Consider the following 115,343-nt stretch of genomic DNA (forward strand, 5'->3'; position numbering starts at 1 on the left):
TATAAAAACTGTATTGCTGCTGGAAATATTTATGATGGTTTTGATCATAATAGTAATAGGGGAGATATAGAATTGTATAACTGTTCGGCTTACAACAATGGACGTAATATCAATTTTAGTAGTACCAACATTGCTAACTTCTTATTAATAAAAAATTCATTGTCATTTGAAGGGATTAATTCTGATTCATATTCTGCTACACAAACGGATATTTCCAATAATGGATGGCAATCTGGATTGACTACAGATGCTTCGGATTTTGTGAGTTTGGATATAGATCTTTTGGCATCTCCAAGAAATTCAGATGGCAGTTTGCCAGATATTGATTTCTTAAAACTATCATCAGGTAGTGACTTAATTGATCAAGGCGTTGATGTTGGCTTACCATTTTTAGGAGCAGCTCCAGATATAGGTGCTTTTGAATATCAAGACTAGGAGTGTCCTCCTTAGTGTTTGTCAATAAGACTATTGGTGTATACCTCTATATTGGAATATTTAGAGTCTAAAGAGCTTAAATGCGAGTCTTTTAAGCTGTAGTTTAAGCCATTTTGAAGTTCCCAATCATCTGGAATACCATCACCATCGCTGTCTTTTGGACCTTTTTGGTAAGGGAAACTAGGCCAAGCGCCCACGTTGTTTTGTGAATCAATAATTCCATTGTCGTAGGAGGCATTTCCGTTAATTACATTCTCAATAATCCTAAGGTCTACAGCATCTTTATGCAAACTCGCTCCGGCTTGCTTTAAGACTAATTCCATAGCTTTTTGTGCTGTATTAGTGGTTACATTGTTTACTATGCTAACAGGTTCTTCTAATTTTGCTTGAATAGGGTTTTCGCATTGCACTCCACCGTTCCAGTTGTTTTGTGAGATTGTGTCATAGCCGTACACATAATTTCCATGGACATAGAATTGACCATAGGGTAAGGAAGGGCTAACGATTCGGTCTAGTTTTGAGGAGGTCGTAGCTGGGCCAGATTTAAAATAATTGTTAACGATATTGTACTGTCCTTTTTCGCCACCATAGATACTGTTTTCGCCCCAATTGTAAATGACATTATTTCTAAAATCCACAAATTCATTCTCCGAGTTTTTAGTGGTTTTAGAGCCGCTAAACCTAGGGTTTCTACTATTGTTATGAGCTAATAGGTTATGATGAAAAGACGCCTTGACACCGCCCCAAATGCCGCCATATCCATGAGCGCCTTTGTGGTGTACAGAGCGATTAAGAGCTTCTGAAACAATACTCCATTGAAAGGTGAAATTAGTATTGTTATAAAAGGATGCGTTTTCGTCGGTTCCCCAGCTAATCGAACAGTGGTCTATGATTACGTTATCAGTATCTCTGCAGCCTAGGGCATCCCCTTCAATTTCATGAATATCACCCATTCTAAACCTAAGATACCTTACAATGACGTTATCAGCCTTAATGGTAACAGGGTATCCTTTAATAGTGATCCCATCGCCTGGAGCGGTTTGGCCCAAAATGCTTAAGCTCCCTTTGTTTATATCTAACTTTCTTTTTAATTCAATAGTTCCAGACACTGCAAAAACAATGATACGTGGCCCATCTTTTAAGATGCCTTTCCTAAGACTTCCCTCTCCGTCATCATTGAGGTTGGTTACTACGTAAACCAATCCCCCTCTACCTCCTGAGGCATATTTACCAAAACCTTCGGCTGTAGGAAATGCCAAATTTTGTGATACAGAAATACCGTAAAAGCTTAAAAATATTATGTAAACGAAAGAATGTTTTAAAAGACTCATGGGTTATGAAATTAAAAAAAAAGAGGAGTGATTGTATATTCACCCCTCTCTTTATTACTAATTTAAGATAATTTACTGTTTTATTGATGCCAGCGAGGGTCCCCAATATTATAATCAATAATAGATTGGGTACTCACAGAGAAATCTCCGTTAACAGGATCTGCAAATCCTGGATCTACAGTGGTATACGTAGTAGAGTCATCATATCTCGCAACAGACGAATCATATAATGTTGGTGCATTGAAATAGTTGTTGTCTGCAAAGGTAATACTCTCATCTGTAGCACTATTATCTGAATATCCTTCTACCTCGGTGTCTGTTATTAGATTATTGGTAGAAGTAATATCGTTGTCAGCAAATCTTACATAAAAGATTCTTCTGCTAGAAGAATTGGAGCAAGCATATAAGGTACAATTAGATAAGTTGATGTTACAGGTTAATCCTGTGCCATTAGAATCTCCAGCGGCATCCACTCTAAAGAAATCTCTACCTGGAGCACAATTGTTGAAGGTGCTGGTGTTAACATTGATGTTTAACACATCAGAGTTTCTAAAATCTATGAAGTCACCTCCACTAGTCATAACATTAGTTACAATACAGTTTTCAACTGTAAGTGAATTCAAAATAGCACCTGTTTCGTTTCCAGCAACAAAGGATCTGTCATAGTCATGAATATTACAACCGCTAATGGTTAAGTTGTCAAAACTACCAGCTCCGGTGTATCTTACCACATCTATTTGTTCATTGGCAGCGTCACCTGTAAGGTCTAAGTCGATTAGATTAACATCGGTAGCACCACCAACTATAGAAAAGCTCAACATTAATAAAGGTTTGTCGAAGCTATAAAGTCCTGTAATGGTAATAGATTTGTCTAAAGTAACAGAACCTGACTGAGCTGTATAGTCTCCAGCATCCAATACTAAGGTTGCTCCAGGCTCGGCATCTGCGATCATTTGCAGTAAATCATCATCTGTCGTTACCAATTGGCCATCGCCGATATCGATCCCTGTGGTGAAAGTGGTGTTACCGCGCACAGTAGTATTATTAAATATCTGTGCAGTATACTCCGTTTCACCTGTAAGACCTGTGACTACGGCAATTCCAGTTGCCATTTCTTCAGGCGTGATGTCATGAACGATATCACCTGGCTGAAGTGCTATATGGGTTACCTCGCTATTCGCGAACCAGCGTAATGTGGCTTCGGTTGCTAAAATATCTCCCGGTTCCTCAGGAAGGAATAGCTGTTCGGTTTCTGTTAGAGCAGTAATGGTAGCATAGTTAGAGTCGGCTAATCCTCTATTACTGATTGCTTTTACACGAATGTAATAAAGTGTTTCTGCTTCTAGTGGAATCAAAACAGGGAGTTCCTCAGAATTCACGGTTACTGTTTCTACAATTGGGCTAAAGTTTTCATTTTTACTAACTTCAACTTGATATGTGTCAACATTTTCATCGGTATCCCAATTAAGTTCAATATTTACTTGGTTTCTGATGAAAGCCTCCAATTCGGTAGGCATGAATTCTCTGTCAATTTGTAATTCTTCAATCAATGGTTCTTGCTTGGTACAACTAGCTACCGAAGCCAGTATTACCATGAGCACGAAGAATGATTTTAATATATGTGTTGTTTTCATAGTGTATTGTTTCTTGTTAGTTGCTTTTTAGTATCCATAATCGTTTACTAATTGACCATTGCTACCATCGATAAAAATTTGCCAAATAGGCCAAAACTGTCTAGTATCAGGGTCTACGCCTGGTTTATAAATAAATTCGATGAAATTATCTTCAATCAAGGTCCAGTCTTTAGAAGAATATTCAGGACCTGGATTGTCCGTTTCATTTCTATTAAGACCATAAACCTCTAAAGTTTCTCCATCCTCTTCATATTTATAATATAAGGTTGTAGGAACATCGGCATACTCTCCCGTACGATTTACTAAGTTGGTCATTTTTGCTTTAGCCTCTTCCAATTGTTCCCCTAGAAGGTTCCAACGAATTAAGGCTTGTTTGCGTTCCATTTCACCAGTAAATTCATATTGATGTTCTTTCACAATCGCATTAAACATCGCTTCTTGGCTTCCTAAATTATCAACGTAACTGTCCACTTTTTCAGCGTGAAGCTCAGATGGAAATGCACGCATTCTAATTTCTTTTAAATACGGTGCAGCAGCGCCAGGACCATTAAGCTCATTGGCAGCTTCGGCGGCAATTAATAAAACTTCTGCAAAGCGCATGTATATTTTATTAAGACCATCATCATTTGTGGAAGTCACATATCTGTCCATCCATTCATAACGATACTTTCCAAAATACCAGGAATCCATACTTGTTAACTCTTGTTGCGAAAACGCTTGCTCATTAGGTGAGGCATATTCGTAAGGAACACAGGTTACATCTCGGCGTGTATCATCTTCGTCGTAATCATAAAAAACGGTTGCCAATGGGCCGGCAGCGCCTCCTCTAGCTTGACCCGTATGCTGATCAACTCCTCTATGACGTACTCCAAAAGAAAAAAGCACACGACCTCTACCAGCACTAAAAGGAATTTCCCATAAAGATTCACCTCCCGCTGCTATATTTTCTTGATTATAACTTCTCCAAAACCCTTCAAAAGAAGGCGCTAATTGTGTTGTACCACTTTGAATGACATCGGTAGCTTCTTGAAGCGCCAAGGTGTACATGTTTTGAACTGATAAATCAGGATCATTACTTCTTCTAACACCATCAGGGTATTGTTGGTACCCACTAGCGATCATAGCCAAACGTGCTCTGAAAGATTTTACGAATGCTTTGTTAACGCGTTCTACAGAAGTTGTGTTGGCTGTTTCGTTAGGCCATGCCACTAATGTGCTGGCCTCGGCTAGATCTTCCAAAAGTTTTTTGTAAATCACATCACGACTTGTTTTAGGCAAATATTGTGTTTCTGAAGTAATTGGTTCAAAGCGATAAGGGACATCTCCCCAAGCTTTCATTAGGTCGGCATAATAGATAGCTCTTAATGTTATTGCTTCGCCTAACAATTGGCCCATGTCACTACCGGGAACAGGATCACCAAATTCTCTTAAACCGTTAATACAAATATTGGCACGTTCAATTCCTCTATACATCATCACCCAGGCATTGTTGTCTGTATTCATTTGGGTATTTGTCGAAGACGCATCATAGATCATCAAGGGAGCCTGTGAGCTTCCGCTTTGATTGGAACTGTAATGATACTCGGTGTCTGTATTAAATCCATAAAAGGGAATAAATCTACCTCTGTAGGAGTTGGTTTGCCCCATAGGCTCCAAAATACCGTCCACGGCTCCTCTTGCTAATCCGTAAGTTGAAAAAATTATAGATTCTTCCAAAGTGGACTGAGCTGGAGCTTCTAGGAAGTCTTCATCAAATTCATCGCAACCAAAACATAAGCCCATGAGCAAAATTCCGGTTAATATATATATCTGTTTCATCTTAATAATCATTTTAATTAAAAGTTTAGGTTAAAACCAAATACTAGTTGTCTACTTCTTGGGTATGGAGAATAATCCACTCCAGGTGTTAGAGGTGTTCTTCTTCTAGTTGAAACCTCTGGATCAAGTCCTGAGTAATTGGTAAGAAGAAATACATTGTTAGCTGTAGCATAAAACCTTAATTTGGTGATTCCGGTCGCTTCCAATAAATCATTTGGTATGGTATAGCCTAAAGTTAAGGTATTTAATCGTAAAAAAGAACCGTCTTCTACTGCCCAATCCGTAAACATATATCTTGGCATGTATGGGGACCACAAGGTTGTGTTGGCATTAAGTGCCGCTAATGCATCTGGATCGGTTACCAATTGTCCTGAAGCAGGGTCTAGATTGGTCCATCTTGTACCATCAGCCATTTCGGAGCTTAAATTTCTATACTGCCCATTTTCATTGGAAGTTGTAAACTCAATTTTGTTAGCGTTATAAACGTCGTTCCCTATGCTATAGTTGAATGCCGCCGTTAAGTCGAAACCATAGGCATAGGCATTTAGTACAAAACCTCCCGTTAAGTCTGGATTGACATCTCCTATAATGCCTATATCATCTTGATTAACTATGCCATCACCATTGGTGTCTTTTAATTTCATAGATCCTGGTTGAACTTCTCCTCCTAATGCCTCTGCACTATTAACAACCCCATCCAATAAGGTGTATTCTCCCGTAGTTTCATCATAACTAAAATCGGATACTTCATATCTTCCATCGTTTTGATAGCCAATCATGGTTCCAATAGATTCACCTACATAAACGGCATAGTCGTTACCTATTTGAGATGAAGCCCAGTTGGTGTTGGTGCCAAAGTTATCCGTGATTCCCAATGAGTTGATTTTGTTTTTGTTCATGGACATGTTTAAGGAAAGGTTCAATCCATAGTTTTCCTTTTGAATAGCAGCAATATTTAGGGAGGCTTCGAAACCAGTATTTTGTACCTCTCCCATATTTCTATATTGGGCATCATAACCAGTACCTGGCGTTGGGAACCTTATTAATAGATCTTCCGTAATGTTTTTGTATAATTCAAAAGACCCGCTTAAAGCGCCTTTGAAAAACCCGAAATCAAGACCAAAGTTTTGAGATATTGTGGTTTCCCATTTTAAACCCGGGTTAGGCATAATGTTAGAAGCTGCCCAATACGAATTTATATCATTTAAATACGATGTGTTGGAAGATAAGAAGACTCTAGAAGTTTGTGCTGTAGGAATACTGTTGTTTCCAACTTGACCATAACTTAATCTTAATTTTAATAAGTCTACCCAAGAAGAATCGCTTAAAAAGGCTTCTTCAGAAATTTTCCAACCCAATGCCGCAGAAGGGAAGTAGCCCCAACGGTTGTCTCCTAGGAATTTACTGGATCCATCCATACGATAGGTAGCTGTTAATAAATAACGATTTTTGAAGTCGTAGTTCACACGTCCAAAGAAGGAGAGTAATTTATCTTCTGGGCTGTAAAAATTATCTACCGAAAAAGGATCTCCTTGCGTTGTTAAATTAAGAGAGGTTTGAAAATCAAAATCTTTTGGGAAACCGTGAATTTCTGTTTCTACCAAGTGGTTTTTGTAAACAATCATTTCTTCCCCTAGCATTAACTTTAGGTTGTGATTTTCGTTATCGGCAAAAATAAAGTCGTAGTTAAGGGTGTTGGCATTTCTAAAGGTTTCTCTTTTGCGGTCGCGCATCCTTAAGGCCGGCATTTCTTGATTTTCAACTTCGGGTCTGTTTCTAGAGTAATAGGTAGATCTTCCGTAGAAACGGTAATCTAAATCATATCTTTTGTTAAAACCTACTTCTGTTCTGTAATTAAGTTGCTCTAGTATATCCCAGCTAAAGCTACCTACCATATTAAGGTTTTCGTTTAGTTTTCTTTGTTGGTTATCGTCTACAGCAACAAAAGGATTCACCAAATAATTAGACAAGGCTTCATCTGTATTGGTGGTTGTAATTCCAGGTAATGGAATTGGAGAATACCCAACACTATGTCTTAGACGGGCATCTGCCGAAGAGACTTCATTTTGCTCATTGGCACCACCACCATTTACTTCAGTGTCGGCATAACGAACGGTAAAGGATAAATCAACTTTGTCGTTTGGCTTGCTTTTTAAAGCAAGGGATACGTTATTTCTTTTAAAATCAGAACCAACCATAATGGCTTTTTCATCAAACAAGGCGTAGTTGAAGTTATAGTTGATTTTGTCACTTCCTCCTCTAATGGCTAGATCACGACTTTGTACCTCACCTTTTCGTCCATAAATTTGTCTTTGCCAATCATTGCCTTCCATACCTATATATTGGTCGTAATCATCATAGGAACCAAAATATTCTTCATACGTTTCAGGTTGCTCATCCAAAAGGGCATACTCGTATTGCCATTTCACATAATCTTCAGGGCTTAATACGTCAATCGTTTTGGCTATTTCCTTAAAGCCATAAAACATATTGTAATTTACGGAAATTTTACCTGGTTGTCCACTTTTTGTGGTGATGATTACTACTCCATTAGCACCTCTAGAACCGTATATGGCGGTTGAGGAAGCATCTTTTAAAACAGTAATGCTTTCAATGTTAGAAGGAGAAATGTCGTTCAAGCTTGGAGCAGGGAAGCCGTCTACGATAAGTAGCGGGGAGCTGTCTCCTGTAATAGAACCGGCACCACGTACCCTAATGTTTATTTCAGAGTCGGGTGAACCTTCAGTGGAAACTACCTGAACCCCGGCAAGTCTACCAGTTAGGGTTTCTGCTACACTAGCTATTGGTTGCGCAGCTAAGTCATCTCCATCAATGGCCACTACGGACCCAGTTAAATCAGATTTTTTAGATGTACCGTATCCAATAATAACAACTTCATCAAGTGATTCCAAGTTTGGTTCGAGGGTAACATTAATAGTGGTTTGTCCTGCCACTGGTATTTCTTGGGTGGTAAACCCGGTATAAGAAAACACCAAAACAGCATTACTGTCTTCAATTTGTAGCGTGTAATTTCCGTCAAAATCGGTTGTTGTTCCGTTCGCTTTGCCTTTAACCAGAATATTGGCGCCAACTAAGGGACCTCCCAGTTCACCATCTGTCACAGTTCCTTTAACGGTTATACTTTGAGCGTTCAAAGCTGCCGCACTAAAAACAAAGGTGAACAATAGGATTATCGAGTGAAACTTTAATGGATAAAGTCCCTTTGTTTTTCTCCTAAGAGAGTGTAAAAACAAAGCATCAATTAAATTGTTGTGCATAAAATGAGTTAGTTTAGAATATTAATATCATATGTAATCGATTACCCAAAGTTATCATATATTTTGAAAAATACAATTTTTTGTTAATTTTTTTTAAAGATTATGAATTAAAGAGCCTCGAAATATCGATGTGGTAATCTATATATGAAGTGTGTTTTAAGAAGTGGTTTTTGGGGTTAAATATGAATTAGAACTATTTTATCTGTATAAGTGATATTTTATAAGTACCTAATCGGTTTTTGGTTGGGATTGGTTAGGGTAATTTTGACAGGGATTGGAGGAGTAATCGATTGTAAATTCAACAGAGAGCAATGTCTGTTATTAATAACAACGGTTTGTTGAAAATAGGAGGAAAGTGGAAATTATATTTTTTATTTGGGCTCTTAGCTAGTAATTGAAACCTGAAAGGGGGGTATGATTGAGGAGTGTGAAACTTTTTTTCATGGAAACTAAAATGTATAGTTGACATTTTTTTATCACTCAGCAAATTTAATTAGAAGTAAAGGTGGTTGTGACACAAGAAATAAGTAGTTCCTTTTTTCTGTTTGTGTTTTCAGAATTCAGTGGAGGTTATAATTAGTCTAGCCTTTTTTTAATGAGGATTTCCTAATCATTAATTCTGGGCTTAGTACGACCTTCTTTTCAACTTTTACATTATTGGTGTTGTTCACTTGCTCCAAAAATACTTGGGCAGTTATTTTTCCCATTTCCAATGGCGATTGGTCAACAGAAGTAATAGGAAGTTCCATGAATTTTGTAAAAGGTTCATTACTAAAGCCTATTACGGCACAATCTTCAGGGATTTTTATCCCTTGTGATGTCATTTCTTGGATTGCTCCCAAAATAACGGGGTCACTTGATGAGAAAATGCCATCTGGCTGAGGATTGAGCTTCATTAACTTTTTGGCAGCCTTTTTACCTTCCTCAACTTTACTTCGTACCAATTCCACATAGTTTTCATCATATTCAAAACCATTATCGAGCAATGCCTGCTTGTATCCTGAAAAACGTTCGTCATATATCTCAATGCTCAGGTCACCGCCTATGTGAGCAATATGTTGACAGCCTTGGTCTATAAGGTGCTTGGTCGCATTGTAAGCCGCTTCGTAGTCATTGATGGTTACCGAGCTTACTCCCGGAATGTTCTTCTTGCGGTCAAAGAAAATCAACGGCACATTCTTTTGAATGATTTTATGAATGATATGATTTTCGTCAAGGGCAACATTGGATGCAGAAATCATAATACCATCCACTTGAGCGTTTAATAGGGCTTCCAAATTTTTGGCTTCCAGGTCTTGATCATTGTGGGTTTGACAAATGATGACATGGTAGCCATGTGGGTGTAATTCCTCCTCAATACCACGAATAACGGTGGAGAAGAAATTGCGGTCAATTCTAGGAACAATTACCCCTACGTTATTGCTTTTACCGCTTTTAAGGGCTACGGCCAATTTATTGGGCTCGTAGTTCATTTTTTGCGCAGTTTTTAGTACCAGCTCCCGTGTGGCTTTGCTAATCTTTGGGTTGTTGTTAAGGGCTCTGGATACCGTAGCAGCTGTAATGTCCAGCTTTTTGGCAATGTCGTAGATAGTTGTTTTTTTGTTCATTAAAAGTAACGTTACATAATGATTGTGCAAACATAAGCAAAAGCATTGGACTTGTGCGTATTGTAATGTTATCGATTACCTAAGGGTTTTGAAATTGGATAATTTGATGTGAATTTTTACAATTTATAAAAAAATTAGCCTAAAAATAGATAATTAAAAAAAAATGGATCTATTATTTGCTACTAATATAATATTTTTTTGAAAAAAATTTGGTTGCTCATGACATTTTAATTAGGTTTGGGTAATCGATTGCATTTGTGAATAGAAATTTAAGAAATCTGAAATGAACAATATATTAAAAGCACATCTATCTAAGCTTAGTTTTAGTAATCTCGTAATGTTTGTGTTTGTGATGATAGTGTGCTTTTTTTCATGTGGTGAAAAAAAGCAACAAACTGTAAGTAGCACCCCGGAAGGTAGTCCATGGACTGCAATGCAAAAGATTGTTGCCGAGGTAAAAGCGCCTAGTTTTCCGGAGGCTACATTTAATATTTTGGAGTATGGGGCTGTGGCAGATGGAACTGCAGATAATACGGAGGCTTTTAGGAAAGCTATTATGGAATGTTCTCAAAAGGGCGGAGGGAAAGTTGTAGTGCCTTCAGGACAATATTTGACGGGGCCTATTCATTTGGAGGATAATGTCAATCTGCACTTGGAAGCTGGTGCCGAAATTTTGTTCAGCACGAATCCTAAAGATTATCCGTTGGTGCATACTTCTTACGAAGGGATTGAATTGATGAATTATTCCCCTTTAATTTATGCTTATCAAAAAAAGAATATTGCCATTACAGGTGAAGGAACTCTAAATGGACAGGCTTCCAACGACAATTGGTGGCCATGGTGTAAAAAGGAGGAGTATGGTTGGAAAGAAGGGATGGCTTCCCAGCGTGATAGTTTGAATTTACCTAGATTGATGGAAATGGGAGAAACGGGAGTTCCTGTTGCCGAACGTGTTTTTGGTGAAGGGCACTATTTGCGTCCAACGTTTTTAGAGCCTTTTGAGTGTAGCAATGTGCTTATTCAGGGAGTGAAAATTGTCAATGCGCCTTTTTGGGTGATTCACCCGATAAAGTCTAATGACGTCATTGTAGATGGAGTAACGGTGGAAAGTCACGGGCCTAACAATGATGGTTGCGATCCTGAATATTCTAAAAATGTCATCATCAAAAACTGTGTATTCAATACCGGGGATGACTGCATTGCTATTAAGGCAGGAAGAGATGCTGAAGGACGTAGGGTTGCCATTAAAAGTGAAAATATTGTGGTGCAAAACTGTAAAATGATTGACGGACATGGAGGTGTCGTAATTGGTAGCGAAATGTCGGCAGGAGTTTCCAATGTATATGTGGAAAACTGTAGCATGGATAGTCCACATTTGGATCGTGCTATTCGCATTAAAACCAATTCCAGAAGAGGTGGTGTGGTAGATGGTGTCTATGTTAGAAATGTAGAAGTTGGTCAAGTTAAAGAAGCCGTTTTAAGAGTGAATCTGTTTTATGCAACCTATGCCAATCAAACAGGGGAATTTATACCAACGGTAAAAAATATTTACTTAGAAAATATGACGGTTAAGAATGGCGGGAAATTTGGCATTTTGGCCAAAGGGTTTCCAGAGTCTCCAGTGCAAAATGTTACATTGAAAGATGTCGTTATAGAGCAAGTGGATTCGGTTTATTCTTTAGAAAATGTGGAAAATATAAAGTTTATCAATACGCACATCAATGGGGAGCTTATCAAGAACTAAATGCCTTAAGATGAGCGAAAAGAAGTAGTGTTAAAAAAATACGGAAGGAGTTTCTATGGGATATTTAAATCATTTAGAAATAAAAGATTTCAATGGTCATTTAGTATCGGTTGTCCCTAAAATCCAGCCTGTCAATAGTATTGTAATTGCATTGTTTGTTAGAGGTTAAATTAGATGCAATTAGAGTGTTTGCATATTTGAATTAGTTGGATAGGAGCTTGATATAGAATTATCAAGCTCCTGTTGTTTGCAAGAAGTAACCTGAAAGTAGTCATGAAAATAGTGTTTAAAATTGTATTTGTGTTGTTTTCAATGGGGAATGCCATGGCGCAGTATACGGTACCTTTAGATACTAGTTACACCTCTCAAAGTGCCTTTTTAAAGGCTCAAAAAAAATATCCAGCTGTTGAATTAGTGACCTTGAAAGAGAGATCTAAAGTTAACGAGCAAAGAGATATTGTTTATAAGATTATTGAAGGGCGGGCGCTACATTTGGATGCGTTTTCAAAGTCACAAAAAACAATTAAGCCGGCAATTATTTTAGTCCATGGTGGTGGATGGAAATCTGGTAATAGAACTATGTTGCAACCATTGGCGCAACAATTGGCAGAAAAAGGGTGGGTTTCCTTTACCGTTGAATATCGATTGTCGCTAGAAGCGCAATTCCCGGAAGGCATCAAAGATGTCAAGTCGGCTGTGAAATATGTAAGGAAAAATGCAGAGGACTTTGGAGTGGATGCGTCCAAAATGGCTGTTTTGGGTTGCTCTTCAGGAGCTCAAATGGCCTCGCTAATTGCAGCTACTAATGGAAATTCTGAATTTGATGATGTAGATTATCTGCCGGAAATCTCTTCCAATGTTGAAGCGCTGATTAATATTGATGGAATTTTGGCGTTTCATCATCCTATATCTGAGGAAGGTACTTTAGCTTCGGAATGGTTGGGAGGCACTTACCAAGAGCGTCCCGAAATTTGGCATCAGGCTTCGGCACTTTCACACGTAAGTAGAAACACAACGCCTTCACTATTTATCAAAAGTGACTTTGACAGATTTCAAGCAGGAAGAGAAGAGTTTGTTGCTGTTTTAAAGCAAAATAATATATATTATGAAGTGAAATCCATACACAATGCACCGCATACCTTTTGGTTGTTTCAGCCTTGGTTTGATGAGGTTTTGGAATGTGTGGATCAATTTTTAAAAACCGTATTTTCCAACAATTAAAACTAAATTATTATGAGAAGAATTAGCGCCATACTCCTTTTGATGATGTTCTTTGGGGTGTCCTGTAAAGATAAATCAGCTCCAAAAGAAGCAGAAGCAACTCAAGAAACCGAAGTGGTAAAAGAGGTAGTTGAAACTCCTAAAACCTATGCAGAGATTTCCATTGCAGAAGGAGGGGAGTGGATAGATGGTCCTAGAGATCATAAGGAATATAGTGGCGGAACGTCATTTAAAAATGTAACATCCTTAAAAGTTCCTGAACAACATACGGATCATTCTTGGTATATCCGTTATGAAGGTCCAGGTTGGGAAAGTAGTAAAGTGGGTTACAGACTGTATCTGGATTGGAGAAATGCCATTGACATTTTTGGAAAGGTAACCGATGAGATGGTCTTGTCTCAAGTGGGGCAGGATGGCTTTGATTCGTACCATGAATTGCAGTCTTGGGGAATGGACATCTTAAAGGCCGGGAAATCTATGGGAATAGGTTCTTTGGGGAGATATGATGGTACGGAAGTGCTGCACTTCAATGAGGTGGATTCTACGTTTGCCAATGTTGAGAATATGGCAAACATGTCTGTGGTGAATGTAGATTATTTTGGATGGAAAACCATGGATGATAAAATCGATTTAAAATCGCAATTGAGCATTCAGCCTGATAGTAGAATGACTAAACATACTATGACGCCTTCAAAAGCGATTTCAGGAATTTGTACCGGTATTGTAAAATTTGATGGCATTGATTTGATCCAGAAGGAAAGCGATACTTCAGATTGGGCCTACATTGCTACTTATGGAGAGCAAAGCTTAGTGCCAGATAATTTGGGGATGGCTGTATTTTATAAAAAGTCAACAGTGGAACAAGTTGTAGAAGGACCTCATGATCATTTGGTAGTGTTTAAACCAACAACAGAAGCAGTATCCTTTTACTTCTTAGGTGCTTGGGAAAAAGAAAAAGATGGCATTACTACAAAAGAAGGTTTCTTGACTTATTTAGATGGGCTTTTGTCGGAATTAAATAACAATACCTTGTAATGAAAAGAGGTGCCCAAATGTTTCTTTTTGGATGGCTTTTTGTAGGAGTCCAAATGCTTTGTGCACAAGAAGCATCATTCACTATTGAGGATTGTGTTAATACCTTTTCAAAAGACCAAACAGTGTCTACCAAGGTGGGTTATCAATATTGGTTTGTAGATAAGGATTTCCTAGACGGAAGGACCATTAAAATGAGTGTGGTGGCACCAGGAAAATCAACCCATGCGCCTCATAAACATGTCGAAGATGAATTCTTTTATGTTCTGGAAGGGACAGCCAGATTTCATTTAGATGGAAAGGAAGTAGTGGTAGGTGCCAATACCAGTTTGTATTGTCCGTCAAACAGCATGCACGGTATTAGTAATGCCGGAGAAACCGAATTGAAATATTTGGTGATTAAAAAATATGAGAAATAACAAATGAAAAAGTATGTAAAATCAGTTCTTGTTCTCGCCGTTTTAATGGGGGCAATGAGCTGTAAAGAAAATAAAAAGGAGGTTGTAACTGCAGAAGAACCTCAAAAAGAAATGACAATTCCAAAGAATTTAAAATGGTCTGAGCGTATGGCCTTGTCCGAAATTGTGCGTTTTCCAGATCCTACTACGCTTGATTTTCGTGATAAGCCAAGATGGAGCTATACCAACGGATTGGTGTTGCAGGCCATGTCTAGGGTTTATGAGCAAAATCATGATGAACGCTTGTTTGATTACATCTACGATTATGCCAACCGGATGATTGCTGAAGATGGAACGATTGATACCTATAAGCTTAGTAATTATAATTTGGATATGATTAAATCTGGAGATGCCGTGTATTATTTGTACAATAAAAAGCAGGAACCCAGATTTAAAATGGCCATGGACACCCTTCATAAGCAATTGGAGGGGCAGCCTACGACTTCAGAGGGAGGCTATTGGCATAAAAAGATCTATCCGTACCAAATGTGGTTGGACGGAGTTTTTATGGCAGAGCCTTTTCATGCCAAGTATACCACAACATTTATGGATGGTGCCGAGGCAGCAAAAACTTTTGACAAAATCGTGCTTCAATTTGATTTAATTGAAAAGTACAATAGAGATCCTAAAACAGGACTATACTATCATGGTTGGGATGAAAGCAAAGAGCAAAAGTGGGCCGACAAGGAAACTGGTCTGTCCCAAAACTTTTGGTCCCGCGGTATGGGCTGGTATGGCATGGCTTTAGTGGATGTATTGGATTATTTGCCAGAAACCCACCCGGGAAGAGAGCGAATTATCAACTACCTAAACCAATACGCCGAGGCTATTGTGAAATATCAAGACAAGAGCGGTACTTGGTATCAAGTATTGGACATGCCTGAAAGAGAAGGAAATTATTTGGAGGCTACAGGTAGTTGCATGTTCACCTATGCCTTGGCTAAAGGTGTTAACAAGGGCTATTTGCCAAAATCATATGTAACCTATGCTCAAAAAGGGTTTCAGGGTGTTTTGGACACCTTTGTGAGTGTGGAAACCGATGGCATGGTAAATCTTAATAAGTGTTGTGCCGTAGCAGGTTTGGGAGGAAATCCTTATCGTGACGGTACTTTTGAATACTACATCGGAGAAAAAATTAGAGCTAATGATCCTAAGGGAACCGGACCTTTTATCATGGCTGCTTTGGAGTTGAATCAATAATCAAAAAGCTTTCCTCAAATTTATGAAACTAGCAATTAGTTTATTTTTATCCTGCTTATACTTGGGTCTTTCTGCACAAAATTCCACACCATTATCTCAGGTTTGGGTAGCGGACAATGGTGATGGAACCTATAAAAACCCAATCCTTCATGCCGATTATTCCGACCCTGATGTTGTAAGGGTGGGTGACGATTATTATATGACCTCCTCATCGTTTAATTGTTTGCCTGGCTTACCCATTTTACATTCCAAGGATTTAGTGAATTGGGAATTGATCAATTATGCATTGCCAAAACAGCCACCTTATGAGGTGTTTGATAAGCCACAACATGGAAATGGGGTTTGGGCGCCCTGCATTCGATATCATGATGGTGAATTTTACATTTACTATCCCGATCCGGATTATGGTATTTACATGGTGAAGACTAAAGATCCTAAAGCTAACTGGTCTGAGCCTATTTTGGTAAAAGGCGGAAAAGGTTTGATTGATCCAACACCTCTTTGGGACGATGATGGCCAAGTCTATTTAGCCTATGCATTTGCAGGAAGTAGAGCAGGGATTAAAAGTCTACTGGTAATTTGTACCATGAACGTCGAAGGCACAATCGCCAATGATGATGAGGTCATGATTATAGACGGACATGAGGAAGAACCAACAATAGAAGGACCTAAATTTTACAAACACAATGGCTATTACTATATTTTTGCACCTGCAGGTGGAGTGGCAACTGGGTGGCAAACTGTGCTGAGGTCTAAGCAAATTTATGGGCCTTATGAAAAGCGCAAGGTAATGGATCAAGGAAAGACTTCCATTAATGGGCCTCATCAAGGAGCTTGGGTGCAAACGCAAACAGGAGAAGATTGGTTCATACATTTTCAGGATAAAGGCACTTATGGTAGAATTGTTCATTTGCAGCCTATGAAATGGGTTGATGGATGGCCTGTTATTGGCGAAGATAAGGATGGTGATGGTATTGGAGTTCCTGTGGCTTCTTATAAAAAACCAAATGTAGGAGCGACTTATTCCAAAGTAACACCTCCAGATTCTGATGAGTTTAATGATCCATCTTTAGGATTGCAATGGCAGTGGCATGCCAACCCAAAAGTGTATTGGGGGTTTCCAACAAGTATGGGACATTACACCATGTATTGCATGCCCAAAGGAGAAGCTCAGAACTTAATGGATGTTCCCAATTTATTGCTGCAAAAGTTTCCTTCGGAAGAATTTACGGCAACCACCAAAATGACTTTCAATGCTCGTTTTGATGGTGAGCAAGTTGGGTTTTTGATCATGGGATTGGATTATAGTTATCTTAAGGTGGAGCAACAATCAGGTAAATTAAGGTTGTCTCAGGTAACTTGTATGGATGCCGATAAAAAAGGAGTTGAAAAGGAAAACGCTTCAGTACCATTAAAAAATAATACCTTCTATCTTCAGGTGAAGGTTGGAAAAAATGGTATTTGTGAATTCTTCTATAGTGAAAATGGGAAGAAATTTAAATCGATAGGAACTTCTTTTAAATCTAGAGAAGGGAAATGGATAGGAAGCAAAATAGGCTTTTTGGCATTGCGCGATGGTGTTATAAACGATGCAGGTAGTGTGGATATTGATTGGATTAGATTTACCGAATAATGAATAAATCAACGGCAATATTGATGTTATCGTTGTTCTTAGGGTGTAGTTGCTTGTTGTTTCAAGGCTGCAAGTTAGAGTCATCTACCGAACTTCCTTTTTCCGTGAAATCGGATTTATTTGATTCTTTGCAAGTGGCTGATTTGGGTTTGAAGACACCTAATGGAATTGAAACTTTTTCAGTATTTAAACCGTCCGATAGTACCGACCATTTTAGTAACGGTGCTGTTATGACAGCTTTTAATGGCTACTTGTATTGTCAATGGCAAAGCTCCAAGCAAGATGAAGATTCAGAAGATACATGGGTGGCTTACAGTAGAAGTAAGGATGGTCGTTCTTGGTCTAAGCCAATGGTATTAGCGGAGACACAACCCAAGGGCTATAGCACCTCTGGGGGATGGTGGAGAAATGGGGATACTTTGGTAGCCTATTTCAATGTTTGGCCATCAAAATTAGTACCCGAAGGAGGCTTTGCCTATTATAAAACGAGTGTGGACGGCATGCATTGGTCTGATAAAAAGCCAGTATTAATGAAAGATGGTTCTCCTATGCAAGGGGTATTCGAACAAGACCCACGAAGTTTGGAGAATGGACGGATTGTTAATGCGGCTCATTTTCAACCTGGATTACATGTTGCTCCCATTTTTACGGATGATCCTTCGGGGATAAGAGGTTGGACTAGGGCCGATTTTTCAAATAGCTCCTCCAAAAATGAAGTATCTCGTGAAATCGAACCAAGTTGTTTTAGTCAAAACGATCAGACGTTGGTGATGGTTTTTAGAGATCAGTTCAGTTCGTTTTTTTCCATGGCATCTGTAAGTCATGACCTTGGTGAAACATGGACGAGTCCAATGTTAACCGAAATGCCAGATTCGCGCTCCAAACAAAGTGCCGGTAATTTGCCAGATGGTACAGTGTATTTGGTAAATAATCCTGTACATTCAAAAACGCGGATGCCTTTGGCAATTACTTTAAGCGAAGATGGAAAGTTTTTTGATAGGTCATTTGTGCTTAGAACAGGAGGGGAAGGTATTCAACCCTTGCGTTACCAAGGAAAATATAAACGATTGGGATATCATTATCCCAAGTCGATGGTGCATGATGGATATTTGTATGTTTCCTATACCACGAATAAGGAAGATGTAGAATTTACTAGGATTCCATTAGACAGTTTGAAAGATTAATTAAAAGGAAGACTAGTCTTCAGTTTTGAATCAAAATGAAATTAACCAAGATACATTATACTTTATTTCTAGTCATAAGTTTGACGGTGAACTTAGGCGTATTGGCCCAAGTACATGACCAATCCTGGAGAGCCATAATTTATCAGGAAGAAGGAGAATGGTTTGCTTCGGAAGAGGCCAAGGCAATAGCCGAAAATGTTCTGTTATACCAACGGGATATCGGTGGTTGGCCCAAAAACATCCAAATGCATTTGCCTTTGAATTCAAATGAAAAAAAGGAGTTGCAGGAGTTGAAAACTCAAGGTGAAGGCTGTACGACAGATAATGGCGCTACGGTTCAGGAAATGCGTTTTCTTTCTAAAATGTATCGCCAAGTTCCCGATGAAAGATATAAAGAGGCTTTTCTAAAAGGTGTGGATTATTTGTTGGCAGCCCAATATGATAACGGAGGCTGGCCTCAATTTTATCCGCTTAAAAAGGGGTATTATTCACATATCACATACAACGATGATTCCATGGCCAATATCATGAAGCTGCTTTTGGAATTAAAAAATAAGTCAGGATATTATTCCATAGAACCAGATGAAACAACTCTAATAAAAATAAATATCGCTTTTGAAAAAGGCGTTGACTGTATTTTAAAAACACAATATGTTCAAAATGGGGTTTTAACAGGATGGTGTGCCCAACATGATGAGACAACTTATTCGCCTGCTAAGGCAAGGGCTTATGAATTGCCTTCGTTAAGTGGGAAGGAATCGGCTAATATTGTGTTGCTGTTAATGGCTTTAGAACAGCCTTCCCCTGAAGTTGTGAAGGCTGTAGATGCGGCTGTGGTTTGGTTTAAAAAGGTGAAGATTGAAGGTTTGCGAGAAAAGCGGTTTTATGACGATTCTGGAGAATTAACTGAAAAAATAATGGTGCAAGATCCTAATGCCGAAGCTATTTGGGCGCGCTTTATGGAATTGGATGATAACAGGCCTTTTTTCTGTGATCGTGATGGAGTCAAAAAGTATTCAATGGCTGAAATCGGAGCCGAGCGAAGAAATGGTTATGCATGGTATACCAATGAGCCTAAAGAGGTGTTGAAACGTTATCCAAAATGGAAGGAGAAGTATGGGAAAGAAGCAGAAATCATTTATAAAAAACCAATGAATGAACGTTATATGGTGGTCGCTAAGGATGGTTCTGGGGAATATACCAGTATTCAAGAGGCTATTAATAATACAAAGTCCTTTCCGTATGATCGCATAACCATTTTTGTAAAAAATGGGGTGTATTATGAAAAGGTAAAGGTACATGAGTGGAATACTAACTTGTCATTGGTTGGAGAAAGTAAGGAGCATACAATTATTACCTACGATGATTATTTTGATAAAATTAATCTTGGAAGAAATTCTACCTTTTTTACCTATACCATGTTAGTGGAGGCTAACGATTTTGAAGCTCGGAATTTGACCATTCAAAATACGTCGGGTGATGTTGGGCAGGCTGTTGCTTTATCGGTGTTTTCAGATCGTGTTATGATACAAAACTGTAATATTTTAGGAAATCAGGATACTTTGTATGCCTCAGGGATTGGGAAGCAATATTATAAGGACTGTTATATTGATGGTACTACCGACTTTATTTTTGGAGGGGCTACGGCACTGTTCGAGAATTGTGTTATTCATAGTAAAAAGGATTCTTACATCACGGCGGCATCTACTCCTAAAGGCGCGAGTTTTGGTTATGTGTTTTTAAACTGTAAGTTGACTGCAGAAAAGGGTGTGACAGAGGTGTTTTTGGGACGGCCGTGGCGTATTTATGCGCAAACCGTGTTTTTGAATTGCGACATGGAAGGGCATATTTTTCCGGAAGGTTGGCATAATTGGTCAAAGCCAGAAGCAGAAAAAAATGCCATTTATGCTGAATATGAATGTGAGGGAGCGGGATTTCGTCCAGTACAAAGAGTGCCGTGGTCGCATCAGTTAAATAAGAAGGAGGCAAAAAGATATACGAAAAAGAACATCTTAGGTGAATATCCAAAAAGTAATGAACCAGAGTGGTATGAACTATTTTAAAATATTATTACTACTAATTGTGTTGGCAGGTTGTCAAAAACAAATAGAACAGGTTGAAGAACCTCAAGCAGCGATTACAATTTATGCTGTGGGTGACTCTACAATGGCGAATAAGAAAGATCCAGAGGAGAATCCAGAGCATGGATGGGTACAAGTGTTGCAGCCATTTTTTAACGATAAGGTTACCGTGGAAAATCATGCCGTAAACGGACGTAGTACCAGAAGTTTTATTGCGGAAGGACGTTGGGATTCCGTGGTTGCTAAATTAAAGCCAAAAGATGTGGTTATTATTCAGTTTGGACACAACGATCAAAAGGAAAACGATCCAAAAAGATATACCAATCCGCATACGGCATATCGTCATAATCTTATCAAAATGGTTCAGGAAACGCAGGAGAAAGGAGCAAGGCCAATTTTGTGTTCTTCTATTGTAAGAAGAAACTTTAACGAATATGGCACCTTGGTGGATACGCATGGTGTGTATCCTTTGGAGGTAAGATTGGTTTCCAAAGAATTGGAAATTCCTTTTGTCGATATGCAGTATTTAACAGAGCAAATGGAAGAGTTTTATGGAGTGGAAAATTCCAAGAAATTGCACCTTCATTTCACTTCTGGGGAACACCCTTTTTATCCAGAAGGAAAAACGGATGATACGCATTTATCGGCTTTAGGTGCGATTGAAGTGGCGAAACGCTTTGTACAAGCTTTGAGGAATTCTGAGAGTTTTCTTGTTCCCTATTTAAAATAGATGTTATGAAGGGGTTATTGTTCATTATCATGTTACTTGGGGTGAATTTAAATGCTCAGGTAGACATGGATTCGACTATTGCTGCTATAGAACGTAGGATAGCTTTGCCGCAGTTTTCAAATTACCGGGTAGATGTACAGGATTATGGGGCTAAAGGGAATGGAGTTGCTGATGACAAGAAGGCTTTTGATAAGGCAATGAAGGCATGTAAAAGGAAGGGAGGAGGGACTATTGTTGTTTCCAAGGGAGTATATGTATTAAATGGGCCTATTCATTTTGTGAGTCATGTTAATTTGCATCTGGAAGAAGGGGCTTTTTTGCGTTTTGGATCGAACCCTGAGGATTACCCTTTGGTTCTGACAAGCTGGGAAGGTACTATGGTTTATAATTATAGTCCAATGATTTATGGGGTTGGTTTGGAAAATATTGCAATAACTGGTAAAGGAACTATTGATGGTGAAGGAGGATCGGCTTGGGCGGATTGGAAGGTGAAGGAGGGAGAAGGGAAACAATTGACTCGGGATATGAACCACAATAAGACCCCTGTTGAAGAGCGTGTTTTTGGAGATGGCCATTTTTTACGCCCTCAGCTAATTCAGTTTGTGGATTCTAAGCAGATTTTGATTGAAGATGTTGTGATTGAAGATACTCCTTTTTGGTGCGTGCATTTACTTAAGTGCCAAAATGCTACTTTAAGAGGGCTTAGATATAACTCGCATAACAAGAATAATGATGGGATTGATTTGGAATATTCTCAAGATATTTTGATTGAAAATATTACTTTCGATAATGGAGACGATAACATTGCTATAAAAGCTGGAAGGGACCATGAAGGGAGAGCTAATAGTGCTATACCATCAAAGAATATTATTGTTCGTAATTGTAAATTTAAAGGACTTCATGCCGTTGTGATAGGAAGCGAAATGTCGGCTGGCGTGGAAAATGTAATTGTTTACGAATGCACGGCGGTTGGGTATTTGAAGCGTGGCATTTATTTTAAAACAAACTCAGATCGGGGAGGGTATATAAGGGATATTTATATTTCTAATTTAAAGTTTTTAGAAGTTGAAGATTGTATTTACATGACTTCAAATTATCATGGAGAAGGAGAAGGGGACTTTCCTGCTAAGATTTCAAATGTTCTTATTTCAAATATTGGCTGTGGGTCGGCTTCAAATGCTGGTATTGTGATTGAAGGGGATCCTTACAAAAAAGTGGAAAATGTTTCTTTAAGGGATATTTCCATTGGGTACGCAAAGAATGGTTTGACAATACTCAATGCACAAAATTCCATTTTGGAAAATGTTGTAATTGGTGAGCAGCAAGGAGTGCCTAGTTCTGTTAAATAGTAAAATTTTAAAAATGACTTTAAAAAAAAGAATGATTTTTGGCTTGGTAGTACTATCTGCTTTAAAAGGCTTATATGCTCAAGAAATAATACAATTGTATTCTGGATATATTCCTAATGCCATAGAAGATGAAAATTATCAAGAAGAAGCTGAGGTTAATGAAGGAAAATTGATAAGGTCTTTTAAGGTTTCAGAGCCAACGTTAACAGTTTTTAGGCCCCAAAAAAGCAATGGGACGGCAGTAATTATTTGTCCGGGTGGAGGGTATAGACATCTTGCTATGGATAAAGAAGGATTCAAACCAGCTAAATGGCTCAATGAACTTGGGATTACTGCTTTTGTTTTAAAATATAGGTTGCCAAATGATCGTATTATGAAAGATAAATCCTTGGGACCATTACAGGATGTACAGGAAGCTTTCCGATATGTGAGAAGTCATTTGGATGATTATAATATTGAGGGCGATAAAATTGGAGTCATGGGATTTTCTGCAGGGGGACATTTGGCAGCAACAGCATCAAACATACATGAGATTGTTCTTAATGATGAAGACAAAGTAAATTTAAAACCTGATTTTTCTATTTTGGTTTACCCCGTAATTTCGATGGAAGAAGGAGTTACACATCAAGGATCAAAAACTAGTTTGCTTGGAGAAAACCCTTCAAGAGAACATGTGGAAAAATTTTCAATTGAAAATCAAATTGATGCTCAAACTCCAAGGTTTTTTTTAGTTCATGCTTCAGATGATGGAGCTGTACCTGTTGAAAATAGTCTACGTTATTACGAAAAGGCTTTAGGTTATGGAGTAAATGCTGAGTTTCATGTTTATAATGAAGGTGGGCATGGTTTTGGTTTAAAAGGAAGGGGGAGTAGTGCAGGTTGGACTGAAGTTTTGAAAAATTGGCTTAATTACCAAGGGTTAATTCAGTAGTTAGACGATATTTTTAGAACGTAAAAATTCTTACCTTTTTTTGTCAAATAACCTTGAAAATAACGCTTAAAGGAATAAGTAAGAAAATTCTTTTATTAAATTATAAATGGGAATATCTTGGGGTTTATGAATCTATTGGAAGGTTAGTCTCTTTTTTTTAATGAAAGCCTTATTGATTATGACGAACATATATAAATTATAGTGTTTTAAAGAATTGGGATGTATTATGAAATTATGATTATCCATAAGTTTTTGTTAAAATCATTAATTTCTGCACTTATTTTTTGAAATGCACTTCATCGGATTTTTTTGCGTTTTATGGAATGTTTTTTTTGTTTTTGTTTTGTAAGGTCACTTTTTTTTATAATTTTACCAAAGAAATTGGTTTAGGTTGTACAATTGCAATGGTATAATTAGGCTAGTTTTTGTTGATCATTTGTTTTAAAAATTGATAATAGTTTTGGTAAAATGATTGTTAAATTAGCGAGTTAAAACCTCACTTTTGCATTACGTACTTTAATGAAAATACAAAACAAAAAAATAGTGGCCTTAATTTTATTTGTATTGGTGAGTTTTATGTGTTCTGCACAGGGAGATGCTACTCCTGTTCCTCCTCAGCCTGCGCCACAAGGAACTATTCCTCCAGGGCTACCGATTGATGGTTTAATTTCAGTTTGTTTTATTGTTGCAAGTGTTTATGGGGTTAGAGTAAAACGCAAACAGAAAAAATAGAATTGTTCTATTAAAACAACTTGTGTAATTGGCTAATATATTTTCCCACAACGTCAAATTCTAGATTTACAATACTTCCTCTATCAAACTGATTGAAGTTAGTATGTTCAAAGGTATAAGGAATAATAGCAACGCTAAATTCCCCCTTTTTAGAATTTACCACCGTCAAGCTTACTCCATTCACGGTAATTGATCCTTTTTCAATTGTTATATTATGTAGAGATGGGTCATAGTTAAAGGTGAATACCCAACTTCCATTTTCATTGATGATTGATGTACAAGTAGCCGTTTGGTCTACGTGTCCTTGAACAATATGACCATCCAAACGGTCTCCCAATTTCATGGCTCGTTCCAAATTTACTTGGTCACCTAATTTTAAATTGCCTAAATTTGTTTTGTTGAGGGTTTCTTTAATGGCCGTAACGGTATATTCTTCGTTTGAAATATTTACTACAGTTAAGCAAACTCCGTTGTGTGCAACGCTTTGGTCTATTTTGAGTTCGGGGGTAATCTTACTTTTTATGGTAATATGAAGGTTGTCTTGTTCTGTATGCAGATTTGTAATTTCTCCTAAGTCTTCAATAATTCCAGTAAACATAATGTCGAATAAATGGTTAAATTTGCAGGTATAAAAGTACGTACAATTATGGTATTTGCTTAAATGAACTGTCATTTTTTGGATTTTGGCTTTCGTTTGGAAGTCATGGGCACGTGACAGTATGAAAATTGAATCATATTTAATGAAAAAAGATAATACGATAAAAGTTGGAATTTCAGTAGGGGACTTAAATGGGATTGGACCAGAAATTATTTTAAAAACCTTCGAAGACCCTAGAATGCTTGAGTTCTGTACTCCGGTAATATTCGCATCCATAAAGGCGATGTCTTTCTATAAAAAGCATATTGGTAGTAGTGCAAATTTGCATGGCATCCATGATATAGGTCAAATAGTAGATGGAAAGATTAATGTATTGAATGTATGGAAAGAAAATGTTACCATAGATTTTGGGAAGGAAGATGTTAAGATAGGTGAATATGCTATAAAATCTTTGGAAGCTGCTACTCACGCTCTTAAAAAAGGAGCAGTGGATGTATTGGTCACCGCTCCGATTAATAAGTATAATATTCAATCTGAAAGTTTTAAGTTTCCCGGGCATACGGATTATTTGGCAAAGGAATTGGGGGGGAAGAGTTTAATGTTTATGGTAACCGAAGATCTTAAGGTAGGATTGCTTACAGATCACGTCCCTGTTAAGGATGTTCCAAAAAGGATTACGCCACAGTTAATACAAGACAAAATAAATACGGTTTACATGTCTCTGGTGAAGGATTTTAATATTAATAGACCTCGTATTGCCGTGTTGGGCATTAATCCACATGCAGGTGATAATGGTGTAATTGGTGAGGAAGATGATAAGGTATTAGGGCCAACGTTGAAGAAAATAAGAGAGTCTGGTAAGTTGGTGTATGGTCCTTATTCGGCAGATAGTTTCTTTGGTTCGAATAATTACAAAAATTTTGATGCTGTAATGGCCTCATATCATGATCAGGGGTTAATTCCTTTTAAAACTATCTCATTTGGACAAGGGGTGAATTTTACTGCCGGCTTGGATAAAATTAGAACATCACCAGACCATGGAACAGCTTATGAAATTGCGGGAAAGAATCAAGCAGACGAGAGTTCTTTTAAAGAAGCTGTATTTATGGCTCTTAAGATTTATAAAAATAGAAGTGAGTATGAGATACTTTCAAAAAATCCATTAAAAAAGGCGCCAAAAAAGATATAAACATTTTTTGTTTATAACAAGTAGTAATAAATAAAAAATTTATATATTTGCAGGCTCAAAATGACAGTGACTATGAAGCCCTTAAAAGAATATACCATACAATTTGTAGGTTTAAAGGTTGGAAAGCATCATTTTGATTATCAAATTGATAATAAGTTCTTTGAGCATTTTGAGTACGAAGAGTTCAACGATGTGAATATTGATACCCATTTGGATTTTGAAAAGAAATCCACTTTAATGGAGTTGCATTTTTCTGTTGAAGGTACTGTGAATGTGAATTGCGATGTAACTAATGAACCGTTTGACCAAGACATTAAAGGTCATTTTGATTTGGTTGTGAAGTTTGGAGAGGACTACAATGATGAATATGAAGACATATTGATTTTGCCTCACGGAGAGTATGAATTGAATGTTGCGCAATACATTTACGAATTAATAATATTGTCGGTGCCTGCCAAGCGTGTGCACCCAGGTGTTATGGACGGTTCATTGCAATCAGACGTACTTAAAAAGTTGGAAGAGTTGAGCCCAAAAGGCGAAAAAGAAACTAAAACATCGGAGGAGATAGACCCTCGTTGGAATACATTAAAAAAACTATTAACGGATAAATAACATATAAAATGGCACATCCTAAAAGAAAGATTTCTAAAACAAGAAGAGATAAGAGAAGAACACATTATAAAGCATCTGTACCTCAGATAGCTACGTGTCCTACTACAGGAGAAGCTCACTTATACCACAGAGCTCATTGGCACGAAGGAAAGTTATACTATAGAGGTCAAGTGCTTATTGACAACTCTGAGAAAGAAGAGAATTTAGCATAAGTATTATGCATGCATATAATAAAACGCTCAGCAATGAGCGTTTTTTTTATGATTAATTTTTTAAAGTCTCAAAAACAAGTTAATTTGCGCCGTAGTTGACTAAAAAAGTAGTAATTTCGTCAAAATTTACTTGTTTTTGGCCTATTTTGCCAAAATTTTGGATAACTAATAAATAAGTAATGAGTAAAATCACAGCGGCAATTACAGCTGTAGGCGCCTATCTTCCCGATTTTGTATTATCAAATAAAGTTCTAGAAACTATGGTTGATACAAATGATGAATGGATTACTACTAGAACGGGAATCAAAGAAAGGCGAATACTTAAAAAAGAAGGGGCAGGAACATCTTACCTTGCCATCAAAGCAGCAGAAAATTTAATGGAGCGCAAGCAGGTGGATCCCAAAGAAATTGATTTGGTGATCGTAGCCACGGCTACACCAGATTTAATGGTGGCATCTACGGCAGTTTATGTGGCTTCAGAAATTGGTGCAACCAATGCATTTGCTTACGACTTGCAAGCGGCATGTTCAAGTTTCCTTTATGGTATGTCTACTGCAGCAGCCTATATCGAGTCTGGTCGTTATAAAAAAGTATTGTTGATTGGAGCCGACAAAATGTCTTCCATTATTGATTATACGGACCGGACGACCTGTATCATCTTTGGAGACGGTGCCGGTGCAGCGCTATTTGAACCAAATACCGAAGGGCTTGGGCTTCAAGATGAATATTTGAGAAGTGATGGGGCTGGAAGAGAGTTTCTTAAAATTGAAGCGGGGGGGTCTATCTTACCTGCCAATGAAGATACTGTAAAAAATGGCCAGCATTTTGTTCATCAAGACGGGCGTACGGTATTTAAGTTTGCTGTATCCAATATGGCTGATGTTGCCGAAAAAATCATGAAGCGTAATAACCTTAACCATGAGGATGTGTCTTGGTTGGTGCCACACCAAGCAAACTTGCGTATTATTGATGCAACTGCCAATAGAATGAGCCTTCCTGAGGAAAAGGTTCTTAAAAATATCCATCGTTATGGAAATACAACTTCGGCCACTTTGCCGTTGTTATTAAGTGATTTCGAGTCACAATTCAAAAAAGGAGATAATTTAATTTTTGCTGCCTTTGGAGGCGGATTTACTTGGGGATCGGTCTATTTAAAATGGGCCTACAATTCCTAATTCTTAAACTAAACTAATAATATAATTAAACTATTATGGATATAAAGGAAATTCAAAACTTAATCAAATTTGTAGCCAAATCTGGTGCAAGTGAGGTTAAATTGGAAATGGACGATATCAAGATCACCATTAAGACAGGAAGTGAAGATAAGGGTGAATCTACTACCATCTTACAACAAATCCCAGTTAACAATCCTATAGCACAAGCGCCTCCAGTAGCAGAGGTGCAAGCTACTGTACCTGCAGCGGCTCCCGCAGCAGCTCCAGCGGATGACAATTCAAAATATGTAACTATAAAGTCTCCTATCATCGGTACGTTCTACCGCAAACCTGCTCCAGACAAACCTGTATTTGTTGAGGTAGGTAGCACGATTAAAGAAGGAGATGTGCTTTGTGTAATCGAAGCCATGAAATTATTCAACGAGATAGAATCTGAAATTTCAGGTAAAATCGTAAAAATATTGGTGGACGATGCCTCTCCAGTAGAGTTTGATCAACCATTATTTTTAGTGGACCCATCTTAATGTAAAATCCCAATTTTCAATTCCAAAACCTGGAGAGGTGCTTCGGGATTTGTTTTTTGAATATTGAAAATTTGAAGAATTTATGTTTAAAAAAATATTAGTTGCCAATCGAGGAGAAATTGCACTACGTGTAATTAGAACTTGTAAGGAAATGGGCATTAAAACGGTAGCCGTATATTCTACGGCAGATGCCGATAGTTTGCACGTTAAATTTGCCGATGAAGCGGTTTGTATTGGTCCTGCCCCTAGTTCAGAATCTTACTTAAAAATGTCAAATATTATTGCAGCTGCAGAAATTACCAATGCAGATGCAATTCACCCAGGTTATGGATTCTTGTCTGAAAATGCCAAGTTTTCAAAGATCTGTGAAGAACACGATATCAAGTTTATTGGTGCGTCTCCTGAAATGATTTCGAAAATGGGAGACAAGGCCACTGCAAAAGCAACCATGAAGGAAGCTGGCGTGCCGTGTGTACCTGGTAGTGATGGAATTATTGCCAGTTACGAGGAGTGCGAAAAGTTGGCCGAGGAAGTTGGTTATCCTGTAATGCTGAAGGCTACTGCCGGAGGTGGTGGTAAAGGAATGCGTGCTGTTTGGAAGGCCGAAGACCTTAAAAACGCATGGGATTCCGCCAGACAGGAATCTAAAGCAGCCTTTGGAAACGATGATATGTACATGGAAAAACTTATTGAAGAGCCAAGACATATCGAGATCCAAATTGTTGGAGATTCTAGAGGGAAAGCATGTCACTTGTCAGAGCGTGACTGTTCTATCCAACGTCGTCACCAAAAATTGACAGAGGAAGTGCCATCACCATTCATGACCGATGAGTTGCGTACCAAAATGGGGGACGCAGCGGTAAAGGCGGCAGAGTACATTAAATACGAAGGTGCGGGAACCATTGAATTCTTGGTGGATAAGCACCGTAACTTCTACTTCATGGAAATGAATACGCGTATCCAAGTAGAGCACCCAATTACAGAGCAGGTAATTGATTTCGACTTGATCCGTGAGCAAATTTTGGTGGCTGCTGGTGTGCCAATTTCTGGTAAAAACTACGAGCCAAACTTACATTCCATTGAATGTAGAATCAATGCTGAAGACCCGTTTAATGATTTCAGACCGTCACCAGGTAGAATTACTACATTGCATGCCCCAGGAGGCCATGGTGTACGTTTGGATACCCACGTTTATGCAGGGTATACCATTCCTCCAAACTATGACTCTATGATTGCAAAGTTGATAACAACAGCTCAAACAAGAGAAGAAGCTATCAATAAAATGAAGCGTGCTTTGGATGAGTTCGTGATTGAAGGAATTAAAACAACCATTCCTTTCCACAGACAGTTGATGGACCACCCAGATTATCTTGCCGGAAACTATACCACCAAGTTTATGGAAGGTTTCAAAATGCAAGATCTTAAGGAAGAAGAATAACATATTCCTATAAAATAATAAAGACTCCGAATTGTAAAGTTCGGAGTTTTTTTATGGTGTTCTTTTGCCCAAAAGTATTTGGCCAAAAGTCAGGCTGTCCGTTGTATCTTTTTGTGAAAAACAAAAAGGATGTCACTTCCATCCTTAACACGAAAACAGTAACTTCGTAATATGAATTGGTCTTTTTGGGAAATACAATCTTGGTTCTCCAATGTCGATTTTACCATTGTTGGCAGTGGTATTGTTGGGTTGAACTGCGCTTTGTATTTAAAGCAAAAATATCCAAAGGCCAAAATCCTTGTTTTGGAAAAGGGCATCTTGCCTCAGGGAGCCAGTACCAAAAATGCCGGTTTTGCCTGTTTTGGGAGTCTTAGTGAGATTTTGGAGGATTTACAGTCCCATGATGAGGAAACTGTATTTCAATTGGTGCAAAAGCGTGTGAAGGGCTTAAAACTATTACGTCAAAATTTAAGTGATAGTGTTATTGATTTTAAACAACACGGAGGTTACGAACTGTTTACTCATGCACAGAGTGCTTTATTTGATGCTTGTTTGGAGCAAATGGAATCTGTTAACAAGTTGCTACGCCCTTTGTTTGAGGAAGACGTATTTGTCCTGAAGGAAAATACATTTGGCTTTCAAAATGTGCAAAACAAATTTCTATACACGCCTTATGAAGGTCAGATTGATACTGGAAAAATGATGGAGGCTTTACTTTGTAAAGTTCAGTCATTGGGGGTGAAAATCTTAAATAACGTCGTTGTTGAAGGCTATTCGGAAACCAATACAGGTGTAGTTATAAAAACGAAGGATTTTGAAGTTTCAACTTCCAAATTATTTGTGGCCACCAACGGATTTGCGTCCCATCTTTTAAACGAAACCGTCTTGCCGGCAAGAGCTCAAGTGCTGGTAACCAACCCTATCAAAAACTTACCGTTTAAAGGCACCTTTCATTTGGATAGAGGGTATTATTATTTCAGAAATGTTGGGGGTAGAATACTCTTTGGAGGTGGTCGAAACTTAGATTTTAAAACAGAGGAAACCACACAATTTGGACTTACGGAATTGGTTCAAAATCAATTGGAAGATTTGCTTAAAAATACAATATTACCAAAGATACCATTTAAAATTGAAAACCGATGGAGTGGTATTATGGGGGTTGGCTCCCAAAAGAATTCAATAGTAAAGCAAGTGTCCAACAATGTGTTTTGTGGTGTAAGATTGGGGGGAATGGGTGTAGCCATTGGGAGTTTAGTCGGGATGGAATTAGCTGAATTGTTAGAATGATATCATGAAAAGACTTTTACGATTTCTTATAAAACTTATTTTTCTGTGGATTATTCTTTCTGCAGGTTTTGTCATTATCTATCGTTGGGTGCCAGTTCCAATCACACCGCTGATGGTAATTCGGTATTATGAACAACCAAAGGAGAAAGAGAGACAAATGTGGAAACACGATTGGGAACCTTTGGAAGCGATTTCCAAAAATCTACAATTGGCAGTAATTTGTAGTGAGGACCAGACCTTTGTAAAGCACCATGGTTTTGACGTAAAAGCCATTGAAAAGGCCTATGAAAATAACAAAAAAGGTAAGCGGATTATAGGAGGAAGTACCATCAGCCAACAAACGGCTAAAAATGTGTTTTTATGGCCAGGACGTAGTTGGTTGCGCAAAGGATTGGAAGCGTATTTCACATTTTTAATTGAATTGGTTTGGCCAAAGGAACGTATCATTGAGGTGTACCTTAACAGCATTGAAATGGGAGATGGTATTTATGGAGCAGAAGCCGCTTCTAGCTATTGGTTTAAAAAGCCTGCCAGTAAATTAACCCAATATGAGGCAGCCGCTATTGCGGCAATTTTACCCAATCCAAGACATTACAAAGCTCAACCTGCCACAACATACATTCAGGGGAGAAAGGAGTGGATTGTTAAACAAATGGGCTTTTATGGACCTTTAGATTATTCTGTTCCCAATGAAGAATAAAGAATTAATAAAACCTAAGTTGCTGCATCAATGTATGGAATTGATAGACGCTCGGTTGAAGGTCAGCCAACAAAGTATTCTGGATATTCAAGAATCACTAAATTCCGAAACCAAAAGCAGTGCGGGAGATAAGCATGAAACAGGCCGTGCTATGTTGCAATTGGAACGGGAAAAGGCAGGTCAACAATTAGCAGAACTGGAACGTACTAAAGCTGTTCTATCCAAAATAAATCCTAACAGTAGCCCTAAAATAATTGGTTTGGGGAGTGTGGTATTTACCGATAAAGGTAATTATTTTATAGCTGTAAGTTTGGGAGAACTGAATATTGAAAACACGTCTATTTATGCTATTTCTGCAGCCACTCCAATTGGGCAATTGCTAATGGGGAAACAGGTTGGGAAGGAGATTGCTTTTAGAGGAAACAAAATGATAATTCTAGAAACTATTTAGAGTATTCCAAAAAAGTTGGGGTTCCCGGTTTTATATTTTCAAAATGGTTAAAAAAAACAGTATCGCCATTTAAATCTGCTTCAATCAAATAATAATTCCCTTTAAAATAGGCTTGTTTGACGGTTGCTTTTAGGTTGGAATTTGGAACTACTTTTATCTGGTGTGCGTAAACAATATCGCCATTAAGAATATTGAATTCTCCAAAAAAGGACGCTATTAATGGTGTTTGTGGGTTGTTGAACAAATTTTCCGGGGAATCATTGCCCACAATTTGATGCTTGTCCAAAACAATCATTCTATCTGAAAATCCTAAAACATCTTCACTATCATGGGTGGCAACAATACAGGTAATTTTATGTCGCTTTAAATATTGAAATACATTTCGGCGTAGGGATTGTTTTTTAAAATTGTCGATGTGGCTAAAGGGCTCATCCAATAACATGATTTCGGGCTGTTTCGCCAAAGCTCTAGCTAAGGCCACACGCTGTTTTTGGCCGCCGCTTAAGGTCTTTACTTTGGTTTTGGCAAAGTTGGTCAATTCTACGACCTCCAAGAGTTCTGCGATTCTTTCTTGTTTCTCTTCAGGATAAAAGTTGGATAAGAATTTTCCAATGTTTTCCTCTACCGATGTGAAAGGCATCAAATCAAATTCTTGGGCGACATATTTCATGAAATCGTAGCCAATGACCAAATTGAATTTTGGTCCCAATATTTGGGTGTTTTTCCAAAAAATTTCTCCTTGGTCCAAGTCGTGCTCACCATAGAGTAGCTTTAGAAGGGTGCTTTTTCCAGAGCCACTCTCGCCAATTATGGAAAGGTGTTCACCGATGCCTACTTGAAAGTTGACATCTTTTAATACCGAATTGTCCTTATATCGAAATGATAAATCTTTTACATGAAGCATGCTGCAAAAATAACATAAAAAAACGCTCATATTAGTGAGCGTTCTTTCAATGTTATGAATTCTAATGTTTGATAAACTTTTGAGTTTTTATGGATCTATTATTTACAAGTCGAAGGATATAGTTCCCATTAGCTAAATTGGATACATCAATAGTATTGGAGGTTAGCTTCGCATTTAAGACTCGTTTTCCTTGAAGGTCAAAGACCGTGTATACGGTATTATCTAATTGTGACATAGAACTAAGATGTAATAGGTCTTTTGTTGGATTTGGATAAATGATTAAATTATCAACGATAGAATCTTCTAGACTAAGGGTTTGACTTTCTTGAATTACTAGGGAACCGTTTATTGAAGGGTTAAGGATTTCATCAATAGCACCAGAGGGCCAGTAAACTCTAACATAATTTATGGTAGTATCAGTACCAAGACCAAAATGCGTATTCAGGGTGTGCATATATTTAAAACCTTCTCCACTTCTTACATCTCTTATTTGAATACCGGAGGGTGTGCTTATTTCTACTCTAGCTCCAATGCCGTTTCGATTACTTCCCTCTTCGCTTTCATGGATATTTCCTATGGTTACGATTTTAATCCAATTATTGTTATTAGTATTATTAAAATAAACTTTATTAAGATAAAAGAAGTCTAAAAATCCATCGTTATTTAGGTCTCCGATTGCCCCTGCCCCAGGAACATTTAAGTCATGAACAAGTCTAAAGGTCATGTCTCCATTTCCAAATAATATATCACCATTGGTATAAATATCCAGATTTCCATCATTGTCAAAATCTCCTGGGATATTCTCACGTCCAAAATTGGCATGAGTATCTGCAATATTCACAGACACATCTGTAAAGGTGCCGTCTCCATTATTCATCATAAGTTTATGGTTGTTAACGGATAATAGGTCGTTATTATTTTCATAAGACCCTACATAAACATCCATATCGCCATCATTATCAAAGTCTCCCCAGGCTGATGACCATGTTTGGACAACATCGGCTAGTCCTGAAGCCTCACCAACTTCTGTATAGGTGCCATCTCCATTGTTTTGGTATAATTGATTGGTACGTCGGGCATCAGATCCACCGCATTTGGCCATAAACATGTCCATATCGTAATCATTATCATAATCTATCCAAACAGACCCGTAGTTACCACCAGTAGCATAATCCCCAAGACCATTGGTGTTTTCATAAATTAAATTATTATTTCCATCATTAATATAGGAAACGCTTGGTGCCAAATCATGACACATAAAGGCATCTAAGTGTCCATCGTTATTAATATCTACAAAATTACCTCTTTGAGAAAAAACATATTCAGTTCCTGAAACTTGGTTAAATGATGTCCCATCATCATTGGCCTGCATAAAGGTTACTCCATTAGATGAACCATACATAAGATCATTAAATCCATTTGCATCAAAATCACCAGCAGTCAAACTCCATGAAGGGGGATAGTTAGGTTCTTCCGTTGAAATGGAGACATTATTAAAACCTCCCTCAGGGAGTTGATAATTTATATTTATTAAATAATTGTCAGGTTGGTTGTTTATGGAAACAGTGTCATCTAGAAAATCACCATTCATATCTACCACAGCATAATCTGTTCCCGTAGCAGTTTCGAATTGGTCACTAAAATTTATGGTACATTCTGTTAAGGTAAATTCAAATGGACTGTCATCCCATTTGTTGTCCCAGACAATGTAATATGTGCTGCCACTTTGCGCATCAAAGGTTACTACGGATAAATCACTTTCATTAATTGACATTCCATGATCATCGTTTCCTGACACACAGGTTAAAGAGTTACAGTCCCCTGAGAAAATATGAAGTCTTGTGTTTAGATCAATATTAGAATTTAATTTGGAGCTTATGGATACGGTATAATTTTCTTCCGGAACGTATTTGATCCATTCAGCAGCAGTCGCATCCTCCGCTCCAGAAATACAATAATTTAAAGGAACTTCCCCATTTATGGTTCCAACGGTATAGGTGCCTTCAACTGCGGAAGGTTGTATAGAGGCGTCTTCACAAGAATCGTAACTCTGTGCATGTAATACAAACGAGGTTATTAATGCAGAACATATAAGTAGTTTATTTTTCATAATTAAATGGATTAACTATTATTCACAGTTTATATTTAGAGAATTGATCCAAGTTTCCATTAGTTCAATTCCTTCATCGTGTTTTAAGGTTCTCCCCAGCATGGGCATTCTCAGGGATTCTTCAGTAGTGTTCAGTCTAGTTACTATTGCAGAGTTTTCAGCGTGACCTGGATTGATAATGTTCAAAGGCATTGCGTCGAAAGAATCTTGGGCTACCATACAAAGCCCTAAATTGCCTAGATCCTCTGTTTTATGGAACGCAAAGCGAAGTTCTCGGTAATTGCAATGTCCAAATTCGGAATGGCAATGGGCACAGTTAATATCTAAATAGGAACGGACTCTTGATTCCAAATCTTGGGTGTCATTATCCCAAGGAACCATATGATTTATGGAATTTGGTATATCGGGATTTAAATAGCCAAACTCAACCCATTTTTCCAATTGATTCATAGTGCTACCATCTTGGTAGGTAAAGTTGCGGTCCAGGTTTTGTGGTTTAACTCCAATTGGATAAGGAGTATCATTTTCCGATTTATGACAGGTAAGGCATTCGGGATAGGCTGGTATACGATAATTGATAGTTTTTTGGACACCGTTTTCTCCAAATTGGAAAGACTTAAAGCTGCCTGTAAGATCAAAACTAGCTTCTGTTTGTGAATCGTTCCAAATATAATTAGCAAAGACCCAGCCTTCTTCCTTTTTTATTTGAAGTCTGGTTTCTATAAGTTTTTTAGAGCCTTCTGGAAGAACTTGGTCATAATAGAAGTTTTTGATAAGAATAGTACCCAATGGGAAGTCAATAATGGAATAGTCATCGACGTAATGAGCCTCAGAGCCTTTGGGCATCCAAACAAAACGCTTTTTATGGGCGTAGTCTGAGAATAGAGGAGAAATGACATCGTAGGGCAAAACGCCGTACACGGGAGCTAAATCGGAAAGAGTGCCCTCAAAAAAATTATACTCGGAAAGGGTAGAGTAAGGAACATTCTCAATATCGAAAACTACGGGAGAAATCTCTTCGGGTTCCTCTATTGGGATATAATGATCGTCGTCTTTGGCGCAGGAAAAAAATACCAAGACCACCCAAAAAAAGCTAATTACCCTTACATAGTTTTTGCACATTCGCAGTAAAATTTGGACAACTAATATAATTCTTTGTGAAGATTGAAAGTAATTAATTAGTTGAATTACATGTTTTTACTGTTTATTTGAGCAATGTTTTGAGGTTTAACTTAGTAATTGTTTGAGTGGTCTTGGTTATAATGTATTTAAATTAAATCAAGCTGTTCTCCAACAAATATTCTGCTATTTGAATGGTGTTGGTTGCCGCTCCTTTGCGTAAGTTGTCTGCAACAATCCACATGTTTAAAGTGTTTGCCTGAGATTCGTCTCTTCTAATCCTTCCCACAAATACTTCATCCTTATCATGAGCATAAATAGGCATTGGATAAGTGTTTGTAGTGGTGTCGTCCTGAACAATTACTCCAGGTGTTGCACTTAAAATAGTTCTGATATCCGCTAAGTCAAAATCATTTTCAAATTCCACGTTTACAGACTCACTATGTCCTCCTGCTGTTGGAATTCTCACTGCAGTGGCTGATACGGCGAAGGAGTTATCCCCTAAGATTTTCTGAGGTTCTTTAGCTAATTTCATTTCCTCCTTTGTGTACCCATTGTCTTGGAACACGTCACAATGTGGCAATGCATTACGTCCAATTGGGTAAGGATAAGCCATTTCGCCTTCTACACCTGCAATTTCGTTTTCCAGCTGTCTAACCGCTTTTACACCTGTTCCAGAAACAGATTGATATGTAGAAACTACAACACGTTTCATTTTATATTTTTCGTGAAGTGGGGCCAATGCCATTACTAACTGAATTGTTGAGCAATTTGGGTTGGCAATAATCTTATCTTCTTTTGTTAATTCGTTAGCGTTAATCTCAGGAACTACTAATTTTTTTGTTGGATCCATTCTCCATGCAGAAGAATTATCAACTACAGTAGTGCCCACTTCGGCAAATTTAGGAGCCCATTCCAAAGAAGTGTCTCCACCAGCAGAAAACAAGGCAACATCCGGCTTCATATTTACGGCATCGGCCAAACCTACTACGGTATATTCCTTATCCTTAAATGTAATTGACTTTCCAACAGAACGCTCTGAGGCTACTGGGATTAATTCTGTTAATGGGAAATTGCGTTCTGCAAGAACTTTCAGCATAACTTCTCCAACCATTCCGGTTGCTCCTACTACTGCTACTTTCATGTTACATTTATTGTTTAAAAGGTTTTTGAATTATTTTGAGCAAAGCTAAGTATTAATTGAGTATTTAGGGTATAAAAAAAGCCTCAGTGTCTTAAAAACCAAGGCTTTTTTACAACAAATAACAAAAAGTTATATATTTAACAATTTTATTTTTTTAGCAAATCTCGAATTTCTGCCAATAATTCTTCTTGGGTTGGTCCGGCTGGTGCAGCAGGGGCCGGTTCTTCTTTTTTCTTAAGTGAATTAATGCCTTTTATAAGCATAAACATTACAAACGCCACAATGATAAAGTCGATAACATTGGTTAAAAACTGTCCGTAAAGCACGGCAACTTCCCCTGTTATTTCCCCTGCGTCGTTGGCAGTACCTTCTGTAATGACATACTTGAGGTCTTTGAAGTCTGATTTGAAAATCAAACCGATTAGTGGAGAAACAATGCCTCCGGTAAAAGAGGTTACCACTTTGCTGAAGGCAGCACCCATTACGAAGGCCACGGCAATGTCTACCAAGTTGCCCTTCATTGCAAATTCCTTGAATTCTTTTAGCATAAGATGTGTGTTAATTAGGTTATTAGAATACTAAAATACCAAAAAAACAATCAGCTCAAAATCAATTAAAAAGATTATTCTATAATGACTCTTTTCACTCTTTGTGAGATTGCTGTGAGGATCTCATAAGAGATGGTATTGGCAGTTTGGGCAAACTCTGAAGCAGTAGGCTGTTGACCAAAAATAATCACTTCATCACCTTCTTTGCAGTCTATATCGGTAATGTTTACCATAATCATATCCATGCAGACATTTCCAACAATTGGAGCTTGTTTTCCGTGTATGGTAACAAAGCCCTTTCCATTGCCATATTGTCGTCCAATACCATCGGCATGACCAATAGGGATGGTGGCCGTTTTTTGAAATTTATCAGCTTTAAAGGCGCGGTTGTAGCCCACGGTTTCCCCTTTCTTGATATGGTGAATTTGTGAAATAACAGATTTAAGGGTTCCGATAGGTTGGAAGTTGTGGTTCTCTTCTTCTGAATTACCAAAGCCATACAACCCAATGCCACTGCGTACCATATCAAAATGGGCTTCGGGATAATTTAAAATGCCCGAGGTGTTGCACATATGCAGCATAGGTTTAAAGCCAAGGGTTTCGGTAAAGTCTTTGGCAATGGCTTTAAAGGTTTTAATTTGGTTTAGCGTGAATTCCTTTTCATTCAGGTCTTCACTGGCGGCCATATGAGAAAATATAGACTTCACGCCAACAGCGTTTGTGTGGCTTAAAATAGACGCGATCCCTTTTACATCATATTCTGAAAACCCCAATCTGTTCAGGCCAGTATTGAATTTTAAGTGGATGGGATAAGTGTTTTGCCCTTCTGATTCTGCAATGGCAATAAATTCATGCAGTACTTTGGAATTGTACAAGCTAGGTTCTAAACAACGTGCCATAAGTTCCTTAAAACTTGTGGGCTGTGGGTGCAGAACCATAATGGGTTTGGTAATGCCTGCATCCCGAAGTGCAATACCTTCACTTGTGTAGGCTACGGCAAAATAGTCTACTTTAAGATCCTGGAGGTAATTGGCAATAATTTTGGCATCGTGACCGTATGAGTAGGCTTTAACCACGGCCATAAAATGAGTGTTTTTTTGAAGTTTGGACTTAAGATAATTATAATTGTGCTTTAATGCTTTTAAGTCAATTTCAAGGGTAGTTTCCTGGGCTGTGGGCATTACTGTTCTTCTTTGTTTTTTGGAGAGATATCTTCGGCATCGTTCACGTCCATGTTTCTCACTTTGTCGCGCAGCATACTTTTGTAAAATGCCGCTCTGCTCAAAGGTTCGTATTCATCAACTTCCCCCAATAAAACCAAAGCATCGCTCTTGGTTTTTCGGTGGCTGTACTGGGCTAAATTTCCGGTTTTGGTGCATATGGCATGTACCTTTGTAACATACTCGGCGGTAGCCATCAAGTTGGGCATTGGGCCAAAGGGATTGCCTTTGTAATCCATGTCTAATCCAGCAACAATTACTCTAACTCCTTTGTTGGCTAGGTCATTGCAGATTCTTACAATTTCGTCGTCAAAAAATTGGGCTTCATCAATACCAACCACATCACAACCATCGGCCAGAATAGGAATATTAGCAGCTGCAGGCACTGGGGTTGAACGAATTTCATTGGCGTCGTGAGAGACTACCTTTTCGTCATCGTACCGCATATCGATGGCAGGTTTGAAGATTTCTACTTTTTGTTTTGCAAATTGGGCGCGTTTAAGACGGCGGATCAACTCCTCGGTCTTGCCCGAAAACATCGAGCCACATATCACTTCAATCCAGCCAAATTGTTCTTTGGGGTTTACTGTATTTTCAAGAAACATTTTGTAATTTTAACGCTAAAACTAGGCTAACTTTCGTTTTCTATAAAGGTGGCGTAAATTTATCAAAAAACAAAAGCATAAATTAGATTAAATTTTAAAAGTTATGAAGAAGAAGTTGGAATCCGAATTGATGAGCATTGCCCACAGAATCCTAAAATTAAAAGGAAGGGATGACGTGGAAAAAATGCACGCCGAGGTTGGAGCGCTTTATGAGAAACTTTCAGTTTTAAAATTTTTACAGAACAATTTTGAAGGGGATATTCCAAGCATAGGAAGTGACTCCTCGTTTTTTGGAATGTTGGATAAAGCATTCAATAATACAGTTAGCGACAGTATAGAAGTAGAGGACAGAATTTATACCGATATTGACGATACCCAACATGAGGAAATCATGGAGCCGGCTATTGAAAAGATAAAAGATATTGTGGCTCAAATGCCAGAGGAAACGCAACAAGTAGATGAACTTTTTGAATCGGCAGTGCCTAAAAATGAATTCAGAAATGATGTGTTTGAAGATATTACCGCCGGTTTTGAAGAGACGCCTGTGTTTGAACCTTTAACTGAAGCCAATGCTCGTTTTGAAGCTAAAAAATCACTAAATGATAAACTTAAACGTGGTGGTATTGCCATAGGGTTGAATGATAAAATTGCTTTTATCAAGCATTTGTTTGATGGAAGAAATGAAGATTACGACCGAGTCCTGTCTCAAATCAATACCTCTGAATCGTTTGAGGAGGCTAGTAACCTTATCCAAAATATTGTGAAGCCAGATTACAACCAATGGCAAGGAAAAGAAGCTTATGAAGAGCGTTTTATGGAAATCATAGAGAGTAAGTTTGGTTAATAGTTCAAATATATCCATCCAATAATCGGTTTTTGATTATTCGGTAATTCAAGAAGATAATAATAGGTTCCTACGGGGAGAACTTTATTGGTTTCAGGAAATCCCATATTGGGTCTGCCATCCCAATTATTTTGGTAATTGGAACTTTCATAAATTTGAACGCCAAGCCTGTTATATATTTTTAAGATATTTCCAATATAATCTTCAATGCAAGGTATTACCAAAAAGTCATTGAATCCATCAGCATTGGGAGATAAACCTTCAGGAATCACCAAACAATTATCAACAGTAACAAATGCATTCGCGTTATTGTTTAAGGGGTTTCTATCCAATTCATTTACATCTTCAAGGAAGGCTACATTCAAAAGGTCTTCGGAAGAGCGTACTCTTGCCGTCATGGTGAGTGTTTCAGATTGACCGGGTTGCAAAATGGGAATATTCCAAATAAAGGTTGCCATGTCAAAATTGCCTAATGACACCGTTGCCGATAGGTATTCGTAACCAAGGGGCAGATTGTCTGCAATCACAATATTGTTGGCAATGGTAGTGCCCAAATTAGTTGCCGTCACCACAAAGGTTACTTCGCCACCAATAGAAACGTCTTCTGGTGTCACCGATTTCAAGACTTCAATATCTACATCGCTGGTGTCCTCAATAACAGTAAGCTGTGCAAAGGTCTGTGATACGTCTATATTGCTTAAATCGGTGAAATTATTGCTGTCATTAATATAGGTGCCAGTTATGCTACTAGTAACTGTTACGGCAAACTTACAGCTCTCCACACCATCTGGGAATGTAAGATTATTTATGCCAATTGCCGTATCTCCCTGATTTCCTGTAAAAGTTGCGGTACAGCCATTATCTTCCGTCCAATAAGGTGTTCCAGAAAGCACTAGTCCGTTAGGAAGGTTATCTGTAAAGGCAATCTCACTTTGTGCTGGGTTGGAATTGATGTTATAGATGGTAAATTCCAAAACACTTTCCTGATTTTCCATTATGGTATCAGGGGTGAAAGCTTTTACCAAAGTAGGGGCAATCACTTGAATATTACTAATGGAAATATTAGTTTCTGGCGTTAACTCATGATTTGTGGTGCCATTTGGGATGGCTTTAGCTGTGTTGTTAAATGCCCCACCGTAATTTGGAGCCGTTACAGGGATGGTAACTCTAATTATAGCTCCCGCTTCCATATTAGGAATCGTACCTGTAATAGTATTCTCTGTTACGGTAAAAGTATTTATGCAAGTGGCTGTTCCTGTAATAATCTCACAGGTAGGTGTTCCGTTAACGGCGAACTCATTGCCTAATACATTTTCAAACATAATGTCTGTGGCATTGGAGCTTGTCACACTATTGCTAATATCTACAATCCAATCAAAATCTTGGTTGATGGGCACTTGAGTAAACTCAGGAAAGGTCTGTACAATTAAATCAATACAAGGTGCTAGATAGGAGGTCGTGGAAACAGTGTTGTTACTGCTATTAGGGTCTATTACTGTATCATTGGCATGGTTGATACTAACATTGTTAACTACCGGAACCCCTATAGCCGAACATTCTGTTTGCCAGTTCACCGTAGCTTGAAAGCTAACGGAGCTTTGACCGGGAAGTACCCAGTTGTCTTCAGTCAATATTTCCCAAAAGATGTCGTTTTCACCATCTTCGGGGACTCCGTCCTGAGGGGTATTTAAATAGGCATGAGCAATAGGAAAGCATTGTGCGGTTCCTGTAGTGCCTGAACATTCAACGGAAATTAATTCTCCCAAAACATCTGTTTGACTTTCCAAAGTCATATAGTCTGAAAGTATAATAAATGTATCCTCATTTCCAAGGTTGCTTACGGTGATTTCATAGGTGATTGGTCCCCAATCCGTGGTGTTCAATGCGCTGGTGCCTTCTGGAGGCGCTGGGTCTATCTGTGTTTTCGCTACTGTGATATCTGAAGAGGGACAGAGCGATGTTGGGGGAAGTGTTACATAGTCGCTTTGCGCACTGTTCTCAATATTGGTATCAAACAATTGGGCTTGTAGGATGTTCGTTCCGCTTCTTACATGTGCTACCGTATTTTGAATGCTTGTAGAACATTCGGGTTCTAAAAAGATAACTGTAGTTGTTATGGTTATGGTAGCACCTACGGGCATATCAAAGGTACTCGTTGACCACAAGGCATCCTGAATGCTCAGGGTAAAATCATCACAGGAGACATTTCCAGTAGTATCTGTGCATTCCACAGAAATAATGTCCCATTGCACTGAAGGGGACAAGTTTTGAAGAAAAAACACTATTGGGGCATCCATAGGCCCATTGTTACAGACCGTAGTTTCAAAAACCACTTCTTCTCCCCAGTTGACCACTTGAGAAACATCTGGAGAAATTTGCACGGTATCAATACAAATATCGGTAAGGTCACAGGGCTCAGCGTTTAGTAAGGGAGTTGTGACTTCGTTAGAAAGGTTGGAAGATTCATTGGTATGGTCTAGGTCAATGGAAACAAAACTGTCTACCGATATTTGGTATGGAACCATTGCGCAAGTGGCATTTAGGAATTGATAGGTAACCTGAAAAGTTACAGAACCGCCAGATGTATATAAATGAGTATTGTTATAGACCAAAATACTACTAGCTCCACTTACAACCACGGGACTAGCTGATATCTCAGAAACATCTGGGCACTCGGTGCCATTGGTAGCCCCAATACACTCTAAAGATTGAAGTGCCACAACGGGGGATCCTCCATTTAAGTTGCTGTTTAAGGACATTTTACCGAAAAAGCCATTCAAAGGAAAATCGATGCTACTGTTATTGGTGATGGTGAATTCATAAGTCACCGTATCATTCCAAGCTGAAATACCGGTTCCTGCAGTTGGGTTGATTTGCGCATAGGTTACCGTAAAATCTATAGGAATATCAATAACGCCCATCGAGATAATGGATTCGTTATTATTAGGGTTGGTATCTGTAGTGCTATCGGGTGGGCTCACTGCTGCGTTCACGGCAATCCCTCCCAAGATCACAGGGGCATGCACAATAATTTGTATCTCAACACTGGCATTGTTGGGCAAACTTGCCACCGTACCCGTAAGTATATTTCCCGCGCTTAAACTAAACCCAGAAGCTGCCGAAGCACCGCCAAGGTTGTTTTGCGATTCATAGGAAACCACGGTAACATAATTGCTCATTTCTACAGAAAAGCTGGCATTATTTACCGCATTTCCAGAGTTGATGATGGTAACCACATACTGAAATTGCTCATAAATCTCTACTTGTGAAATATCTGTGCCACTGAGGTTTTGGGCTTCCACAACAACAGCTAAATCGGTGGTTTGTGATTGGAGGTTTAAAAAGGCAAAGCAAAAGAAAAGAACGAAACTAACTTTTTTCAAGCTCATAAATTGGTTGGGTTGGTTTTATAAATTAGATGTCAAATACCTTCGTTGGTTGCGTCAATATAATGAAAAGATTGTACTTTTGAGCTCTAATCCGCCTAAAATGAGTAAGCTTTACATTGTTCCCACGCCCATAGGAAATCTTAAGGATATGACATTTAGAGCCATTGAGGTTCTAAAGGAAGTCGACTTGATCCTTGCCGAAGACACCCGTACCTCAGGGAAATTGCTGAAGCATTTCGAGATTGCCACGCCCTCGCAATCGCACCATATGCACAACGAACATAAAACGGTAGAAGGCTTGGTGCAAAAACTAAAGGGCGGCATGAGCATTGCCTTGATAAGCGATGCTGGGACACCGGCCATTTCAGACCCTGGATTTTTATTGACTAGGGCATGTATTGAAAACGGTATCGATGTAGAATGCCTGCCTGGAGCAACTGCCTTTGTACCTGCCTTAGTGAATTCAGGCTTGCCTAACGACAAGTTTGTGTTTGAAGGCTTTTTGCCAGTGAAAAAGGGACGTCAAACAAGACTCACCCTCTTGGCCGAAGAATCCCGAACCATGATTTTTTACGAGAGTCCGCACAAGTTGTTGAAGACCTTAACAAATTTCTGCGAATACTTTGGTGCCGACCGTCCCGTGTCCGTATCTAGAGAGCTTACCAAGCTATACGAAGAAACCGTGAGAGGAACTGCTCAAGAGGTTTTGGACCATTATACCCAAAAGCCACCCAAAGGGGAGATTGTGATTATAGTAGGCGGAAAGAAATAAGCCCTAAAACAACATTAAATAAACATAGAGACACATGACGATTGACGCATTCAAACAAAAATTACAAAGCACACCAAAACAAATAGAGTTTGCAGAAACCATGGCAGTTGTAGAAGCCAACTATAATTTTACGCCTACGGCTTTTACTAACGGTAACCTACACAACAAGGCGGGAGAAAACTCTGGCTCTTGCAAATTGTTGGCCTTTGCCCAATTGCAAGGCTTTAGCCAGGAAGACGCTTTGGCTTGCTTCGGGAAGTTTTATTTTGAAGAGGTATTGAACGACCCAAACGGTACGGGGCACCAAAACATTAGAAACTTTATGGCTACAGGCTTTGAAGGTCTTAGCTTCGAAGGTTCACCATTGCAGGAAAAATAGTTGCAGGCACGTAGCGGGTTGTTAAATTCCTTTTTTAGCACATCAAAACCCGTTATTTCGAGTGGCATTTCACAGAAATGCTGTATAGAGAAAAGGGTTTTGAAGGGTTTTTAGGTTTCATTGCAGTTGTTCTCATGATTATTGCGAAAAACCAGGCAAGCTGATGAATGATTGATAAACGTAAAGCACTCCGTTATGTATTGATGGAGTGCTTTCTTTTTGGATGCCACGTGATGCAATCACGCGGGAGCGTTGGGGCGGTATTTTTTTTTAATAAACTTGATTATAAACTTATCGTTATGAATCAGTTTTCTGTTTTGAAGACTTTTTTATAGCGTTGCTGATAGCCTCGATATGTTTTGCTTTGATTGAATATTGAATTGTACCCTCAATATAATTGCTATAAACAATTTCGCCAGTTCTAGAATTCACAACTTGTATAAATTGTTCTGCATTCATACGGGCATATCTTAAATAGTGCACTTCTTCATTGTTCATTATTTTACTGCTCAATTCTTCATCTGCTATAACTTCATAGTTATAATCATAGTGCTTAAATACCTTTTGAAGTTTTTCATCGGTCAAATTATTATAGTCTGTAGTTAAATAGGATGGAATATAAAGGGTAGAGTTGCTTAAATTTTGAAGTTCTGCTAAGTAACTGTCTTGGTACATCCAGTATACCTCTTCATCTATGAGGAGCTGGTTTATTTTTTGAAAGTAATTTTTTAAGAATCCAGGGCTATAATTGTAGATGACCTTTTCATTGTACATTAAGTGCATTGCCTCGTCCATTTTACGCCCTTGCATGGCAGTAAAAGGGAACCCTGCATATAAATAGAAGCGTGCCACATTAGTGGTGTTAGATTTTATTATTTTTTCTAATTTTCTCTCCTTTTTCTTGGGGGAGAGTTCTTTAAGTTCTTTAACTATAGTATTAGAATCATACATGGCGAAATCCATATACGTAAACAAGGAAACGCTTTCGCCTCCATATTTCATCTGTTTGATCCTTTTAAAGCCAGATAGTCTGACTATTGAGTAGTCATTGCCCCAATAATCTTCAATTTTAAAATCTGGTAACATTACAACTTTATAAGGAGTTACCGTCCATGAAGCTTTAAGTATGTTTTCGTAAACTTCTTTTTCGTAGATGTTGGATAGCACAAATACCGTTGTAGATTTTTTAAACTTTTCTAAAACTCCATTTTCAAAATTAGCAGAAGGGCCAATGTGTTTTGAACTCACCGATACTTGGGCATATGCTTGGTAAGCAATTAGAGATACTAATAGAAGTAGGGTTTTTAATTTCATTTGTTATGGTTGGTTAAAGGTTAATTGAAGCTAGTTGTTTTAGCTACTTTTTCAAGTTTAAATTTAGACAATTGAGGAAGGATTTAAATGTGTTTTTATACAAATAAAAAGGATTGTTATTCAAGGTGTTGAAAATTAAAAAGTTATGTTCGGGAGAGTTTAGTGATTTTGTTCTGTGCAATTTATTGAGTTTTGATATAGATAAAGCCTTGGTTTTCAAAAAGCCTGTTCACATCCCCCTTACTCCCCCTTCAAAGGGGGAATTTACTTGGGTTTTGATATGGTTGTCTTGGGGATGTTTATTTCTCAATAATCACCTTACGCTACCGCGCGATTATATCGCGTGGTACTCTGCCCTCAACCACCCCTTCTAGGGGCTTTCTAGGGGTTTTGTTCGAGGATTCTTCGTGTTTTCCTCGTAAAACGTGGCTTTTACCGAACAATCCTCGAAGGAAACACGAAGGAAACACGAAGGAAAAGTGAAGGAAGGGATATGAAGGGATATGAAGGGATGGGGTAATTGTTAAGAAATTAGTGCGGAGGTTGGGGGTTTTTGTGTGGTGGGAGTGGTGCTTGTTTGGCTGTTGGTGTTTGTTTACTTTGCTTGCCTAGTGCGTTCATTTTCTTTACTCGTCTAAAGAAAACGAACCAAAAGAAAAGACGCCCTGTTGGCAGGTCTTTGTGATGTGCCAACACAACCGGAAGAGGGTTCCTAAATGTTCTCCAAGGCTTCGAACATTTTTAACGGAGCTCTCTTCCTTGACTTACAACAGGTTGTTCCGTCGTTGTCGGAATGGGGTTTGGTGGTTCATAGATGTGTGTAATGTCCTCATTTTCGACTTCGGGACCCGTAGCTGCAACCGACGTTAAAAACAAAACGCTGTTTGAGCCCCAAGAGATTGGGGCGAGTTCGTTTTGTTTAGGCGGTAAAGCGTTACGGGTGAATAAGAAAATGCAGACTTGATTTTTTGGATCTTTTGTATCAAGACAAAAGAGCATATAAAGAAGACGGTTCAGTTATTTCGCTCCCTCTGCTTGACAAACCTTCTTTGAGATTGTAATTCTTAAAATTATCTTTTACTCCAAAGCAAACAACCTATTGACTACATCAATAAACGCTTCATTCCATAAACGGTTATCATGCCCGCTCTCAAATTCTTGTATTTCGGCAAATGCCTTGAGTGTGGCATATTTTGCCTTAATAAATTCGGCATCCTCTTTAAGGAAAAAGGGTTCCTCGCTTCCATAGCGTAAATATAGATTGGGGTATTGCATGTTGCTGTTCCAATTATTGCTTTGGATGTCGCCTCCGAAAGTTGAAAAACATAGATAGGTTCCGATGGTGTTTGGATGCGAGTTCAAGAGACTGACTCCAAATCCGGCCCCATTGGACACGCCATAGAAGTACCGATTATCTTTTTTGGGTTTTTGGAGGTATTTGCTTTCTATTTCAGGAATGAACTCTTCAACAAAATAGGCTTTATGGTTTTTAAATCTGTGGACCAATAAGGAATCTTCTTCTCTCGAAGGGTGCCTGTCTATGTATTCAAAATTTCGGTAGGTAAGGTATACCTTATTGCCATCACCAGTGGTTGTGCTTGTGCTGTCTGCAATTTTACTGTTAGAAAAGCTGGCAACAAAAATTAGGGGTTTTATAATTTGGTGCTCAATTAACGAATCCAATAAGTGTTTCTTTTGCGTTAAGTGGCTATTGCCATCAGTAGCGTACATAATGGGGTATTGCTTGCTTGGGTTAAATCCCTTGGGCAAATACACAATATGCTTCCTATATTCGGAAAGGTGAGTGCTGTAAATGGAATCTGTAAAGAATTGAGATGTTGCATTTCCTTTATCAAGTTTTGAATTACAGGAAAACGTCAATAGGAGTGTACACCCAACAACAAATACTACGGTTTTAATGCTCATAGCAGTAGTTTTGAACAATTGCTTTGGAGATTATGCTAAAAAGTTGGCATAAACACCTTTTTATTTAAATGATTAGGTTTTCAATAGCTATTTCTAGACCTTACAGAATGAATGGTAATTCACCGGTTAAAACCACTTATCCGTTCACAAAATACTGTTGGTATTTTAAAATTTCTTGTGGATTTTCCTTCATATCTATTCGTTTTACTTCATTGCCCTTTTCGTCAAGTTCGATAAGGTAATGCTCGTCGCCTTCATCCAACATACGCAGAAATACTTTCAAGCTGCCATCGTCGTTATAAAACTTTACGGCTTCAAAATTGTCGTAGTTGGACGAGATTGATTCAAAAAATACTTTACCATTTCTTATGTCTTGGGTTATGGTGCGGCCATCTCTAATAAAGAGTTGCCGTGTGATGTTGCCAATAATATCATAGGTAGCGGATTCTATTATCTCCCCTTTTTCTATAGTCGCTTCGGTTTCTAGCTGTCCACTTTCATAATAAGTTTTTATGGTACCATATTGAAGGTCGTTGTTATATGGAGTTTCTTTTTTGAGGGCACCGGAAGGGTAGTAGGTTTTTTCGATACCGTGTTTCTTACCGTTAGAATATTTTGAATGCGAAAAGATTTCACCGTTATTATGAAAAATCAAGTAGTCACCATTCAAAAGGCCTTCTTTAACATTGAATTCTTCCCATTTTTGGACCTTATTGCCAACTACATAATAGCCGTCCATTAGTTGCTTGCTTTTGGAAAGTTTGTAGACAAACAGACCTTTGTAGGAATCAATGACATAGTCATTTCTGTCAATAAAGGTAAACGCATCAGTCGGTTCCTTTTGTTTACAATTGTTTAGTGTGCCAATAAGTAATAAGGCAAGTAGTGGTTTAAATTGTTTTATCATGTTGGTTATATATGTTTTCCTTTGTTCCATCCATGTTTCCCCAAATACTGATTGCCGCTTTCCACAGCACCTTCCTCAATAGATGTGCCCATGCTGTCATTCCAACGGTTCAGGTAACCAAACAGGGAAATCACGCCTAGCATTTCTACAATCTCGCCTTCGTCCCAATGTTGGCGTAGGCGTTGTTCGATGGAGGTATCCACGGCGTTGGGTACTTGGCTGGCGGCAAGACTAAAATCCAGTGCGGCACGTTCGGCCTCGTTAAAGGCGGGGTGGGTACGGTAGTCCCAAATATGGTCCAATTGCTCTTGGTGGGCCCCGTAGCGTTCGGCCGCCCTAATGGCGTGGGCCTGGCAGTACCTACAGCCCGTGGCATTGCTGCTCACCCAGGCAATCATGCGCTTGAGGGCAGAAGTAACCCGTCCTTCGTTGGCCATCACCGCTTTGTTGAGGTTGATAAAGGCCTTGGAAATGGCTGGACGCCGCTGCATGGTAAGCACCGAGTTGGGACAAAATCCCAAGGTTTCGTTAAAGAATTCGGCTAGTTCCTTGGTTTCCTGGTCATAATCTGGCGATAATGGTGTGACAAGTGGCATAATTGTTCCTTTTTAGGGTTTTAAGTAGTATTTTTGAACTAACAAGTAACGAAAAAATCACAAAAGATGACACATAAAGTTGTAACGCACTGGAAAGGGAACTCTCAATTTGAATCGGATAACCCAAGCGGAAAGACCCTGTTTATGGACACTTCAGAAGAACACGGGGGGCACAATTCGGGACTAAGACCTAAGGCCATGATGTTGTCGTCTTTGGCAGGATGTTCCGGTTTGGATGTGGTATCCATTTTGGACAAAATGAAGGTGCAGGTATCCGATTTTAGAATAGATACCTTTGGCGAACTTACCGAGGAGCACCCAAAAATCTACCATACCGTTAATGTGGAATACCATTTTTATGGCGAAAACCTTAATGAAGACAAAATAAAAAAGGCGGTAGATTTATCTGTCGAAAAATATTGTGGCGTTATGGAAATGTTTAGGAAATTTGCAACTGTAAATACTTCTATTCATTATCACAACAAATAGCATGCGTTGGACGCTTAAGCCCAAACCACCAAAGGAACAGATTGCGGCCCTAAAAGAGGCCCTTCAGGTAGATGATATTGTAGCAACCTTGTTGTTGCAACGCAATATTGAAAGCTTTGAAGAAGCCAAGGATTTTTTTAGGCCTTCTTTAGAACATCTGCACGATCCCTACCTAATGAAGGATATGGACAAGGCGGTGGCAAGGATTGAGCAGGCCCTTTCACAGGGCGAAAATATTTTGGTATATGGCGATTATGACGTAGACGGAACTACTTCTGTGGCCCTGATGTCGTCCTACCTAAAAACGAGAACCGATAGGGTGGCTACCTATATTCCTGACCGTTACGATGAAGGGTATGGGGTGTCCTATAAGGGCATTGATTTTGCCGATGATAATGACTTCTCCCTTATTGTGGCATTAGACTGTGGTATCAAGGCCATCGACAAGGTAGCCTATGCCAAGGACAAAGGCATCGATTTTGTTATCTGCGACCACCATAGACCGGGGAGTGACGTGCCCCAAGCGGTGGCTGTGTTGGACCCAAAACAAGAAGATTGCCAGTATCCTTACAAGGAATTGTGTGGTTGTGGGGTAGGCTTTAAGTTGATTCAGGCCTTATCAGCCAATGATGGCAAAACCATAGAAGACCTTACTGAATATTTGGATTTGGTGGCAACAGCCATTGGTGCGGATATTGTTCCTATTACTGGAGAAAATCGAGTATTGGCCTATTTTGGCATGCAGGTCATTAATGCCAAACCAAGACCGGGCTTTCAGGCTATCATCAACCAAGTAAAGAAAAGTAACCTGAGTATTACCGATGTGGTATTTATTATTGCCCCGCGTATCAATGCGGCGGGACGCATGAAACACGGGAACCATGCGGTGACGCTTCTTACTGAAGAAAACCCTGCCCTTGCCGAACAGTATGCCGGCGAAATTGAAACCTTCAACAGCGATCGACGTGAAGCCGACCAACAAATAACGGTGGAAGCCTTGGAACAGATTGCGCAGTTACAGGAGCAGGAACGCTATACTTCTGTAGTATATCAAGAACATTGGCACAAAGGCGTGATAGGCATTGTGGCTTCCCGATTGATAGAAACCTATTACCGCCCTACGCTGGTATTCACCAAAAGCGGGGATAAGTTGGCAGCTTCGGCACGCTCTGTAAGTGGCTTTGATGTATACAATGCCCTAGAGGCCTGTAGCGAGCATATAGAGCAGTTTGGAGGGCATAAATATGCGGCAGGATTGACCTTGAAGGAAGAAAATTATGAGGCCTTTAAGCAGGCTTTTGAAGATGTGGTGTCGCAAACCATAGACAAGACTCTGTTAACTCCTGAGATAAAAATTGACACCAAAATTGAATTGCATGAGGTGAATGCCAAACTCTGGCGTATTATGAAGCAGTTCGCTCCTTTTGGACCGGGCAATATGTCTCCCATTTTCATGACCGAAGACCTCGTAGATACGGGCTATGGAAAATGTGTGGGCGAAGATGATAAGCATTTACGGATTACCGTTGGTCAACCTTTCAATCCGCAATCAAATGGGAATACAATTGTGGGTATTGGCTTTGGTTTGGGTGAAAAGCTCCCTTTAATTCAGAATAAACAACCTTTTAAGGCCGTGTATTCCATAGACGAAAACCATTGGAATGGTACGGTGTCCCTACAGATGAAGTTACGGGATATTAAATAATTGAATTAATTGTTGCTATGACTGTATCCATTTGTTTTTTCAATTTTTAAAGGAAATAATTGTAGGACTTTTGTCAACAGAAATAAGTGTTTTGGAGGTCGTATTCTCAAAACAAAAATTATTCAAAATGTCAATGGAATTAACGACTTTTGAATATGGATATTATAATAGTTAAGTTGTTAAACAATCAGTGTAATTTATTATAATTAAAATTTAACTTATGGCAAAAAAAGACCCATATGCGGCCTTGCGATATAAAGAGTTCAATACCTTTTTAGTGGTGCGTTTTGCACTGGTGTTTGCATGGTCCATGCAGTTTATTGTAATAGAATGGCAGGTATATAGCATTACAAAGGATCCTTTATCCTTAGGGATTATTGGATTGATGGAGATCATTCCTGCATTGTCTATGGCGCTATTTGCTGGGCATATTGCTGACCAAAGAGAAAAGCGCAATCTGTTGGCTATTTGTATTTCTGCATTTTCCTTGATAAGCTTGGGACTTTTTCTCTTAACGTGGGACGTGGTAGTTGCTGATTGGCCCACACGAACCATTTTGTATGGAATTTATGCCTTAGTGTTTTTTGGTGGGATTGTAAGATCCTTTTTTGGGCCTACTATATTTTCTCTAGTAGCTTTGATTGTACCAAAAAAAGTCTACCCAAATGCCGCTACTTGGAGTAGTTCTACTTGGCAAATGGCCAGCGTGTTAGGTCCTGCTACAGCTGGTTTGTTAATTAGTGTGATAGGAGTACATTGGACCTTATGTTTTGTTTTTGGTTTGGTGATGCTTGCCTTAGTTGTTCTATTTCAAATCAAGAAAAAACCAGTGCTGAACCCTAAAATAGGGGAGCCTGTGCTTCAGAGTTTGAAGGAAGGCGTACGCTTTGTTTTTAAAACCAAAGCCATTTTAGGAGCTTTGACGCTAGACATGGTAGCTGTATTATTTGGAGGGGCCATCGCCTTATTGCCAGTGTTTGCGCAAGATATTTTAAAAGTAGGTAGTGAAGGATTTGGCGTGCTAAGAGCTGCACCTGCTGTAGGAGCCTTTTTAACCATGTTGACCACGGCATATATTCCTATTAGTAGAAAAGCCGGGATGAAGCTATTGGGGGCAGTATTTGGCTTTGGAATATGCATCATAGTATTTGGGTTGTCATCCATCTTTTGGGTCTCGGTAGTGGCCCTTTTCTTTAGTGGTGTTACCGATGGGGTGTCTATGGTAATTAGGCAGACCATTCTTCAAATCAAGACTCCAGATAACATGCGTGGACGAGTATCTTCTGTGAATTCTATGTTTGTTGGATCCTCTAATGAGTTGGGTGCCTTTGAGAGCGGGGTGACTGCAAAATTAATGGGAACCGTTACTGCTGTGGTTTTTGGCGGTACAATGACTTTGATTACAGTAATAACAACAGGATTGGTGTCTCCTACCTTTAGAAGACTAGATCTAACCAAAGATTTGGAAGACCATGAAAAGGAAGACCTCTAATAGGTCTTTAAATGCATCTCTTTACCATCAAACACGCCGTAGGTGTAATAATTAATCCAGTCACCTAGATTAATATATGTGGAGTTATTGCCTAGGTCTATTTCCATAGGTAAATGGCGGTGACCAAAAACAAAATAGTCTCTATGCTTGTCTTCCAATTTGCGTTTGGAATATTGCACGAGCCATTCTTGGTCTTCTCCTAAAAAGCTGGCATCCTCATCTCCAGAGATGAGTTTGTTCTTGACGGAAAGGTATTGGGCCAGCTTTACTCCAAGATCTGGATGTAACCAGCGAAATAGCCACTTACTAAAAGGATTGGTAAACACCTTTTTCATACGCTTGTACCCTTTGTCTCCTGGACCTAAACCGTCGCCATGACCAATAAAGAAAGTGGTGTCGTTGAAGGTAAATTCCTGTGGTTTGTGGTATACAGGAATATTGAGTTCTTCTTCAAAATAGCCATTCATCCAAAGGTCGTGGTTGCCAACAAAAAAGTAAATAGGAATACCTGAATCGCTAATTTCTGCCAGTTTGCCAAGGGTTCTCGTAAATCCTTTTGGAACTACGGTTTTGTATTCAAACCAAAAATCAAAAAGGTCTCCCATTAAAAAGATAGCAGCGGCATCCTGTTTGATTTCGTCTAGCCAGGCCACAAACTTTTGTTCTCGTGGACGAGAGATTTCTTGTGTAGGGGCTCCCAAATGGTTATCGGAAGCAAAGTATATGCGTTTTCCTTGGGGGATGTTCATCGTTTGTGAAAAATATAATCGGTTACAGGAGGCTTGATGCCAAATCGTCTAAGGTCTGAAATTAATTGTCCCTTGTGGTGGGTATGATGGTTTGCAATGTGGAACAAAATATCCTGTACTGTATTTTCAAAAGGTTCGGCGTTCGAGTTTAGATATACTATGGGTTCTTCAAAGTCAAAAGTATCAATTATTTTAATAGTAGTTCTGTAATTGATGGTGTCTATGATTTTAAAGTTCTCCAAAGGGTGTATTTGGTATACCTCGAAAGGTGTGGTTTCCAATATTCGGGAATTCCAAATTTGGTGGGCATTTAAACAATGGGAAAACATGACAGGAGTACGCTCTGAAAGCTGTTGGTGATGCTTTAGAAATACATCTATAAGCGTTTGGTTCATATGGTGATGGTACTCAAAAATGTCTTTAAAGAAGTCCTCCATGTATGTTGGTATTGCTTGTTAAAGTTAGTCTTGTCAGTTGTTGTCGCTAGCAAACCATTCGGCGTATGACGAATCGGTTTCCTGTAGTCTAAGCGAATGGAGATGTATGTTTTGGGGCAGTCTATCTTGGATTTTTTTAGCAAAATCGATTACCATCATTTCACTTGTTGGTTGGTAGTGTACCAAAAGTACATTGTGTCCGCGGTCTTCCAACTCTTTGGCCAGTTCTATATGCGGTGTGTTTTTGTTGAATACCGTAGCGTGATCAAATACATCGACTATTTCTTCCTTGACAATCTTTTTTAAATCCCCAAAATCGATAACCATTCCAAACTTCACGTTAGAGGTGTCTGAAATGGGTTGTCCAATTACTGTAACTGATAGTTTGTAACTGTGGCCGTGTACATTTTTGCACTTGCCATCATAACCATAAAGGGCATGCCCTGTCTCGAAAGAAAATTGTTTCGTAATTCGAATATTGCTCATAACCAAAATATTTCATTGCAAAGGTATTGAATTTGTAAAAGCAAATGGTTTTTAGATTACATTTGCGCACTTTTTTTAGATCTATGAAATTATGAACGAGCTCTTTGAGCAACTAGAGTTTGTTGAAAATCCGCTTTACGAGAAAGTTATAGCTGATATTTTAACGCAGAAGTATAGTATTGTGGAACAATTCTTTACTGCTGAAGAGGTCGCCGCTTTGCGCGATTCTTTAATGGAAAAGCACCAATTGGATGCGTTTAAAAAAGCGGCTATTGGCAACCGTGTGAATGAAACCATAGAAAAGTCCATTCGAGGCGATGTGATTCTGTGGATTGATGAGGTAAATGCCAACGCTACAGAGCAATTGTTTTTTGATAAGATCAATCATTTGGTAGGCTATCTTAATAAGACCTGCTTTATGGGTATTTTACAGAAGGAATTTCATTATGCGCTATATCCCAAAGGAACTTTTTATAAGCGCCATTTGGATACATTTCAAAATGACGACAGACGTAAACTATCGTTTGTGTGTTATTTGAATGAGGAAGATTGGCAACCGGAAAATGGAGGTGAATTGGTATTATACCTCGATGAGAATGGAACAGAACAGGAAAAAGTTATTTATCCTTTTCCTGGAAGAGTGGTAATTTTTGAAAGCCAGCTAATTGAGCATGAGGTAAAACCTGTGGATACCCAAAGATTGAGTATTACAGGTTGGTTGAAGACACGCTAATTTTAGCGTCTTTTATTGCGGTTGTAAATGTAGATGATTACCAATACAATGGCCAGGATTAAGAACAAGCCGTTACCACTTAAAAAGTTTAGGAAATTCATGGTGTAGATTAATTTTGTTTGTTTTTGTTATATCTAAAAATGAGGTAGGCAATGGCCACTAAAACCACAAACGGAAGCAGGGAACCAATAAACACACCAATTTCATAACCAGAATCTGGAGCGTTTTTGATTTTTTCATCTATATCAACTTGTAGAATTGTCAATAACATGGCGGCAATTTGCTTAATGGCCAAAGTTAACTGTTTTTAGAAAGAGGCATAAACATTTTTCTAAATTTTATGATAAGTGGAATACCTCTAGCTATGATCCAAAGGGTAAGTGCCATAAATATACCGTAGAGTTGGTAGTTGAAATAGTTGAACAGAAGTAAGAAGGGAACAAATACAAGAAAGGTTGCAAATAGCAAAAGGTTTCTTAAATAGGCCATTTTGCCTAAGCCTTTAAACATGCCGTCAAAAATAAAGGCTAGCGCACAAATAGGTTGCATGGCCAAGACCATCCAAAATATTTTATAGAATTGGTTTAATACCGCTTCATCTGAAGAAAATATTCTTCCGATGGGTTGGTAAAATATGGCTCCTAGTACAGCCATAATTATTCCCACTATAATACCATAAATAATGAGTTTGTTGCTTAACTGAATAAGCTGCTTGTATTGTTTTCCTCCCAATAGTTTTCCTGAAAGAATATTACCTGCACTTGCATACCCATCAATCAAAAAGGCGCCCAAAAACCAAATATTAATAGCAATAGTATAGGCTGCAATGTATTGGGCTCCATAACTAGTGGCAAAGGAACTGGCAAAATACAAGGTAACATTCAAGGCTATGGTTCTTACAAAAAGATTGACGACCATTACCATAAAAGTTTTTATTTCTTTGTTAAAAGGAAATCTGGCTCGTAACGGGATACTGGTTTTTTTGTGTAGGTATATGGCAGAAATAATGGCCATGAACAGTTGTGCCAATACACTGGCATAGGCGGCGCCTTTAATATGCATGGCGGGAATAATGTTGTCGATTCCATAAACCAATATTATATCTAAGATGATATTGGAAACAGCGCCAGTAATAGCTATAACCATTGGGTAATAAGTATTTTGTAAGCCTCTAAAAGCTCCAAAAACGGCAATGGTAAATAGGGTAAACGGGAATCCGAAAATGCGAATTCTGTAATACTCCACACAATATTGTAATATGACATCGCTAGCATTGTACAATTTGAAAATCGTTTGGGCAAAAGGGTAAGTAAGGGCAATAATAAACACACTAATAGATGTAATTATTACAATGGCCTGTGCAGGCAATGATTTTACTTCATTTAATTTTCCAGCTCCCAAATATTGCGAAATGATTGAGGAAATGGCGCTTCGTGTTTGTCCAAATACCCATATAAGCATAGATAGAAAGGTGGTCACAATACCAACGGCAGCTAGCGATTCGGTGGGGTTGTGTTGAACATTACCAACAATAGCGGTATCCGTTAGGGAAAGGATGGGTTCAGAAATACCAGCAATAAGTGCTGGGATGGCTAATTTATTTATTTGTTTTAAATTGATTGAAGTGCTCACAATATCAGTTCGTAGCAATAAAAAGGATGCTCACTTTGGTTAGGGAAGTATATTGCTTCCAATTGTTTATAGCCGCGAAGTTCGTAAAATTTTTGGTTTCTTTTGTTTAGGGAAAAGGTATCTAGACGAATGGAGTTGAATCCATTAATTTTGGCATAGTTTTCCATAGCCTCCATGAGTTGCTGGGCAATCCCTTGTCCTTGATACGTTGGATGTACAGCCAATCTATGTATATACAGGTTGTTACAGTCTTTAGTAAGCCAAGAAACCGCGTTATAGACTTCATCTTTTACATGATTCCTTGCAACACAAGCACATATTTTATTTTCTCTTTCATAAACAAAAAGCTCCCCTCGTTGAATGTCAATTTGAAAGCAGGTTTTGTTGGGGTAAGTATCATTCCATTGATAAATGCCATTGGCACGCATATGTTGAGTGCAGGCTTTTGTTAGGGATATAAGGGGCTTTAAATCCTCTATGCTTGCTTTTCTAATCAAGTGAACTTTTTTAATTATAAATTTAAAATTTTAGCTTTGAAATTAAATAATATTTCGTTTTTTTGCAGTCTCATGACAGTTATGTTGTGGGATACAGTTGAGGGGCATTAGCTCAGCTGGCTAGAGCGCTACGCTGGCAGCGTAGAGGTCATCGGTTCGACTCCGATATGCTCCACTTTATAAAAACGCAATCTTTTAAGTTTTAATTGATTGCGTTTTTTTGTTTTTAGACTTCTTTTTCCTCAAAATCTACAGCTGGATTGCATATTTCCAATATTAGGTGCTTTAGAACCTCCGAAAAGTGCTGTAAAGTGTCGTCGTCAATTATGGAATTCTTTTTGGCGTAGGATCCTGCTCTATCCTTTTTAGCGAATTTTAAAAACCCAGCATTTAGGTTTTTAAATGAAATAATACCAGCTTCCATGTTTGTGGCTGCTATGTTTCCGGAGGCTTTCATCATTAAGGCGTAGGACAATACTTGAAAGCTTTTACTGTATTTGTCATAATCGCTTGTAAGGTCCTCCCAATTGACTACTTCTACTTTACCTTGATCTACCTTGCCACTTTTGTAATCAATAATTCGGGTTATTCCATTGTATTGGTCAATGCGGTCTACTTTTCCGGTTAGATAAACTGGGAATTCCAATTCAGGAATAGGCAATAGGGTTTTAAATTCCTCCTCTAAACCTATAATTTTAATTTCATTTCCCTTTTTAAGGTCATCTATTTCCAAATTTAGGGTGTTCAGTACATAACGTTTGGCCACTTCATAAATAATGAGATTTTTGCCGGTAGTGATATCTCCTTCCTTGTACGTGTCTCTAAAGTGTTTTTTCACCATGTCGTCAATTTGTGCTTTCATGGCTTGTAAATGAGCAATCTCAAGCAATTGACCTTTGTAGGGGGTATATAAATCTTCTAAAGTGTTATGGATTACAGTACCTAGGGTGTTGGCGGCAATAGACTCTTCAACATCTTCATAAGTCTTTACTCCTAAGATTTTTTGAGTGTAAAAGTCTATGGGATTTCGTATGTAATTGGTTAGCGAGGATGGTGAAAAGCCAGCTTTGGAAAGTTTTTTAAGTTGCTCGAGGACTGGTTCAGTTTTCGTAATTTTTTTTAATTGTTTGGTGATTTTTGGAATTTTAGGGGTTACCACCTTATGGTCAATGTCATGGATGCCTTCTATTTCCAATTGGGTTATGAATCTACTTTTTTCTCCTGTGTTGAGAGCGTCTGTTTCGGTGTTGTATAGTATATGGACATCTTTGGCACGTTGTAGCAAACGGTAAAAGTGGTAGGTGTAAACAGCATCTTTTTCTTTATAGGTGGGTAGCTTGTTTTCTAGTTTAACGTCATAAGGTATAAAGGAGTTTTGACTCTTTCCTGCGGGTAAAATCCCTTCATTTACAGATGCTATAATTAAGGAATCAAAATCCAATGCACGTGTTTCCAGCATTCCCATAATTTGAAGTCCTTCCAAAGGTTCTCCTTGAAAATCTAATGTTTCCGTGCTTAATAATTCCTTGTAAAAACTATAAAGGGTAGCAATAGTTTGGATGTGTTTGTGTTGACGATTTAAGGTGTTGAGTTCATTGAATAGTGCATTAAAGCGATAGAGGTATTCCAATGGTAGCATATTGGAATCTTTATCTAGGTCAAGGTAAGTTTTAAGGAATGATATTAGTTTGAAGCAATTATCGAGTGCTATATCTGGGTGGTCTTTCCAAGTCCCAAATAAAGTGGAAAGGATTTCTGTGTATTCGTTGTTGAATAGCGTAATTAGTTTTTCTAAGGACAGGTAAATAATGTTGTTTTCTTCAATTTTTGAAATCACATCGCCTACCTGTGTCGTGCTTTGACTTAATAAGGGCCTTACAAATTGATTTGAAAGAATAGCGAGTGCATCTTTGTAATAAAAGTGGTTTCCTGCTTTTACGTGGAGTTTTAATATCTGGTCAAACAAAGCTACCATTGGGACACTTTTTAATGGAAGCCCCATGGTAATGTTTACAGCACCAATGTTTTTTGGGATTGAATTGAGCAAGGGCAAAAGCAGTTCTTCATTGCCTAATACAATGGCCGTATTTTTTAGAGTGTTTTGGTCCGTGTTTAATGTTGAGAGTAATTCTCCGATGTACTTAATTTGACTGACATTTTTTGGCACCCCTGTTATTGTAATGTTTTTAGGGGAGGTGTAATGTTTGTGAAGCCAATTAAAGGCGTTTTGTTTAAGATAGGGCCAAGTGGCTTTATGTTGTCTAATAAACAAACCAGCGTCATGTTCTGGATTCTTTAGAAAGGTATCGTCAAGGTCCCAATAGATATGTGCAAGACCTTGCTGTAATAGTTCTTGTATAATAGTTTCTTCCGCTTTGTTAAGGGCATTGAATCCCATAAATACAAAGGTTTTGTGTGGGTTTGAAGAAATGAATTGCTCCAGATTGTCAACCGCTTTTCTGTATACTAAACCTTGGTACCCTTTGTTTTGTTCCAACAGCTGTTCTTGCAATGCGTTGTAATAGTGTTTTAATTGGTTCCAAAACAACAGGTAGTTTTTAACAAAAGCAGATGGGGCTTCATCTAGGGACCAATGATGGTGTTCTATTTCCTTTATGGCCGATAAGTAATCGAATATATTATTGGGAGGAATAAGATAACGGTCCATTTCATTGAAATCCTGAATGAGCATTTGAGCCCATTTCGAAACTTCATCAAAGGACTCTTGATGTTCCTTTTCTGTAAGTTTTAAATACACCTCATAGAACTCGAAAATGAGCTCGGTATTGCTGATATTTTGAAGGTCTGAGAGGGTTTCTACAAATTCTTCTATAGAAACAATCTCTGGTGCAAAAAAAGTGTGTGAACTATGTTTTGAAAGCTGGTGCTTTAAAAATATCCCGGCTCTTCTACTGGGAAGTACAAAGGTGAGTTGGGGGATGTTTAGGCCTTTTTGGTTAAGGTCTGCTATAACGTCTTCAATAAAACTTGTCATAGCATAAAAATAAAAAACGCTCCGAATATCGGAGCGTTTTTACACTTATTATTTTAAAGGTTTTAGCACCTCTTATTTTACTAAGTTAATTTCAACACGTCTGTTGTTTGCTCTACCAGCACTAGTTTTGTTAGTGTCGATTGGCTTAGACTCACCGTAACCTCTAGATGATAATCTAAATTCATCTACTCCGTGGTCTACTAAGTAATCTTTAACAGAAAGTGCTCTAGATTCAGATAGCTTCATGTTAGAAGACTCGCTACCTACGCTATCAGTATGACCTTCAACAGTAAACTTAGCGTGAGGATACTCGTTCAAGATTGCGATGATATCAGCAAGTACTTTTTCAGACTCAGCTTTGATAGAAGACTTACCAGTGTCAAACAAGATTGTTTTAGCGTAAGCGTTCAATGCTTTTTGCACTTCTTCAGTTACTACTGGACAACCATCGTTAGATGCAGGACCAGCTAAATCTGGACACTTATCATCTTTGTCAGCAACACCGTCGCCATCTCTGTCTGGCCAAGGACAACCGTTGTTTGCTGCTGGACCAACTTCGTTTGGACAGTTATCATCTTTATCAGCAACACCGTCACCGTCAGCATCTGGACATCCGCTTAATTCTTTCAATCCAGCTTCTGTAGGACAGTCATCGTTTTTGTCTGGAACACCATCTCCGTCAGAATCAGGACATCCGTTGAACTCAGCTAAACCAGCTTCGTTTGGACATTCGTCCTCGCTATCTTGGATCCCGTCACCGTCAGTATCAGGACATCCGTTGAAAGCTTCCAATCCTGGAACTTCTGGACAAGCATCGTCTTTGTCGTAGATTCCGTCACCATCAGTATCTTTACCACCAAATTTGATAGCAATACCTACAGTGTGTTGGAAGTGAGTATCTAAATAATCTTCAAACGCATGTTTGTAAGCAGATTGCACGGTTAAACCGATATTTTCAGTAAACCAAACGTTAAATCCTAAAGTTCCGTTTAAAGTACCAGCTCCAATTTCATCAACCCAAGTGTAACCACCACCAACACCAATGAATGGGTTGAAAGTAGAGTGTCTCATAAAGCTGTAAGAGATAGTACCATCAAGACCGTAGTATGACAAATCATCTACTGATTGGTCTCCAAAGTTCTCTATTTGGTTGATAGATCCTGTAGCAGAAAAAATGAATCCGCTACTGATGTATCTAGAAACGGTAAGGCTTGATAATGATGGAAGAATGTTGTAGTGATCACCAACATTGAAATACTCATCAAAGTAACCTCCAAGAGGAGCATCTTCTCCAGTTGGATAAAAATCAACCATGTTTACGCCGATACCTACTGCCCAAGGATTGTCTTCATCTTGAGCATTAGCATTGAAGCCTAATAAAAGCAACGTAGCCAATAATAATCTGCTAAGATTTTTCATATTCGAATAATTTAATTTTAAGTGTTAATTGTAAACAAATGTAAGTTGTTAAAATTTATTAACAAAGACAAATATATAAAAATATTGCTTATTTGCTTCAAACTGGAAGTGTTTGGACTAATTTTAAATAACTTCTAAAGCTTTACCAACTTTGGTAAATGCGGCGATAGCTTTGTCCAAATGTGCTTGATTATGAGCTGCTGAAAGTTGCACTCTAATACGTGCTTTTTCCTTTGGAACTACCGGGTAAAAGAAGCCAATAACGTAAATTCCTTCATCCAATAACATCTTTGCCATAGTTTGAGAAAGTTTGGCATCGTAGAGCATTACGGGTACAATTGCTGAGTCTCCATCGATGATGTCAAAACCGGCAGATTTCATTCCTTCTTTGAAGTATTTTGTGTTCCAATCCAATTTGTCTCTTAACGATGTGTCGTTGGAAAGCATCTCAAAAACTTTAATGGAAGCTCCTACTATAGCAGGTGCCAATGAGTTAGAGAATAAGTAAGGCCTTGATCGTTGGCGAAGCATTTCAATAACTTCTTTTTTAGCAGTGGTATAACCTCCCATGGCTCCTCCTAAAGCTTTACCAAGGGTTCCTGTAATGATATCAATACGGCCCAATACTCCTTTTTCTTCAAGAGTTCCTCGTCCTGTTTCTCCAATAAAACCAGCGGCATGACATTCATCGATCATAACTAGGGCGTCATATTTGTCTGCTAAATCACAAATTTGATCTAAAGGTGCTACCAGCCCGTCCATAGAGAATACACCATCCGTTACAATAATTTTGAAACGGGCACCATTTTCATTTGCAGCAATCAATTGTTTCTCTAAATCGGCCATATCGTTATTTTGGTAACGGTATCTGGCTGCTTTACACAAACGTACCCCATCAATAATAGAGGCGTGGTTTAACGAATCTGAAATAATAGCATCTTCCGCACCTAGTAATGGTTCAAAAACCCCTCCATTGGCATCGAAAGCTGCGGCATAAAGAATGGTGTCTTCAGTGCCATAGAATTCAGCAATTTTGGCTTCCAAAGTTTTATGGATGTCTTGGGTGCCACAAATAAACCTTACGGACGACATTCCAAAGCCATGTGTGTCCATTGCATCTTTTGCCGCTTGGATGACTTCTGGGTGATCTGAAAGCCCGAGGTAGTTGTTGGCGCAAAAATTTAATACGGTTTGTCCCGTGTTTAATGTAATTTCTGCATTTTGAGGAGAAGTAATGATGCGTTCTTCCTTAAATAATCCGGCATCTTTTATGTCTTGTAATTCGTGCTGTAAGTGCTCCTTAATTTTTCCGTACATGATAATTTCAATTTACTGCAAAGTTAAAATTCTTTTACATCAATATCATCATTGACATAGACAAGAATTTTATTGGTAACCTTTAGGCCCATATCTTCCAGTACGTTTTGGTAGCCTTCTAATTGTTTGAGGTGCGTAGAAGTTTCCGTCCCAGTTTTGTAGTCTATAATAGTTGCTTGGTTGTTTGTATTAATGACCACTCGGTCTGGTCTAACAATTTCTCCCTGTCTGGTAATTATGTCCCTTTCGTTGTAAATTTCTAAACCTGTAGAAAAGAACGGTTTTAAACCTTTGTGATTAATGATGTTATGGATTAAGGGCTTTAATTCGAGATATTGTTTTTCATTTAGCTTTCCGGTATCCATAAACTGGCTAAGGGCAAAATCGATATCTTCCTCACTTTTGATCAAGGCCATAATATCGTGTACCAAGTTTCCTTTTTCGATAGCGCGTTCTTGCTCGGTCTCCCAAAGTAATCCTGCTTTGGTAAGAATCCTCAAGCTGTGGTCTTCTTTTGGAGTAGAAACAAAGACCTCTTGAGTGAGGTTAAGTGCTGCCAAGGCTTCTTTTTTGGATTGTCTTTGAGGTGTTCCGAAGGTGTATTCTAGAGTTGAATCCTGCCAAAGTTGTTCCTGTGCCAGATATTGCATCAAAATGCCAGCATAGGATTTGTTGTTGAAATTGCCTTTGGAGTCGGCATCCTTTTTTGAGATTATATAGAGTTGTTCAATGGGTCTTGTGCAAGCCACATAGAGTAAGTTGATATTGTCCAATTCCAATTGAGCCTGTTGTATTTCGTAGAGCATTTGGCCTATCTCACCAAAGTGTTCAATGTCTTTTCCATAGTTTAGTAGTGCATAATCGAATCCGTTGAATTGATCTGGGCTTAAAGGAAACCAAACTTTGGGGTCTATCTGTCTGTATATGTCCATATCCGCATAGGGGAAAATCACGACTGGAAATTCCAATCCTTTGGATTTATGGATGGTCATGATTCTTACGGCATTTTGACCTTCGGGTGAGATGATACTCAATTGGTCTTGCTTATTTTCGAAATAGGAAATAAACCCTGCAAGATCATAGGTGTGTTTCTGTGAATACTCCAAAACCAAATCCAAATAAAATTGGATGTAGGCATTGGATATTTCTGTAAGGTGAAAACTTCTAATGATAGTTTCTGCCAAATCATAAAGTGGAAGAAGTAGGAGTGCAGAACTGTCTAGGAAAATTCCGTATTCGGAAAAGCTTTGAATGAATTCTTTAAGTTCCAATGGGATATGTTTCTTAAAAAATGCATGTTGATCTTCAATGTTTAATTTTTGAGAAAGAAAATTTAAAACCTCTACTTTCAACTCGTTGTTTTTTGGTTGTACCAACAATTTTAAAAATGCATTAGTAAAGGCTACTTCAGGAGCATTTTTAATCAACAAGGTTTCTGAAGAGACTATGTCAATGCCTTTTTCATTTAAAAAGTCGGCTATTGCAACACCTTCTTTCCCTTTTCTTACTAACACACAAATATCCTTTGCTTCAAAACCATTGTCCATGGACATCAAAATACTGTCGTATGTTTTTTGGCAATAGAGTTCATCACGGTCATCATCTTTTGAAATTTCAAGGAAAGAAAGATTAACATATCCCTGATCTTTGGAAAAGGTGTTTTGTGAAGCCGTTTGATAAAGCGATTGATAGGTAGGATGGCTAAAGGTGTGAGACGAGATAAAGTCAAACAGATTGTTGTTGAATTCTACAATGGTTTCAAAACTGCGGTAGTTGGTAGGGAGGTTTTCTACCTTTTTCTCCACTTGAAAAGGATTAACATCCGTAAACAAGTCAATAAACTGTTCTGCTTCACCACCCCGCCAACGATAAATCGCCTGTTTGGCATCACCCACCAACATGGCCGTACCGTTATCTGATGCTAAGGTGTTGTTTAGTAGAGGAATGAGGTTTTGCCATTGCAATGCCGAGGTGTCCTGAAACTCATCGATGAAATAATGCCTGAATTTTTCCCCAAGACGCTCATAAATGAAAGGCGAAGGTAAGCCCTTAATTTCGTTATGGATGATGTTGTTAAATTCTGAAATCAATAATTTGTTTTGTTCCTTTTGAATCGTGTTGAGTTCGTGCTGTATCGCATTGAGGACCGAAAGCGGTGTGCTATTTTTGTAAATGGCCTTCACAAATCGAGATTGATAATAGGCGTTTTTAATATTGTTATAGTATTCAATAAGCTGGGGCTGAATGGTGTCAATTGTAGAGGCTATAGTCTCTGTTACTTTTTTTGGATATAAGCGTTCCCCTTCAACAAATCCTTTTTCCCATTGCGTGGCTCCGAAATCATATTTAAAGTTGCTGTCGGTAGCCTTGATAAAGAATTTAGGGAGGCTTCCTCTTGAAAAATCACTATGTTCCAAACCACTTTCCGAAATCAATTCCAGGGCAGACTCAGCTTCCGTCTTAATTGTATGGTCAAGGTTTGCCCCTTGTTTAATTAATTCTTTTTTTAAGCTAGTGAAGTCCTCCAACGATTTGTCCTTGAAGGTTTTTACAAAGGGCAATTCATTTTCGTTAATTAATAATTTGGCAATCTTATTAAAATCGAATGAAATGTCCCAACTTTTATCGTCGTCCGCCTTTTCAATGGCAAAATCCACAAGGACCTTGGTGAGCTCTTTATTGGTTCCTGCTTTTGCAATAAGGCTGTCAACAGCTTCCATTAATAATGTGTTTTGGTCTAGTTCAACCTCAAAATTTAAAGGAAGCTTTAAATCATGCGCGAACGTTCGGATAAGTTTATGTGTAAAACCATCTATGGTTGAAATGTCAAAACTGGCGTAATTGTGCACTATGGCATTTAGAATGCGCTTGGATTTTTCATGTAATTCCTCAGGCGATAGATTAGCCTCCTTGCAGAGTTCTTCAAACATGCTGTTGCCCTGCTCTAAAATGTCTGGGTTTGCAAACAATTGCAAGGTTTTGATAATGCGTTCTTTCATTTCACCCACCGCTTTGTTGGTAAAGGTGATGGCTAGGATGTGTTTAAACTGTTTTGGATGTGTGGAGGTGACAAGAATTTTCAGGTAATCTTTAACCAATGTATATGTTTTTCCACTTCCGGCAGAGGCATTATAGATTGAAAATGGGCTTGCGTTTTGCATACATCTATTTTTTGACAAGATAGAAACTATCAATCATTTGATAGCTATTTAATATTTTTAATTGCGCTGTTTTATATGTAAATTTGGGTGAAATTAATATTAATCATATAAATCAAATATTATGGCTTTCGAATTACCGAAATTAAAATATGCATACGATGCTTTGGAACCACACATCGATGCACGTACAATGGAAATACATCATACCAAACATCATAACGGCTACACTACCAACCTAAACAATGCTATTGCAGGATCTGACTTAGAAGGGAAAACCATAGAAAATATCCTTTCCAATTTGGATATGGACAATAAAGCGGTAAGAAACAACGGTGGTGGATTTTACAATCACTGCTTGTTTTGGGAGGTTATGAACCCTGAGGGAAAAGGAGTCTTGTCTGGTGAATTGAAAGATGCCATAGAAGAGGCTTTTGGTTCTGAAGAGGCGTTCAAGGATGCCTTCAGTAAAGCTGCTGCAACTCAATTTGGATCAGGGTGGGCTTGGCTATGTGTTCATAAAGGAGGAAAAGTGGAAGTGTGTTCTACACCTAATCAAGACAATCCATTAATGCCAGGTGTTGGTTGCGAAGGAACGCCTATTTTAGGCTTAGATGTATGGGAACATGCGTACTACCTACATTACCAAAACAGAAGACCAGATTATATTAATGCGTTTTTTAATGTTATTAACTGGAATGAAGTAGAGCGTAGATATGCTGAGGCTAAATAGTTAAAGCAAGGATATATAATAGAGAAGCAGGCCTATCAGGCCTGCTTTTTATTTTGATATATTATTAAGGATTGCTGCAAAATAAAAAAGGTGAACTGATGTTCACCTTTTTTGCCCCAAATCTACCATAAACTTAACCTACTTATGTTATGGTGACAACGAATATAGGAGCACTTTAGAAATTATTTTAAAATTTTAGATGAACAACATTTAAATTAGTCAAAAAGCACTTTTCGTAAAAAAAGGAACTGATTTTTAAATATTTACATTGAAATTGGTGTGGGATTTTTTAAGTATTCAAAAATTGAATTTGTACTTATTGAAGCTGAGCACATTTCGAAATAAAAAAGGTGAACTGATGTTCACCTTTTTTGCCCCAAATCTACCATAAACTTAACCTACTTATGTTATGGTAACAACAAATATATAAGCTCTTAATTTTAACATTTAAATTTTTTAGATTAAAGACTTATAAATCGGTTTAATGGAGTGTTTTTTGAGGATTCCTAAAAAGTAGAATATAAAATCGAAAGAATTTTGGAATCAAAATTACTGGAATAGAGGATGTTGTGGTTGTAATGTTGGAGGAAATAAAAAAAGGTGAACTGATGTTCACCTTTTTTTGCCCCAAATCTACCATGAACTTAACCTACTTATGTTATGGTGATACTAAAGTATATGTATTTTATTTAACTGTTGATAAATATTAGATGAAATGCATTTATATTAGACAAAAAGTATTTTTATCGGATAAAGTGCTCTAAAATATCAATTATTGTTAATAAGCTCTTTCCTTGTTTCCTTCAAAGAAATTAATGAATGCTCTGTTTACCACACGGTTACCTCCTGGCGTTGGGTAATCGCCAGTAAAATACCAATCACCCAAGTTTTTTGGACAAGCTGTGTGCAAGTTGTCTACCGTTTGGAAAATGGCTTGTACTTCGGCATTAATACTGTCATCGCAAATTAATTCAGAGATCTTTGCTGATATTTCTTCATCTGTAAATTGATCATAAAGTTCTTTCACAAAGTTCTTTACATGTTTATCGTCAAGATCTACTTGTTCTTTACACTTATGGTAAACCTCTTCAACCATGTGGTATTTGTTGTTTTCCTTCAGTAAATCCAACATGGCTCTAAATGCTATTAAATCCTCAAGTCTTGCCATGTCTATACCGTAACAATCTGGGTATCTAATTTGAGGGGCTGAAGAAACGACTACGATCTTTTTAGGGTGAAGACGGTCCATCATTTTAATAATGCTCTTTTTAAGAGTGGTTCCTCTCACAATACTATCGTCTATAATAACTAAATTGTCCTGTGGTTTGATTACGCCATATGTAGCGTCATAAACGTGAGCAACAAGATCATCTCTACTGCTGTCCTCTGTAATAAAGGTTCTAAGCTTAACATCTTTAATGGCAATTTTTTCAATTCTAGGACGCTCCGAAAGAATTTCAGTAACGTGCTCTGCAGAAAGCTTCCCGCCACCATCAAGAATGGCTTTAGTTTTCTTTTCGTTAAGATGTTTTTCAATGGAATCGATCATTCCAAAGAAAGATGTTTCAGCTGTATTTGGAATGTATGAGAACACCGAATTTTTAGTGTCATTATCAATGGCCTCAAGGACCTTTGGCATTAAAAGCTTTCCAAGGTTTTTGCGTTCTTGGTAAATTTCGGCATCACTTCCTCTTGAAAAATAGATGCGCTCAAAAGAACATGCCTTGCGCTCTAGCGGTTCAAGGATTTTTTTGATAGCAACCTCACCAGACTTTTTGGTAATTATAGCATGACCAGGATCCAATTCAACTACTTTGTCAAAATCTACGTTAAACACAGTTTGAATTACAGGGCGCTCAGAAGCTACCACTACAATTTCATCATCTTTATAATAGTAGGCTGGTCTAATACCGGCTGGGTCACGTAAAACGAAGGAGTCCCCATGACCTAACAAACCAGCCATGGCGTAACCACCATCCCAATTCTTGGCAGCTCTTTTCAATATTTTGGCTACATTAAGACGTTCTGCGATAATTGGCGAACACTCTCGTTTACTGTAACCTTCTGCTTTAAGTTGCTTATATTTTTTAGAAACGGCATCATCCAAAAAGTGGCCAATCTTTTCCATGATGGTAATGGTGTCTGCCTTTTCTTTTGGATGCTGCCCCAAACGTACCAATCCATCAAATAATTGATTTACATTGGTCATGTTGAAGTTACCTGCAACAATAAGGTTTCGGTGCATCCAGTTGTTTTGTCTTAAAAAGGGGTGAACGCTTTCTACGCTGTTCTTTCCAAAAGTCCCATAACGAACGTGTCCTAAAAGTAATTCGCCCACATAAGGAATGTGACGCTTTTGAAGTTCTACATCGTCGGCATATTCTGGGTTCTCGCTCAATTCCTTATTGATTCTAGAATTTATTTGAGCAAAAATATCCTGTATTGGCTGCTGGGCAATAGACCGCACACGACTTATATAGCGCTCTCCTGGCTCTGTATCTAATTTAATGCTGGCAAAACCGGCACCGTCCTGACCACGGTTGTGCTGTTTTTCCATCATTAAATACATTTTGTTAACGCCATAAAAAGCACTTCCATACTTTTCTTTATAGAATTCCAAAGGTTTTAAAAGTCTAATAAGTGCGATTCCGCATTCATGTTTTAAAGCATCACTCATAATGTCTGTTGTCAAGGTTTCTGCCGAAGCAGGATAATTGTTTAATTAAAAACGCACTCGTATAGGAGCGCGTTATGTTATGCTAGTTAATTTTAAACTGCGTTAAATTTTCAAATTGCTGTATGCGTTTGTGGATTTCGTTGGATGACAGATCCTGCATCCGCTCGGTTCCAAATCTTTCAACACTGAAAGACGCCATGGCCGATCCATAAATGACCGCATTTTTCATATTGTCAAAAGACAAGTCTTTTGATTTTGCCAAATATCCGGCAAAGCCACCTGCAAAGGTATCGCCTGCACCAGTTGGGTCAAAAACTTGTTCTAAAGGTAAAGCTGGAGCTGCAAACATGTGTTCTTCATGGAACAATAGGGCACCATGCTCTCCTTTTTTAATAACTACATATTTTGGACCCATTTCATGGATTCTTTTAGCGGCCGTAACCAAAGAGTGCTCTCCGGTAAGCTGTTTGGCCTCTTCATCATTGATAGTGATAACGTCTATACGTTTGATGACATTTAAAAGATCCTCCAAAGCGTTGTCCATCCAAAAATTCATAGTATCCAAAATGGCTAATTTTGGCGTATTTGCCATTTGATCTAGGACACTCGATTGCACAATCGGGTGTAAATTCCCTAACATTACAATTTCAGAATCTCGATATTTCTCAGGAACTACTGGGTTAAAATCTGCCAAAACATTCAATTCTGTTATCAAGGTGTCTCGGGAGTTCATATTGTTGTGGTAACGGCCGCTCCAAAAGAAGGTTTTACCGTGTTCCACTATTTCTATACCTGAAATATCCAAGCGTCTGTTGGATAAAAGGTTCAAGTAGTCTTGCGGAAAATCGCCGCCAACTACTGATACAATTGAGGCGTCTACATTAAATTCTGAAGCTGCCAATCCTATAAAGGTTGCGGCACCTCCAAGTATTTTATCGGTTTTTCCGAAAGGGGTTTCAATAGCATCGAATGCTACTGTTCCAACAATAACTAACTTGCTCATAAAGAGGTTTCAAAATTTTGTGCAAATATAGTGTTTTACGCTCTAAATTACGAATATTATTTTCTTCCAAAATCTGCTGGAATTTCACCCCAAGCTTTGGTTTCCCATTTTACAATGGTGGTGGTATAGTCGTTATTTTTTAGCCAACTTACAGCGCGGTCCACAAGTTCAAATAATGCTTTGTTTTTTTCATTCCGAGGAAGCTTGGTGTTACAGTTTTTTTTCTTCACCCAGCTCATGGCGGTTTTGGAATCGGTGTAGATAATGCGGTTACTATTGTTTTTTTTGAGCATTGCCAAACCGTGCACTATGGCAAGGAACTCACCAATATTGTTGGTGCCTTCGGGGAAGGGGCCTTGAATAAAGAGTTGTTTTTTCGATTTGGTGTCCACACCCCGATATTCCATAATACCAGGGTTGCCACTCGAGGCGGCATCTACCGAGATGGAATTGTAATTTGGTTGTCCTATCTTTTGGAGTTCTACAGGAGAAAGTGTGCTTTTAAAGGTTTTGGGCTGTCCGATAAAATCTTTGTAATTCCCTTTGAAGGCAGCTTTTGCAGCCTCAAAAGTGGGGAAAGATTTATATAGGGCTCCTTGATAATCCTTTATCTGGGCTTTGCAGTCGTTCCAGTTATCAAACACGCCGGTATTATGACCTTTCCAAACGGTGTAATATTTTTGCTTTTTTTTGGCCATTTATACCTTAATATATCTAGTAGTAAATTTTAGTAGCAGTAAACGGTGTCTCTTTTAAAAGGGAAAACAGTTATTTTAAATGTTCTTCCGTTAGGAGTTTTTCAACCACAATAGGAAAATGTTTCATTTCCAAATCGTGAATTTTTTTGGCAACATCATTTGCATTATCCAAAGTGTCTACAAAACAACTGTCTTGGAAAATGATGGCTCCCTCGTCATAGTTTTCATTAACGTAGTGGATTGTGATTCCTGTTTTAAGTTCTTTGTTGGCAACAACGGCTTCGTGCACATGCATGCCATACATACCTTTACCTCCATATTTAGGTAAAAGAGCAGGGTGGATGTTGATGACTTTATTTGAGAATTCTTGTAGAATATTTTCTGGGAACTTCCAAAGAAAACCTGCCAACACAATCAAGTCTGGTTTGGAGGCTTTCAATATATTGAGAACATCGTCTGTTTTGTAAAAGGCCACTCTGTTAAATGAAAGTGCACTTATTTCCAATTTTTTGCATCGCTCCAAAACGGTGGCTTGGGGGTTGTTGGTAAGCACCTGTACCACCGAAGCTGTTTTTGTTTTGGAAAAATACTTAATTAAATTTTCGGCATTACTACCGCTGCCCGATGCAAAAATGACAATACGTTTCATGATTAGTGTTCAAATTAGGATGTGAATATTGATAATGATCGTTGAATAAAGTACTCTATATCAGGCAAGGCATTGTGCCTTTTCAATGCCGTTATAGTATTCCTAAAAACCTAAACAAAAAAAAGAATAATATTTTACAATAAGAAAGGTAAAATGAAAATACTTAATGGAGAATTTAGTAAATTAGAAACACATTTTTAAAGTAAACGTGTGTTTTAAGAATAAAGTTTTTTATTTTTGCCAACTAATTAAAACTTAAAATTAAAGATTATGTCAGACATTGCATCAAGAGTAAAAGCGATTATCGTAGACAAATTAGGTGTTGATGAAAACGAAGTGGTTGCTGAAGCAAGCTTCACTAACGATTTAGGCGCAGATTCATTGGACACTGTAGAATTAATTATGGAGTTCGAAAAAGAATTCGATATTCAAATTCCAGACGATCAAGCTGAGAACATTGCAACAGTTGGTCAAGCTATTTCGTACATAGAAGAAGCAAAATAATTAAAAACAATTTATGGAATTAAGGCGAGTAGTAGTTACAGGTCTGGGTGCTTTGACCCCTATAGGTAATACCAAGGATGAATATTGGGAAGGCCTTGTGAGTGGGAAAAGCGGTGCAGCACCTTTAACATATTTTGATGCTGAAAAATTCAAAACCAAATTTGCTTGCGAGTTAAAAAACTTCAACGCTACCGATTTTATCGATAGAAAAGAGGCTCGTAAAATGGACCGTTTCACCCAATATGCAATGGTAGCTTCAGATGAGGCAATTGCCGATGCAAAATTGGATTTGGACGCCATTAACAAATTACGTGTAGGAGTTATTTGGGGAGCAGGAATTGGAGGTTTGGAGACCTTTCAGGATGAAGTGCTAAACTTTGCTTCTGGAGACGGTACCCCAAGATTTAATCCGTTCTTTATTCCTAAAATGATTGCAGATATTGCACCTGGGAACATTTCCATTAAAAATGGATTTATGGGACCAAATTACACAACGGTTTCTGCCTGTGCATCTTCAGCGAATGCTATGATTGATGCCTTAAACTATATTAGATTGGGGCACTGTGATGTAGTTGTAACTGGGGGTAGTGAAGCAGCGGTAACCATTGCAGGTATGGGGGGATTTAATGCTATGCATGCCTTGTCCACAAGAAACGAGAGTCCGGAGACGGCCTCAAGGCCTTTTGATGCCACCAGAGATGGTTTTGTTTTAGGAGAAGGAGCAGGCGCTATTATCCTTGAAGAATATGAGCATGCCAAAGCAAGAGGCGCTAAGATTTATGCCGAAATTTTGGGAGGCGGATTGTCATCAGATGCATATCATATGACGGCTCCTCACCCAGACGGTATTGGCGTAATTGCGGTAATGAAAAATTGTTTGGAGAATGCAGGAATTGCACCAGAAGAAGTTGATCATATCAACACTCATGGAACATCGACTCCTTTGGGAGATGTTGCTGAGCTTAAGGCAATTTCTGAAGTTTTTGGTGAGCATGCCAAGAACATTAATATCAATTCTACCAAGTCCATGACAGGTCACTTGTTAGGTGCTGCTGGAGCTATTGAAGCGATTGCCTCTATTCTAGCAATGGAGCACGGTGTAGTGCCACCAACGATCAATCATGAAGTGGTAGATGATAAAATTGATCCAGAATTAAATTTAACATTGAATAAAGCTCAAAAGCGCAACATTAAAGTTGCTATGAGCAATACCTTTGGCTTTGGAGGACACAATGCTTGTGTCTTATTCAAAAAATTAGATTAATTCCCGAATGAATTACATTCGTAACATATTAAATTCCCGTTCTAAAAATGACGGGAATTTTTTTTTACAACTCAAAAGTATTCTAGGGTTCAAACCTAAAAATAAGAGCCTGTACGTCAAGGCGTTTACCCACCGTTCTATGAATTTAAGGGACAAAAAGGGAAACCCTATCAACTATGAGCGCTTAGAGTTTGTGGGGGATGCTATGTTGAGTGCCGTAGTGGCGTCTTACTTATTTAGCGAAGTACCTCACGGTGATGAAGGCTATCTAACAAAGATGCGTTCCAAAGTAGTTAGCCGAGAGCACCTAAATGAATTGGGCAAGGAGCTTAAGCTAATAGATTTGGTAGAGAGCAAAATTGCCAAATCAAACTTTGGAAATAATATTCACGGTAATCTTTTTGAAGCCTTGGTAGGAGCTATTTATTTGGACCGAGGTTATAAATACTGTGAACGTTTTATTTATGACCGTGTTATCAATCCTCATGTGGATATCGAAACATTGGAAGGTAAAGTAATTAGTTACAAAAGTTTGCTGATTGAATGGTGCCAGAAGGAAAAGAAAACCTTCGATTATAATGTTTATGAAGACACAGGGAACGATAATTTAAAACACTTCTCTGTAAAACTTTCGATAGATAATAAAGTGGTAGCAAAAGCTCGTGCCACATCAAAGAAAAAAGCAGAGGAAAAGGCCTCTAAAAGAGCCTTTTTTGCCTTTCAAAATAAAATCACAAAGTTTTTTAATGAATAGCTATGATTTAGCAATAATTTAAAAGTAACTATAACGTTTTCGTTGGGTTTCGAAATAAGATTAACGAAAACTTCATTTTTTAATTATTATAATATAGTATATTTACACCATCATTATTTTGATGGGAGCATGGCTTTGCATAAATTACTTGTTGATGATTTTTATGATGCCTCTTTTTCACTTTTAGCCATTCATTGTAGGTTGGAAGATTATAGATTGGCCTACCTGCTGAATTCCTACTTAGATCTTAAATTGAAGCGTAAACCCCAAGATTTGGATTACAAATATTTTGCGGCAACTTATGCGATATATGAGTGGGAAAATGAGAAGAAGTACATCACTTGGAATATGATTTCCAACGTATGTAAAAAGGAAGAGGATAGTTTGCAAAGCTCTGGGTCACTGTTTGACCTTCAGGAAAAGGTATTGAAAACCTATAATTTGATACCCGAACTGAAAAATGTTGATTATCTTATAAAGGTGACAGACGAGAACAAACGGTTTAATGAAAAATATGTTCTCGATAAAATACAATCTATACCGCAGGTAATTACGGCCTACAGTGTAGATATAGAACAATTGAAATCTAAGGATTATTTAATTTTTTAATTAATGCAACAAAGAAAGAAAACTAAAATAGTTGCCACTTTAGGCCCTGCAACCAGTACAAAGGAAGTGTTGAAAGGCATGATGGAGGAAGGTGTTAATGTATTCCGAATTAACTTCTCTCACGCAGATTATAAGGATGTTGAGGAACGTATCAACATGATTCGTGAGCTCAATGAAGAATTTGGTTTTACTACAGCCATATTGGCTGACCTTCAGGGACCAAAACTACGTGTTGGGGTAATGAAAGGAGAAGTGGTAGTGAATGAAGGGGATGAGATCATTTTTGCTACGGGAGAACGTTTTGAAGGTACTAAGGAGCGTGTTTACATGACCTATGAAAAGTTTCCTCAAGATGCTAAGCCAGGTGAACGTATTTTGTTGGATGACGGAAAATTGATCTTTGAAGTGGTGTCCACCGATGGGGAGTCTGAAGTAAAAGCAAGAGTAATCCAAGGAGGACCTTTAAAATCCAAAAAAGGTGTAAACCTTCCAAATACAAATATTTCACAACCCGCCCTTACAGAAAAGGATATTGAAGATGCAATTTTTGCCATTGGGCAAAAAGTTGATTGGATTGCATTATCGTTTGTGCGTCATGCGGAAGACTTAATGCAGCTTCAAGAACTAATCAAAGAGCATTGTGATGAAAAAATACCAATCGTAGCCAAGATTGAAAAGCCAGAAGCAGTTGAAAATATCGATAAGATTGTAGCTTACTGTGATGGGTTGATGGTAGCTCGTGGTGATTTGGGTGTGGAGGTTCCAGCCCAGGAAGTTCCATTAATTCAAAAGCAATTGGTATTGCGTGCCAAAAAGGCGCGAATTCCGGTAATTATTGCTACCCAAATGATGGAAACCATGATTTCCAGTTTAACGCCAACACGTGCGGAGGTAAATGACGTGGCTAACTCTGTAATGGATGGTGCCGATGCGGTGATGCTTTCTGGTGAAACATCTGTTGGGTCTTATCCTGTTCAGGTAATTCAAACAATGTCTAACATTATCCGTAGTGTGGAAGATTCTCACTTAATTCAAGTACCACAATCGCCACCTCACATCCGAACAAAGCGCTACATTACAAAGTCCATTTGTTATCATGCCGCAAATATGGCTAACGAAATCAATGCCAAAGCTATTTCTACTTTGACAAATAGTGGTTATACAGCATTCCAGATTTCGGCTTGGAGACCAAAATCACATATCTTGGTGTTTACTTCTAACAAACGTATTCTTACACAGCTTAGTTTACTTTGGGGTGTGAATGCATTCTATTATGACAGGTTTGTAAGTACCGATGAAACCATCGAGGATGTTAACGCCATTGCTTGTGAAAAGGGCTATTTAACAGAAGGCGATATGTTGGTGAGTTTGGCAGCTATGCCTATTCAAGAGAAAGGTATGGTAAATACATTAAGGGTGACCGAAATTACAAGTTGTAATATTAAATAATTAGAAGTCATCTAGTTTATATAGCGTTTCAATCCATCAAGGTTGAAACGCTTTTTTTTTCTTCAATAATTACTAAAAGTCAAATTTCAATTGTACACTTACAGTGCTTTCTTCGTCTTTGATTTTGTCTTTATCCTTGTGTTTTTCATTGTTTAAATTAGAAATGGAAATTCCCAATAGCCTCACGGAATTGTCAAGTTTTTCCTGGTACAAGAGGTCCTTTGCAGTTTCAAGAATGATGCTTTTATCACTTATGAAATAGGGCAAGGTTTTGCTTCTGGTTTGTAGGGTGAAATCGGAGTATTTTATTTTTAAAGTCACTGTTTTTCCAGCCACTTTGCTTTTGGTCAATCGTTTGGAAACTTCCGCTGCAATATGCTCAAGTTTTTCAAGCATGAATATTTCCGAGGATAGATTTTCACTGAATGTGCGTTCTGCAGCCAAGGATTTTCTAATGCGGTTGGGCTTGACTTCACTTGTGTGGATTCCCCTGACGACATAATAATAGTAGCGCCCCGATTTTCCAAAGTGATCATCCAAATACTCCATAGATTTGGATTTCAAATCCTTTCCTGTAAAAATCCCCAATTGGTACATTTTTTCGGCTGTCACTTTCCCCACACCGTAAAACTTTCTAATATCCAAGGCTTCAATAAAATCCAAGACCTCTTCTGGTCCAACCGTTTTTTGTCCGTTCGGCTTGTTGTAGTCGCTGGCAACTTTGGCAATAAATTTATTGATGGAAATCCCTGCAGAAGCTGTTAAGCCTATCTCATCAAAAATTCGTTGTCTGATTTCCTTAGCAATCATGGAAGCACTGTAAAGTCCCTTTTTGTTGGTGGTAACATCCAAATAGGCTTCGTCAAGGGATAGGGGTTCTACCAAATCGGTGTAATCATAAAAAATCTTCCTGATTCTTTTGGAGATTTCTGTGTAGCGTTCAAAATTAGGGCGGACAAAAATTAGTTCCGGACATAGGCGTTTGGCCTGTATGCCGCTCATGGCACTTCTCACACCAAATTTACGGGCTTCATAACTAGCGGCACTTACTACGCCTCGTTTACTGCTGCCGCCAACCGCAATGGCTTTACCTTTAAGTTCTGGATTATCCATTTGCTCTACAGATGCATAAAATGCATCCATGTCTACATGAATAATCTTTCTTATTGGTAAATCGCTTTGCATGATGTAAATTTAGGCATTAAATGCCTTTAAAAGGATGGTTTTTAATAGGTGTTAATAAAGGTTTATGATAGAAATTGAACGCAAATTTTTGGTGACTTCCCAAGCATTTAAGGTTGAAGCAACGGGTAGCAAACAGATTGTACAAGGGTTTTTGAATACGCATAAAGAACGGACGGTTAGAGTGAGGTTAACCGGAGATGAAGGGACCTTGACCGTAAAGGGTAAGAGTTCTGAGGATGGTTTGACTAGGTTTGAATGGGAAACTAAGATCAGTAAAAATGAAGCAGAAGCTTTGTTGGAGCTTTGTGAGCCTGGAGTTATTAATAAAACGCGTTATGAAGTTTCGATGGGGAAACATCTATTTGAGGTTGATGAATTTCATGGTGATAACGAGGGTCTTGTTGTTGCTGAAATTGAATTGAATACGGTTGATGAAGATTTTTTAAAGCCGTCATGGTTGGGGAGAGAGGTTACGGGAAAAGTGGAATACTACAATTCCTATTTAAGTAAATCTCCTTATAAAACTTGGAAGTAGAGTGGTGTAAAATTGTTTAAAATGAGAAAAATAGTAGTATTGTTGTTCGTTTTTGGGATGGTGTTTGCTTGTAAAGACAATTCCCAAGTTACAGAGGACTCCAAAATGCAACCATCGGTGAAAACTGTTGTGGATTCTAAAAAGGAAGAAGAGGTTCCTGTAGAGACAAAGCTATCGGTGAAAGCGCTCAATGATTCCTTAATTTCAAAAGGTTTTCAAACGTTCCAATATGTCGATGCCAAGACTAAAGACACAATGTTGATGCAACAGTATTTTATGGCATTTTTAAAGAAGGGGCCTATAAGAAATCAAAACGAGGAGGAAGCTGCTTTATTACAAGAGAAACATCTTGAGCATTTGGGGAAAATGTATGAGTTAGGTTATGCCGATATTTCTGGGCCTTTTGGTGATGAGGGAGATATTAGTGGTGTTACTATTTACAACGTGCCTACTTTGGAGATGGCCGATAGTTTAGCAAATGCAGATCCTATGGTTAAAGCGGGACGTTTAGAAATTGAAATTCATCCATGGTGGGCGGCCAAAGGGTTTAAACTTAGATAATAAAAAAAGCCACTTCAAAAAGTGGCTTTTTTTATTATGTTGACGAGGAGCTTATTGAGCACTGCTTTCTGAAGTTTCTGAGAATGCTTCTACAGTTTTCATTTCACTCACTTTGTACATTTTTCCTGTTTCAGTAACGGTTTCTTCCAAAGTAGTTGGTGTTACCTTTGCTTCATCATATTCTACCATTGCCAATTTTCTGTCAAAATCAACCGTAGCAGATTTCACACCCTCCATTTTAGAAATATTCTTTTCAATGGTTTTGGCACATCCAATGGCACAAGTCATTCCTTCAATGCTGAATTCGGCTTTGGCATAGGTCGCATTCGGGTCCAACTGCTTTGCTGCCTCTGAATGCGATTCAATCGCAACGGTCTTAACTTCGGGAGCAGAGTTGTCTTTGCAAGCCACATTACTCAATGTTAATGCGCCAATAGCCAAAATAGTAAAGATAGATTTCATAATTTTTCGTTTGTGTCTCATTGAAGAGACAATATGTTAATGCAAGACAAATCTAATAATTATTGATGTTCTCTCCAGATTAATTAACGAATTTTGTGATTTTGAAATAGTTTGAATGGATAGAATTAACATAAAATGGATATACCTCATTGTTTTGTCGCTTATTTGGGGAAGTTCTTTTATACTCATAAAGAAAGCTTTGTTGGGGTTGACACCTTGGCAATTGGGGGCTTTAAGAACCTTTATTACAGGGTTGTTTCTTTTTAGTGTTGGATTGAAACATTTAAAACAGGTGAAAGCTAGGCAGTGGTTGTGGATTGGTATCTCTGGATTTTTGGGGTCATTTTTTCCAGCGTTTTTATTTGCCATAGCGGAAACGGAAATAGATAGTGCCGTAACTTCTGTTTTGAATTCATTGGTGCCTTTAAACACTTTATTAATGGGTATGGCAGTGTTTAAAATAGGCTCTACCAGGCGTCAATTGTTTGGAGTGATAATTGGCTTTATTGGCACTTGTTTGCTTATTTTAAAAGGAGCGGAACTCAATCCAGAACAAAATTATTTGTATGCTGGTTTTATATTGCTGGCTACCGTGATGTATGCCTGCAATGTCAATATTATAAAAAGATATTTACAGGATGTAAAGCCCTTGGCGGTTGCTACTGGAAATTATGTAGTGATTATTGTGCCGGCACTTCTTGTGCTAGTGGGATCGGGTTTTTTTGAGGAAACTACCTTGAGTAATCCAAACTTTAAAATGTCCTTGGTATATGTTACAGTTTTAGCCTTTTTTGGGACTGCTTTGGCAAAGGTGCTTTATACGACTTTGGTTCAGATTTCTACTCCGGTGTTTGCCTCATCTGTTACCTATTTGATGCCCGTTGTGGCTTTAATGTGGGGCGTGTTGGATGGAGAGTCTTTTAGTGCTGTCCAGGGCATTGCCACTGTTGTCATTTTATTTGGAGTCTATCTGTCGCATCGACGCAAACGATAGGGGTAATAAAAAAGGGCAAAACATATGTTTTGCCCTTTTTTATTGATTTAAAACTTAATTTCTTATTTGAAATCGGCATCGCTAACACCTTCGTTTACTTTAATTTCTTTTACTGTGAAATCGAAACGACGTGGTCCGAATGTTTGACCGATAGTAAACGGAAACTTAACTCCAGCTACTTCTTGGTAGTTGCTGTAGAAGGTAGATTGTACTCCCATAGGAGTAGTTTTTTCTTCTTTAATTTTCAATCCAGTTTCTACGCTATAGAATATAGCAGTTTCTTCATCTACTTTAATCTTATAAGCTTTTTCGTCCTCAACCATTTCTATTTTCTCTAAAGTAACACCGCCATTTAGGTAGTTTACTTCTGGAAATGGAGAAGACTCTACTTGCACTGCTTTAACCTGCTCATCGTTCATGTCAATTTTTTGACCTTGGGCCATAGAATAACCAGAATTGCCATCCAAAACTTGCTTTTGGGTTTGTCCCATCATTGATATTTCTTGAAGGAATTGGTTTTTAACTGTTTTTTTCATTTCAAGGTTCATCATCATTCCTGGCTGCAATTCAGCTTCGGCAGACATGTAAACAGAATTTACTTCATCCAATTTAGCTCTACCTCCAATGGCGTCTATGTACGCATTTAATACCTTGTTTACATTCATGTCTGCAGGCATTGCTATTTCATAAACAGGCTTTTCTGTTGGCTTGGCATACGTGTCGTAGTACTTAATTGGGTATCCTACTTTTTCTAAATTAGGCAATACTTCACTTCCTTTTCCAACTACGATTACACGAGCATTGTCTGTAGCAAAATGTTTGTTGGCAGCATTGGTGATATCCTGAACAGTGACGTTGTTTATGCGCTCCAAGTAGGTTTCGTAATAATCTTCTGGCAAATCATTTAATTTAATGTTAAGCGCATACTCGGCTACCGTAGAAGGATCTTCTAAGTTCATTACAAAAGACCCGATGTATTTTGCTTTGGCATTTTTTAAAGCTTCAGCATCAACTGGTTCTGTTTTGATTCGGTTGATCTCTTTTAAAGCTTCAACGATGGAACTATCTGTAACTGTATTTCTAACTTTAGCAGAAGCGTTAAAACGAGATGTTTTGTAACGACTAGATCCAATGCTAGAGTAGGCGCCGTAAGTATATCCATGGGCTTCACGAAGGTTCATGAACAAATATCCTTCACCACCTCCACCAAGGATGTAGTTAGCCAATTTGGTGGCTAAATAATCGTCATCTTTCATTTCCAAATCAACATTGTTGGTTACAGAAATGTTAGATTGTACAGCATTTGGCATATCGATGAAATCAATTTCCGTAGTAGCTACATTGGCTTTTGGAGCAGGTACGGCAGTCGTGATTTCCTGGCCTTTTTCCCATTTTCCAAAATACTTCTTGATTTGCTTTTTAACATCCTTATATTTTACGTCTCCAACTACTACTATGTAGGCATTGTTAGGAGTAAAATATTTGTTGTAGAATGCTTTAACATCTTCTAGGGTTACATTGTTTAAAGTTTCCTCGGTCATGAATTCTCCATAGGCATTATCTAGACCGTATGATAAAGCTCCACTAACACGACCAGCAATAGCGTCAACACTTTTTTCGTTAGATTTCAAGCCTTCCAAAGCTTTTGTTTTCTCTTTTTCGAACTCCTCTTGAGTTAAAAGAGGGTTGATAGCTGCATCGGCCATCAATTCCAAAATTCTTTCAGAATATTGAGATAAAGAACTACCATAGGCACTTTGAGAACCAAATCCTAAACGAGCTCCCAAGAAGTCTATTTCTTCGTTAAAAGCATCTTTAGAAATAGAGGTTGTTCCGTTTCCTAACATGGCACCTAAAAGACTAGATACACCAGCTTTGTCTCCTTCAATAATTGGTTTGTTGTCAATTTGAAGTGAATAGGATACTCTTGGTAATTTGTGGTTTTCAACTACAAGTACCTTGATGCCATTCTTAAGTTCAAATTCATTCGGTTTTTCAAGGGTGATTTTGGGAGCAGGTCCCGCTTCTGGTTGTTTTGATCTGTCAATTTGCGCAGTGGCGCCCAAAGACATTAAAAACAAGACTAATAAAGTTGATATTTTTGCTTTCATTTGGAAATTTATGTTTTAGTTGTTGCTTTTTTCTTCTGGTAAGTACTCCAATAACAAACGTTGGTTAGGGTTTAAGTACTTTTTAGCAACGGCTTGAATGTCTTCTCTAGTAATCGATCTGTAGATGTCAATCTCGTTATTGATAAGGTTGGTGTCTCCATAAAGCATATAGTATCTCGCAAGAGAGTTGGCAATCCCTTCAACACTTGAGTTAGAATTTACAAACTGGTTTTCAAATTGGTTAAGAAGCTTTTGGTGGTCACGCTCAGAAATCAAATTGTTTTGAAGATCAACAATTTCCTCGTCGATTTCTTTAACAATAGCATCTAAGCTTGTATCTCCCATTGGCAATCCAAATAGGATGTACGACCCGTAGTCTTCTTGAGAGAAATTCATAGCACCTACTTGTAGCGCCATTTTTTTCTCATCTACGATTTTTTTGTAAAGCTTGGACGATTTTCCACCACTTAAATAAGTTGAAATCATATCCAATACATAAGCATCTTTTTCTTTGAAACCTGGCGTTCTGTACGCAGCCATAATAGCTGGGATTTGAATGTTTGGATCGTAAGCTTTGGCGTGGATTGTTTCGGTAATTGGATCTTCTTTAGGGAAGTTTCTAACGATGTCCTTTCCTCTAGGGATTGGTCCAAAGTAGTTTTGGATCATCTTTTTAACATCAGCCTTGTTGAAATCTCCGGCAACTACCAATACAGCGTTATTAGGTACGTAGAACTTATCGTTGAATTCTTGGAACTCTTCTAGAGTGGCAGCATCTAAATGCTCCATTTTCCCAATGGTAGTCCAACGATATGGGTGTTTTTTGAACAGGTTTAATTTTACATTCTCCAAAAACTTACCGTAAGGACTGTTATCAACGCGCATGCGTTTTTCTTCCTTAACAACTTCGTTTTGGGTGTCAACTCCAACTTGGTTGATCACTGGGTGCAATAAACGCTCAGATTCCAACCATAAACCAAGCTCTACTTGGTTAGAAGGGAACACTTCGTAGTAATATGTACGGTCATCAGTCGTGTTGGCATTGTTTTTTCCACCGTTGGAAGAAACAATTTTAAAAAACTCTCCTCTTTCGATGTTTTCGGTTCCTTCAAATAATAGGTGTTCAAAAAAGTGGGCAAAACCGGTGCGGTCTGGTTTTTCGTCTTTAGCTCCAACATGGTACATAACAGAGGTAGTTACTACTGGAGCAGAGTTATCTTGATGTAGAATGACGTGCATCCCGTTATCTAAGTCATACTCTTCAAATTCAACTTTTTGCGCCATGGTTAAGTTACCAATTAGCAACAAAGAAGCTAAAGAAAATAAGCCTTTTTTCATTGTGCGTTTTTTAGTTTTAAATTATCTATTGTATTGTAAGTCTAACAGGGGTTCAAAATGTTACACTTCTTGCAAAAATAGGAATCAAAGTTGGCTTTCTACAACTATAATGCAAAAACTATTATAAAAATTATATTAATACATAATTTTTCACGAAATTTAAAGATAGTTGATTTTTAATGCTTTAGATTATGAAGACACCTTTTTCCGTTTCTGTAAAATTTGGGCTGATTATTGCGGTGGGCCTAACAGCATATTTTTTATTGGTAAGGCTCATTGGTCTGCACGAAAATCCTTGGTTACGATTATTCAATGGTATCATAATGGCAGCAGGAATTTATTATGCCATTAAAAATTACAAAGCAGGCTCTGGTTCTGGCTTTAGCTATATCGACGGATTTAAAACTGGCTTGGTTTCGGGGGTAATAGGTACCCTGATCTTTACGGGATTCATGGCTGTTTATATGTATCACATAGACCCTGCCTTTACTAAATTGTTGTTGGGGGAATGGTTTGGTAATTATGGCGCAGGTCCCGGTATATTAGTGTTTATCATACTTATAGAGGGGCTTACATCCGCTATTGTCCTCACCCTGTCGTTCATGCAAATCTTCAAAAAAAGCTATAATATGCCTCAAAACGTATAAAACGTTTGTAGATTAATTATTTAGCGCTATATTTGCACTCATTTTTTAATAAACAAATTTAATTTAAACGTAACGCTATGTACGCAATTGTAGAGATAGCAGGGCAACAATTTAAAGTTGAAAAAGACCAAAAAGTGTTTGTTCACCGTTTAGCAACTGATGAAGGAGAAGCAGTATCTTTTGATAATGTACTTCTTATTGGTGACGGAAAGAACATTACTGTAGGCGCCCCAGCTATAGCCGGAGCTCAAGTAGGAGCAAAAGTTTTGAAGCACCTTAAAGGTGACAAAGTAATCGTTTTTAAGAAAAAACGTAGAAAAGGTTACCGTGTTAAAAACGGTCACAGACAAGCTCTAACCGAGATTGTTATTGAAAACATCGTTGCTTCTGGTGCTAAGCCAGCTGCAAAAGCTGAGAAAAAGGCTGCTGCCCCTAAGAAAGCTGAAGCTTCAGAGGATTTAAGCGCTTTAACTGTTGCTGAATTAAGAGAAATGGCGAAAGCAAAAGATATTTCAGGATATTCTACAATGAAGAAAGCTGAATTAATCGCTGCTTTAAGTTAATAACAAAATAAAATCGAAATAAAATGGCACATAAAAAAGGAGTCGGAAGTTCGAAAAACGGTAGAGAATCAGAATCGAAACGCTTAGGTGTTAAGATTTTTGGTGGTCAAGCAGCTGTAGCTGGTAACATTATCGTTAGACAAAGAGGTACTGCACATAATCCAGGTGAGAATGTGTATGCTGGAAAAGACCACACTTTACATGCTAAAGTAGATGGTATCGTAAAATTTGAGAAGAAAAAAGGTGGAAAATCTTTTGTTTCTATTGAGCCTTTCGAAGCTTAAGAAACAGTCTCATATAGTCTATAAAAATCCCTATCTGTTTACAGGTAGGGATTTTTTTTGCTGTTATTTAATGTTTGCATGAACATTAGGTAACATCTACGGGTTTACTTTGGAGGTTTTACTATCAAGCCAATGAAATTAGCCAAAGTTACTGCCCTAATTATTATTCTTTTCTATTTCTTAAATGAAGCGGTCTACGCACAAGAAATGGTGCTTCAGAACCATAATATTGATGCCGTCTTCCAAAATTTTAAATCAGAACTTCGCAAAGCTTCAGCCCTTCACAATGAGGAGGGAATCACAAGAGGACATATAAAGATGGCCGACTTTTATGGAAGTCTACGTATTACAAACGAAGCTTTGAAACATTACCAAGAGGCTTTACATTTTCAAACAAAACAAGATACATCGACCATTTATGCCAGCAATAAAATTGCAGAACTTTATTTGTCATTAAAAAAGTATGAAGCAGCTAAAAAATATTTGAATGAAAGTTTAAAACTTTCAGATGCTCTTAAGTTTGATAAGGGGAAAGCTACGGCTTTGGGCCTTATGGGAAGTGTTGCTGAAAAGGAATCCAAATACGAAACCGCCCTAGAGTGTCAAGAGAGTAGCCTAAAGTTGTTTGAAAGTTTGAAGGATAGTACAGGCCTTGCGGTTACTTATGAAAACATTGGAAGCATCTATGAGGATTTAGAGGATTATGATAAGGCGTACCGGTATTTTGCAGGGGCTAGAGCTTTTTCTATTCATAGCCCAATGCATGTGCGGTTGAACATTATCAATAACATGGGAGATGTTAAGCGTAAGAATGGAGAGTTTGAAAAGGGCTTGACCTATACAAAATTGGCGCTTGAAGAGGCGAAAATTGCAGGGAATACCCATCAACAGGAAAGCGCTTTAAAGGATCTGGCCAAAGTCTATTCGGCTTTGGGCGATTTTCAGTTGGCCTATCAGTTTATGGAGGAGCATGCCCATTTGAATGAGCAGGAAATAGAGCGAAAAAATGGGGAGCAAGTTGGGGCCCTTCAGGTGTTATATGAAGTTAAGGAGAAAGAAGCGCAACTAGCATTGCTACATCAGCAAAATGAAATACAGAGTATTCGGCAAAGAATTTTGGCTTTCGCCAGTGTTTTGGCACTTTTGACACTTTCGGGGTGGTTTATCTATTTCAAAAAGAAGAAGCAGCAAGAAGCTAAAATAGGTGCTTATAAGCAGCAAATATTACAGGCGGATTTGGATCGGAAAACGGCCGAGGAAGCTGCGTTGCAGAGGGAAATAGAATTCAAGCTAACAGCATTGACCAATTACAGTTTGCACTTGGCCAATAAAAACAAAATGTTGGAAAACATTTCAAGGACCTTGTCTAATTTGAAAGGAAGAAACCAAGCAATGGTGGTTTCTAAATTAAATGACTTGGTAAAGGAAATTGATTTGGATTTGTCCAAAGAAAATGAGTGGACAGAGTTTACAGGATATTTTGAGCAAATCCATCCTCAATTTTTTAAAAATTTAAATGCCGCCGCGGATGAAGCTCTTTCTCCTTCAGAATTGCGCTTGGCAATGCTGTTGCGACTCAATTTGTCTTCTAAAGAAATTGCGTCCATTCTAAGGATTACTCCTGATAGTGTGAGAATAGCAAGATATAGAATGCGCAAAAAATTACCCTTGGATTCTAAGCAAGACCTGCAGGCTTTTTTATGGGAGCTTTAGGAAGTTTTCCATTTTCTTTCTTCAATGTTACCCCAATGTTAATGTTGCCTTGTTATATAGCCTTAAATCAGTCATTTGTTACATTTTGTTAACTCTAACTTCAGCTCGAACCGGAGTTGACAATATAGTTTTGCTGTCAACTAATCTATATAACAAATGAAAATGAAACTACTCAAAAATTTATTTATTTGGTGTCTTTTAGCATTTAGTTCTAATGCAGTTTTGGCCCAAAATGGTATTATCCGCGGGGTCATTACAGATGACAATGGATTGAGCGTCCCAGGAGCCACCGTGGCAATTGACAGTTTAAAAAAGGGAGCCGTTTCCGATTTTGATGGAGCCTATACTCTTTTGGAAGTTCCTGAAGGAACGTATACAGTTACGGTTAAGTATTTAGGATATTCCGATATCAGTAAAGAGGCAACTGTAGTTCCTGGAGGAACTGTAATCCTTGATTTCACCTTAACTTCTAAAAATACCGAATTGGATGAGGTATTGGTAACCGGGTACGGTTTAAGTGGTCAAGCAAGAGCTTTGAATACGCAAAAGAACAAAACCAACATTACCAATATAGTCTCTACCGACCAGATTGGGAAATTTCCAGATGCCAATATCGGGGATGCTGTAAAGCGTATTCCTGGTATCACGATGCAGGTAGACCAAGGAGAAGCGCGTAATATTATTGTAAGAGGTTTGTCGCCGCAATTGAACTCTGTAACCTTAAACGGAAGTAGGATTCCTTCGGCCGAAGGTGACAACAGAAATGTTCAAATGGACTTGATTCCTTCAGATATGATCCAAACCATTGAGGTGAACAAAGCGGTCACTCCTGATATGGATGGTGATGCTTTGGGTGGATCTGTGAACTTGATTACAAGATCCTCGCCACAAGGATTCAGATTGTCAGCTACCGCTGGGTCTGGTATCAACTTCATTACCGATAAAAGAATTCTTAACGGATCCTTTTTGGTTGGAGACCGTTCCAAGAATGACCGATTTGGTTGGATGGTAGCAGCCTCTGTCAATGACAATGATTTTGGAAGTGATAACGTAGAAGCAGAATGGGAAGATGAATTTGAATTCAACAATGGTGATGAGGATAACTTGGAAGAAGTTGATGTAAATCCTTATGCCAGTGTATTTGAAATTAGAGAGTACTTGGTGCAACGTGTACGAAGAAGTTTCTCCGCCAATTTCGATTATAAGTTAGATCAAAACAATACCCTTTATTTCAAGTCTATTTATAACTGGAGAGATGATCGTGAAAACAGATTCCGTTTGGAAAATGAGATTTTGGATGGGGAAGATATTGAATTAGGTGATTTTACCCTAGATAGCAATGGCAACTTAACAAGTTTCCCTGTTGAGGCAAAACGTCAAACTAAAGGAGGTATTTCTGGTGGACGTAACCAAAATGCACGTTTAGAAGACCAACGCATGCAAAATTATAGCTTAAGCGGGGATCATTTGTTGAGCAACTGGAAGATTGACTGGTTGGCATCGTATTCCAAAGCTTCTGAGGAGCGTTTAAACGAGCGATATATGACTTACGAAAGTGAGTATGCTGTGACATTTAATGGAAATGAGGATAAGCCATTATTTTCTCCAGTAGATGCTGGTGATGCTGATTTTACACTTTTCGAATTTGATGAATTATCAGAGGAAAATCAATACACAGAAGAGCAGGATATTAACTTCTTTGTAAATGCTCAAGTACCGTTAAGCTTTATCAAAGAACAGGAGGGATTCTTGAAGTTTGGTGGAAAAACCAGGTTGAAAAATAAAAATAGAGATAACGATTTTACAGAGTTCAGCCCAGAAGGAAGTGATTATGATTTCTTAGGTGACGTACCAACTAGAAACTATTCAGATTCAGATTTCTTGGCAGGAGGCCAATACCAAGTAGGATCGTTTGTAAACCCAAGCTTTTTGGGAAGTTTAAACTTGTACGATACCAACCTATTTGAAGGAGAAGATTTACCAGATGAATACCTAACTGCTAACTTCGACGTCAATGAAAACGTGTATGCGGGGTATGCCATGATGAGCCAAAATTTTTCTAGTAAATTCAGTGTATTGTTTGGAGCTAGAATTGAGCACACGGCTATTGAAAGTGAAGGGAATGAAATCATTTTTGATGAAGAAGGTGATTTTGCAGGAACCAATGTTCTTAAAGACAAAAACAACTACACCAATATTTTGCCAAGTGTACATGTAAAGTACGGATTGGGAGAGAATACGGTGTTGAGAGCTGCTTGGACCAACACTTTGGCGCGTCCTAACTATGTAGACTTAGTGCCTTATATGGAAGTGAACAACGAAGATGAGGAAATCTTCTTTGGAAATTCAGAATTGGATCCAACCACGTCTATGAACTTCGATGTAATGGCAGAGCACTATTTTAAATCTGTGGGAATTATCTCTGGAGGTGTATTCTATAAAGACATCGATAAATTTGTGTATACAAGACAAACTGAGGATGACAATGGATATGAAATCTACCAGCCTTTAAATGGCGATGGTGCAAGCGTGTTCGGTGCTGAGGTATCGTTGCAACGTCGTTTGGATTTCTTACCAGGCTTTGCTAAAAACTTCAACATCTATTTAAACTATACCTATTTAAAATCGGATGCTGATGGTATTTTCAACGAAGATGGTGAAGAGCGTACAGATTTAGATTTGCCTAACACGGCTCCTAACATGTTCAACGGATCTTTGGGATATAACGGAAAGTATTTCAGCGTACGTTTGTCTGCTAACTACTCCGATTCTTATATCGATGAAATCGGTGGACGTCCATTCGAAGACCGTTACTATGATGAGCAATTGTTCGTAGACTTCAATGCAACAGCTGCTATTACCAAAAACTTGAGTTTGTATGTTGATTTGAATAACATCACCAACCAACCATTACGCTACTTCCAAGGTTCTAAAGGAAGAACGATGCAGATGGAATACTATGAAAAGCGTTTAACTTTTGGATTGAAATACGATTTGTTTAAGAAATAAGGAATGAAGAATATATTAAGTTTAGTTTGTGCCCTAGCATTGATGGGATGTAAGGAGTCTTTACCCGTGATCACTCCAACTTTAGTAACGGAAAAAACACCGCATGATAGTGATGATCCGGCTATTTGGATCAATCCAAACGATCCTGCAAAGAGTATCATATTTGGAACCGATAAAGATGAAACCAATGGCGGTGTGTATGCTTTTGATTTGGACGGAAAAATCATTCCAGAAAAAAGCATTGTGGGTGTGAGTTATCCTAACAATGTGGATGTGGAATATGGTTTTCAATTGAATGATTCAACAGCTACCGATATCCTTGTGTTTACAGAAAGGGAGAAGCACCAAGTGCGTGTGTTTTCTGTGCCAGATATGACCGAGTTGGACAATGGTGGTTTTAAGGTGTTTGAAGATGAAACCAATGTTGAAATGAAGCGCCCTATGGGAGTATCTGTTTACAAGAATCCAGAAACAGCAGAGATATCATTTATCGTGAGCCGAAAAGAAGGGCCAAAACAGGGGTATTTGCATCAGTATGCTTTGGCATCTGATTCTTTGGGAGTTTCGGCGACTTTATCGAGAAAGTTCGGGACGTTTAGTGGTCAAAAGGAAATCGAAGCCATTGCGGTAGACGATGCCTTGGGCTATGTATACTATTCCGATGAAGGTGTTGGGATTAGAAAATACCATGCTAACCCATCAAAAGGAGATGAAGAAATAGCCCTTTTTGGTGGTGAACATTTCAAGGAAGATATCGAAGGAATTGCCATTGCTACTTATGATAATGGAGAAGGCTTCTTGATTGTGTCTAACCAACAGGACCACAGCTTCAATGTTTTCAAACGCGGCGATAACACTTACGTGAAAACGATCAATTTAGGAACTAAGGAAACCGACGGTTGCGATGTTATTACAGTAGCATTGGGGCCAAAATATCCAAAAGGTTTATTTGTATCAATGAATGATGAACAGGATTTCTTTTATCATGAACTTGGTACACTTATGTTAGCTGAATAAAATCAGCAGTTGTTTTAATTCGATGAACCCTTTCCGTTTACGGAAAGGGTTTTTTCGTTTGTAGGAAGATGTAATTGAGAATTAATCGGTATCTTTCAATACAAACTAATATTTCTCCCAATGAAATTAAAGTTATGGTGTGTCGTGGGCTTCTCAGTCCTAATGTGGTCCTGTGGAACAACTAAGGAAACTGTAAAGGCGCCTTCAGCAATAAAAGTGGGCGTAGACCTGGTAAATGTTACCAACGACCAAGTAAAGGTTACCGTAACCCCTCCTGCAATAGGCAGTTCAGTGGTGACCTATCATATGGCCAAAATTATTCCGGGCACCTATGCCATAGCAGATTATGGACGTTATATTTCTGAGGTGAAGGCCTTCGATTCCAAAGGAAATGTATTGGAAGTTACAAAGAAGGATGTTAATTCTTGGGAAATCAAGGACGCCCAAAAGTTGCATCATATCACTTATTTGGTGGATGATACTTTTGATTCAGAGGGAGCTTCACATTTTACTACTGAAAATTCTCAAACTATTTTTTCACCGGCTGGAACCAACATTCTGGCCAATACAAATTTTGTGCTCAATATGAGTGGCTTTGTGGGGTATTTTTCTGATATGATAGACTATCCGTATCAATTGTCCATTCGGCATCCAGAAACTTTAGTCGCCAGCAGTGCCTTGGTAGATAAAAACTCCAAAAATGATGAGGATGCTTTTTACACGACACGTTTTGCAGAGTTGGTAGATTCTCCAATCATGTATGCTGCTCCAGATATGTCAAGTTTTAATTATGATGGAATGGAAGTGCTTCTATCTGTTTACTCACCAATAAATAAAGCTATTACTTCAGAGGCGTTCTTGCCAGATTTAAAAAAGATAATTGTGGCCCAAAAGAACTATTTGGGAGAAGTCAATGACACCAAAAAGTATGCGGTACTTGCTTATATCACTTCCATGGAAAAGGAAGATGCAAAAGGCATAGGAGCCTTGGAGCATAGCTATTCTACCTTTGGAGTTTTTAAGGAGACCATGAAAAGTCAGGATTTGGTGGATATCATTTCGCATGAATTTTTTCATACCCTTACACCTTTGCATATTCATTCCAATGAAATTCAATATTTCGATTTTAGCGAACCTAAAATGTCAAAACATTTATGGATGTATGAAGGCATCACCGAATATTTTGCCCAGCATTTTCAGGTGTACGAAGGACTGGTAGATGAAGCCACATTTTTGGCAACCATGATGAGGAAGATTAAAATATCGTCTCGATTTAACGACCAATTGTCATTTACCGAAATGAGTAAAAACATTTTGAACAGTAAAATGCAAATGCAGTACATAAATGTATACCAAAAGGGCGCTTTATTGGGCATGTGTTTGGATATTATCATCCGTGAACAATCCAATGGAGAGTTAAGTCTAATGGATGTTATGGGGGAATTGGCAGAAATGTATGGTCCGGGAAAGGCTTTTGACGATGACGAGTTAATTCCGGTTTTTGTAAAACTAACGTATCCGGAAGTGGGAGAGTTTATCGACAAGCATATAGTAAAAGGTACCCCTATTGATTATGATGCATATCTGAAGAAAATGGGAATTACCAGAGAGATTATGCCAATTGCTGACCCTGTAGTATTTTGGAAGGGGTATAAGCCTTATGTTGGTTTAGATCAAGCGACAGGAAGACTTGTAGCAGTGGACACAGATAATCAAAATGCATTTTTTAATGCAATGGGTATTGAAAATGGAGATGTATTGTTGGAAATGAATGGGATTGCTTTTGATAGCAATAATGTTCAAAAAATTAGGATGATGGGTTATAACCTTGAAGAAGGAGCGCCAATGACAATAAAAATAGAACGCCAAGGGGAGGTTATGGAGCTTAAAGGAAAGGTGGTGCTCAATTATTCTGAAGGAGAAGGTTATAAATTTACAGATAGCTCCAAAAAAGCACTTAAGGATGCATGGTTGAAAGGAGGAGTATTTTATAAAAACTAAGGAGCACCATTCAGGTGCTCCCAAGCATTTCTTTTTAGTTAGTTGTTCAGGATGGATTAGTTTATTGTGAATTCAGATTCTAAACCACTTGCGGAACTTCCGCCAACAAATACTTTAAAGTCTCCTGGCTCTACAATGTATTTCCCTTGGTTATCGTAGAAACCTAACTCTTTTTCAGTTAAAGTGAAGGTTACGGTTTGGGAAGTTCCCGGTTCCAAGGAAATCATTTCAAAACCTTTCAATTCTTTTATTGGGCGGGTAACACTAGCAAACAAATCATGGATATACAACTGCGCCACTTCTTTTCCAGAATAAGCCCCTGTATTGGTTATGGTAACTGAAACCTTTACGCTATTATTTTCAACATTCGAAACTTGTAGGTTGCCATACTCGAAGGAAGTGTAGCTTAGTCCATATCCAAATGGGTACAAAGGCATATTGCTTTCGTCTGTATAATGCGACCAAAAGACTTCTCCTGGAGAAGGTTCATTAGGTCTACCTGAGCTTTTGTGATTGTAGTAAATTGGAACTTGTCCCACACTTCTAGGGAAGGTCATTGGCAATTTGCCACTTGGATTATAATCACCATAGAGGACTTGGGCAATGGCATGACCGCTTTGGGTGCCCAAGTGCCAAGTTTCCAATATGGAAGGGATGTTCTCGTTGGCCCAATTAATGGCTAAGGGCCGTCCGTTACTTAATACCAAAACAATATTAGGATTGGCCTTGTAAACGGCTTCCAATAATTCTTGTTGTAATGGATCCATCTCAATATTGGCTTGACTTCGTCCTTCACCTGTTTGCATAGCATGTTCCCCTAAAGCCATTAATACCACATCGGCATTTTTTGCGGCTGATACAGCTTCCTCTACGCCTTTTTTATTGGAGGAATTATATTCCAATTGACGAGAAAAGGCAATGTCGTTTTCAACAAAATTGGGACCTTGTACATAAGTGATGGTATTTCCCTTGTAGGTTGCAAGTCCTTCCAAAAGGGATATGGCTGTTCCGTTTTTTGCTCCCAATCGCCAATTTCCCAAGGGACTTGTTTTATCGTTGGCAAGTGCGCCAATGACAGCAATATTAAGACCGTCTTTTTTAAGTGGAAGCAATTGTTTGTCGTTTTTAAGGAGAACAATAGATTTTTTTGCCATGTCCAAAACTGCTTCCTTTATTTCGGTACTACCTACTACATTGGTTTCGTTGGTTTCGTTGGAATATTTGTAAGGATCCTCAAATAATCCCAATTCATATTTTACTCTTAAAATACGTCTGGCAGCATCATTAATATAAGCCTCTTTTACTGCGCCATCTTTTACCAATTGCGAAAGGTGTTCTACATATAGATGAGATTCCATATCCATATCAGAGCCTGCATTGGCAGCAATTTTGGCGGCTTCTTGTCCGTCTTTGGCATAACCATGGGCAATCATTTCGCCTATGGAGCCCCAATCGGACACTACAAAGCCATTAAAGTTCCAATCGCCTTTTAGAATTTGACGTTGTAAAAAGCTATCTCCAGTGGCAGGAATGCCATTGAGTTCATTAAAGGAGTTCATAAAGGTTCTTGCGCCAGCATCATTGGCTGCTTTGAAAGGGGGGAGTACAACATTGTATAAGGTTGATGTTCCTAGGTCTGCCGTATTGTAATCTTTTCCAGATTCGGGAAAGCCATAGGCTGCAAAGTGCTTGGCACAGGCTGCAATGGTACTGTTGGCAGAAAGGTCATCTCCCTGAAATCCTTGTACTCTTGCGATTGCAATTTTACTTCCCAGAAAAGGGTCTTCCCCGGCGCCTTCCATAACGCGTCCCCATCTGACATCTCTAGAAATATCTACCATTGGGGCAAAGGTCCAGTTTATTCCTGAGGCAGCGGCTTCTTTGGCGGCTACTTCGGCTGAACGTTGGATGGCTTCCAAATCCCAGCTGGCAGCTTCGGCCAAAGGGATAGGACTAACCGTTTTATAGCCGTGTACCACATCAAACCCAATGATCAATGGTATTCCCAATCGGGTTTCTTCAACCGCAATTTTTTGCAGGGCTGTTACCTCTTTGGCCCCCGTAACATTCAACATGGAACCTACCCAACCTTTTTTAAGGTGTTCGTATTTTAAGGCTTGATTCCCTTCGCTTGGCATAGGGCCTGTCACCTCCCAAAATCCTGTATATTGATTCATCTGACCTATCTTTTCTTCGAGGGTCATAAGATCGAGTAGAGAGTCTACTTTCCTTTCAATATCAGGATTCAGTCCCTGCTGAGATTTTACGTTGGTATCAACAGATTTTTTGGTGTCGTTTGCATTTCCGCAGGCACAAAGAAGTACCGCTAGGGCATAGCCCCAAACATTATTTAACCGTGTTTTCATGTGCTTATTATTGATATACCCTTACATAGTCTACTTCCATAGTGGATTCCATAAAATTGGGGTCGATAGTACCGCCTAGATTTCCTCCCATGGCAACATTCATAATGATAAATTGATCTAAATCAAATGGCCAGGTTTGGTCATTTTTATTACTTGGTTGATAGGTGTAATGCACATTGCCGTCCACAGAAAACACCATCTTTTCCGAAGTCCATTCCAGCTCATAAGTATGAAATTCACTTGAAACATTAGCTACTTGTTGACCACCCAAATTAGAGGTGTTTCCAAAACTGGAAGGGGTGTGCATGGCGCTTTGTATATAACCTTGGTTGTTGCCAACATGTTCCATAATGTCTGTTTCGCCACAGGCTGGCCAGCCTACGGCATCTATATTGGCACCCAACAGCCATAACGCAGGCCAAGTGCCTCCTCCTTCTGGAAGTTTGGCACGAATTTCAACTTTACCGTGGGTGAATTCAAACTTGTCCTTGGTCAACAATCTTGCTGAGGTGAACTCTGATCCTTGGAAGTTTTCACGTTTAGCAATGATTTTTAACACCCCATCTTCAACAATAACATTATCCGCTCTATCGGTATAATATTGCGACTCATTGTTACCCCAACCACTTTGTCCTGTTCCAATATTGTAGCCCCATTTGGAGGTGTCTGGAGCACCGTTAACATCAAATTCATCCGACCAAACTAATTGCACGGAATCGTCTACATATAGTGAAATGGTTTCTGAAGTGCTAATGTTGTGGTCTGTACTTGAATAAGCATACACATAGATGGTGTAATTGTTGGTACCGGGATTGGTATAAGTGAATTCCATAGTGCCATTGGTACTTGGTATTTCCTCTCCATTTCCAAAACGGAAGCCGTAACTCACGGCATCTATTGCCGAGGCTGTACATTGAATGGTGCCGGAACCATCTCCGTTGGGAAATTGTGCATTGGCTCCTACTTTGGTAATATCTAATACCAAAGCTGAAGGAATAATTGGCACAATGCCCCCATCATCATCTCCAGTGGGTTGTGAATCATCGCTGCCACTGGAACATGACATGGAAAAAGCGCAAAGTAAGCTAAGACATATATTTAACATGGTCTGTTTCATTTTAAAATCAATTTATGGTGTCTAGTCTTCGGCAATCAAAATGGCAAACCAACCGTTGCCGTCAGATCCTACCGTCTTAATCATCATTTCATTGGCTGAACGCTCTAGAATTGCATAGCTATGGTCACCACCAACATAAAATCCGTGGTATCCAACATTTGAAAAAGTCAAGGTTTCCTGTCCCCCTGGAGCACTTAATGCCCATGATTCGGAATAGTCATCGAGAGGGTAGTTTTCATATTCATTGTCAGCGTTGGCGGTTTGTCCAGCAACTCCAAAATCTTGGTCCAAAGGAGTGGCCTGTCCATATCCAGTACCGTTGGTAATGTGTGTGAAGGTGCCATCGATATTAAAAATAAAGTGATCATCATAAGCTCCCAATCCTTCTTTGTCGAAAGGAGCTGCCGACCACCAAATTGGGCTGGTTTCATCGGCTGGTCCAACTCCAAAGTGGCCTGCCGCCTCTGCTTTCAGTCTCCAGGTTCTGGAACTGTCGTTGGTTAACATAGTAAGTAAATCTGCAGGTGGAGCATAAAGTGCCAAAACCTCTACTTCTATTGAGGCACTGCTTGTAGCGCCTCCTGTTCCAAAAGCCAAAACAGTTACCGTGTAGGTGTGCACTCCCGTGTTTCCAAAGCTATAGGTCTTTTCGCCGTTAGGAGTCAAGGATTCTGAACCGTTGTACACATATTGATACGTAATAGCGTTGTCTGCAGTTGCTGAAAAGTTAACATTTCCACTACCATCGCCATAAGGGTTCTCGGCATCCTGTCCAACAATGTTTGCTGTAATCTGAAGGTTGGAAGGAGCTATGATGTCTCCAAATTCGTAGTCTTCTTCTTCACAACTAAAGAACGTGAAGAAGCCAACAAGTAATAGTCCAATGATATATTTTAAATGTTTCATCTTGTTTATTTTTATTGCTTAATCAATTTATAGGTCCAGAATACGCCTGCTCCTGCTTCGATACTGACAGTCATGGTCATGTCGTTATCGGTTAAAGTTACGCTGTAAGTGATTGCGTCTGGAACTGCCACATTGGGAAGCTCCCCACTGTTATTTGCTTTAGGAAGGCCTAGGTAGGCTCCAGAGCCATTTAGTGTTAAAGTTCCTGCAGTTTCATTGTAGCCGTAGGAAGCTGTACCTGAGCCGTCATGTGGGGCTACCGGAGCGCCACAGCCTTCGGGATCGGCACCTTGCCAACCTTCTACCCAAGTTTCATCTCCAAGGATATTGCTAAACGAACCGTCTGATGTAAAGAGATATACATCATCATAGTAACAAGCTCTATCCGCTACTCCTTGATCGTCAATAGACCACCAGTCTCCGTTCCCGGGACTTGGCCCCACCATTAAGGAACCAGCTTCAGGAGCTAATTGCCATGACCCAACAATAGGGGAAATGTAACGCACTAGTTTGTAAGTCCAGAAAACTCCTGAACCAGCTTCAATACTCACAATCATGGTATTGTTGTTGTCTAAAAGTGTAATGTCGTAAGTGATGGAACTTGGTACGGCTACATTAGGCAGTTCACCATCGTTATTGGCTTTTGGAAGGCCTAGGTAAGCTCCAGTTCCATTTAAGGTTAAGGTGCTGTCTCCTTCATTATAGGTAAATGTTGCAGGATTGGAACCGTCGTGAGGTGCTACTGGAGCACCACAGGCTTCAGGATCCATTCCTTGCCAAGGTTCAATCCAAGTTTCTCCGTCCAACACATTATTAAAAGTGCCGCCTAATGAGAATACGTATTTATCGTCAAAGAAACAGGCACGATCAGCTACTACTTGTGCATCGTTGGACCACCAATCTCCATTACCTGGACTAGGACCAACCATCAATGCACCTGCTTCTGGAGCTAATTGCCAAATGCCTTCAATTCCAGAAGCTGCCGCTGGGGCTTTCCAGAAATAAAGATTGTCAATAAAGACGCTGCCGGCGGCCCATGGCTCTCCAACAAATTTAAATTGGTGCAAGTCTGCTATGGATAATCCTTGATCTGTAAATGCCGAAAGTGGAATGTCGAAACTATTCCATTGGTCTGGAGTTAAATCTTGGGTCACCTGTTGTTCTCCTGTAGCTAAGCTGATTGGGAATATTTGTATTTGGTCTACATCGGCAGTCCAAACATCAATATGTAGATATTCCATTTGAGAAGCGTCTACCGTTTCTCCAAACTGAATGCCTTGATAGCTAAGATTGATGTACTGTAGCATGTCGTCACCATTCAGGTTGAACATTGCATAGCTACTACCTTGACCCGATTGTCCCCAATCTGGATTGTAATCGGTTCCTGCTACATTGGTGTAGGCTCCTGCAAAAATTGAAATATAATCCGATTCATATCTAGATGGCTGTGCTGGTGCAGGGTTGATAGGCTGTAGAATTTCGGTTACTGTAAATTCTTCTGTATAGGTGGTTGTTTCTATTGCTGCACTCATTGCCACAACTGTAATGGTGTAGGTGCCGGCTTCTTGGTAAACATAAGAAACAGTTTCACCCATATTACCACTAACGGGATCATCATTGCCGGGTTCTCCAAAATACACATCATAGGTGATTCCAAAGTCGGCTGTTGCTGTGACGTTGACTTGTTTGGAAACAGCCAAATCATTTTCAATGGTGACCATTAAATTTTCAGGAGGATTAAATGAAACTACCAAGCTTTGGGTTACTTCAGTTTCTAAACCTGTAATGTTATAGGCTACTACTTGGACATTGTATGTGCCTTCATCATAGATATGTTCAACACTTTCACCCGCGGTAAGCGTAATAGGCTCTTCGGTGGCATCGCCAAAGTGTATATCAAAAGCTACAGCGCCTTGTCCTGTTGGGGTTATGGTTACTAAGCCTGTATTGTCTTGTGTGACATTAAAGGCTGCGGAGACATTGGAGGGAGCTACAGCAGAGTTCACAAAATCTGCGTTGTCATCGTCATTGCTACAGGCAAACACCAACAATGCTATCAGACAAATGGAAGCTATGTATTTAATATTTTTCATATGATTCAATTTTAGTATTGTGGGTTTTGGGTTAGTCCTGAAATATCAATTTCACGTTGCGGTACAGGAAATACGTCATGTTTGCCAGAAACAAAGCCTTCTATTTCGGTAGCTGCCTGCCCCGTTCTTACCAAATCAAAAAAGTGATGGCCTTCCATGGAGAGTTCCAAATTACGCTCTGCCCAAATAGCTTGTACCAAAGCAGTTCCTGAACTTGAAATATTATGGTCTGAATTTCCAAAGGCACGTTCACGGACTTCATTTAAGTATTGTCTGGCTAAATCCTCATCAATGTTACCTCTGGCGTTGGCTTCTGCCGCCATTAACAATACGTCGGCATAACGGATCGCTCTGTAATTGGTGAGGTAATTCAATTCCGTCTGGGCACCACTTTCACCGGCTCTGGGAATGTACTTTCTATTGAAGTATCCGGTATGTTCGTAACCTTCTGCATAGGAAGCACCCGTTTCTTCAGCATATGCTACTATGTTTAGGATGGAGGCATCTCGGCGTGTGTCTCCCTCTTCAAACGAATTGTAAAGGGTTTCGGTAGGAATATTGAAACTCCATCCCGAGGCAAATTGAGGTCCTGAGTAAGCTCTTGGGCCATTGTGGATGATACCGAAGTTCCCTTCGCCACAGGTTGGACATCCCCAATCGTACCATTCCGATTCGTTGGAGTATTGAATTTCAAATACGGATTCAGGTCCATTTTCTCCCGATCTTAAAAATTGACTTTCATAATCGGGGACCAAACTGTAAACGCCAATGACATTTTGTAGCATTGCGGCAGCTTCTGGAAATTTATCCTGGAACAGGTATACTTTCCCCAAAAGTGCTTGCGCAGCATATTTGGTGATGCGCCCATCTTGGGTTTGAGTAGTTGGAATACTGTTTACAGCTTCCAATAAATCATTTTCTATTTGCGCATACACCTCTTCTTTAGGTGTTCTTTGAAGCGTTCCTGAATCTGTGCCATCAAGTCTGCGCTCTGTAAATAAAGGAACGTCTCCAAAAAACTTAACTAACTCAAAGTAATAGTATGCTCTTAAAAAATAGGCTTGGCCGTAAATGGCGTCTTTGCCTTCAAAATCTAATTTTGCCTTGTTTTCTTCTAGATAATTTACGCGGTTTACCCCTTCGTAACACCATTGCCAAATAGAGGTTAAATTATCATTATTGGGGTTATGTGTGTAGTCATCAATCTGTTGTAACCCTACCACATCGGTAGCACTTTCACCACCGCAAAGCGAGTTTTCTGTGGCTATGTCCCCAATCAAAGTGTTGAGATACAGCCATTGAAGAGGGTCATAGCAGCCTGTAAGAATGGCTTCATAGTCTCCTTTGGACTGAAAATAGACATCGGCTACGATTTCATGGGTTTCGGATGGTTCAAAATCGACATAATTTGAGCAGGCATTAACCGTAAGAAGTGCGGTACCTACCAGGAAAATTTTATTTAGATATTTCATAGTTTTCATTTTTTAAAATTTAACATTTAAACCCATGGCCCAAATTCTTGGGATTGGATAGGTTCCTCTGTCAATTCCCGTATCAGAAAATGATCCAGCAGATATTTCTGGGTCGTAGCCTGAATAATCGGTAAACGTAAAGGCATTTTTAACCTGTGCATAAAGACGTACACTGCTCAACCCAGTTTTGTCATAAACAGATTGTGGAAGGGTGTAACCTAATTGGATATTTTTAACTCTGAAATAGCTTCCATCTTCAATATATCTATCCGAAGCACGTGTATTGTTATTGTTGTCTACAAAGGTTACCCTTGGTTCTGTATTACTGGAGCCTTCTCCCGTCCAACGGTTTAAAACAGATGCAAAACGGTTGGTATAGTTTGAATTTCTTTCGTAGGCACGATAAATATCATTTCCTACCGAAGCAAATGTGGACACATTGAAATCTATGTTTTTATAATTGAAGGATAAGTTCCATCCAATGGTAAAGTCAGGAAAAGGGTCTCCAATTTTTGTACGGTCGCTATCGTTAATGATGCCATCACCATTTACATCTGCATAACGGATGTCTCCAGGTTGTGCTCCAGTTTGCGTTGCATGTGCATCAATTTCAGATTGGTTTTGGAAAATGCCGTCTGTTTGGTAGCCATAGAAATACCACGGAGTGAAGCCTTCTTCAAAGCGCGTGATATTTGTGAAGGGAATTCCATAACCAGAGCCCCATATAAACTTACTGTCATTTGCAACTTCTTCTACATTGGTGCTTACGGTTGTAAAGTTTACACTAGTGCTAAATGAGAAGGTTTCTGAAAAACTATTGTTATACCCCAGGGAAACATCAACACCATTGGTTTTGGATTTACCTATGTTTGCAGGAGGAGGGGTAATAGACCCTAGATATAGAGAGGGTGTTGGGTCGAATAGCAAATCATCTGTAGTTTTTTGATAATAATCTGCAGTAAGAGACAGCGAATTGTTGAATACTCTTAAATCAAAACCAGCATTGATTTGTATTTGCTTTTCCCAAGATACATCTTCATTAGGAATGGTTCCTAAAGTAGACCCTGTTAAGATATTGCCATCAAAAACATATTTAGGAAATGTAGAAATTCTAGAGAATTGGTTAGGGATGTTGTCATTTCCTACGGTACCATAACTTCCTCTAATTTTGATGTAATCAAAAGTATTGGAGCTGTAGAAGTCTTCGTTTGAAATTACCCAACCAAGAGATCCTGAAGGGAAAAACCCGAATTTATTGTTCTTACCAAATACAGTCGACCCATCAACACGTCCTGTAAAGGACAATAAGTATTTGCCTTTATAGTCATAATTTACACGTCCGAAGTAGGATAGGTTTCGTTTTACATATTGCCAAGAACTAGAGGTTTGCGACTCGGCATCACCGGTTGCTGAACTAACATCGGCATAGGTCCACGAATTGAAAGGAATGTCTTGAGCATTGGCCGTAATATTTTCGCCTTTGTCCCGTTGCATTGACATACCTAATACGGTTTCAAAATTGTGGTTTTCATTGATTATGAAATTGTAGTTCGCAAATAGCTCGTAGGTGTAATTAAAGTAATTGGTTTTGGACTCACTTACTCTGTTGTGGGTTCTCGTTTCTTCACCCGTTTCATCATCAACCGTTACAATTGGTGATAAATCTGGATTCGCATTGGTGGCATTATGGCCAACACCATAGAATACAAAGGGTGAAAAGTTTTTGTTGTAAATATCTACATAGGTGTAACCAAAGCGGGAGGTTACTTTTAAATTGTCTAACAAGTCGTATTGCAATTCAACTTTTCCAAAGAGCTTATTGGTGTTACTTTCATTGAAAGTATTGGCAATTTGAGCAAGTGGATTTACAATTTCCTGAGTAATGTTATTACTGATGCTGTAGTCGCCATTGTCATCATAAACTGGAACTGTAGGGTCAAAATTTAATGCGTTGGCCAATACGCTGTTCACGCTATTTTCGGCCAACCCTTTACCTTTAATGTTGGTGTAATTGGTGTTTAGAAGTAATTTGAATTTATCTGTAAGGTCGGCATTCAATCTATTGGCAAGAGTTAGCCTGTCAAAGAATGATTTTTCTCCACCGCCTACAACACCTTCTTGGCTTAAGTACCCCGCAGAAGCGTAGTAATCAACTTTTTCTCCACCTCCAGCGGCAGAAATATTATAAGTTTCGATGGGAGCGGTGCGAAGTACTTCGTCCTGCCAGTCTGTGCCTACTCCAAATTGAGAAATATTTGGAAATATTACACCTTCACCAGCATTGGCACTGGCTTCATTAAGAATAGCGGCATATTCACTGGCATTAAGGACGTCGATGGTTTTAGTGACTTCTTGAACCCCATAATACGTGTCGAAGTTAAACGTAGTTTTCCCATATTTGGAACCCGATTTTGTGGTTACTACAATAACTCCATTTCCTCCTTTAACACCATAAATGGCCGCTAAGGCAGCATCTTTAAGGACGCTTATAGAGGCAACATCGGAAGGGTTTAGAGAGTTTAGGTCGGCCAAAGTTTGCTGAATACCATCAATAACCACCAAAGGGCTACTTCCGCTGTTGGAAACAACTCCTCTAATAGCGATTGCAGGACCTGCACCAGGGGAACCACTTGAGATAATATTGACCCCAGCAGCATTAGATTGAAGGGCTTCTTCAACCCGTACAGGCTTCAGTTGTTCTACCGCTTCCTCTTTTACTGTTGCTACAGAACCCGATACCTTACTTAGTTTTTGGGTTCCGTATCCTACTACCACTACTTCATCCAGAGTTTCGGTATCCACTTGAAGTATGACATTCAGACTTGTGCTTTCTGTAATGAGAATTTCCTGTGTTTGGTATCCCACATAGGAGAAAACCAAGATGGAATTGATCGGGACATTTTCTAATTGGAAATTACCATCAAAATCTGTGGTAACTCCTTTACTTGTATCCTTAATAATGATATTAACACCTGGTAACGGTAGGGCGTCTGTATCAGATACCGTTCCAGTAACATTAACATTTTGGGAGAATGTTAATGCTGACACTAAAAGGAAAAGTGTCGTTGAAATAAGTTTTGAAATCATAGAATTAGCTTTTTGTAGGATAAACTTATTACAATGTGATGTGAAATCATTAAAATATACCACAACAAAAAACATACAATTCAATATAAATAGCTGTTTTTTGATAATATCGCAATGAAGGCCTCGTGTTTAAAGACTTTTGAGACGCGCTATTTTTTTACGAAAACGTTTTCTTAAGGCTGTAATACAATGTTTGTAGTGGTAATGTATAGGTGAAATTTAGATTTGTATGGGTTCTAAATTTCCAAAATGTAATTTGTTAAGCTGGCTTCGTGCGGCAAATCCATTTTTTTTCTAAGTCTGTAACGTTTTACTTCTACACTTTTTGCAGAAATATTTAACAAAGGAGCTATCTCTTTAGAAGAAAGATTGAGCCTTAAATAAGCACAAAGTTTTAAATCGTTTGGAGTAAGGGTAGGATGTTTATCTTTAATCTTGTTTAAAAAGTCTTTGTCGGCATTGTTAAAGGCTTCTTCGAAGAATTTCCAATCTTCTTTATTGTTTAGATTTTTGTCGATTATTCGTATTACCGATTTAATGCTCTTATCTTCTTTGCTATTTTTAAGTTCGTTTTTAATGCCATTCAGGAATTCATTTTTCTTGATAAGGTTCATGGTTGAAATGGCCAATTCCCGATTTTTGTTTTCAATATCCTGTTGTAACTTTTCATTTTGAAACTGCATGAGCTGCTGTTCATTTTCAAGCTCTTTCAGCTCAAGCTCATGTTCGGCCTCCTTAAGGAGTTTACGTTGTTGTTTTTTATAGTAATTTTTGTAAACATTATGGAGAAGTAAGGATAAGAAGATTAGGCATAAAGCGTATATTCCCCAGGCTAAATTTGATAAATACCATGGTCTTTCAATGGTAAAACTGTAACTGGCTACGTTATTGGTTATCACGTCTCCTACTTTTCCTCTAACTTTAAAAGTGTATGAGCCGTACGGTAGGTTTTTAAAGAGTTCAGAAGATGATTCGCTCCAAGAACTCCAATGATTGTAAAAACCTTCTAATTGATACTGATATTCGGGCTTCAGGTATTTATCAAATTCAGGGATACTAAAGGTAAATGCAAGGTTATTCTGGTTGTTTTTAAAATCTCCCGTTTGTGTTTTGTCGGCAAAAAAGATATCTGAGTCTAAGGTTTGGTTACTGACCGTATTTAGGGAAATTTGGTATTGTTTTTTTGAAATTTTGTCAAGATCTAAAATGGTATAGCCGGTTGAAGAACCGAACAGAAATTTATTTTGGTTGAGGTAGCTGATGTTTTCATAGCCCGTCATCCCTTTTCTTAACGTGTTTGGGAAGGCAATTTTAGTGAGTTTGGGATGGCCGCTGAAATTCCTTTCGGAGAGGAAGCTAATGTCTTCTTTTGAGAACCCCCAAAGGGTGTTGGTTAGCTTTTCTGAAATCAACTTTCCTGATGTATAGGATTCCTCGTCGTAGATTTGATTTAAGATGGAGTCCTTCACAAAAGTTTTATGTTCTGTATCATAACTATACACTCCTTTTTTATAGGCATAAAGAATTTGTCCATTGTATTTTACAAGACTAGAATTGATACCTTGTTCAATAGGGGCTTTCTCAACTTTGAGTGCTTTGGTATAGGCATTGTTTGTAGTAATTTTATAAACCCCCTTATATTCGTGATCCACAAAAAGCTCAGTAGTGCCAAAAATTTCAAAAAACTTTGTGGAATTATTGAAGCCTTCAATCTTATTTCTAAAGGTCCAGTCACCATTTATTTTTTCGAGTACATTGATACCGTTATAGTTTCCTTGGAACAATAAGTTTTTCTGGTTAGGGACTGGTTTAAGGTCCCAGGTCCCATCAATAGGAATTTTTAGCGAGGCTTTATAGTTGTCAACAATGAAAGTCCCAATATTATGTCCACAAAAAAGCGTATTGTCATATATGACCAAACACCAAACTTGGCCTTTGGTACCTTCCACAAAAGTGAATTCCTCTGGAGAATTTAAAGGTTTTACAAACAGTCCTTGGTTGGTGCCAAGATATAACAGATCCTTAAAAATGGCCGAAGCATAAACAGTTCCCAAGGTGCCGTTTTCATCTCTGAAAATTCTGAAGGGAGAGGTTATGTTAACACAGTTGATACCATTGTCCAATCCTAACCAGATATTTTGCTCCATATCTTCAAACAAGGATAGCACGGTATTATTGCTTAAGCCATTTTGCTGATTAATGATGTAGTTGACGTCCCCTTCTTTGGTTAGATGGATGATTCCTTTGGAAATGGTGCCTAATGCAAAACTACCATCCTGTAATTGAATGCTGCTATAAACACTTACTTTGGAGAGTAAATCTTTAGCCGGGATATCCCATTGTTTGGTTGTCCCTTTTTCTATGACATAAAAACCATTGTCTTGGGTTTCTGCTAAAAGCATGTTGTTATGCAGATAAACATTAACGACGATATTTTTGGTCATTACGGAATCTCCCGAAACTACTTTGGGTATGCCATTTTCAATCTTGCAAATACCTAAACCAATGTCTTGGTAATAAATACTGTTGTCCACCTTGTACATTTTGGTTACGGCTACCTTGGATTCAATGACATTGAATTCTGAGGTTTTGGTATCATAAACATAGATTCTATTGAGGGACTGGAAGAGAATCCAATTGTCTATGGCTAGAATTTTCCAAAATTGTTCGTCTTCAATTAAAGGAGAGGTAAGGTCTTTAGAGAGGGAGGTGTACTCCAAAGCTCCCAATGAATTTTTTTTCCAATACCCAAACTCCATATAACAGCCTGTGTAAATCAGATCGTTAATGACTTTGACTGAGCGAATCACTGTTTCGTTGGGAGAAGCGTATAAACGCCATTTGGCTCCATCAAACTCTAAAAGGCCTTTATTGTTGGCTACATAAATGGTTTTGTTGGAAGTTTGTGAAATGCCCCAATTTTGGTTTTCTGCGCCGTATTGAGTAGGAGTATAAATTTCAATGGGAGGCAGTTCTTGGCCCACCAAATTCAATATACAGCATAGCGCAAAAAGAGGGATGAGATATAATTTCACAATTGGCAATTCCTTGATGTTAATATACAATAATACAAATTAAATAATGTTGATTTTTAGGGAATCCATAAAAAAAGCCATATCCTTTTGATGGTGATATGGCTTTCAAATTAACATTCAAACAAATGAACTACTCGGTTACTGGGGTGAACCTAATGGCGGTTCCTCCGCCAGCAGCCAAGTGCAATTCTAAAGTGGTGTTTCGGTTCACTGTTTTAGTAGTTATGTTAATTGGGTAGGGATTACTTTTGTAATTGGCGCCTTCACCGTCCTCATAAATTTGAGCTGTATAAGAAGTGTTTTCATCTAAAAAGGTTAAGGGAATCTGTAGTTGGCGAGCATCCGCATTGGTAATGGCGCCTAGATACCAATCTGGGCCATCCCAATCCTTGCGAGCCATAGTGACGTACTTGCCAATTTCGGCATTTGGAACCACAGTTTCCGACCAAATTTCAGGAACATCCTTTATAAATTGAAACGCTGGTTTGCCTTCGTAATTTTCCGGTAAGTCTGATGCCATTTGCAACGGACTGAACATAGTAACATACAAAGCCAATTGTTTTGCAAGGGTAGTAGGGACCATGGCTTTGTTGGGAGTTTCGTAGCTGAAGTCGAAGTTTCCTGGAGTAAAGTCCATGGGCCCAGATAACATTCTTGTAAATGGTAAAATGGTAGTGTGCTCAGGAGGGTTGCCGCCATCGGCAGACCATGCGTTGTATTCTTGTCCTCTACCGCCTTCTTGGGTCATTAAGTTAGGGTAGGTGCGTTGTAACCCCGTTCCTTTGACAGGTTCATGGTTGTCGATCATGATATGGTATTTGGTTGCGGTTTCAATTACTTTTCTGTAGTGACGCACGCCATATTGGCCATCGTGCCATTCCTTCTTGTCTAAATATTTGTTTACATAACCTGTTTTTACAGCATTCACGCCAATCCTGTTGTAAAGTTTGAAGGCATCTTCCAGTTGGTCTTCATAGTGTTTGGAAGCTCCTGCGGTCTCGTGGTGCCCAATCAAACGTACATTATTCATGGCAGCATATTCACTTATGGCTTCAATATCAAAGTCAGGGTAAGGCTGTGTGAAGCTAAACGCTCTTCCATCGGCGGTCCAATCGCCATCCCAGCCTACATTCCAGCCTTCCACTAAAACGCCATCCAAACCGTGCTTCGCGGCAAAGTCGATATATCTTTTGGTGTTTTCGGTAGTGGCACCGTGTTTGTCTCCTTGTCCCCAAGAGTATTTTTCCAGATGCATTCCCCACCAAATTCCGATGTATTTGGAAGGTTTGATCCAAGACAAATCCTCAATTTTAGACGGTTCGTTTAGGTTGAGCATAAGGGTTGATGTTACCAAATCACCTGGTTGCTCGCCAATAATTAAGGTTCTCCAAGGGGTCTCAAAAGGAGTTTGTGCATAGACTTTTACACCATTGGCCCAAGGCACCAAATCACTTTCATATTGATTGTCTTTGGATTTCAATAAGGTCATCGAGGCAAAGTCAGTTAGGTTGGCTTCGTGAAGTGCCAAATATAGTCCGTCCTTAGTTTCAAATGTTGCTGGCGTATTGATGGAGCCGGTAGTGTTCATCGGGCTTTTTTTGTACAGACTTTCGTAGTAGCTGTTTTCTGCATGAACAGGAATCCACCATACATCATGGTTTTGTGGGAAGGTGAACTGGGTTAATTCGTTGGAGATTTTTACACTGTCCATATGCTTTTGCTTTGGAAAGGCATATCTAAACCCAAGCCCATCATCAAACAAACGGAATTTTAAATCCATCAAACGTTGCTCGCCTTCAGTTTCTTTAAGGTGTACCACCAATTCGTTGTGATGGTCTCTTATGGTTTTAAATTCACCCCAAGGCTGCTCCCAAGAGGTGTCGGTGCTATGTTCTTCACTGCCTATGACTTCAAAGCCATCGGTCATGTCTTTCTGGTCTTCAAATTCAAATCCCAATAAGGAAGGCTCCAAAACCGAGGTTCCGTTATGAGTTACCTTGTATTGAGGGGCTCCTGATTCGGTGAGGCTAAACTCCAAAATGGTTGCTTGGTCAGGAGAGCTAAGCTTGTAGGTTGGTTGCTCTTTGGTGCAGGACACAATGATCGCGCAGCTGCAGAGGATGAATCCAAATGTATAGAGGTAATTTTTCATATGAGGAAACTTGCTTTTTGAAACCAGATTTTGTTATGGCAAAAAGGTTTTGGTAGTGTAATACTAATGAGTGAACAAAGTAGTGAAAATCTTTAAGAAAATGGAACTTAAAGATACCTTAATTTGAGATTTCAAAGTCTTGTTTTTCATAGTTAAACACTACTAATTCATTAAAGTCTATAGTTATTTAACTCTATGGTTTACCGTTTTTAAAAGGCCTTTCGCCAATAAAGCCCTTTTAAATCATTTAAAAATAATACAGGGCAGTGTTTATTGTCAATTAGACAATAAGGCATCTAGGGTTACTTTGTTGTGACTCTTTTTTGGTTCGGCTATTTTAAAAGGATTTACAGCAAAGTATTCGGTAATGATTGTTGAGAAGTTTACATATGAAATGGGGTTGTGTCCGGTAAGCGCTTCTAAATTATATCAAATTTAAATAGGGATGCTAAGGAGTTGGTTGTCATATGTTAGCGGTTCTGAAGTGTAAAATACATAATTTAAGTAGGAATATTCTTGTATATTTAGGGCTTTTTTTAACATTAAACCAACTTTTATGAAAACAAAATTTGCACTTTTATTAGCGATTTCTTTATTCTTTAACTGTTCTACAGATGATGGAGATTCTTCCGCAACATCTAATTGTGAAACTGATATTCCTTTTTTACAAGAGGGTAATAGCTGGACCTATCAGATGACCGTTTTTGGTTTTGAAAATGGAGAGGCAAGTATGACTGTAGGCCAATGTAATGGAGCGGGCTATGAGGTAGAGCGAGTGGTTCCTAACCTATCAACTGGGCAATTGGAAACTGGGACTGATTTATGGATGCAAGATGGAGATTATTTGATAAATGAGGTGGGCAATGGTAGTGGTACCCTAGCCGAAATCTATAAGAAAAATGTGAGTGTAGGGGATGTTTGGACCTATACTAGAGGCGATGGCCATACGGTTACTCATGAAGTGGTGGCTGTAGACTCTTTAATTACTGTGCCTGCAGGTACTTTTTCTTGTAATGTTTTTAAACATACTACTACTTCTGCATTTAATGAAACATTTGTCTGTTGGAACGATGATTTTGGAAATATTAAGGAAGATGGTATGGGCTGGTTTAATCTAGAGTTGATAAACTACCAAGTAAACTAATTCTAACTTCATAATATCTAAAGCACTCGCCATAAACGAGTGCTTTTTTATTTTACAATTACCCGCAAGATAACGGGCTTTTTCAATTTACTATTATTAGTTATATTTGTTACTAACATCTGCTGAGATGTTGCAATAACAGCACTCTTTACCTAACAACTGCCAACCATGAAGCAACTGTTTTTAAAAATTCTCATAGGCTTTTTTGCTTTGCTGATTAGCGGAGGCATTACGATGTTGTGGATGACCTATATGGCAGAGCTCTTAACGTCTGATATGATAAAGTATGGTGTTGGTGGAGCATTCCACTTTGTAGGGATGTTAGTTATTTATCATTATCTACAGCGCATGATCTTTAATACGCCGTCCAAAACTTCCTAAGGTATTGCGCATAACGACTCTTAATATTTTCTTTTTAGTGCTAACTAATTGAATTGATGTAGGCTAGCTGTATATGCCTATACCGTGAATTTTTAGCAATTTACAACTTGTAGTCTTTTTAATATATAATTTAAGAGGATACGGTCAATTTGTAATCGATTGTTTCGATGAAGTGTTAAAAATTTGCGTTACAGTGCTTTATGTTGAAATAATGGGGAAACTTTATGCTGTTAATTCAACTTGTTTTTTTATATTGGTCACGCTATCAGATATAAAGGGGGAATTTCCCGATATGTCAACATAATTACAAACAATTTCCTGACCAAGTATCTTGTTTGTTGGACGGCTTATCCCGCCATCCGCAATTATAAACCCATATTAATTAAACAATAACTAAAGTTAGTAATCCATTAACTAGAACTATATGCATACCAGAAATTTAAAAGTAGCCTTAGGCCTTATATCCTTTGTGTTGGGTGTTGGCTTCAGCCTACAGATTAGAACCAATGTTGCTGAGGTTATGCCATCCTCCTTCTTTCTCAATGTATTAACCCTTGTGTTTACTACCATAGGTACACTTTTAATGTACCGTCAACTCATGCGCCTTTTATATGTTAGGGCCACAGAACATAATTAGCTGCAAGGTATTCTGCTTTGTTGTTAAGTAATTGGTTGAGATTCCTTGCTTAAATTAATAAGATTTTTCTTAGTTTAGTGGCTACTGAACAGTCATCATAGTATTACAATATGACGATAAAAGTTTAAGGTTTCAGGATACTTTACAATGAAAATATATAGAATAGTCATCATTTTTATAGCCTCGATTGCATTAATATATCAGATGTTTTATCTGGACTACAGCAATTTGGAGTGGAGCAATAATAAACCAATTTATATGAGTATGATTGCTATGCTTTGTGCAATTATTGGTAATGCACTATCTTTTGAAACAGATACTACCAAGGCTAAAAAGCCTCTTTAAATCTCCTATCCTTTCATTTTTATTAGGTAGATAAACTTACAAATTGACATAATATAGGTGTCTAACCTTGCTTATGTTGGTACGCTATTCTCTTTCCAAAGAATCCGGACAAGCCTTTGTATATTTGTTTGGGCTCATGGCCTATAACTTAGCTGCGCATGGAAAAAACCATCTTCGAGATTAGTAAAATGGACTGCCCTTCAGAGGAGAACTTGATCCGTATGAAGCTTCAGGGCATGCCAGGAATCCAGCAACTGGATTTTGATATTCCCAATAGGGCCTTGACCGTATTTCACGAAGGCCACCTCGCGCAAATAGAACAGGCTATTGTAGAACTCAATTTAGGAGGGAAGCAAATTAGCAGTGAACACACCAATCAAACAGAATTCTCCGAACACAAAGACCAGAGCAAACTGCTATGGACCGTCTTGATCATTAACTTTGCCTTTTTTGTGGTTGAAATGACCACGGGTCTGCTTTCTAAATCGATGGGATTGGTAGCCGATAGCCTTGATATGTTGGCCGATGCCTTTGTGTATGGCATCAGTTTGTTTGCAGTGGGCGGTACCTTGATGCGCAAAAAGCGCATTGCCAAACTAGCGGGCTATTTTCAGATACTGTTGGCCCTTATCGGCTTTGCAGAAGTGCTGCGCCGTTTTTTTGGCAGCGAAAGGCTTCCTGATTTTAATACCATGATATGGGTGTCTGTTTTGGCATTATTGGCCAATGGCTACTGTTTGTACTTGTTGCAGAAGTCCAAAAGCAAGGAAGAGGCCCATATGAAAGCCAGCATGATTTTTACGTCCAACGACGTTATCATTAACCTAGGTGTGATAATAGCCGGTGCTTTGGTGCATTGGTTGCACTCCAATAAACCTGATTTGATCATTGGGAGCATTGTATTTGTTTTGGTGGTGCAGGGTGCCATTAGGATTTTGCAGTTGGGCAAGTAGGGTTTGGGAGTATTGAGGAGTTAGTATGGAGAAGTGAGATGGAGGGTATGCTTTTTTATGTTCTATCACTAATGGTCATTTAGGTGAACAGCTCATGTTTTCAAGATGAGACCTCTATTTTTGTTTAAGATTTCGTGTATATTGCCATTAGGTTGTAAGGCTTATGCCATAGCAATAGAGAACCATTATATAGCAAGACTACTACAAATGAATTGGGTACTATTAATTATCGCTGGACTTTTTGAAGTGGCCTTTGCGGCCTGTTTGGGCAAGGCAAAGGAGGCCAAGGGCGTGGACGTTACCTATTGGTACATTGGTTTTTTGGTGTGTTTGGCCATTAGTATGTTGCTTTTGGTTAAGGTTACCAAACAACTGCCCATTGGGACTGCCTATGCCGTTTGGACGGGCATTGGGGCCGTTGGTACCGTATTGGTGGGCATCTTGGTGTTTAAAGAGCCCGCAACGTTTTGGAGGCTCTTCTTCATTACTACCTTGATTGCTTCTATTGTGGGGTTGAAAATGGTGTCGCATTGAGGTTGTGAGTAGGTTCTGCTCTTGTGTTCTCGATACAACCTGCTTTACAAGCAGGCCACTCGAACTGACGTAATTCAAGTTTGTTATGTTTATCCAATTTTATTTATTGGTCTGTTCGTCACTTCGAGTGATTGGTATACATGGTAATGCAGAACAATAGTATCCAGAAGGTTTTTTGTTCCTGTAATTGTTCTCGATACAACCAGCTTTGTAAGTAGTCCACTCGAACTGACGTGGTTAGAGTCTGCTGTTTTTTTCTTCTTTTGTTTATAAAGGTTTTCGTCACTTCGAGTGATTGGAATGCATGGTAATGCAGAACAATAGTATCGAGAAGTATTTTTATCACGTGCAATAGTTCTCGATTCAGCTTGCTTTGCAAGCAGCCCAATCGAACTGACGTTATTCATGTTAGTTGTATTTGTCCTTTTTTGTTTATTAGTCTGTTCGTCACTTCGAGTGATTGGTTTGCATGGTAATGCAGAACAATAGTATCGAGAAGGTTTTGTGTTGCCTGTAATTGTTCTCGATACAGCCTGGTTTGCAAGCAGTCCACTCGAACTGACGTTATTCATGTTAGTTGTATATTTCTTCTTTTGTTTATCTGTTTGCTCGTCACTTCGAGTGATTGGTTTGCATAGTAGTGCAAAGCAATAGTATCGAGAAGTAATGAAATGGCTTTATTCAATATGTTGCCTATACACCATCCACATCGCAGATACCACTCAAACAAATGCGCTCCTAACTCACTTATAAACAATGATTTGTTGATAATAAACTAACCTGTTTTTAGATGATGTGTTGAAAATGAATATCTTACGGTATAGTAACCAACTCAAATAAATGCTATGCAAAACTCTAAACACAAGGTACCCATACCGGGGCAAGGCCAGG

General features: G+C 38.6%; 95 protein-coding genes and 1 tRNA gene (2 of these 96 cut by a window edge). 52 read left to right on the forward strand and 44 right to left on the reverse strand.

Going from position 1 to position 115,343, the window contains the following annotated elements; translation table 11 throughout:
- A protein-coding gene (locus RBH95_RS01555) for an Ig-like domain-containing protein (RefSeq protein ID WP_307900984.1) crosses the window boundary here: on the forward strand, window positions 1-435 show its end. Its footprint begins 1,035 nt before the window's first position; the window shows 435 of its 1,470 coding nt (coding positions 1,036-1,470); the start codon falls outside the window, past its left edge; its stop codon occupies window positions 433-435.
- An 11-nt stretch (window positions 436-446) separates the two neighbouring features.
- On the opposite strand, the gene RBH95_RS01560 is transcribed toward RBH95_RS01555, so the two are convergent.
- The 5 genes from RBH95_RS01560 to RBH95_RS01580 form a co-directional block, all read right to left on the reverse strand.
- Window positions 447-1,766, reverse strand: a complete 1,320-nt coding sequence (locus RBH95_RS01560) for a pectate lyase (protein WP_307900985.1) — start codon at window positions 1,764-1,766, stop codon at window positions 447-449.
- An 80-nt stretch (window positions 1,767-1,846) separates the two neighbouring features.
- On the reverse strand, window positions 1,847-3,400 hold the full coding sequence (locus tag RBH95_RS01565) for a DUF5123 domain-containing protein (RefSeq protein WP_307900986.1): 1,554 nt from the start codon (window positions 3,398-3,400) through the stop codon (window positions 1,847-1,849).
- A 27-nt stretch (window positions 3,401-3,427) separates the two neighbouring features.
- Window positions 3,428-5,218: a RagB/SusD family nutrient uptake outer membrane protein gene (locus RBH95_RS01570; protein ID WP_307900987.1), complete on the reverse strand. Its 1,791-nt coding sequence runs from the start codon at window positions 5,216-5,218 to the stop codon at window positions 3,428-3,430.
- Between the two features lie 17 nt (window positions 5,219-5,235).
- The gene (locus tag RBH95_RS01575) at window positions 5,236-8,496 is read right to left on the reverse strand and encodes a TonB-dependent receptor (RefSeq protein WP_307900988.1); all 3,261 of its coding nucleotides are present in this window, start codon (window positions 8,494-8,496) and stop codon (window positions 5,236-5,238) included.
- Between the two features lie 581 nt (window positions 8,497-9,077).
- Complete coding sequence (locus RBH95_RS01580; RefSeq protein WP_307900989.1) at window positions 9,078-10,103, reverse strand: LacI family DNA-binding transcriptional regulator; 1,026 nt, start codon at window positions 10,101-10,103, stop codon at window positions 9,078-9,080.
- Between the two features lie 283 nt (window positions 10,104-10,386).
- On the opposite strand from RBH95_RS01580, the gene RBH95_RS01585 reads away from it, so the two are divergent.
- From RBH95_RS01585 to RBH95_RS01640, 12 genes are all read left to right on the forward strand, one after another.
- A complete protein-coding gene (locus RBH95_RS01585; protein ID WP_307900990.1) occupies window positions 10,387-11,847 on the forward strand; it encodes a glycoside hydrolase family 28 protein in 1,461 nt (486 codons plus the stop codon).
- Window positions 11,848-12,120: 273 nt separating this feature from the next.
- The gene (locus RBH95_RS01590) at window positions 12,121-13,068 is read left to right on the forward strand and encodes an alpha/beta hydrolase (RefSeq protein ID WP_307900991.1); all 948 of its coding nucleotides are present in this window, start codon (window positions 12,121-12,123) and stop codon (window positions 13,066-13,068) included.
- Between the two features lie 12 nt (window positions 13,069-13,080).
- Complete coding sequence (locus tag RBH95_RS01595; protein ID WP_307900992.1) at window positions 13,081-14,103, forward strand: DUF4861 family protein; 1,023 nt, start codon at window positions 13,081-13,083, stop codon at window positions 14,101-14,103.
- Window positions 14,103-14,519, forward strand: coding sequence for a cupin domain-containing protein (locus RBH95_RS01600; RefSeq protein ID WP_307900993.1), 417 nt, complete (start codon window positions 14,103-14,105; stop codon window positions 14,517-14,519). Before RBH95_RS01595 ends, RBH95_RS01600 begins: the two co-directional genes overlap by 1 nt.
- A gap of 3 nt (window positions 14,520-14,522) precedes the next feature.
- Window positions 14,523-15,758, forward strand: coding sequence for a glycoside hydrolase family 105 protein (locus RBH95_RS01605; RefSeq protein WP_307900994.1), 1,236 nt, complete (start codon window positions 14,523-14,525; stop codon window positions 15,756-15,758).
- A 22-nt stretch (window positions 15,759-15,780) separates the two neighbouring features.
- Entirely contained in the window at window positions 15,781-17,391 is a 1,611-nt protein-coding gene (locus tag RBH95_RS01610) for a glycoside hydrolase 43 family protein (RefSeq protein WP_307900995.1), read from the forward strand.
- Entirely contained in the window at window positions 17,391-18,575 is a 1,185-nt protein-coding gene (locus RBH95_RS01615) for a sialidase family protein (RefSeq protein WP_307900996.1), read from the forward strand. The genes RBH95_RS01610 and RBH95_RS01615 overlap by 1 nt, the downstream gene beginning before the upstream one ends.
- A 35-nt stretch (window positions 18,576-18,610) precedes the next feature.
- Window positions 18,611-20,638 (forward strand): pectate lyase, encoded by a 2,028-nt coding sequence (gene pelA, locus RBH95_RS01620; RefSeq protein WP_307900997.1) that lies wholly within the window; start codon window positions 18,611-18,613, stop codon window positions 20,636-20,638.
- Window positions 20,625-21,386, forward strand: a complete 762-nt coding sequence (locus RBH95_RS01625) for a rhamnogalacturonan acetylesterase (RefSeq protein ID WP_307900998.1) — start codon at window positions 20,625-20,627, stop codon at window positions 21,384-21,386. Before pelA ends, RBH95_RS01625 begins: the two co-directional genes overlap by 14 nt.
- Before the next feature lie 5 nt (window positions 21,387-21,391).
- Window positions 21,392-22,735, forward strand: a complete 1,344-nt coding sequence (locus tag RBH95_RS01630) for a glycoside hydrolase family 28 protein (RefSeq protein ID WP_307900999.1) — start codon at window positions 21,392-21,394, stop codon at window positions 22,733-22,735.
- A 13-nt stretch (window positions 22,736-22,748) separates the two neighbouring features.
- A complete protein-coding gene (locus RBH95_RS01635; RefSeq protein ID WP_307901000.1) occupies window positions 22,749-23,666 on the forward strand; it encodes an alpha/beta hydrolase in 918 nt (305 codons plus the stop codon).
- Between the two features lie 543 nt (window positions 23,667-24,209).
- On the forward strand, window positions 24,210-24,398 hold the full coding sequence (locus RBH95_RS01640; RefSeq protein WP_307901001.1) for a hypothetical protein: 189 nt from the start codon (window positions 24,210-24,212) through the stop codon (window positions 24,396-24,398).
- A 10-nt stretch (window positions 24,399-24,408) separates the two neighbouring features.
- Here RBH95_RS01640 and RBH95_RS01645 read toward each other — a convergent pair whose 3' ends face one another.
- A complete protein-coding gene (locus tag RBH95_RS01645; protein WP_307902272.1) occupies window positions 24,409-24,996 on the reverse strand; it encodes a riboflavin synthase in 588 nt (195 codons plus the stop codon).
- Between the two features lie 142 nt (window positions 24,997-25,138).
- Here RBH95_RS01645 and pdxA point away from each other — a divergent pair, with 142 nt between their 5' ends.
- From pdxA to RBH95_RS01690, 9 genes are all read left to right on the forward strand, one after another.
- Window positions 25,139-26,185: a 4-hydroxythreonine-4-phosphate dehydrogenase PdxA gene (pdxA, locus tag RBH95_RS01650; protein WP_307901002.1), complete on the forward strand. Its 1,047-nt coding sequence runs from the start codon at window positions 25,139-25,141 to the stop codon at window positions 26,183-26,185.
- 72 nt (window positions 26,186-26,257) lie between these two features.
- Window positions 26,258-26,797: a DUF177 domain-containing protein gene (locus tag RBH95_RS01655; RefSeq protein WP_307901003.1), complete on the forward strand. Its 540-nt coding sequence runs from the start codon at window positions 26,258-26,260 to the stop codon at window positions 26,795-26,797.
- A gap of 8 nt (window positions 26,798-26,805) precedes the next feature.
- Window positions 26,806-27,009 carry a 50S ribosomal protein L32 gene (gene rpmF / locus RBH95_RS01660; protein WP_076662774.1) on the forward strand — a complete coding sequence of 68 codons (204 nt, stop codon included), beginning with the start codon at window positions 26,806-26,808 and terminating at the stop codon, window positions 27,007-27,009.
- 179 nt (window positions 27,010-27,188) lie between these two features.
- Window positions 27,189-28,184, forward strand: coding sequence for a beta-ketoacyl-ACP synthase III (locus RBH95_RS01665; protein ID WP_307901004.1), 996 nt, complete (start codon window positions 27,189-27,191; stop codon window positions 28,182-28,184).
- A 35-nt stretch (window positions 28,185-28,219) separates the two neighbouring features.
- Window positions 28,220-28,708 (forward strand): acetyl-CoA carboxylase biotin carboxyl carrier protein, encoded by a 489-nt coding sequence (gene accB / locus RBH95_RS01670; RefSeq protein WP_307901005.1) that lies wholly within the window; start codon window positions 28,220-28,222, stop codon window positions 28,706-28,708.
- A gap of 82 nt (window positions 28,709-28,790) precedes the next feature.
- Window positions 28,791-30,146, forward strand: a complete 1,356-nt coding sequence (accC, locus tag RBH95_RS01675) for an acetyl-CoA carboxylase biotin carboxylase subunit (protein ID WP_307901006.1) — start codon at window positions 28,791-28,793, stop codon at window positions 30,144-30,146.
- Between the two features lie 171 nt (window positions 30,147-30,317).
- Window positions 30,318-31,433: an FAD-binding oxidoreductase gene (locus tag RBH95_RS01680; RefSeq protein WP_307901007.1), complete on the forward strand. Its 1,116-nt coding sequence runs from the start codon at window positions 30,318-30,320 to the stop codon at window positions 31,431-31,433.
- Between the two features lie 4 nt (window positions 31,434-31,437).
- Window positions 31,438-32,133 (forward strand): monofunctional biosynthetic peptidoglycan transglycosylase, encoded by a 696-nt coding sequence (mtgA, locus tag RBH95_RS01685; RefSeq protein WP_307901008.1) that lies wholly within the window; start codon window positions 31,438-31,440, stop codon window positions 32,131-32,133.
- Entirely contained in the window at window positions 32,123-32,584 is a 462-nt protein-coding gene (locus tag RBH95_RS01690) for a hypothetical protein (protein ID WP_307901009.1), read from the forward strand. The genes mtgA and RBH95_RS01690 overlap by 11 nt, the downstream gene beginning before the upstream one ends.
- On the opposite strand, the gene RBH95_RS01695 is transcribed toward RBH95_RS01690, so the two are convergent.
- The 7 genes from RBH95_RS01695 to RBH95_RS01725 form a co-directional block, all read right to left on the reverse strand.
- Window positions 32,577-33,488: an ABC transporter ATP-binding protein gene (locus tag RBH95_RS01695; protein ID WP_307901010.1), complete on the reverse strand. Its 912-nt coding sequence runs from the start codon at window positions 33,486-33,488 to the stop codon at window positions 32,577-32,579. The two genes, RBH95_RS01690 and RBH95_RS01695, sit on opposite strands and share 8 nt — an antisense overlap.
- A 61-nt stretch (window positions 33,489-33,549) precedes the next feature.
- Window positions 33,550-35,598 (reverse strand): FG-GAP-like repeat-containing protein, encoded by a 2,049-nt coding sequence (locus RBH95_RS01700; protein WP_307901011.1) that lies wholly within the window; start codon window positions 35,596-35,598, stop codon window positions 33,550-33,552.
- 18 nt (window positions 35,599-35,616) lie between these two features.
- The gene (locus RBH95_RS01705; protein WP_307901012.1) at window positions 35,617-36,720 is read right to left on the reverse strand and encodes a hypothetical protein; all 1,104 of its coding nucleotides are present in this window, start codon (window positions 36,718-36,720) and stop codon (window positions 35,617-35,619) included.
- Between the two features lie 151 nt (window positions 36,721-36,871).
- The gene (locus RBH95_RS01710; protein WP_307901013.1) at window positions 36,872-37,861 is read right to left on the reverse strand and encodes an aspartate-semialdehyde dehydrogenase; all 990 of its coding nucleotides are present in this window, start codon (window positions 37,859-37,861) and stop codon (window positions 36,872-36,874) included.
- Between the two features lie 146 nt (window positions 37,862-38,007).
- The gene (mscL, locus tag RBH95_RS01715; RefSeq protein WP_307901014.1) at window positions 38,008-38,409 is read right to left on the reverse strand and encodes a large-conductance mechanosensitive channel protein MscL; all 402 of its coding nucleotides are present in this window, start codon (window positions 38,407-38,409) and stop codon (window positions 38,008-38,010) included.
- Between the two features lie 74 nt (window positions 38,410-38,483).
- Entirely contained in the window at window positions 38,484-39,590 is a 1,107-nt protein-coding gene (gene alr / locus RBH95_RS01720; RefSeq protein WP_307901015.1) for an alanine racemase, read from the reverse strand.
- Window positions 39,590-40,234, reverse strand: coding sequence for a thymidine kinase (locus RBH95_RS01725; RefSeq protein WP_307901016.1), 645 nt, complete (start codon window positions 40,232-40,234; stop codon window positions 39,590-39,592). Before RBH95_RS01725 ends, alr begins: the two co-directional genes overlap by 1 nt.
- Before the next feature lie 103 nt (window positions 40,235-40,337).
- Between RBH95_RS01725 and RBH95_RS01730 the strand changes: the two genes are divergently transcribed.
- A complete protein-coding gene (locus tag RBH95_RS01730) occupies window positions 40,338-41,078 on the forward strand; it encodes a hypothetical protein (protein WP_307901017.1) in 741 nt (246 codons plus the stop codon).
- On the opposite strand, the gene RBH95_RS01735 is transcribed toward RBH95_RS01730, so the two are convergent.
- Entirely contained in the window at window positions 41,075-44,467 is a 3,393-nt protein-coding gene (locus RBH95_RS01735; RefSeq protein ID WP_307901018.1) for a gliding motility-associated C-terminal domain-containing protein, read from the reverse strand. The genes RBH95_RS01730 and RBH95_RS01735 overlap by 4 nt on opposite strands.
- 100 nt (window positions 44,468-44,567) lie before the next feature.
- Between RBH95_RS01735 and rsmI the strand changes: the two genes are divergently transcribed.
- Both rsmI and RBH95_RS01745 read left to right on the forward strand, forming a co-directional pair.
- The gene (gene rsmI, locus RBH95_RS01740) at window positions 44,568-45,239 is read left to right on the forward strand and encodes a 16S rRNA (cytidine(1402)-2'-O)-methyltransferase (RefSeq protein WP_307901019.1); all 672 of its coding nucleotides are present in this window, start codon (window positions 44,568-44,570) and stop codon (window positions 45,237-45,239) included.
- 34 nt (window positions 45,240-45,273) lie between these two features.
- Window positions 45,274-45,618: a HopJ type III effector protein gene (locus RBH95_RS01745; protein WP_307901020.1), complete on the forward strand. Its 345-nt coding sequence runs from the start codon at window positions 45,274-45,276 to the stop codon at window positions 45,616-45,618.
- A 297-nt stretch (window positions 45,619-45,915) separates the two neighbouring features.
- Here RBH95_RS01745 and RBH95_RS01750 read toward each other — a convergent pair whose 3' ends face one another.
- From RBH95_RS01750 to RBH95_RS01765, 4 genes are all read right to left on the reverse strand, one after another.
- Complete coding sequence (locus RBH95_RS01750; RefSeq protein WP_307901021.1) at window positions 45,916-46,932, reverse strand: hypothetical protein; 1,017 nt, start codon at window positions 46,930-46,932, stop codon at window positions 45,916-45,918.
- Between the two features lie 1,077 nt (window positions 46,933-48,009).
- Entirely contained in the window at window positions 48,010-48,858 is an 849-nt protein-coding gene (locus RBH95_RS01755) for an esterase family protein (protein WP_307901022.1), read from the reverse strand.
- A gap of 136 nt (window positions 48,859-48,994) precedes the next feature.
- The gene (locus RBH95_RS01760) at window positions 48,995-49,765 is read right to left on the reverse strand and encodes a toxin-antitoxin system YwqK family antitoxin (protein WP_307901023.1); all 771 of its coding nucleotides are present in this window, start codon (window positions 49,763-49,765) and stop codon (window positions 48,995-48,997) included.
- Window positions 49,766-49,770: 5 nt separating this feature from the next.
- A complete protein-coding gene (locus RBH95_RS01765; protein WP_307901024.1) occupies window positions 49,771-50,361 on the reverse strand; it encodes a carboxymuconolactone decarboxylase family protein in 591 nt (196 codons plus the stop codon).
- Between the two features lie 66 nt (window positions 50,362-50,427).
- Here RBH95_RS01765 and RBH95_RS01770 point away from each other — a divergent pair, with 66 nt between their 5' ends.
- The 3 genes from RBH95_RS01770 to RBH95_RS01780 all read left to right on the forward strand — a co-directional run bounded on the left by RBH95_RS01770 (window position 50,428) and on the right by RBH95_RS01780 (window position 54,047).
- A complete protein-coding gene (locus RBH95_RS01770; RefSeq protein ID WP_053976719.1) occupies window positions 50,428-50,850 on the forward strand; it encodes an OsmC family protein in 423 nt (140 codons plus the stop codon).
- Window position 50,851: 1 nt separating this feature from the next.
- Window positions 50,852-52,555, forward strand: coding sequence for a single-stranded-DNA-specific exonuclease RecJ (gene recJ / locus RBH95_RS01775; RefSeq protein WP_307901025.1), 1,704 nt, complete (start codon window positions 50,852-50,854; stop codon window positions 52,553-52,555).
- A gap of 220 nt (window positions 52,556-52,775) precedes the next feature.
- On the forward strand, window positions 52,776-54,047 hold the full coding sequence (locus RBH95_RS01780; protein WP_307901026.1) for an MFS transporter: 1,272 nt from the start codon (window positions 52,776-52,778) through the stop codon (window positions 54,045-54,047).
- Here the strand turns inward: RBH95_RS01780 and RBH95_RS01785 are convergent.
- The 3 genes from RBH95_RS01785 to RBH95_RS01795 are packed head-to-tail and all read right to left on the reverse strand — an operon-like array spanning window position 54,044 to window position 55,719.
- Complete coding sequence (locus tag RBH95_RS01785) at window positions 54,044-54,796, reverse strand: UDP-2,3-diacylglucosamine diphosphatase (RefSeq protein WP_307901027.1); 753 nt, start codon at window positions 54,794-54,796, stop codon at window positions 54,044-54,046. The two genes, RBH95_RS01780 and RBH95_RS01785, sit on opposite strands and share 4 nt — an antisense overlap.
- On the reverse strand, window positions 54,793-55,233 hold the full coding sequence (locus tag RBH95_RS01790; RefSeq protein WP_307901028.1) for a DinB family protein: 441 nt from the start codon (window positions 55,231-55,233) through the stop codon (window positions 54,793-54,795). Before RBH95_RS01790 ends, RBH95_RS01785 begins: the two co-directional genes overlap by 4 nt.
- 33 nt (window positions 55,234-55,266) lie before the next feature.
- Complete coding sequence (locus RBH95_RS01795) at window positions 55,267-55,719, reverse strand: 6-carboxytetrahydropterin synthase (protein ID WP_307901029.1); 453 nt, start codon at window positions 55,717-55,719, stop codon at window positions 55,267-55,269.
- Between the two features lie 91 nt (window positions 55,720-55,810).
- On the opposite strand from RBH95_RS01795, the gene RBH95_RS01800 reads away from it, so the two are divergent.
- The gene (locus RBH95_RS01800) at window positions 55,811-56,452 is read left to right on the forward strand and encodes a 2OG-Fe(II) oxygenase (protein ID WP_307901030.1); all 642 of its coding nucleotides are present in this window, start codon (window positions 55,811-55,813) and stop codon (window positions 56,450-56,452) included.
- Between the two features lie 109 nt (window positions 56,453-56,561).
- Here the strand turns inward: RBH95_RS01800 and RBH95_RS01805 are convergent, their stop codons facing one another.
- The 3 genes from RBH95_RS01805 to RBH95_RS01815 are packed head-to-tail and all read right to left on the reverse strand — an operon-like array spanning window position 56,562 to window position 58,581.
- Window positions 56,562-56,747 (reverse strand): hypothetical protein, encoded by a 186-nt coding sequence (locus RBH95_RS01805; protein WP_307902275.1) that lies wholly within the window; start codon window positions 56,745-56,747, stop codon window positions 56,562-56,564.
- A 2-nt stretch (window positions 56,748-56,749) separates the two neighbouring features.
- A complete protein-coding gene (locus RBH95_RS01810; RefSeq protein ID WP_307901031.1) occupies window positions 56,750-58,084 on the reverse strand; it encodes an MATE family efflux transporter in 1,335 nt (444 codons plus the stop codon).
- Complete coding sequence (locus tag RBH95_RS01815) at window positions 58,081-58,581, reverse strand: GNAT family N-acetyltransferase (RefSeq protein WP_307901032.1); 501 nt, start codon at window positions 58,579-58,581, stop codon at window positions 58,081-58,083. The genes RBH95_RS01810 and RBH95_RS01815 overlap by 4 nt, the downstream gene beginning before the upstream one ends.
- A gap of 101 nt (window positions 58,582-58,682) precedes the next feature.
- Here RBH95_RS01815 and RBH95_RS01820 point away from each other — a divergent pair.
- Window positions 58,683-58,756, forward strand: a tRNA-Ala gene (locus RBH95_RS01820).
- 51 nt (window positions 58,757-58,807) lie between these two features.
- On the opposite strand, the gene RBH95_RS01825 is transcribed toward RBH95_RS01820, so the two are convergent.
- The 4 genes from RBH95_RS01825 to RBH95_RS01840 form a co-directional block, all read right to left on the reverse strand.
- The gene (locus tag RBH95_RS01825; protein ID WP_307901033.1) at window positions 58,808-61,576 is read right to left on the reverse strand and encodes a PD-(D/E)XK nuclease family protein; all 2,769 of its coding nucleotides are present in this window, start codon (window positions 61,574-61,576) and stop codon (window positions 58,808-58,810) included.
- Window positions 61,577-61,648: 72 nt separating this feature from the next.
- Window positions 61,649-62,995 (reverse strand): OmpA family protein, encoded by a 1,347-nt coding sequence (locus RBH95_RS01830; RefSeq protein ID WP_307901034.1) that lies wholly within the window; start codon window positions 62,993-62,995, stop codon window positions 61,649-61,651.
- A 123-nt stretch (window positions 62,996-63,118) separates the two neighbouring features.
- Window positions 63,119-64,312 (reverse strand): glycine C-acetyltransferase, encoded by a 1,194-nt coding sequence (gene kbl / locus RBH95_RS01835; RefSeq protein ID WP_307901035.1) that lies wholly within the window; start codon window positions 64,310-64,312, stop codon window positions 63,119-63,121.
- A gap of 23 nt (window positions 64,313-64,335) precedes the next feature.
- On the reverse strand, window positions 64,336-67,473 hold the full coding sequence (locus tag RBH95_RS01840) for an exodeoxyribonuclease V subunit beta (protein WP_307901036.1): 3,138 nt from the start codon (window positions 67,471-67,473) through the stop codon (window positions 64,336-64,338).
- A gap of 121 nt (window positions 67,474-67,594) precedes the next feature.
- Between RBH95_RS01840 and RBH95_RS01845 the strand changes: the two genes are divergently transcribed.
- Window positions 67,595-68,203: a superoxide dismutase gene (locus RBH95_RS01845; RefSeq protein WP_307901037.1), complete on the forward strand. Its 609-nt coding sequence runs from the start codon at window positions 67,595-67,597 to the stop codon at window positions 68,201-68,203.
- Window positions 68,204-68,981: 778 nt separating this feature from the next.
- On the opposite strand, the gene RBH95_RS01850 is transcribed toward RBH95_RS01845, so the two are convergent.
- The 4 genes from RBH95_RS01850 to RBH95_RS01865 all read right to left on the reverse strand — a co-directional run bounded on the left by RBH95_RS01850 (window position 68,982) and on the right by RBH95_RS01865 (window position 73,230).
- Window positions 68,982-70,880 (reverse strand): amidophosphoribosyltransferase, encoded by a 1,899-nt coding sequence (locus tag RBH95_RS01850; RefSeq protein ID WP_307902273.1) that lies wholly within the window; start codon window positions 70,878-70,880, stop codon window positions 68,982-68,984.
- Window positions 70,881-70,962: 82 nt separating this feature from the next.
- Entirely contained in the window at window positions 70,963-71,883 is a 921-nt protein-coding gene (locus tag RBH95_RS01855) for a PfkB family carbohydrate kinase (RefSeq protein ID WP_307901038.1), read from the reverse strand.
- A gap of 56 nt (window positions 71,884-71,939) precedes the next feature.
- Window positions 71,940-72,581: a ribonuclease H family protein gene (locus RBH95_RS01860; protein ID WP_307901039.1), complete on the reverse strand. Its 642-nt coding sequence runs from the start codon at window positions 72,579-72,581 to the stop codon at window positions 71,940-71,942.
- Window positions 72,582-72,651: 70 nt separating this feature from the next.
- Window positions 72,652-73,230, reverse strand: a complete 579-nt coding sequence (locus RBH95_RS01865) for a phosphoribosylglycinamide formyltransferase (protein WP_307901040.1) — start codon at window positions 73,228-73,230, stop codon at window positions 72,652-72,654.
- Between the two features lie 270 nt (window positions 73,231-73,500).
- On the opposite strand from RBH95_RS01865, the gene RBH95_RS01870 reads away from it, so the two are divergent.
- The 5 genes from RBH95_RS01870 to pyk all read left to right on the forward strand — a co-directional run bounded on the left by RBH95_RS01870 (window position 73,501) and on the right by pyk (window position 77,810).
- Window positions 73,501-73,734 carry an acyl carrier protein gene (locus RBH95_RS01870; RefSeq protein ID WP_009778413.1) on the forward strand — a complete coding sequence of 78 codons (234 nt, stop codon included), beginning with the start codon at window positions 73,501-73,503 and terminating at the stop codon, window positions 73,732-73,734.
- A gap of 13 nt (window positions 73,735-73,747) precedes the next feature.
- The gene (gene fabF, locus RBH95_RS01875) at window positions 73,748-74,998 is read left to right on the forward strand and encodes a beta-ketoacyl-ACP synthase II (RefSeq protein ID WP_307901041.1); all 1,251 of its coding nucleotides are present in this window, start codon (window positions 73,748-73,750) and stop codon (window positions 74,996-74,998) included.
- A 7-nt stretch (window positions 74,999-75,005) separates the two neighbouring features.
- Window positions 75,006-75,752 carry a ribonuclease III gene (gene rnc / locus RBH95_RS01880; RefSeq protein ID WP_307901042.1) on the forward strand — a complete coding sequence of 249 codons (747 nt, stop codon included), beginning with the start codon at window positions 75,006-75,008 and terminating at the stop codon, window positions 75,750-75,752.
- A 129-nt stretch (window positions 75,753-75,881) separates the two neighbouring features.
- Window positions 75,882-76,361 carry an IPExxxVDY family protein gene (locus RBH95_RS01885; protein ID WP_307901043.1) on the forward strand — a complete coding sequence of 160 codons (480 nt, stop codon included), beginning with the start codon at window positions 75,882-75,884 and terminating at the stop codon, window positions 76,359-76,361.
- A 3-nt stretch (window positions 76,362-76,364) separates the two neighbouring features.
- Window positions 76,365-77,810 carry a pyruvate kinase gene (gene pyk / locus RBH95_RS01890; RefSeq protein WP_307901044.1) on the forward strand — a complete coding sequence of 482 codons (1,446 nt, stop codon included), beginning with the start codon at window positions 76,365-76,367 and terminating at the stop codon, window positions 77,808-77,810.
- 72 nt (window positions 77,811-77,882) lie between these two features.
- On the opposite strand, the gene dinB is transcribed toward pyk, so the two are convergent.
- Window positions 77,883-78,995, reverse strand: coding sequence for a DNA polymerase IV (dinB, locus tag RBH95_RS01895; RefSeq protein ID WP_307901045.1), 1,113 nt, complete (start codon window positions 78,993-78,995; stop codon window positions 77,883-77,885).
- A 64-nt stretch (window positions 78,996-79,059) separates the two neighbouring features.
- Here dinB and RBH95_RS01900 point away from each other — a divergent pair, with 64 nt between their 5' ends.
- Complete coding sequence (locus RBH95_RS01900; protein WP_307901046.1) at window positions 79,060-79,530, forward strand: CYTH domain-containing protein; 471 nt, start codon at window positions 79,060-79,062, stop codon at window positions 79,528-79,530.
- Window positions 79,531-79,551: 21 nt separating this feature from the next.
- Complete coding sequence (locus RBH95_RS01905; RefSeq protein WP_307901047.1) at window positions 79,552-80,091, forward strand: YciI family protein; 540 nt, start codon at window positions 79,552-79,554, stop codon at window positions 80,089-80,091.
- A 51-nt stretch (window positions 80,092-80,142) separates the two neighbouring features.
- Here RBH95_RS01905 and RBH95_RS01910 read toward each other — a convergent pair whose 3' ends face one another.
- Window positions 80,143-80,553, reverse strand: coding sequence for a heavy-metal-associated domain-containing protein (locus RBH95_RS01910; protein WP_307901048.1), 411 nt, complete (start codon window positions 80,551-80,553; stop codon window positions 80,143-80,145).
- 115 nt (window positions 80,554-80,668) lie between these two features.
- On the opposite strand from RBH95_RS01910, the gene RBH95_RS01915 reads away from it, so the two are divergent.
- Window positions 80,669-81,547 (forward strand): DMT family transporter, encoded by an 879-nt coding sequence (locus tag RBH95_RS01915; protein ID WP_307901049.1) that lies wholly within the window; start codon window positions 80,669-80,671, stop codon window positions 81,545-81,547.
- Window positions 81,548-81,609: 62 nt separating this feature from the next.
- Here RBH95_RS01915 and RBH95_RS01920 read toward each other — a convergent pair whose 3' ends face one another.
- Window positions 81,610-83,658, reverse strand: a complete 2,049-nt coding sequence (locus RBH95_RS01920; protein WP_307901050.1) for a pitrilysin family protein — start codon at window positions 83,656-83,658, stop codon at window positions 81,610-81,612.
- 15 nt (window positions 83,659-83,673) lie between these two features.
- Window positions 83,674-84,996 carry a pitrilysin family protein gene (locus RBH95_RS01925; RefSeq protein WP_307901051.1) on the reverse strand — a complete coding sequence of 441 codons (1,323 nt, stop codon included), beginning with the start codon at window positions 84,994-84,996 and terminating at the stop codon, window positions 83,674-83,676.
- 191 nt (window positions 84,997-85,187) lie between these two features.
- Between RBH95_RS01925 and RBH95_RS01930 the strand changes: the two genes are divergently transcribed.
- The 7 genes from RBH95_RS01930 (at window position 85,188) to RBH95_RS01960 (ending at window position 94,230) form a co-directional block, all read left to right on the forward strand.
- Window positions 85,188-85,643 (forward strand): DUF4199 domain-containing protein, encoded by a 456-nt coding sequence (locus RBH95_RS01930; protein ID WP_307901052.1) that lies wholly within the window; start codon window positions 85,188-85,190, stop codon window positions 85,641-85,643.
- A 77-nt stretch (window positions 85,644-85,720) separates the two neighbouring features.
- Window positions 85,721-86,206 carry a 50S ribosomal protein L21 gene (gene rplU, locus RBH95_RS01935; protein ID WP_307901053.1) on the forward strand — a complete coding sequence of 162 codons (486 nt, stop codon included), beginning with the start codon at window positions 85,721-85,723 and terminating at the stop codon, window positions 86,204-86,206.
- A 23-nt stretch (window positions 86,207-86,229) separates the two neighbouring features.
- A complete protein-coding gene (gene rpmA / locus RBH95_RS01940) occupies window positions 86,230-86,490 on the forward strand; it encodes a 50S ribosomal protein L27 (RefSeq protein ID WP_307901054.1) in 261 nt (86 codons plus the stop codon).
- Between the two features lie 132 nt (window positions 86,491-86,622).
- Window positions 86,623-88,203 (forward strand): tetratricopeptide repeat protein, encoded by a 1,581-nt coding sequence (locus RBH95_RS01945; protein WP_307901055.1) that lies wholly within the window; start codon window positions 86,623-86,625, stop codon window positions 88,201-88,203.
- Between the two features lie 162 nt (window positions 88,204-88,365).
- A complete protein-coding gene (locus RBH95_RS01950) occupies window positions 88,366-91,212 on the forward strand; it encodes a TonB-dependent receptor (RefSeq protein ID WP_374047805.1) in 2,847 nt (948 codons plus the stop codon).
- 3 nt (window positions 91,213-91,215) lie between these two features.
- Window positions 91,216-92,229: a phytase gene (locus RBH95_RS01955; protein ID WP_307901057.1), complete on the forward strand. Its 1,014-nt coding sequence runs from the start codon at window positions 91,216-91,218 to the stop codon at window positions 92,227-92,229.
- Window positions 92,230-92,349: 120 nt separating this feature from the next.
- Window positions 92,350-94,230 carry a peptidase M61 gene (locus RBH95_RS01960; RefSeq protein ID WP_307901058.1) on the forward strand — a complete coding sequence of 627 codons (1,881 nt, stop codon included), beginning with the start codon at window positions 92,350-92,352 and terminating at the stop codon, window positions 94,228-94,230.
- Window positions 94,231-94,286: 56 nt separating this feature from the next.
- Here RBH95_RS01960 and bglX read toward each other — a convergent pair whose 3' ends face one another.
- From bglX to RBH95_RS02000, 8 genes are all read right to left on the reverse strand, one after another.
- On the reverse strand, window positions 94,287-96,596 hold the full coding sequence (gene bglX, locus RBH95_RS01965) for a beta-glucosidase BglX (RefSeq protein WP_307901059.1): 2,310 nt from the start codon (window positions 96,594-96,596) through the stop codon (window positions 94,287-94,289).
- A 7-nt stretch (window positions 96,597-96,603) separates the two neighbouring features.
- On the reverse strand, window positions 96,604-97,713 hold the full coding sequence (locus RBH95_RS01970) for a family 16 glycosylhydrolase (protein WP_307901060.1): 1,110 nt from the start codon (window positions 97,711-97,713) through the stop codon (window positions 96,604-96,606).
- 21 nt (window positions 97,714-97,734) lie between these two features.
- Window positions 97,735-98,619, reverse strand: a complete 885-nt coding sequence (locus RBH95_RS01975) for a PKD domain-containing protein (protein WP_307901061.1) — start codon at window positions 98,617-98,619, stop codon at window positions 97,735-97,737.
- Window positions 98,620-98,630: 11 nt separating this feature from the next.
- Window positions 98,631-100,712 (reverse strand): PKD domain-containing protein, encoded by a 2,082-nt coding sequence (locus tag RBH95_RS01980; RefSeq protein ID WP_307901062.1) that lies wholly within the window; start codon window positions 100,710-100,712, stop codon window positions 98,631-98,633.
- 11 nt (window positions 100,713-100,723) lie between these two features.
- Window positions 100,724-102,193 carry a RagB/SusD family nutrient uptake outer membrane protein gene (locus tag RBH95_RS01985; RefSeq protein ID WP_307901063.1) on the reverse strand — a complete coding sequence of 490 codons (1,470 nt, stop codon included), beginning with the start codon at window positions 102,191-102,193 and terminating at the stop codon, window positions 100,724-100,726.
- 3 nt (window positions 102,194-102,196) lie between these two features.
- Window positions 102,197-105,271 carry a TonB-dependent receptor gene (locus RBH95_RS01990; RefSeq protein WP_307901064.1) on the reverse strand — a complete coding sequence of 1,025 codons (3,075 nt, stop codon included), beginning with the start codon at window positions 105,269-105,271 and terminating at the stop codon, window positions 102,197-102,199.
- Window positions 105,272-105,507: 236 nt separating this feature from the next.
- Window positions 105,508-108,336, reverse strand: coding sequence for a triple tyrosine motif-containing protein (locus RBH95_RS01995; RefSeq protein ID WP_307901065.1), 2,829 nt, complete (start codon window positions 108,334-108,336; stop codon window positions 105,508-105,510).
- 100 nt (window positions 108,337-108,436) lie between these two features.
- A complete protein-coding gene (locus RBH95_RS02000) occupies window positions 108,437-110,458 on the reverse strand; it encodes a glycoside hydrolase family 97 protein (RefSeq protein WP_307901066.1) in 2,022 nt (673 codons plus the stop codon).
- A 556-nt stretch (window positions 110,459-111,014) separates the two neighbouring features.
- On the opposite strand from RBH95_RS02000, the gene RBH95_RS02005 reads away from it, so the two are divergent.
- The 6 genes from RBH95_RS02005 to RBH95_RS02030 form a co-directional block, all read left to right on the forward strand.
- On the forward strand, window positions 111,015-111,602 hold the full coding sequence (locus tag RBH95_RS02005; protein ID WP_307901067.1) for a hypothetical protein: 588 nt from the start codon (window positions 111,015-111,017) through the stop codon (window positions 111,600-111,602).
- A gap of 168 nt (window positions 111,603-111,770) precedes the next feature.
- Window positions 111,771-111,983 (forward strand): hypothetical protein, encoded by a 213-nt coding sequence (locus RBH95_RS02010; RefSeq protein ID WP_307901068.1) that lies wholly within the window; start codon window positions 111,771-111,773, stop codon window positions 111,981-111,983.
- 424 nt (window positions 111,984-112,407) lie between these two features.
- Window positions 112,408-112,620, forward strand: coding sequence for a hypothetical protein (locus RBH95_RS02015; RefSeq protein WP_307901069.1), 213 nt, complete (start codon window positions 112,408-112,410; stop codon window positions 112,618-112,620).
- Between the two features lie 503 nt (window positions 112,621-113,123).
- Window positions 113,124-113,918, forward strand: coding sequence for a cation transporter (locus RBH95_RS02020; protein ID WP_307901070.1), 795 nt, complete (start codon window positions 113,124-113,126; stop codon window positions 113,916-113,918).
- Window positions 113,919-114,125: 207 nt separating this feature from the next.
- Window positions 114,126-114,452: a multidrug efflux SMR transporter gene (locus RBH95_RS02025; protein WP_307901071.1), complete on the forward strand. Its 327-nt coding sequence runs from the start codon at window positions 114,126-114,128 to the stop codon at window positions 114,450-114,452.
- Window positions 114,453-115,297: 845 nt separating this feature from the next.
- On the forward strand, window positions 115,298-115,343 hold the beginning of the coding sequence (locus RBH95_RS02030) for a helix-turn-helix domain-containing protein (protein WP_307901072.1). Its footprint extends 167 nt past the window's final position; only the first 46 of its 213 coding nucleotides appear in the window; its start codon is at window positions 115,298-115,300; its stop codon lies off the right edge, out of view.

This window comes from Mangrovimonas sp. YM274, assembly GCF_030908385.1.
Classification (GTDB): domain Bacteria; phylum Bacteroidota; class Bacteroidia; order Flavobacteriales; family Flavobacteriaceae; genus Mangrovimonas_A.

Coding starts and splice junctions, on each gene's coding strand:
- RBH95_RS01560 (WP_307900985.1), bottom strand. CDS start 1,766: ATGAGTCTTTTAAAACATTCTTTCGTTTACATAATATTTTTAAGCTTT.
- RBH95_RS01565 (WP_307900986.1), bottom strand. CDS start 3,400: ATGAAAACAACACATATATTAAAATCATTCTTCGTGCTCATGGTAATA.
- RBH95_RS01570 (WP_307900987.1), bottom strand. CDS start 5,218: ATGAAACAGATATATATATTAACCGGAATTTTGCTCATGGGCTTATGT.
- RBH95_RS01575 (WP_307900988.1), bottom strand. CDS start 8,496: ATGCACAACAATTTAATTGATGCTTTGTTTTTACACTCTCTTAGGAGA.
- RBH95_RS01580 (WP_307900989.1), bottom strand. CDS start 10,103: ATGAACAAAAAAACAACTATCTACGACATTGCCAAAAAGCTGGACATT.
- RBH95_RS01585 (WP_307900990.1), top strand. CDS start 10,387: ATGAACAATATATTAAAAGCACATCTATCTAAGCTTAGTTTTAGTAAT.
- RBH95_RS01590 (WP_307900991.1), top strand. CDS start 12,121: ATGAAAATAGTGTTTAAAATTGTATTTGTGTTGTTTTCAATGGGGAAT.
- RBH95_RS01595 (WP_307900992.1), top strand. CDS start 13,081: ATGAGAAGAATTAGCGCCATACTCCTTTTGATGATGTTCTTTGGGGTG.
- RBH95_RS01600 (WP_307900993.1), top strand. CDS start 14,103: ATGAAAAGAGGTGCCCAAATGTTTCTTTTTGGATGGCTTTTTGTAGGA.
- RBH95_RS01605 (WP_307900994.1), top strand. CDS start 14,523: ATGAAAAAGTATGTAAAATCAGTTCTTGTTCTCGCCGTTTTAATGGGG.
- RBH95_RS01610 (WP_307900995.1), top strand. CDS start 15,781: ATGAAACTAGCAATTAGTTTATTTTTATCCTGCTTATACTTGGGTCTT.
- RBH95_RS01615 (WP_307900996.1), top strand. CDS start 17,391: ATGAATAAATCAACGGCAATATTGATGTTATCGTTGTTCTTAGGGTGT.
- pelA (WP_307900997.1), top strand. CDS start 18,611: ATGAAATTAACCAAGATACATTATACTTTATTTCTAGTCATAAGTTTG.
- RBH95_RS01625 (WP_307900998.1), top strand. CDS start 20,625: ATGAACTATTTTAAAATATTATTACTACTAATTGTGTTGGCAGGTTGT.
- RBH95_RS01630 (WP_307900999.1), top strand. CDS start 21,392: ATGAAGGGGTTATTGTTCATTATCATGTTACTTGGGGTGAATTTAAAT.
- RBH95_RS01635 (WP_307901000.1), top strand. CDS start 22,749: ATGACTTTAAAAAAAAGAATGATTTTTGGCTTGGTAGTACTATCTGCT.
- RBH95_RS01645 (WP_307902272.1), bottom strand. CDS start 24,996: ATGTTTACTGGAATTATTGAAGACTTAGGAGAAATTACAAATCTGCAT.
- pdxA (WP_307901002.1), top strand. CDS start 25,139: ATGAAAAAAGATAATACGATAAAAGTTGGAATTTCAGTAGGGGACTTA.
- RBH95_RS01655 (WP_307901003.1), top strand. CDS start 26,258: ATGAAGCCCTTAAAAGAATATACCATACAATTTGTAGGTTTAAAGGTT.
- rpmF (WP_076662774.1), top strand. CDS start 26,806: ATGGCACATCCTAAAAGAAAGATTTCTAAAACAAGAAGAGATAAGAGA.
- RBH95_RS01665 (WP_307901004.1), top strand. CDS start 27,189: ATGAGTAAAATCACAGCGGCAATTACAGCTGTAGGCGCCTATCTTCCC.
- accB (WP_307901005.1), top strand. CDS start 28,220: ATGGATATAAAGGAAATTCAAAACTTAATCAAATTTGTAGCCAAATCT.
- accC (WP_307901006.1), top strand. CDS start 28,791: ATGTTTAAAAAAATATTAGTTGCCAATCGAGGAGAAATTGCACTACGT.
- RBH95_RS01680 (WP_307901007.1), top strand. CDS start 30,318: ATGAATTGGTCTTTTTGGGAAATACAATCTTGGTTCTCCAATGTCGAT.
- mtgA (WP_307901008.1), top strand. CDS start 31,438: ATGAAAAGACTTTTACGATTTCTTATAAAACTTATTTTTCTGTGGATT.
- RBH95_RS01690 (WP_307901009.1), top strand. CDS start 32,123: ATGAAGAATAAAGAATTAATAAAACCTAAGTTGCTGCATCAATGTATG.
- RBH95_RS01695 (WP_307901010.1), bottom strand. CDS start 33,488: ATGCTTCATGTAAAAGATTTATCATTTCGATATAAGGACAATTCGGTA.
- RBH95_RS01700 (WP_307901011.1), bottom strand. CDS start 35,598: ATGAAAAATAAACTACTTATATGTTCTGCATTAATAACCTCGTTTGTA.
- RBH95_RS01705 (WP_307901012.1), bottom strand. CDS start 36,720: ATGTGCAAAAACTATGTAAGGGTAATTAGCTTTTTTTGGGTGGTCTTG.
- RBH95_RS01710 (WP_307901013.1), bottom strand. CDS start 37,861: ATGAAAGTAGCAGTAGTAGGAGCAACCGGAATGGTTGGAGAAGTTATG.
- mscL (WP_307901014.1), bottom strand. CDS start 38,409: ATGCTAAAAGAATTCAAGGAATTTGCAATGAAGGGCAACTTGGTAGAC.
- alr (WP_307901015.1), bottom strand. CDS start 39,590: ATGCCCACAGCCCAGGAAACTACCCTTGAAATTGACTTAAAAGCATTA.
- RBH95_RS01725 (WP_307901016.1), bottom strand. CDS start 40,234: ATGTTTCTTGAAAATACAGTAAACCCCAAAGAACAATTTGGCTGGATT.
- RBH95_RS01730 (WP_307901017.1), top strand. CDS start 40,338: ATGAAGAAGAAGTTGGAATCCGAATTGATGAGCATTGCCCACAGAATC.
- RBH95_RS01735 (WP_307901018.1), bottom strand. CDS start 44,467: ATGAGCTTGAAAAAAGTTAGTTTCGTTCTTTTCTTTTGCTTTGCCTTT.
- rsmI (WP_307901019.1), top strand. CDS start 44,568: ATGAGTAAGCTTTACATTGTTCCCACGCCCATAGGAAATCTTAAGGAT.
- RBH95_RS01745 (WP_307901020.1), top strand. CDS start 45,274: ATGACGATTGACGCATTCAAACAAAAATTACAAAGCACACCAAAACAA.
- RBH95_RS01750 (WP_307901021.1), bottom strand. CDS start 46,932: ATGAAATTAAAAACCCTACTTCTATTAGTATCTCTAATTGCTTACCAA.
- RBH95_RS01755 (WP_307901022.1), bottom strand. CDS start 48,858: ATGAGCATTAAAACCGTAGTATTTGTTGTTGGGTGTACACTCCTATTG.
- RBH95_RS01760 (WP_307901023.1), bottom strand. CDS start 49,765: ATGATAAAACAATTTAAACCACTACTTGCCTTATTACTTATTGGCACA.
- RBH95_RS01765 (WP_307901024.1), bottom strand. CDS start 50,361: ATGCCACTTGTCACACCATTATCGCCAGATTATGACCAGGAAACCAAG.
- RBH95_RS01770 (WP_053976719.1), top strand. CDS start 50,428: ATGACACATAAAGTTGTAACGCACTGGAAAGGGAACTCTCAATTTGAA.
- recJ (WP_307901025.1), top strand. CDS start 50,852: ATGCGTTGGACGCTTAAGCCCAAACCACCAAAGGAACAGATTGCGGCC.
- RBH95_RS01780 (WP_307901026.1), top strand. CDS start 52,776: ATGGCAAAAAAAGACCCATATGCGGCCTTGCGATATAAAGAGTTCAAT.
- RBH95_RS01785 (WP_307901027.1), bottom strand. CDS start 54,796: ATGAACATCCCCCAAGGAAAACGCATATACTTTGCTTCCGATAACCAT.
- RBH95_RS01790 (WP_307901028.1), bottom strand. CDS start 55,233: ATGGAGGACTTCTTTAAAGACATTTTTGAGTACCATCACCATATGAAC.
- RBH95_RS01795 (WP_307901029.1), bottom strand. CDS start 55,719: ATGAGCAATATTCGAATTACGAAACAATTTTCTTTCGAGACAGGGCAT.
- RBH95_RS01800 (WP_307901030.1), top strand. CDS start 55,811: ATGAACGAGCTCTTTGAGCAACTAGAGTTTGTTGAAAATCCGCTTTAC.
- RBH95_RS01825 (WP_307901033.1), bottom strand. CDS start 61,576: ATGACAAGTTTTATTGAAGACGTTATAGCAGACCTTAACCAAAAAGGC.
- RBH95_RS01830 (WP_307901034.1), bottom strand. CDS start 62,995: ATGAAAAATCTTAGCAGATTATTATTGGCTACGTTGCTTTTATTAGGC.
- kbl (WP_307901035.1), bottom strand. CDS start 64,312: ATGTACGGAAAAATTAAGGAGCACTTACAGCACGAATTACAAGACATA.
- RBH95_RS01840 (WP_307901036.1), bottom strand. CDS start 67,473: ATGCAAAACGCAAGCCCATTTTCAATCTATAATGCCTCTGCCGGAAGT.
- RBH95_RS01845 (WP_307901037.1), top strand. CDS start 67,595: ATGGCTTTCGAATTACCGAAATTAAAATATGCATACGATGCTTTGGAA.
- RBH95_RS01850 (WP_307902273.1), bottom strand. CDS start 70,880: ATGAGTGATGCTTTAAAACATGAATGCGGAATCGCACTTATTAGACTT.
- RBH95_RS01855 (WP_307901038.1), bottom strand. CDS start 71,883: ATGAGCAAGTTAGTTATTGTTGGAACAGTAGCATTCGATGCTATTGAA.
- RBH95_RS01860 (WP_307901039.1), bottom strand. CDS start 72,581: ATGGCCAAAAAAAAGCAAAAATATTACACCGTTTGGAAAGGTCATAAT.
- RBH95_RS01865 (WP_307901040.1), bottom strand. CDS start 73,230: ATGAAACGTATTGTCATTTTTGCATCGGGCAGCGGTAGTAATGCCGAA.
- RBH95_RS01870 (WP_009778413.1), top strand. CDS start 73,501: ATGTCAGACATTGCATCAAGAGTAAAAGCGATTATCGTAGACAAATTA.
- fabF (WP_307901041.1), top strand. CDS start 73,748: ATGGAATTAAGGCGAGTAGTAGTTACAGGTCTGGGTGCTTTGACCCCT.
- rnc (WP_307901042.1), top strand. CDS start 75,006: ATGAATTACATTCGTAACATATTAAATTCCCGTTCTAAAAATGACGGG.
- RBH95_RS01885 (WP_307901043.1), top strand. CDS start 75,882: ATGGCTTTGCATAAATTACTTGTTGATGATTTTTATGATGCCTCTTTT.
- pyk (WP_307901044.1), top strand. CDS start 76,365: ATGCAACAAAGAAAGAAAACTAAAATAGTTGCCACTTTAGGCCCTGCA.
- dinB (WP_307901045.1), bottom strand. CDS start 78,995: ATGCAAAGCGATTTACCAATAAGAAAGATTATTCATGTAGACATGGAT.
- RBH95_RS01900 (WP_307901046.1), top strand. CDS start 79,060: ATGATAGAAATTGAACGCAAATTTTTGGTGACTTCCCAAGCATTTAAG.
- RBH95_RS01905 (WP_307901047.1), top strand. CDS start 79,552: ATGAGAAAAATAGTAGTATTGTTGTTCGTTTTTGGGATGGTGTTTGCT.
- RBH95_RS01910 (WP_307901048.1), bottom strand. CDS start 80,553: ATGAAATCTATCTTTACTATTTTGGCTATTGGCGCATTAACATTGAGT.
- RBH95_RS01915 (WP_307901049.1), top strand. CDS start 80,669: ATGGATAGAATTAACATAAAATGGATATACCTCATTGTTTTGTCGCTT.
- RBH95_RS01920 (WP_307901050.1), bottom strand. CDS start 83,658: ATGAAAGCAAAAATATCAACTTTATTAGTCTTGTTTTTAATGTCTTTG.
- RBH95_RS01925 (WP_307901051.1), bottom strand. CDS start 84,996: ATGAAAAAAGGCTTATTTTCTTTAGCTTCTTTGTTGCTAATTGGTAAC.
- RBH95_RS01930 (WP_307901052.1), top strand. CDS start 85,188: ATGAAGACACCTTTTTCCGTTTCTGTAAAATTTGGGCTGATTATTGCG.
- rplU (WP_307901053.1), top strand. CDS start 85,721: ATGTACGCAATTGTAGAGATAGCAGGGCAACAATTTAAAGTTGAAAAA.
- rpmA (WP_307901054.1), top strand. CDS start 86,230: ATGGCACATAAAAAAGGAGTCGGAAGTTCGAAAAACGGTAGAGAATCA.
- RBH95_RS01945 (WP_307901055.1), top strand. CDS start 86,623: ATGAAATTAGCCAAAGTTACTGCCCTAATTATTATTCTTTTCTATTTC.
- RBH95_RS01950 (WP_374047805.1), top strand. CDS start 88,366: ATGAAACTACTCAAAAATTTATTTATTTGGTGTCTTTTAGCATTTAGT.
- RBH95_RS01955 (WP_307901057.1), top strand. CDS start 91,216: ATGAAGAATATATTAAGTTTAGTTTGTGCCCTAGCATTGATGGGATGT.
- RBH95_RS01960 (WP_307901058.1), top strand. CDS start 92,350: ATGAAATTAAAGTTATGGTGTGTCGTGGGCTTCTCAGTCCTAATGTGG.
- bglX (WP_307901059.1), bottom strand. CDS start 96,596: ATGAAAACACGGTTAAATAATGTTTGGGGCTATGCCCTAGCGGTACTT.
- RBH95_RS01970 (WP_307901060.1), bottom strand. CDS start 97,713: ATGAAACAGACCATGTTAAATATATGTCTTAGCTTACTTTGCGCTTTT.
- RBH95_RS01975 (WP_307901061.1), bottom strand. CDS start 98,619: ATGAAACATTTAAAATATATCATTGGACTATTACTTGTTGGCTTCTTC.
- RBH95_RS01980 (WP_307901062.1), bottom strand. CDS start 100,712: ATGAAAAATATTAAATACATAGCTTCCATTTGTCTGATAGCATTGTTG.
- RBH95_RS01985 (WP_307901063.1), bottom strand. CDS start 102,193: ATGAAAACTATGAAATATCTAAATAAAATTTTCCTGGTAGGTACCGCA.
- RBH95_RS01990 (WP_307901064.1), bottom strand. CDS start 105,271: ATGATTTCAAAACTTATTTCAACGACACTTTTCCTTTTAGTGTCAGCA.
- RBH95_RS02000 (WP_307901066.1), bottom strand. CDS start 110,458: ATGAAAAATTACCTCTATACATTTGGATTCATCCTCTGCAGCTGCGCG.
- RBH95_RS02005 (WP_307901067.1), top strand. CDS start 111,015: ATGAAAACAAAATTTGCACTTTTATTAGCGATTTCTTTATTCTTTAAC.
- RBH95_RS02010 (WP_307901068.1), top strand. CDS start 111,771: ATGAAGCAACTGTTTTTAAAAATTCTCATAGGCTTTTTTGCTTTGCTG.
- RBH95_RS02015 (WP_307901069.1), top strand. CDS start 112,408: ATGCATACCAGAAATTTAAAAGTAGCCTTAGGCCTTATATCCTTTGTG.
- RBH95_RS02020 (WP_307901070.1), top strand. CDS start 113,124: ATGGAAAAAACCATCTTCGAGATTAGTAAAATGGACTGCCCTTCAGAG.
- RBH95_RS02025 (WP_307901071.1), top strand. CDS start 114,126: ATGAATTGGGTACTATTAATTATCGCTGGACTTTTTGAAGTGGCCTTT.